The 112054-nt window shown below is 62.7% G+C and carries 113 protein-coding genes and 4 tRNA genes (2 of these 117 cut by a window edge); 73 read left to right on the top strand and 44 right to left on the bottom strand.

Going from position 1 to position 112054, the window contains the following annotated elements:
* The 3 genes in view from HGI46_RS04465 to HGI46_RS04455 are tightly spaced (at most 17 nt apart) and all read left to right on the top strand, a layout consistent with a single transcriptional unit that may run on beyond the window.
* On the top strand, positions 1 to 188 hold the 3' end of the coding sequence (locus HGI46_RS04465) for a VWA domain-containing protein (RefSeq protein WP_118074780.1). The gene continues 994 nt to the left of window position 1, outside the view; 188 of the gene's 1182 nt are visible here — the last part of the coding sequence; its start codon lies off the left edge, out of view; the stop codon is at positions 186 to 188.
* Between the two features lie 17 nt (positions 189 to 205).
* Positions 206 to 985 (top strand): enoyl-CoA hydratase, encoded by a 780-nt coding sequence (locus HGI46_RS04460; protein WP_168903269.1) that lies wholly within the window; start codon positions 206 to 208, stop codon positions 983 to 985.
* Positions 986 to 1204: a hypothetical protein gene (locus tag HGI46_RS04455; protein ID WP_168903268.1), complete on the top strand. Its 219-nt coding sequence runs from the start codon at positions 986 to 988 to the stop codon at positions 1202 to 1204.
* Positions 1205 to 1208: 4 nt separating this feature from the next.
* Here HGI46_RS04455 and HGI46_RS04450 read toward each other — a convergent pair whose 3' ends face one another.
* Positions 1209 to 2390, bottom strand: a complete 1182-nt coding sequence (locus HGI46_RS04450) for a sulfotransferase family 2 domain-containing protein (RefSeq protein WP_168903267.1) — start codon at positions 2388 to 2390, stop codon at positions 1209 to 1211.
* A 268-nt stretch (positions 2391 to 2658) separates the two neighbouring features.
* Here HGI46_RS04450 and HGI46_RS04445 point away from each other — a divergent pair, with 268 nt between their 5' ends.
* Together HGI46_RS04445 and HGI46_RS04440 are read left to right on the top strand one after the other, a co-directional pair.
* A complete protein-coding gene (locus HGI46_RS04445; RefSeq protein WP_240946584.1) occupies positions 2659 to 3261 on the top strand; it encodes a twin-arginine translocation pathway signal protein in 603 nt (200 codons plus the stop codon).
* A gap of 75 nt (positions 3262 to 3336) precedes the next feature.
* Positions 3337 to 4521 (top strand): MFS transporter, encoded by a 1185-nt coding sequence (locus HGI46_RS04440; RefSeq protein WP_346766671.1) that lies wholly within the window; start codon positions 3337 to 3339, stop codon positions 4519 to 4521.
* Positions 4522 to 4628: 107 nt separating this feature from the next.
* On the opposite strand, the gene HGI46_RS04435 is transcribed toward HGI46_RS04440, so the two are convergent.
* Both HGI46_RS04435 and HGI46_RS04430 read right to left on the bottom strand, forming a co-directional pair.
* Positions 4629 to 5825 carry a DUF1343 domain-containing protein gene (locus tag HGI46_RS04435; protein ID WP_168903266.1) on the bottom strand — a complete coding sequence of 399 codons (1197 nt, stop codon included), beginning with the start codon at positions 5823 to 5825 and terminating at the stop codon, positions 4629 to 4631.
* 2 nt (positions 5826 to 5827) lie between these two features.
* Positions 5828 to 6358 (bottom strand): DOMON-like domain-containing protein, encoded by a 531-nt coding sequence (locus HGI46_RS04430; RefSeq protein WP_118073978.1) that lies wholly within the window; start codon positions 6356 to 6358, stop codon positions 5828 to 5830.
* A gap of 35 nt (positions 6359 to 6393) precedes the next feature.
* On the opposite strand from HGI46_RS04430, the gene HGI46_RS04425 reads away from it, so the two are divergent.
* The 6 genes from HGI46_RS04425 to HGI46_RS04400 all read left to right on the top strand — a co-directional run bounded on the left by HGI46_RS04425 (position 6394) and on the right by HGI46_RS04400 (position 11821).
* Positions 6394 to 6969 carry a hypothetical protein gene (locus HGI46_RS04425; protein WP_168903265.1) on the top strand — a complete coding sequence of 192 codons (576 nt, stop codon included), beginning with the start codon at positions 6394 to 6396 and terminating at the stop codon, positions 6967 to 6969.
* 65 nt (positions 6970 to 7034) lie between these two features.
* Positions 7035 to 8264 carry a tyrosine--tRNA ligase gene (gene tyrS / locus HGI46_RS04420; protein ID WP_168903264.1) on the top strand — a complete coding sequence of 410 codons (1230 nt, stop codon included), beginning with the start codon at positions 7035 to 7037 and terminating at the stop codon, positions 8262 to 8264.
* A gap of 143 nt (positions 8265 to 8407) precedes the next feature.
* Positions 8408 to 8746: a PilZ domain-containing protein gene (locus tag HGI46_RS04415; RefSeq protein WP_168903263.1), complete on the top strand. Its 339-nt coding sequence runs from the start codon at positions 8408 to 8410 to the stop codon at positions 8744 to 8746.
* Between the two features lie 96 nt (positions 8747 to 8842).
* Positions 8843 to 10138, top strand: coding sequence for an MFS transporter (locus HGI46_RS04410; protein WP_346766670.1), 1296 nt, complete (start codon positions 8843 to 8845; stop codon positions 10136 to 10138).
* A 55-nt stretch (positions 10139 to 10193) separates the two neighbouring features.
* A complete protein-coding gene (gene cysK / locus HGI46_RS04405) occupies positions 10194 to 11111 on the top strand; it encodes a cysteine synthase A (RefSeq protein WP_168903262.1) in 918 nt (305 codons plus the stop codon).
* A 5-nt stretch (positions 11112 to 11116) separates the two neighbouring features.
* Entirely contained in the window at positions 11117 to 11821 is a 705-nt protein-coding gene (locus HGI46_RS04400) for a dienelactone hydrolase family protein (RefSeq protein WP_168903261.1), read from the top strand.
* A gap of 33 nt (positions 11822 to 11854) precedes the next feature.
* On the opposite strand, the gene HGI46_RS04395 is transcribed toward HGI46_RS04400, so the two are convergent.
* The 4 genes from HGI46_RS04395 to HGI46_RS04380 all read right to left on the bottom strand — a co-directional run bounded on the left by HGI46_RS04395 (position 11855) and on the right by HGI46_RS04380 (position 15766).
* A complete protein-coding gene (locus HGI46_RS04395; protein WP_168903260.1) occupies positions 11855 to 13657 on the bottom strand; it encodes an acyl-CoA dehydrogenase C-terminal domain-containing protein in 1803 nt (600 codons plus the stop codon).
* Positions 13658 to 13685: 28 nt separating this feature from the next.
* Positions 13686 to 14162, bottom strand: coding sequence for a MerR family DNA-binding transcriptional regulator (locus tag HGI46_RS04390; protein ID WP_205525190.1), 477 nt, complete (start codon positions 14160 to 14162; stop codon positions 13686 to 13688).
* A 31-nt stretch (positions 14163 to 14193) separates the two neighbouring features.
* The gene (gene hisI / locus HGI46_RS04385) at positions 14194 to 14529 is read right to left on the bottom strand and encodes a phosphoribosyl-AMP cyclohydrolase (protein WP_240946603.1); all 336 of its coding nucleotides are present in this window, start codon (positions 14527 to 14529) and stop codon (positions 14194 to 14196) included.
* A gap of 451 nt (positions 14530 to 14980) precedes the next feature.
* Positions 14981 to 15766 (bottom strand): ComF family protein, encoded by a 786-nt coding sequence (locus HGI46_RS04380; protein ID WP_168903258.1) that lies wholly within the window; start codon positions 15764 to 15766, stop codon positions 14981 to 14983.
* A 62-nt stretch (positions 15767 to 15828) separates the two neighbouring features.
* On the opposite strand from HGI46_RS04380, the gene HGI46_RS04375 reads away from it, so the two are divergent.
* Positions 15829 to 16620, top strand: coding sequence for a class I SAM-dependent methyltransferase (locus tag HGI46_RS04375; RefSeq protein WP_168903257.1), 792 nt, complete (start codon positions 15829 to 15831; stop codon positions 16618 to 16620).
* A 68-nt stretch (positions 16621 to 16688) separates the two neighbouring features.
* On the opposite strand, the gene ppdK is transcribed toward HGI46_RS04375, so the two are convergent.
* From ppdK to HGI46_RS04360, 3 genes are all read right to left on the bottom strand, one after another.
* Positions 16689 to 19352, bottom strand: a complete 2664-nt coding sequence (gene ppdK, locus HGI46_RS04370; protein ID WP_168903256.1) for a pyruvate, phosphate dikinase — start codon at positions 19350 to 19352, stop codon at positions 16689 to 16691.
* A gap of 64 nt (positions 19353 to 19416) precedes the next feature.
* Positions 19417 to 21672 carry a glycine--tRNA ligase subunit beta gene (gene glyS, locus HGI46_RS04365; RefSeq protein WP_168903255.1) on the bottom strand — a complete coding sequence of 752 codons (2256 nt, stop codon included), beginning with the start codon at positions 21670 to 21672 and terminating at the stop codon, positions 19417 to 19419.
* Positions 21669 to 22586: a glycine--tRNA ligase subunit alpha gene (locus HGI46_RS04360; protein ID WP_168903254.1), complete on the bottom strand. Its 918-nt coding sequence runs from the start codon at positions 22584 to 22586 to the stop codon at positions 21669 to 21671. Before HGI46_RS04360 ends, glyS begins: the two co-directional genes overlap by 4 nt.
* 141 nt (positions 22587 to 22727) lie before the next feature.
* Between HGI46_RS04360 and HGI46_RS04355 the strand changes: the two genes are divergently transcribed.
* The 7 genes from HGI46_RS04355 (at position 22728) to HGI46_RS04325 (ending at position 27570) form a co-directional block, all read left to right on the top strand.
* Positions 22728 to 22931 carry a helix-turn-helix transcriptional regulator gene (locus tag HGI46_RS04355; protein ID WP_118073985.1) on the top strand — a complete coding sequence of 68 codons (204 nt, stop codon included), beginning with the start codon at positions 22728 to 22730 and terminating at the stop codon, positions 22929 to 22931.
* On the top strand, positions 22909 to 23568 hold the full coding sequence (locus HGI46_RS04350) for a hypothetical protein (protein ID WP_168903253.1): 660 nt from the start codon (positions 22909 to 22911) through the stop codon (positions 23566 to 23568). The genes HGI46_RS04355 and HGI46_RS04350 overlap by 23 nt, the downstream gene beginning before the upstream one ends.
* Positions 23569 to 23628: 60 nt before the next feature.
* Positions 23629 to 24546, top strand: coding sequence for a TraB/GumN family protein (locus HGI46_RS04345; RefSeq protein WP_118074784.1), 918 nt, complete (start codon positions 23629 to 23631; stop codon positions 24544 to 24546).
* Complete coding sequence (locus HGI46_RS04340; protein ID WP_240946582.1) at positions 24543 to 25460, top strand: TraB/GumN family protein; 918 nt, start codon at positions 24543 to 24545, stop codon at positions 25458 to 25460. The genes HGI46_RS04345 and HGI46_RS04340 overlap by 4 nt, the downstream gene beginning before the upstream one ends.
* A 119-nt stretch (positions 25461 to 25579) precedes the next feature.
* Positions 25580 to 26185 (top strand): 50S ribosomal protein L25/general stress protein Ctc, encoded by a 606-nt coding sequence (locus HGI46_RS04335; RefSeq protein WP_118073987.1) that lies wholly within the window; start codon positions 25580 to 25582, stop codon positions 26183 to 26185.
* A gap of 301 nt (positions 26186 to 26486) precedes the next feature.
* Complete coding sequence (gene pth / locus HGI46_RS04330; RefSeq protein ID WP_168903252.1) at positions 26487 to 27056, top strand: aminoacyl-tRNA hydrolase; 570 nt, start codon at positions 26487 to 26489, stop codon at positions 27054 to 27056.
* 154 nt (positions 27057 to 27210) lie between these two features.
* On the top strand, positions 27211 to 27570 hold the full coding sequence (locus tag HGI46_RS04325; protein ID WP_168903251.1) for a PEP-CTERM sorting domain-containing protein: 360 nt from the start codon (positions 27211 to 27213) through the stop codon (positions 27568 to 27570).
* Between the two features lie 13 nt (positions 27571 to 27583).
* Here the strand turns inward: HGI46_RS04325 and HGI46_RS04320 are convergent, their stop codons facing one another.
* The gene (locus HGI46_RS04320) at positions 27584 to 29029 is read right to left on the bottom strand and encodes a tetratricopeptide repeat protein (RefSeq protein WP_206065533.1); all 1446 of its coding nucleotides are present in this window, start codon (positions 29027 to 29029) and stop codon (positions 27584 to 27586) included.
* Between the two features lie 252 nt (positions 29030 to 29281).
* On the opposite strand from HGI46_RS04320, the gene HGI46_RS04315 reads away from it, so the two are divergent.
* Positions 29282 to 29998, top strand: a complete 717-nt coding sequence (locus HGI46_RS04315) for a cistern family PEP-CTERM protein (protein WP_168903249.1) — start codon at positions 29282 to 29284, stop codon at positions 29996 to 29998.
* Between the two features lie 58 nt (positions 29999 to 30056).
* Here the strand turns inward: HGI46_RS04315 and HGI46_RS04310 are convergent, their stop codons facing one another.
* Entirely contained in the window at positions 30057 to 31562 is a 1506-nt protein-coding gene (locus HGI46_RS04310) for a tetratricopeptide repeat protein (RefSeq protein WP_168903248.1), read from the bottom strand.
* Positions 31563 to 31675: 113 nt separating this feature from the next.
* Between HGI46_RS04310 and ychF the strand changes: the two genes are divergently transcribed.
* Positions 31676 to 32776, top strand: coding sequence for a redox-regulated ATPase YchF (gene ychF / locus HGI46_RS04305; RefSeq protein WP_118073993.1), 1101 nt, complete (start codon positions 31676 to 31678; stop codon positions 32774 to 32776).
* 3 nt (positions 32777 to 32779) lie between these two features.
* On the opposite strand, the gene HGI46_RS04300 is transcribed toward ychF, so the two are convergent.
* Positions 32780 to 33175 carry a MerR family transcriptional regulator gene (locus HGI46_RS04300; RefSeq protein WP_168903247.1) on the bottom strand — a complete coding sequence of 132 codons (396 nt, stop codon included), beginning with the start codon at positions 33173 to 33175 and terminating at the stop codon, positions 32780 to 32782.
* Between the two features lie 44 nt (positions 33176 to 33219).
* Between HGI46_RS04300 and HGI46_RS04295 the strand changes: the two genes are divergently transcribed.
* From HGI46_RS04295 to HGI46_RS04285, 3 genes are all read left to right on the top strand, one after another.
* Positions 33220 to 33981: a glutaredoxin gene (locus tag HGI46_RS04295; RefSeq protein WP_168903246.1), complete on the top strand. Its 762-nt coding sequence runs from the start codon at positions 33220 to 33222 to the stop codon at positions 33979 to 33981.
* A gap of 62 nt (positions 33982 to 34043) precedes the next feature.
* Positions 34044 to 34847: a DUF1206 domain-containing protein gene (locus HGI46_RS04290; protein ID WP_168903245.1), complete on the top strand. Its 804-nt coding sequence runs from the start codon at positions 34044 to 34046 to the stop codon at positions 34845 to 34847.
* Between the two features lie 43 nt (positions 34848 to 34890).
* Positions 34891 to 35349: a MaoC family dehydratase gene (locus HGI46_RS04285; RefSeq protein WP_168903244.1), complete on the top strand. Its 459-nt coding sequence runs from the start codon at positions 34891 to 34893 to the stop codon at positions 35347 to 35349.
* Here the strand turns inward: HGI46_RS04285 and HGI46_RS04280 are convergent, their stop codons facing one another.
* Positions 35350 to 35850: a hypothetical protein gene (locus HGI46_RS04280; protein WP_168903243.1), complete on the bottom strand. Its 501-nt coding sequence runs from the start codon at positions 35848 to 35850 to the stop codon at positions 35350 to 35352. It abuts the gene before it with no gap.
* Entirely contained in the window at positions 35850 to 37649 is a 1800-nt protein-coding gene (mutL, locus tag HGI46_RS04275; protein WP_168903242.1) for a DNA mismatch repair endonuclease MutL, read from the bottom strand. The genes HGI46_RS04280 and mutL overlap by 1 nt, the downstream gene beginning before the upstream one ends.
* A gap of 188 nt (positions 37650 to 37837) precedes the next feature.
* Here mutL and HGI46_RS04270 point away from each other — a divergent pair, with 188 nt between their 5' ends.
* The 8 genes from HGI46_RS04270 (at position 37838) to HGI46_RS04235 (ending at position 44326) form a co-directional block, all read left to right on the top strand.
* A complete protein-coding gene (locus tag HGI46_RS04270) occupies positions 37838 to 38884 on the top strand; it encodes a rod shape-determining protein (RefSeq protein ID WP_039331208.1) in 1047 nt (348 codons plus the stop codon).
* 50 nt (positions 38885 to 38934) lie between these two features.
* On the top strand, positions 38935 to 39867 hold the full coding sequence (gene mreC / locus HGI46_RS04265; RefSeq protein WP_240946581.1) for a rod shape-determining protein MreC: 933 nt from the start codon (positions 38935 to 38937) through the stop codon (positions 39865 to 39867).
* Entirely contained in the window at positions 39867 to 40418 is a 552-nt protein-coding gene (locus tag HGI46_RS04260; RefSeq protein ID WP_346766669.1) for a rod shape-determining protein MreD, read from the top strand. Before mreC ends, HGI46_RS04260 begins: the two co-directional genes overlap by 1 nt.
* A gap of 2 nt (positions 40419 to 40420) precedes the next feature.
* On the top strand, positions 40421 to 42502 hold the full coding sequence (gene mrdA, locus HGI46_RS04255) for a penicillin-binding protein 2 (protein WP_168903240.1): 2082 nt from the start codon (positions 40421 to 40423) through the stop codon (positions 42500 to 42502).
* On the top strand, positions 42502 to 43617 hold the full coding sequence (gene rodA / locus HGI46_RS04250; protein ID WP_118074001.1) for a rod shape-determining protein RodA: 1116 nt from the start codon (positions 42502 to 42504) through the stop codon (positions 43615 to 43617). Before mrdA ends, rodA begins: the two co-directional genes overlap by 1 nt.
* 78 nt (positions 43618 to 43695) lie before the next feature.
* A tRNA-Lys gene (locus tag HGI46_RS04245) sits at positions 43696 to 43771 on the top strand.
* 46 nt (positions 43772 to 43817) lie between these two features.
* Positions 43818 to 43893, top strand: a tRNA-Lys gene (locus HGI46_RS04240).
* Positions 43894 to 43984: 91 nt separating this feature from the next.
* Positions 43985 to 44326, top strand: a complete 342-nt coding sequence (locus HGI46_RS04235; protein WP_168903239.1) for an antibiotic biosynthesis monooxygenase — start codon at positions 43985 to 43987, stop codon at positions 44324 to 44326.
* A 70-nt stretch (positions 44327 to 44396) separates the two neighbouring features.
* Here the strand turns inward: HGI46_RS04235 and HGI46_RS04230 are convergent, their stop codons facing one another.
* Entirely contained in the window at positions 44397 to 47327 is a 2931-nt protein-coding gene (locus HGI46_RS04230; RefSeq protein WP_118074003.1) for a TonB-dependent receptor, read from the bottom strand.
* A 365-nt stretch (positions 47328 to 47692) separates the two neighbouring features.
* On the opposite strand from HGI46_RS04230, the gene ribH reads away from it, so the two are divergent.
* On the top strand, positions 47693 to 48112 hold the full coding sequence (gene ribH, locus HGI46_RS04225; RefSeq protein WP_118074004.1) for a 6,7-dimethyl-8-ribityllumazine synthase: 420 nt from the start codon (positions 47693 to 47695) through the stop codon (positions 48110 to 48112).
* A gap of 4 nt (positions 48113 to 48116) precedes the next feature.
* Here ribH and HGI46_RS04220 read toward each other — a convergent pair whose 3' ends face one another.
* From HGI46_RS04220 to HGI46_RS04205, 4 genes are read right to left on the bottom strand one after another with little or no spacing between them, the layout of a single operon-like run.
* Positions 48117 to 48644 (bottom strand): DUF1254 domain-containing protein, encoded by a 528-nt coding sequence (locus tag HGI46_RS04220; RefSeq protein WP_168903238.1) that lies wholly within the window; start codon positions 48642 to 48644, stop codon positions 48117 to 48119.
* The gene (locus HGI46_RS04215) at positions 48641 to 49207 is read right to left on the bottom strand and encodes a DUF1214 domain-containing protein (protein WP_168903237.1); all 567 of its coding nucleotides are present in this window, start codon (positions 49205 to 49207) and stop codon (positions 48641 to 48643) included. Before HGI46_RS04215 ends, HGI46_RS04220 begins: the two co-directional genes overlap by 4 nt.
* A 19-nt stretch (positions 49208 to 49226) precedes the next feature.
* Positions 49227 to 50324, bottom strand: a complete 1098-nt coding sequence (locus HGI46_RS04210) for a hypothetical protein (protein ID WP_168903236.1) — start codon at positions 50322 to 50324, stop codon at positions 49227 to 49229.
* Complete coding sequence (locus HGI46_RS04205; protein WP_240946579.1) at positions 50324 to 51604, bottom strand: phosphotransferase; 1281 nt, start codon at positions 51602 to 51604, stop codon at positions 50324 to 50326. The genes HGI46_RS04210 and HGI46_RS04205 overlap by 1 nt, the downstream gene beginning before the upstream one ends.
* A gap of 436 nt (positions 51605 to 52040) precedes the next feature.
* On the opposite strand from HGI46_RS04205, the gene HGI46_RS04200 reads away from it, so the two are divergent.
* Positions 52041 to 52565, top strand: a complete 525-nt coding sequence (locus HGI46_RS04200) for a MarR family transcriptional regulator (protein WP_118074008.1) — start codon at positions 52041 to 52043, stop codon at positions 52563 to 52565.
* 63 nt (positions 52566 to 52628) lie between these two features.
* Here HGI46_RS04200 and eno read toward each other — a convergent pair whose 3' ends face one another.
* The gene (eno, locus tag HGI46_RS04195; RefSeq protein ID WP_168903235.1) at positions 52629 to 53915 is read right to left on the bottom strand and encodes a phosphopyruvate hydratase; all 1287 of its coding nucleotides are present in this window, start codon (positions 53913 to 53915) and stop codon (positions 52629 to 52631) included.
* Positions 53916 to 54137: 222 nt separating this feature from the next.
* Between eno and HGI46_RS04190 the strand changes: the two genes are divergently transcribed.
* The 5 genes from HGI46_RS04190 to HGI46_RS04170 all read left to right on the top strand — a co-directional run bounded on the left by HGI46_RS04190 (position 54138) and on the right by HGI46_RS04170 (position 56233).
* The gene (locus HGI46_RS04190) at positions 54138 to 54716 is read left to right on the top strand and encodes a hypothetical protein (protein WP_118074010.1); all 579 of its coding nucleotides are present in this window, start codon (positions 54138 to 54140) and stop codon (positions 54714 to 54716) included.
* A gap of 28 nt (positions 54717 to 54744) precedes the next feature.
* Positions 54745 to 55125 carry a phage holin family protein gene (locus tag HGI46_RS04185; RefSeq protein WP_168903234.1) on the top strand — a complete coding sequence of 127 codons (381 nt, stop codon included), beginning with the start codon at positions 54745 to 54747 and terminating at the stop codon, positions 55123 to 55125.
* Positions 55122 to 55406 (top strand): hypothetical protein, encoded by a 285-nt coding sequence (locus HGI46_RS04180; RefSeq protein WP_168903233.1) that lies wholly within the window; start codon positions 55122 to 55124, stop codon positions 55404 to 55406. The genes HGI46_RS04185 and HGI46_RS04180 overlap by 4 nt, the downstream gene beginning before the upstream one ends.
* 1 nt (position 55407) lies before the next feature.
* Positions 55408 to 55920 (top strand): hypothetical protein, encoded by a 513-nt coding sequence (locus tag HGI46_RS04175; RefSeq protein ID WP_168903232.1) that lies wholly within the window; start codon positions 55408 to 55410, stop codon positions 55918 to 55920.
* 91 nt (positions 55921 to 56011) lie between these two features.
* Positions 56012 to 56233, top strand: a complete 222-nt coding sequence (locus HGI46_RS04170) for a DUF4170 domain-containing protein (RefSeq protein ID WP_168903231.1) — start codon at positions 56012 to 56014, stop codon at positions 56231 to 56233.
* A 64-nt stretch (positions 56234 to 56297) separates the two neighbouring features.
* Here HGI46_RS04170 and greA read toward each other — a convergent pair whose 3' ends face one another.
* The 3 genes from greA to carA all read right to left on the bottom strand — a co-directional run bounded on the left by greA (position 56298) and on the right by carA (position 61476).
* Positions 56298 to 56774 carry a transcription elongation factor GreA gene (gene greA, locus HGI46_RS04165; RefSeq protein ID WP_011445873.1) on the bottom strand — a complete coding sequence of 159 codons (477 nt, stop codon included), beginning with the start codon at positions 56772 to 56774 and terminating at the stop codon, positions 56298 to 56300.
* 130 nt (positions 56775 to 56904) lie between these two features.
* On the bottom strand, positions 56905 to 60228 hold the full coding sequence (carB, locus tag HGI46_RS04160; RefSeq protein ID WP_168903230.1) for a carbamoyl-phosphate synthase large subunit: 3324 nt from the start codon (positions 60226 to 60228) through the stop codon (positions 56905 to 56907).
* A 72-nt stretch (positions 60229 to 60300) separates the two neighbouring features.
* On the bottom strand, positions 60301 to 61476 hold the full coding sequence (gene carA / locus HGI46_RS04155; protein ID WP_168903229.1) for a glutamine-hydrolyzing carbamoyl-phosphate synthase small subunit: 1176 nt from the start codon (positions 61474 to 61476) through the stop codon (positions 60301 to 60303).
* Between the two features lie 160 nt (positions 61477 to 61636).
* Between carA and HGI46_RS04150 the strand changes: the two genes are divergently transcribed.
* From HGI46_RS04150 to HGI46_RS04135, 4 genes are all read left to right on the top strand, one after another.
* Entirely contained in the window at positions 61637 to 62092 is a 456-nt protein-coding gene (locus HGI46_RS04150; RefSeq protein ID WP_168903228.1) for a GatB/YqeY domain-containing protein, read from the top strand.
* Positions 62093 to 62099: 7 nt separating this feature from the next.
* Positions 62100 to 63962 (top strand): DNA primase, encoded by a 1863-nt coding sequence (dnaG, locus tag HGI46_RS04145; RefSeq protein WP_168903227.1) that lies wholly within the window; start codon positions 62100 to 62102, stop codon positions 63960 to 63962.
* 64 nt (positions 63963 to 64026) lie between these two features.
* The gene (gene rpoD, locus HGI46_RS04140) at positions 64027 to 66030 is read left to right on the top strand and encodes an RNA polymerase sigma factor RpoD (protein ID WP_168903226.1); all 2004 of its coding nucleotides are present in this window, start codon (positions 64027 to 64029) and stop codon (positions 66028 to 66030) included.
* Positions 66031 to 66041: 11 nt separating this feature from the next.
* Complete coding sequence (locus tag HGI46_RS04135; RefSeq protein ID WP_168903225.1) at positions 66042 to 66857, top strand: FkbM family methyltransferase; 816 nt, start codon at positions 66042 to 66044, stop codon at positions 66855 to 66857.
* 291 nt (positions 66858 to 67148) lie between these two features.
* Here HGI46_RS04135 and HGI46_RS04130 read toward each other — a convergent pair whose 3' ends face one another.
* Positions 67149 to 67604 (bottom strand): DUF3237 domain-containing protein, encoded by a 456-nt coding sequence (locus HGI46_RS04130; RefSeq protein ID WP_168903224.1) that lies wholly within the window; start codon positions 67602 to 67604, stop codon positions 67149 to 67151.
* Positions 67601 to 68893: a flavin-dependent oxidoreductase gene (locus HGI46_RS04125; protein ID WP_168903223.1), complete on the bottom strand. Its 1293-nt coding sequence runs from the start codon at positions 68891 to 68893 to the stop codon at positions 67601 to 67603. Before HGI46_RS04125 ends, HGI46_RS04130 begins: the two co-directional genes overlap by 4 nt.
* 200 nt (positions 68894 to 69093) lie before the next feature.
* On the opposite strand from HGI46_RS04125, the gene rpiB reads away from it, so the two are divergent.
* From rpiB to HGI46_RS04100, 5 genes are read left to right on the top strand one after another with little or no spacing between them, the layout of a single operon-like run.
* Positions 69094 to 69531, top strand: coding sequence for a ribose 5-phosphate isomerase B (gene rpiB / locus HGI46_RS04120; RefSeq protein WP_118074024.1), 438 nt, complete (start codon positions 69094 to 69096; stop codon positions 69529 to 69531).
* A 13-nt stretch (positions 69532 to 69544) separates the two neighbouring features.
* Entirely contained in the window at positions 69545 to 70855 is a 1311-nt protein-coding gene (gene glyA / locus HGI46_RS04115) for a serine hydroxymethyltransferase (protein ID WP_039331262.1), read from the top strand.
* Between the two features lie 4 nt (positions 70856 to 70859).
* On the top strand, positions 70860 to 71066 hold the full coding sequence (locus tag HGI46_RS04110; protein WP_118074025.1) for a hypothetical protein: 207 nt from the start codon (positions 70860 to 70862) through the stop codon (positions 71064 to 71066).
* A 3-nt stretch (positions 71067 to 71069) separates the two neighbouring features.
* Positions 71070 to 71534 carry a transcriptional regulator NrdR gene (gene nrdR / locus HGI46_RS04105; protein ID WP_039331266.1) on the top strand — a complete coding sequence of 155 codons (465 nt, stop codon included), beginning with the start codon at positions 71070 to 71072 and terminating at the stop codon, positions 71532 to 71534.
* 2 nt (positions 71535 to 71536) lie between these two features.
* Positions 71537 to 72289 (top strand): RNA methyltransferase, encoded by a 753-nt coding sequence (locus tag HGI46_RS04100; protein ID WP_168903222.1) that lies wholly within the window; start codon positions 71537 to 71539, stop codon positions 72287 to 72289.
* A gap of 3 nt (positions 72290 to 72292) precedes the next feature.
* Here the strand turns inward: HGI46_RS04100 and HGI46_RS04095 are convergent, their stop codons facing one another.
* On the bottom strand, positions 72293 to 72595 hold the full coding sequence (locus HGI46_RS04095) for a chorismate mutase (RefSeq protein WP_168903221.1): 303 nt from the start codon (positions 72593 to 72595) through the stop codon (positions 72293 to 72295).
* A 205-nt stretch (positions 72596 to 72800) separates the two neighbouring features.
* Here HGI46_RS04095 and rpsD point away from each other — a divergent pair, with 205 nt between their 5' ends.
* Together rpsD and HGI46_RS04085 are read left to right on the top strand one after the other, a co-directional pair.
* Positions 72801 to 73412, top strand: a complete 612-nt coding sequence (gene rpsD, locus HGI46_RS04090; RefSeq protein WP_118074028.1) for a 30S ribosomal protein S4 — start codon at positions 72801 to 72803, stop codon at positions 73410 to 73412.
* Between the two features lie 148 nt (positions 73413 to 73560).
* A complete protein-coding gene (locus tag HGI46_RS04085; protein ID WP_118074029.1) occupies positions 73561 to 73758 on the top strand; it encodes a hypothetical protein in 198 nt (65 codons plus the stop codon).
* Here the strand turns inward: HGI46_RS04085 and tgt are convergent.
* Positions 73755 to 74879 (bottom strand): tRNA guanosine(34) transglycosylase Tgt, encoded by a 1125-nt coding sequence (gene tgt, locus HGI46_RS04080; protein WP_168903220.1) that lies wholly within the window; start codon positions 74877 to 74879, stop codon positions 73755 to 73757. The two genes, HGI46_RS04085 and tgt, sit on opposite strands and share 4 nt — an antisense overlap.
* A 62-nt stretch (positions 74880 to 74941) precedes the next feature.
* On the opposite strand from tgt, the gene HGI46_RS04075 reads away from it, so the two are divergent.
* On the top strand, positions 74942 to 75724 hold the full coding sequence (locus HGI46_RS04075; RefSeq protein ID WP_240946578.1) for a TSUP family transporter: 783 nt from the start codon (positions 74942 to 74944) through the stop codon (positions 75722 to 75724).
* On the opposite strand, the gene HGI46_RS04070 is transcribed toward HGI46_RS04075, so the two are convergent.
* From HGI46_RS04070 to HGI46_RS04045, 6 genes are all read right to left on the bottom strand, one after another.
* Entirely contained in the window at positions 75721 to 76911 is a 1191-nt protein-coding gene (locus tag HGI46_RS04070; RefSeq protein ID WP_168903218.1) for a cytochrome P450, read from the bottom strand. The two genes, HGI46_RS04075 and HGI46_RS04070, sit on opposite strands and share 4 nt — an antisense overlap.
* Before the next feature lie 62 nt (positions 76912 to 76973).
* The gene (gene queA, locus HGI46_RS04065) at positions 76974 to 78002 is read right to left on the bottom strand and encodes a tRNA preQ1(34) S-adenosylmethionine ribosyltransferase-isomerase QueA (RefSeq protein WP_168903217.1); all 1029 of its coding nucleotides are present in this window, start codon (positions 78000 to 78002) and stop codon (positions 76974 to 76976) included.
* A 41-nt stretch (positions 78003 to 78043) separates the two neighbouring features.
* The gene (locus HGI46_RS04060; RefSeq protein WP_118074788.1) at positions 78044 to 78724 is read right to left on the bottom strand and encodes a peptidylprolyl isomerase; all 681 of its coding nucleotides are present in this window, start codon (positions 78722 to 78724) and stop codon (positions 78044 to 78046) included.
* 80 nt (positions 78725 to 78804) lie between these two features.
* Complete coding sequence (gene coaD / locus HGI46_RS04055; protein WP_168903216.1) at positions 78805 to 79317, bottom strand: pantetheine-phosphate adenylyltransferase; 513 nt, start codon at positions 79315 to 79317, stop codon at positions 78805 to 78807.
* Positions 79317 to 80213 carry a polyprenyl synthetase family protein gene (locus HGI46_RS04050; protein ID WP_168903215.1) on the bottom strand — a complete coding sequence of 299 codons (897 nt, stop codon included), beginning with the start codon at positions 80211 to 80213 and terminating at the stop codon, positions 79317 to 79319. The genes coaD and HGI46_RS04050 overlap by 1 nt, the downstream gene beginning before the upstream one ends.
* A 14-nt stretch (positions 80214 to 80227) precedes the next feature.
* Positions 80228 to 80491 (bottom strand): exodeoxyribonuclease VII small subunit, encoded by a 264-nt coding sequence (locus HGI46_RS04045; RefSeq protein ID WP_039331283.1) that lies wholly within the window; start codon positions 80489 to 80491, stop codon positions 80228 to 80230.
* Between the two features lie 71 nt (positions 80492 to 80562).
* Here HGI46_RS04045 and HGI46_RS04040 point away from each other — a divergent pair, with 71 nt between their 5' ends.
* Positions 80563 to 80958 (top strand): DUF2177 family protein, encoded by a 396-nt coding sequence (locus HGI46_RS04040; RefSeq protein WP_118074035.1) that lies wholly within the window; start codon positions 80563 to 80565, stop codon positions 80956 to 80958.
* A gap of 42 nt (positions 80959 to 81000) precedes the next feature.
* Complete coding sequence (gene purL, locus HGI46_RS04035) at positions 81001 to 83160, top strand: phosphoribosylformylglycinamidine synthase subunit PurL (protein ID WP_168903214.1); 2160 nt, start codon at positions 81001 to 81003, stop codon at positions 83158 to 83160.
* Between the two features lie 75 nt (positions 83161 to 83235).
* Here the strand turns inward: purL and HGI46_RS04030 are convergent, their stop codons facing one another.
* Complete coding sequence (locus HGI46_RS04030) at positions 83236 to 84042, bottom strand: Coq4 family protein (protein WP_168903470.1); 807 nt, start codon at positions 84040 to 84042, stop codon at positions 83236 to 83238.
* A gap of 147 nt (positions 84043 to 84189) precedes the next feature.
* On the opposite strand from HGI46_RS04030, the gene HGI46_RS04025 reads away from it, so the two are divergent.
* Positions 84190 to 84774 carry a hypothetical protein gene (locus tag HGI46_RS04025; RefSeq protein WP_168903213.1) on the top strand — a complete coding sequence of 195 codons (585 nt, stop codon included), beginning with the start codon at positions 84190 to 84192 and terminating at the stop codon, positions 84772 to 84774.
* On the opposite strand, the gene serB is transcribed toward HGI46_RS04025, so the two are convergent.
* Positions 84775 to 85659, bottom strand: a complete 885-nt coding sequence (gene serB / locus HGI46_RS04020) for a phosphoserine phosphatase SerB (RefSeq protein WP_168903212.1) — start codon at positions 85657 to 85659, stop codon at positions 84775 to 84777.
* On the opposite strand from serB, the gene miaA reads away from it, so the two are divergent.
* From miaA to HGI46_RS03990, 6 genes are all read left to right on the top strand, one after another.
* Positions 85652 to 86614, top strand: coding sequence for a tRNA (adenosine(37)-N6)-dimethylallyltransferase MiaA (miaA, locus tag HGI46_RS04015; RefSeq protein WP_168903211.1), 963 nt, complete (start codon positions 85652 to 85654; stop codon positions 86612 to 86614). The two genes, serB and miaA, sit on opposite strands and share 8 nt — an antisense overlap.
* A 292-nt stretch (positions 86615 to 86906) precedes the next feature.
* Positions 86907 to 88655 (top strand): biosynthetic-type acetolactate synthase large subunit, encoded by a 1749-nt coding sequence (gene ilvB, locus HGI46_RS04010; protein WP_168903210.1) that lies wholly within the window; start codon positions 86907 to 86909, stop codon positions 88653 to 88655.
* A gap of 17 nt (positions 88656 to 88672) precedes the next feature.
* Entirely contained in the window at positions 88673 to 89188 is a 516-nt protein-coding gene (gene ilvN, locus HGI46_RS04005; protein WP_118074792.1) for an acetolactate synthase small subunit, read from the top strand.
* A 47-nt stretch (positions 89189 to 89235) separates the two neighbouring features.
* The gene (gene ilvC / locus HGI46_RS04000) at positions 89236 to 90255 is read left to right on the top strand and encodes a ketol-acid reductoisomerase (RefSeq protein ID WP_118074039.1); all 1020 of its coding nucleotides are present in this window, start codon (positions 89236 to 89238) and stop codon (positions 90253 to 90255) included.
* 128 nt (positions 90256 to 90383) lie between these two features.
* Entirely contained in the window at positions 90384 to 90731 is a 348-nt protein-coding gene (locus tag HGI46_RS21860; RefSeq protein ID WP_168903209.1) for an I78 family peptidase inhibitor, read from the top strand.
* A gap of 98 nt (positions 90732 to 90829) precedes the next feature.
* Positions 90830 to 91489: a YceI family protein gene (locus HGI46_RS03990; RefSeq protein ID WP_118074793.1), complete on the top strand. Its 660-nt coding sequence runs from the start codon at positions 90830 to 90832 to the stop codon at positions 91487 to 91489.
* A 4-nt stretch (positions 91490 to 91493) separates the two neighbouring features.
* On the opposite strand, the gene HGI46_RS03985 is transcribed toward HGI46_RS03990, so the two are convergent.
* Complete coding sequence (locus tag HGI46_RS03985; RefSeq protein WP_168903208.1) at positions 91494 to 92627, bottom strand: epoxide hydrolase family protein; 1134 nt, start codon at positions 92625 to 92627, stop codon at positions 91494 to 91496.
* 208 nt (positions 92628 to 92835) lie between these two features.
* Between HGI46_RS03985 and leuA the strand changes: the two genes are divergently transcribed.
* From leuA to HGI46_RS03970, 3 genes are all read left to right on the top strand, one after another.
* Complete coding sequence (leuA, locus tag HGI46_RS03980) at positions 92836 to 94506, top strand: 2-isopropylmalate synthase (RefSeq protein WP_168903207.1); 1671 nt, start codon at positions 92836 to 92838, stop codon at positions 94504 to 94506.
* 126 nt (positions 94507 to 94632) lie between these two features.
* The gene (locus HGI46_RS03975) at positions 94633 to 95679 is read left to right on the top strand and encodes an amidohydrolase family protein (protein WP_168903206.1); all 1047 of its coding nucleotides are present in this window, start codon (positions 94633 to 94635) and stop codon (positions 95677 to 95679) included.
* A 68-nt stretch (positions 95680 to 95747) separates the two neighbouring features.
* Positions 95748 to 96728 carry a nitronate monooxygenase family protein gene (locus HGI46_RS03970; RefSeq protein WP_118074044.1) on the top strand — a complete coding sequence of 327 codons (981 nt, stop codon included), beginning with the start codon at positions 95748 to 95750 and terminating at the stop codon, positions 96726 to 96728.
* A 7-nt stretch (positions 96729 to 96735) separates the two neighbouring features.
* Here the strand turns inward: HGI46_RS03970 and HGI46_RS03965 are convergent, their stop codons facing one another.
* The 4 genes from HGI46_RS03965 to HGI46_RS03950 all read right to left on the bottom strand — a co-directional run bounded on the left by HGI46_RS03965 (position 96736) and on the right by HGI46_RS03950 (position 99849).
* Complete coding sequence (locus HGI46_RS03965; protein ID WP_346766668.1) at positions 96736 to 97278, bottom strand: AHH domain-containing protein; 543 nt, start codon at positions 97276 to 97278, stop codon at positions 96736 to 96738.
* On the bottom strand, positions 97269 to 98009 hold the full coding sequence (locus HGI46_RS03960) for a hypothetical protein (protein ID WP_168903205.1): 741 nt from the start codon (positions 98007 to 98009) through the stop codon (positions 97269 to 97271). Before HGI46_RS03960 ends, HGI46_RS03965 begins: the two co-directional genes overlap by 10 nt.
* A 103-nt stretch (positions 98010 to 98112) precedes the next feature.
* Complete coding sequence (locus HGI46_RS03955) at positions 98113 to 98601, bottom strand: flavodoxin domain-containing protein (protein WP_118074047.1); 489 nt, start codon at positions 98599 to 98601, stop codon at positions 98113 to 98115.
* Positions 98602 to 98604: 3 nt separating this feature from the next.
* Positions 98605 to 99849: a hypothetical protein gene (locus HGI46_RS03950; protein WP_240946577.1), complete on the bottom strand. Its 1245-nt coding sequence runs from the start codon at positions 99847 to 99849 to the stop codon at positions 98605 to 98607.
* A gap of 156 nt (positions 99850 to 100005) precedes the next feature.
* Between HGI46_RS03950 and recJ the strand changes: the two genes are divergently transcribed.
* The 10 genes from recJ to phoB all read left to right on the top strand — a co-directional run bounded on the left by recJ (position 100006) and on the right by phoB (position 109510).
* Positions 100006 to 101787 carry a single-stranded-DNA-specific exonuclease RecJ gene (recJ, locus tag HGI46_RS03945; protein WP_168903204.1) on the top strand — a complete coding sequence of 594 codons (1782 nt, stop codon included), beginning with the start codon at positions 100006 to 100008 and terminating at the stop codon, positions 101785 to 101787.
* An 80-nt stretch (positions 101788 to 101867) separates the two neighbouring features.
* A tRNA-Glu gene (locus tag HGI46_RS03940) sits at positions 101868 to 101942 on the top strand.
* A gap of 60 nt (positions 101943 to 102002) precedes the next feature.
* A tRNA-Glu gene (locus HGI46_RS03935) sits at positions 102003 to 102077 on the top strand.
* Positions 102078 to 102249: 172 nt separating this feature from the next.
* Complete coding sequence (locus tag HGI46_RS03930; RefSeq protein WP_168903203.1) at positions 102250 to 103434, top strand: ATP-binding protein; 1185 nt, start codon at positions 102250 to 102252, stop codon at positions 103432 to 103434.
* 83 nt (positions 103435 to 103517) lie between these two features.
* Entirely contained in the window at positions 103518 to 104564 is a 1047-nt protein-coding gene (locus HGI46_RS03925; RefSeq protein WP_118074051.1) for a substrate-binding domain-containing protein, read from the top strand.
* Positions 104565 to 104586: 22 nt separating this feature from the next.
* On the top strand, positions 104587 to 105969 hold the full coding sequence (pstC, locus tag HGI46_RS03920; protein WP_168903202.1) for a phosphate ABC transporter permease subunit PstC: 1383 nt from the start codon (positions 104587 to 104589) through the stop codon (positions 105967 to 105969).
* Between the two features lie 7 nt (positions 105970 to 105976).
* A complete protein-coding gene (pstA, locus tag HGI46_RS03915) occupies positions 105977 to 107233 on the top strand; it encodes a phosphate ABC transporter permease PstA (RefSeq protein ID WP_240946576.1) in 1257 nt (418 codons plus the stop codon).
* A gap of 70 nt (positions 107234 to 107303) precedes the next feature.
* On the top strand, positions 107304 to 108050 hold the full coding sequence (gene pstB / locus HGI46_RS03910) for a phosphate ABC transporter ATP-binding protein PstB (protein WP_230487845.1): 747 nt from the start codon (positions 107304 to 107306) through the stop codon (positions 108048 to 108050).
* Between the two features lie 9 nt (positions 108051 to 108059).
* Positions 108060 to 108746: a phosphate signaling complex protein PhoU gene (gene phoU, locus HGI46_RS03905; protein ID WP_039331329.1), complete on the top strand. Its 687-nt coding sequence runs from the start codon at positions 108060 to 108062 to the stop codon at positions 108744 to 108746.
* 74 nt (positions 108747 to 108820) lie between these two features.
* Positions 108821 to 109510, top strand: a complete 690-nt coding sequence (gene phoB, locus HGI46_RS03900; RefSeq protein ID WP_118074054.1) for a phosphate regulon transcriptional regulator PhoB — start codon at positions 108821 to 108823, stop codon at positions 109508 to 109510.
* Positions 109511 to 109513: 3 nt separating this feature from the next.
* Here the strand turns inward: phoB and HGI46_RS03895 are convergent, their stop codons facing one another.
* The 3 genes in view from HGI46_RS03895 to HGI46_RS03885 are tightly spaced (at most 4 nt apart) and all read right to left on the bottom strand, a layout consistent with a single transcriptional unit that may run on beyond the window.
* Positions 109514 to 111019, bottom strand: coding sequence for a glycosyltransferase family 39 protein (locus tag HGI46_RS03895; RefSeq protein ID WP_168903200.1), 1506 nt, complete (start codon positions 111017 to 111019; stop codon positions 109514 to 109516).
* Positions 111020 to 111021: 2 nt separating this feature from the next.
* Positions 111022 to 111294 carry a DUF1467 family protein gene (locus tag HGI46_RS03890; RefSeq protein ID WP_118074056.1) on the bottom strand — a complete coding sequence of 91 codons (273 nt, stop codon included), beginning with the start codon at positions 111292 to 111294 and terminating at the stop codon, positions 111022 to 111024.
* A 4-nt stretch (positions 111295 to 111298) separates the two neighbouring features.
* Positions 111299 to 112054, bottom strand: partial view of a ribonuclease J gene (locus tag HGI46_RS03885; protein WP_168903199.1) — the 3' end only. 897 nt of this gene lie beyond the right edge of the window; 756 of the gene's 1653 nt are visible here — the last part of the coding sequence; its start codon lies beyond the right edge, outside the window; its stop codon occupies positions 111299 to 111301.

The raw sequence follows: 112054 nt of genomic DNA, 5'->3' as shown, positions 1-112054 counted from the left end.
CTGTCTGGATGCATCGCGTGGCGCAGACTTATCCCGCCACGGTCTGGCTCAATCCCGTACCCGAGAAGCAGTGGACCTATTCGCAATCCACCAAGATGATCAAGGACCTGATCGGTGGCAGCATGTACCCCCTAACTCTCGAGGGACTCGACGGGGCTATGCGCGAACTCACCCGCAAGAAGCACTGACTCCAAGGAGGCAGACGATGGGCAAGACGATCCTCGCGCAGCGGACGGCAGAGGGTCGCTACGACCTCGTGCTGAATCGCCCCGACAAGTTCAATGCCCTGTCGCAAGCCCTCCTTGCCGAACTGCTGGCCGAGCTTTCGGGCATCGCGGCAGACGGGGACGCGCGCGTCGTCGTGCTGTCCGGTGCCGGAAAGGCATTTTGCGCCGGACATGATCTCGCCGAGATGCAGGCTGACCGCAATCTCGCCGTCTACCGCGCGCTGTTTGCCGCCTGCACCGAAGTGATGGAGGCCATCGCTGCCCTCCCCGTGCCGGTCATCGCCAAGGTTCATGGCGTTGCGACCGCCGCAGGTTGCCAGCTGGTCGGGGCCTGTGACCTCGCCGTCGCCTCCGAAAGCGCGCGCTTTGCCGTTTCGGGCATCAACGTCGGCTTGTTCTGCTCAACCCCCGCCGTGGCACTCAGCCGCAACGTGCCTGCCAAGCGTGCGTTCGAGATGCTGGTGACAGGAAAGTTCATCGATGCCCGAACCGCCTCGGACTGGGGCCTTGTCAACACCGTCGTTCCAGCCGAGGCTCTCGATGCTGCCACGGACGATCTGGTTGGCACGATCCTCGCCAAGAACCCCGATGCGATCCGCCGGGGCAAAGCCCTGTTCAACGCCCAGCGCGAATGTTCCCGCACCGAAGCATATGCTCTCGCCTGCGAAGTCATGGCGCAAAACATGATGGACGAAAACACCGACGAGGGGATCTATGCTTTTCTCGAAAAGCGTAGACCATTCTGGCGAAGGAATTGAGTGCCGGTTGCCAAGGCGCCCGCTGGTCCATCGGCTTTCGTCCGCCGCGACGTTCTCCCCAACAAGGCTGCGACTTTGGGCACGGTTGCACAGTTGGTGGCCATCACCGTCGTGATCGGTGGCAGCATGTATTCCCTCACTCTCGAAGGAATCGACGGGGTCATGCGCGAAATCACCTGCCAGAAGCACGGATTTTCAAGTCTGTCGGCGTACCAGTAAGCTGTCAGGCAACCTCTGCACGATAATCTGATCCGCTCCCGGCAGTCAGGTACGAACCCGAACGCAAGACCCGTTCATACAACTCAACATCGGCCCGATAGAGCCTGATTATTCTTTCGCGGGTCGCAGCAGACAGGCGAGGCATGGCCTGCGGAGTACTGTTGAGTCGGGGCAGTTTGTCCACTTCAAGCCATGTCCACAGACTTGCCGGCAACTGTCCATCGCGACCGATCGCAAACAGCCGGTCAACCGCGAGCTCGCCTTTGGCGTCGAGAACGAAATCCACTTGCGGAATGAATTGCTTGACCGTGTGCAGAAGCTTCGGTGAAGCCTCGAGCGTGTCGAGAAAACGGTCAAGCGGCATCATCCGCCCCAGGCGCCAACGCTCAAATCGGGAGGTCAGCATGAGCTCCGTGCCGCCCATCAGTGTAAAGTGGTAGGCCGAGAGAAACCTGTCGACCGGATCCCTGACGATCGCAAAGCTTGGAAGCGCGGTTACGTCCGGAAGCAACCGACGACGCAACGATATCATCGGCAGGTGCGGCAGATTGCGGCCATATAACAAAGCCGAAACCGATGTCCCCGCCGCCTTTGGGATGTGCACGAAAAGCATCCCTGCGCGCAAAATGCTGCTTTCGAGTTTCAGGCCGAACAGGACGCGCCAAAGACTGCATAGCAGAGGAAGCTCAACCAACCGGTGCCCAAGGCTGAGCACGGTGTCCCGGATCATGTCCTTGATAAACAGCACCCACTCCGGGCTGTCATGCCAGTGGATGGGATAGGGGGTGAACGCATCAAGATCGATGCTGGGATAGCTTGCCCGCACCACAAGCTTGCGCATGGCAAGCAAATGCAGACCTTGTCCGAGTACAATCGAGGCCATGCCAGCGAGGTGAACGTCGCCAAAAGCCCCCCCAAAGGTTTCGAGCGCCATACCGGAGACAGCGCAAGTGCCCCCGTACGCGAGCAGATAACGACGCTTCGAAAACGATCCGTCGACGAAAGTAACCTTGCGACACATCGCGAAGTCGAACGGCAGTCCGAGCAGCCTGCTAGCCAGGAGAGCAATCTGCGGATGCCCGCCCAATTTCAGCAATGTCAGGAAGCCACCGATCACTAGAACGCTCAAGATCGTCAGCACGGTCCCATAATGTACGATTTGCAAAACCCAACCGCGCAGCGCCATTCAGCAATCCCTGTTTTACCACAGTCAGCTGCGCCAGTTCGGAAATGTCTCGACAAGATGGCCAGCCGCGCCGACTTTCGAACTTCTGTTAGCACGCGGACATAACCTTCGCCGCGATAGATCCGCATAACATCCGGACCAGACGCTTCTCTGCGCGGACGCATCGATTCCACACGGCTCCTTTTGACGCGAAAAGCGTATTTCCCAGTTTCGTCGCGCAGAGCATCAAGCACGAGAATCGCGCGCATTCACCACATGGAGACGAGCCTTGCCACGCATTGAAAAGGTATCGCTGGTTTTGGCCGCCCTCATCGCAGCTGCTGGATTTTCGCCATGTGCCAACGCGCAAGAAACGACGATAGAAGCGCGGACAACTGTCTTGCTACCTGAAGGCGTTGCGCCCCCGCTCCGGGTCGAAACGCCAGACTTCAAGCTCGTACCACTCGGCCCCGCACTCGCGAAGATCGACTACGACGCTTACATGTCGTCGATCGAGCATTTGCAGAAGACCTTTACGCGCAGCACGTCATGGCCGCACGCCGGGATAACCGACGCCGAGGCGATGACTGATATGCAGACCGAGCAGGCCCGTTTCGCGCAGCGCAAGTCGTTTGCCTACGCCGTGCTCACGCCCGACGGCAAGCGCGAGCGTGGGTGTGTCTATGTGCAGCCCAGCCCGGTCGCGGGTTATGATGCCGCCGTTCTGATGTGGGTAACCAAGACAGAGTACGATGCCGGCTTCGACAAGGACCTGCAGGCGTGGGTCATGCAATGGATTGCCCGTGATTGGCCATTCAAGAAGGTGGCCTACCCCGGCCGCACGATCAGTTGGGAAAAGTGGGACGCGCTTGTCCCGGCCAAGGCAAACTGAAGTTGTCTGCGAAATCCTTGACACCGCCCCCGCATCTGCCAGCGTTTGAGCGGGAACCGATCGGCGGGGGTGATCGTGGCAGGGCATACCGTTGAAGAGCGTAAGCTTGCCCGCCGCGCGGTGATTGCCGCCACAACCGGCAACGCGCTGGAATTCTACGACTTCATTACGTTCAGCTTCTTTGCCATCCAGATCGGCAAGGTATTCTTCCCGTCGGAAGATCCATTCGTCAGCCTGATGGCCTCTCTGGCGACATTCGGCGTCGGCTTTATCGGCCGCCCGCTTGGCGCTTGGGCGATCGGCGCATGGGCAGACCGGCACGGGCGCAAGCCCGCAATGCTTTTGAGCATGACCCTGATGGGCGTCTCGGTCGCCGTCCTCGCACTCACGCCGTCCTATGCCACCATCGGCGCCACTGCACCGGTGATCGTCGTGCTGGCGCGCCTGCTGCAGGGGTTTGCCTTGGGTGGCGAAGTGGGCTCGGCCACGACCTACATGCTCGAAACCGCGCAAGAACACCGGCGCGGCTGGTCGATCAGCTGGCAGGGCGCCAGCCAGGCCATCGCATCCTCGGCCGGATCGCTCGTCGGGCTTGGCCTCAGCCTTGTCCTCACGCCGGACCAGTTGACCGACTGGGGGTGGCGAGTGGCCCTGCTGCTGGGCACGGTGATCGTGCCGTTCTCGCTGCTGATCCGCCGGTCCTTGCCAGAAACGATCCACGCGCCCGACCACTTGCCTGCCGGCCATGTTCCTGCCGGGGTCTGGCGCACGGTAATTCTCGGCGCGATGATGATCTCGGGCGCGACCATCGCCACGTACTTGTTCAACTACATGGCGACTTATGGCCAGAACACGCTCGGCTATTCGGCCAGCATCTCGCTGGGCAGCACGCTGGCGGTTAATGTCGCGCGGTTCTTCTCGATCCTTCTCGGCGGCTGGATGAGCGACCGGTTCGGGCGGCGGCCGCTGATGATCTGGCCAACCCTGGCCTTCACCCTGGCCATCGTTCCCGCCTACATCACCCTGACCAGCGCGCATGACCCGGTGATGTTCATCGTCGTCAACGGCTTGCTCGCCTTCGTCTCGACCCTTCCCAGCGGGGCCGTCTATGCCGCAGTTGCCGAAAGCCTTCCCAAGGCAAGCCGTGCCCGCACCTTTGCTCTGGTCTATGCCCTGCCCGTCACGTTCCTCGGCGGATCGACGCAACTGGTGATCACCTGGCTGCTCAAGGTCACCGGAGAACCGATGGCGGTCGCATGATACATGGTATCAGCCGCCGCGGTGGCCCTGCTCGCGATGTTCCTGATTCACGAAAGTGCGCCCAGGAAAGCAGCGGCGGCCCCCGCCTGATCCGCCCCCCCCACCAATCAATAGAGCAGGAAGCGCGCCCGCTCTTCGATCCACGCCGCTTCATCGGCTCCTGCCAAGGCGTCGAGATCGCCCGCAGCGCTGGCCACGTCGTCGACCCACTCGCGTAGCGCCGTGCCGCCATTGATCACGTCGATCGCCAGCTTGTCGAACACGTACTCGTAGGGAAAATCGCGCCAGATCGGGTAATCCGGATAGAGCCTGCGGATTGCCTTGAACGCCAACGCCTGCAGCCGCCACGGACGGAACGCATGGTGATCGTAGAATGCGCCCTCGGCATGGATCATCAGCGCACTGCACAGGCTCTTGGCATGCTTGTGGAATGTCGGCTCGAACCAGCATTCACGGATTGCGCAGCCCTGCATCCACTGCGGCGCGAAGCTGCGCATTTCGGCAAGGACAGCCTTGGCATCGATATCAGGCGCACCGAACAGCACTTCCAGCGGCCGCGTCGTGCCGCGCCCTTCAGACAAGGTCGCGCCCTCGATCATCACCGTCCCGGCATAGGCTCGCGCCATGTTGAGGCTGGCCGCGTTGGGCGAAGGGTTGATCCAGATCCGGCTCGGCGGCCAACCGAAGCCGGGGCCTTCCGGCTCCCACCCTTCCATCGTGATCACGCGGTAGTCGACGTCGAGCTTGAAGTGATCGACAAACCACGCGCCCATCTCGCCCAGCGTCATGCCGTGCCGCATTGGCATCGGCCCCGCACCGACGAAGCTCTCCCAACCCGGCAGCAGAGTGGTGCCCTCGACCGGGCGCCCGGCGGGATTGGGTCGGTCAAGCACCCACACCGCCTTGCCGGTGCCACTGGTGGCTTCAAGCAGATAGAGCAACGTAGTCACGAAGGTGTAGATGCGGCAGCCAAGGTCCTGCAGGTCGAACAGAAAGACGTCTGCCGTGTCCATCATGGCTGCGGTCGGGCGGCGCACCTCGCCGTAGAGGCTGAACACCGGGATGCCGTAGGTCGGGTCGAGCTCGTCGGCGGTCTCGACCATGTTGTCCTGCTTGTCGCCCTTGAGGCCGTGCTGCGGACCGAATGCCGAGGTGATGTTCACTCCGGCAGCAACCAGCGCATCAAGCGAATGAACCAGACCCTCGGTCACCGAGGCGGGATGGGCCACCAGCGCGACGCGCTTGCCTTCGAGTGGCTTTCTGAGTGCGGGGTCGGCGAGCAGCCGGTCGATGCCGAATTTCATGGCTAGCGCGGTGCCTCAAGCGAAGCTGCGAAGCAAGATGCGTGGTGGAAGTCTGGCCGATCCTCGCGGTGCGCGATGGCCCAGTAGGACTTGTGCCCACCTTCCTCGTCGATCACCGCGGTCAATCCATAGGCGAACGGCAGCGCGGGCAGAGCCGCGGTGGGCAGCGCGACATCGAAGATCAGCACTGACTGTCCCCGGCGTGGCGTGCAGACCGGTGGACGGGGCACGGCGCGCTCAATCATCCCGTCGCGATAGCCGGAAAAATCGTAGGCCGCCCACGCCTGCGACGGTGAAAAGTTGAACTCGGCATAGGCATCGCCGCCGGCCGGCTTCACGAACAGCTCGAAACAGGTCGTCTGCCACAGCCCATCGGCGCGAACCTTGCCCGCGAAGGGTGGGACGACAAGCCGCTGCGTGCCCTCCACCCGCCAACGCAGCGTCATCCAGACGTTGTCGACCGACAGGATTCGGGCCTCGACGGAGGTTACGGTTGCAGGGGGATGCGCGGGGTGGCTAGACAAGTTCGGCATGAAGCCGGACTAACCGCTGCACGGGAGGGAATGCAATGACGGCACTTCGCAGGAGCACCATTCTCGGCATGGCCGCGGTGTTGTTGGTTGCAGGAAAGGCCAGCGCGCGCGATTTTTCCATCGGCGGCGGGATCAGTGTCACACTGGATGAAACGTGGACCGGAACTTCCATGCAGAATCCGGCGATGAAGTTCGGCGGCATGAAAGACATGATGGACGAAGCCACCGAAAGCCGTCTGCGCAGACCCGGCACTGGGGTGCTCGTGTCCTACATGAAGTTCAAGACCGACAAGCCAGCCAAGGACATCGCGGTCGACGACGGCGCCAACGTCGTGAAAGCCGCCAAGACGATCTACGGGACACAGGCCGCTGAAGAACAGCCTGTTCCGACGATCCATCGCAAGGGTGATACGGTGCGGGCCTATGTCACGCTCCATCCCAGGCCTGGGGCGGGTTTAAACGTCGCACCAGGCTACCCCACAGGCTGCGTCACCACCGGCACCATCCGGCTCGGCGCGGCGATCCACAACGTCTCGATCGCCTCTGAAAGCTGCGAGAGCGCCAGTCATCAGCAAGCAGTTGCCGCCATCTTCGAAACGGGCGGCCAGTAATCCGGGCCTCGAACCCAAGCCAGGCACTTTGTTTGCTCGTGCCGGCGTGCTAGGCGCGCCGCACTATGACGAACTACAGCTCCACCCTCCTTCGCCTGCTCGACGAGCGCGGCTACATCCATCAGCTGACCGATGCCGAAGGGCTCGACAAGTTGGCCAACGAGGGCGTGGTGCCGGGATATATCGGCTTCGACGCGACGGCGCCGTCGCTTCATGTCGGCAGTCTCGTGCAGATCATGATGCTGCGCCGCCTGCAGCAGGCCGGGCACAAGCCGGTGGTGCTGATGGGTGGCGGCACAACCCGCATTGGCGATCCCACCGGACGTGACGAGAGCCGCAAGATGCTGTCCGACCAGACGATCGAGGACAATATCGCCTCGATCTTCACGGTTTTTTCGAAGCTGCTCAAGTTCGGCGATGGCCCGACCGACGCCGTGATGGTCAACAACCACGATTGGCTGGGCAAGCTCGGCTACATTGAGCTGCTCCAGGAAGTCGGCACGCACTTCACGGTCAACCGCATGCTGACGTTCGATTCGGTCAAGCTGCGGCTTGAGCGCGAACAGCCGATGACCTTCCTCGAATTCAACTACATGATCCTGCAGGGCTACGATTTCCGCCACCTCAACAAGGACATGGGCGTGCGCCTGCAGATGGGCGGCTCGGACCAGTGGGGCAATATCGTCAACGGTATCGAACTGACGCGCCGCAAGGATGGCAAGGAAGTCTTCGGCCTGACGACGCCGCTGCTCACCACTGCCGATGGCAAGAAGATGGGCAAGACTGCGGCGGGCGCGGTGTGGCTTAACGAGGACGCCCTGCCCGCCTGGGACTTCTGGCAGTTCTGGCGCAACACGGATGACCGCGATGTCGGCAAGTTCCTGCGTCTGTTCACCGATCTTCCGCTCGACGAAATCAAGCGGCTCGAGGCACTCCAAGGCAGCGAGATCAATGCCGCGAAGGTGGTTCTGGCCAACGAGGTGACCCGTCTGGTGCGTGGCGAAGAAGCTGCGAAGGCCGCCGAAGCAACCGCATCGGCAACCTTCGCTGGCGGCGGACTCGGCCAGGATCTTCCCGTTTTCGCAACAACGGAAGACAGCATCGGGATCATCGACGCGCTTGTGGGTCTTGGCTTTGCGAACAGCCGAGGGGAAGCGAAGCGCCTTGTCGCCGGTGGCGGGGCGAAAGTCGCAGGCGAGTCTGTGACCGACGACAGCTATCGCATTGCCTTGTCGTCCGAAGAGATCCGCATTTCGTCGGGCAAGAAGAAGCACGGCATCCTTCGCCGCGCCTGAAAACACGCCCAGCCGTCAACCTTACGGGATGAATAACGGCAAAGGCTTGCCGGTTCCGGCAAGCCTTTGCCGCGGCTTTACGAATTGTTCGCCATTTCGGTTCTATATCTTCCGGCATAGTCACTCATGCGCCAGGAGGAACGATGCGCGGCGGAGCACAGCTTTCAGTCACCGACCTGCGTCGTTCGACCCGGCACCCCGTGAATCTGCCGATCATCGGCGAGCATCGCGCGCGCGGCGATATCATGCTTCACCTCGCGAATATCTCGACAACCGGGTTCATGGCCACTGGCTGCAGTGATCTTGGCCGGGGCGAACGCGTTACGGTGCGGCTCCCGGTCATCGGACGCATCGAGGCCTTCCTCGTGTGGACCGACGGCGATCGCGCCGGTTTCCAGTTCGAACGAATCATCCGACTTGATGATTTCAACAAGCTGATCCGCGCCATGCAGCCCGGCCCCCGATCGCGCAGCCAGGGCTGACGTAGCGCCCTTGGGAAGCGTCGCAGCCCGGTTGCTGCGCCGGACCCAAATTTTGCTTTCTTGGCAACTTCACGGTCGGCTGGCATTGCACCGGCCGTGACCACAGCTTCTCCTGATTCCGCAACTTCGGCTTCGCCATCCTCGCCGCTTGCCATTCCCGATTACCGGCGCTTCTGGATCGCCCGCTTCTTCTCGGTGCTTGCGACATCGGGAATGGTGGTGATCCTGGGATACCAGCTTTATGACGTCGCCCGCGGACAATACGGGATGTCGATCGCCCAAGCCGCATTTCAGCTTGGCTTGCTCGGACTTGCGCAGTTTCTGCCGCTGTTTCTGCTGACGCCCGTGGCAGGAGTGGTTGCCGACCGGTTCGACCGGCGCAACGTCGCCGGGCTTGCGATGTGCATCGACCTGATGGTCGCCCTGTCACTCGCAACCTGCACTTATGCCGATGTCCTGTCGCTACCGCTGCTGTTCGGGCTTGGCGCTCTCCATGGAACCGCGCGCGTCTTTATCGGCCCTGCGCTGTCCTCCATTGCCCCCAATGTCGTACCTGCAGAACTGATGCCAAAGGCCGTGGCGATCAATTCGATGGCGTGGCAGACCGGCTCGGTCGGCGGGCCGGCGATCGCAGGCCTGCTTTTTGCAGGGCACCCGTCCTTGCCCTATTGGTTGTCGACCGGGCTCCTGGCGCTGGGCGCTTTCTGCATCTTCGGCATCCGCAGGATTCCGCCGCCGGAAGGCAACCGCAACACGCATCCCTTGCGCCAGATTCTCCAAGGGCTCTCGTTCGTGTGGAATGACCGGTTCCTGCTTGGTTGCGTCACTCTCGATCTTTTTGCCGTACTCCTTGGCGGGGCCACCGCCCTGTTGCCAGTCTTCGCCCGAGACATTCTTTTCATCGACGGGCAACCAGTTGGCGCCGATGGTCTCGGCTTGATGCGCGCAATGCCGGGTCTCGGCGCGGCGCTGGTCGCGTTCGTCCTGGCGCGCAAGCCGATCACCCAGAATGTCGGCAACAAGATGCTTTTGGGCGTCGTCATCTTCGGCCTGTTCACCATCGGCTTCGGCATTTCGACGAACTATTACCTGTCGCTGCTGATGCTCGTCGGCATCGGCGCAGGAGACATGGTTTCGGTATTCATCCGCAGCACGCTCGTGCAGTTGCACACCCCGGATGACGTTCGTGGACGAGTCTCGTCCATCTCCGGCCTGGCCATCTCCGCCTCCAACGAACTGGGCGAAATGCAATCGGGCGTGGCCGCGGCCCTGATCGGTGCCGTCGGCGCCGTGATCTTCGGCGGCATCAGCGCCATCGCCGTGACAGCGGCATGGTTTTTCCTTTTCCCGGAACTGAAGAACGCGCGAACCTTTGCAGCGCGGTACAGATAGTCCTAGGTTGTCCTCAAGACTCCAACCAATCCCTTCACCACAAGGAGCAAGCGACATGAGAGCGGATTCCATCCTCGCCACTATCGGCAACACCCCGCATGTTCGCCTGTCCCGCCTGTTTCCCGACCACGAGGTATGGGTGAAGAACGAGCGCGCCAATCCCGGCGGCTCGATCAAGGACAGGATCGGCCTCGCCATGATCGAGGCTGCGGAGGCTGACGGCAGCCTCAAGCCCGGCGGCACGATCATCGAGCCGACCTCGGGCAACACCGGCATCGGCCTTGCAATGGCGGCGGCGGTCAAGGGCTACAAGCTCGTGCTCGTCATGCCCGAATCGATGTCGCTCGAACGGCGCCGCTTGATGCTCGCCTATGGCGCCACCTTCGATCTCACCCCTCGCGAAAAGGGCATGAAGGGCGCGATCGAACGTGCCCGCGAACTCGTCGAATCGACCGAGGGCGCGTGGATGCCCCAGCAGTTCGACAACCCTGCCAATGTCGCCATCCACGTGCGGACAACCGCGCAGGAAATCCTCAAGGACTTCGCCAGCGAACCGATCGACGCGCTGATCACCGGCGTCGGCACGGGCGGCCACCTCACCGGTTGCGCCGAGGAGCTGAAGAAGCACTGGCCTTCGATGAAGGCCTACGCTGTCGAGCCGACGCTTTCGCCGGTCATCTCCGGCGGCCAGCCTGCCCCCCACCCGATCCAGGGCATCGGCGCTGGCTTCATCCCGGGCAACCTGCATACCAAGTCGATCGACGGCGCCATCACCGTCGATCCGGCCGACGCCAAGGAAATGGCTCGCCAGTGCGCGGCCAAGGAGGGCATCCTTGTCGGCATCTCTTCAGGCGCGACCTTGGCGGCGATTGCCCAGAAGCTTGAAACCCTGCCTGTCGGCAGCCGCGTGCTCGGCTTCAACTACGACACCGGCGAACGCTATCTCTCGGTGCCGGACTTCCTGCCGGAGTAAATCCGATGGCGGTCGAACAGTTCGATTACGCCGATGATGACGTGGCCCTCACCGGCTTTCTCGTAAAGCCTGAGGGTCACCCCCGCGCCGCAGTGCTGGTGCTGCCAACGATCGCCAACTGCAACACGCCGATGATCCGCCGTGCCCACATGCTGGCGCAGGCGGGTTATCTGGCGATGATTGCCGATTTCTACGGCGTGCAGGTCCGCGATTTCGACCATGCGCGCGAACTCGCTGGACCCCTGCGCGCCAGCGCCGATGGCTACCGCCAGCGCCTGCACGCAGGCCTGGCTGCGCTGACCGCACTACCTGAGGCACAAGGCCTGCCGGTTGCAGCCATCGGCTTCTGCATGGGCGGGCAAGCCGCACTCGAACTGGCGCGCGATGGGGCCGACATTGTCCTCGCAGCCAGCTTTCACGGCCTGCTCGATACGCAAGCCCCCGCCTCACCAGGGGCAGTGAAAGCACGTATCCTCGTCTGCCACGGCGATGCCGACCCCATGGTCCCGCGCTCGCAAGTCAATGCGTTCTGGGAGGAAATGGACACTGCCGGAGCCAACTGGCACTTCCACAGCTACAGTGGCGTAAAGCACGGCTTCACCGACCCGGGCAGCGACGAGCGCGGCATGGCCGCAGTCGGCTACGACGCCAGCGCCGACCGCCAGAGCTGGGCAGCGCTGATGGGCCTGCTCGACGAGGTACTGGGTTGATCGGGGAGGCGTTCGTCGCCTCCCCTCACCTGATCACGCGATGGCGAGCTGCTCAGGCGTCAGCGCCATGATCGTCTCGCCCCCTGCTTCCACCTGACGACGCAGCGCGCCAGCCTCGGTGGTGTAGCGCGTCGCCCAGTGGCGGGCGCAGGTCAGCTTGGCTTCGTAGAACGCCGTGTCCTCAGTGCCGTCCGCAATTGCCGCAGCCGCAACCTTGGCCATGCGCAGCCACATCAGGCCAAGCGACACGATGCCGGTCAGCGTCATGTAGGCATAGGCGCCGGCGCCGAGGTTGTTCGGATTGGCCATGGCGTTCTGCATGAACCACATCGTCGCGGCCTTCAGTTCGCCGTTGGCCTTGGCAAGACGCTCGGCGACGAGCTTCACCGCCTCGTCGGATGACTCTTCGGCGCATTCCGCGTCGATCAGCGCAAACAGCGCCTGAATCGCACGGCCGCCGTTCTGCGCCAGCTTGCGGCCCACGAGGTCCATCGCCTGCACGCCATTGGTGCCTTCATAGATCATTGCGATGCGCGCATCGCGCACGAACTGATCCATGCCGTTCTCGGCGATGTAGCCGTGGCCACCCCACACCTGCTGCATGTCGGTGGCGACCTTATAGCCCATGTCGGTGCCATAGCCCTTGATCACCGGCGTCAGCAGGCTGATCAGGTCGTCGGCCATCTGGCGCTCTTCCGCCGTTGCCGCCTTGTGTGACAGGTCGACCTGCAAGGCACCCCACAGGCACAACGCGCGCATGCCTTCGATGAACGTCTTGGCGTCCATCAGCATGCGGCGCACGTCGGGATGGACGATGATCGGATCGGCCTTGGCCTGCGGATCGACCGGCCCGGTCAGCGCGCGGCCTTGGCGGCGGTCGAGCGCATAGGCGAGGCCGTTCTGGTAGGCGACTTCGGCTTGTGCCAGCCCCTGCATGCCCACGCCAAGGCGCGCCGCGTTCATCATGATGAACATGGCAGCGAGACCCTTGTTTTCCTCGCCGACCATCCAGCCCTTTGCGCCATCGTAGTTCATGACGCAGGTGGCGTTGCCGTGGATGCCCATCTTCTCTTCGATGGAGCCGACCGAAACGCCGTTCTTTTCACCGAGCGAGCCATCGTCATTGACGATGAACTTCGGGACAATGAACAGCGAGATGCCCTTGCTCGATTCCGGCGCCCCCGGCGTCTTGGCGAGCACGAGATGGATGATGTTCTCGGTCAGGTCATGGTCGCCCGCCGATATGAAGATCTTGGTGCCGGTGATCGCATAGGACCCATCGGCCTGCGGTTCGGCGCGGGTGCGGATCATGCCGAGGTCGGTGCCGCAATGCGGCTCGGTCAGGTTCATGGTGCCGAGCCACTCGCCGGTCACCATCTTCGGCAGGTACTTCGCTTGCTGCTCGGGCGACCCCTTGGCGATGATCGCCGAGATCGCTCCGTTGGCAAGACCCGGGTACATCGCGAAAGCCTGGTTGGCGGTGGCGAGGTACTTCTCCATGATGAAGCCCATCACGTGCGGCAGGCCCTGACCGCCGTATGCCTCGGGCGCAGAGAGCGTGCCCCAACCGCCTTCCACGTACTGACGATAGGCATCCTTGAAACCGGTCGGCGTGGTGACGCTGCCATCGGCGTGACGCGTGCAACCTTCCTTGTCACCCGAGAGATTGAGCGGAGCGATGACTTCGGAAACGAAGCGCCCTGCCTCCTCGATGATCGCATCGGTCATGTCGGGCGTGGCGCTTTCGAAGCCGGGCAGGTTGCCGTAGCTTTCAAGGCGGATCAGTTCGTTGACGACGAAACGGGTGTCGCGGGTCGGCGCGTTATAGATCGGCATTTGTCCTGTCCCTTTAAGCGTTCGGCCTTCAGGCCGTTGGATCGCGGCCTTCGGACCGCTCCTTGGCGATGACGAGATCGACGAAGCTGGTCAGCTCATCGATGGTCGCAGCAATGTCCGCCTGTTGGCGACGCAGGTTCTCGATCCGCTCACGACACTTGGCAATGGTGACGCGGCGCTGCTCCGCGCGGCCGTCGCCCATGTCGTAAAGATCGATCATGTCCCGGATTTCTGCGAGGCTGAAGCCCACGTTCTTGGCGCGCATGATCCAGGCGAGCCGCGCACGGTCCCGCTTGGAATAGATGCGCGAAAGACCGACACGCTCGGGCGCAATCAGGCCTTCGTCCTCGTAGAAACGCAACGCGCGCGCCGTCACCCCGAACTCGCCTGAGAGGTCGGAAATAGTGAACTGGTCACGCTTGAGCGCATCGGGCTGATCGAGATGCCCGGTGTGCTCGTTCTGTGCAGACGGATCGCGAGTCGCTGTGGCGGCATGCTGTGACATGTCGCCAAGCTATCTAACCTTTACGTAAGCGTCAATCGACGATGCGTTGCAAAGAGCCTTCCGGTGTAATGCGGCGATAGAAGCAGGTCGGCGCTAGCGTGTGGCAGGCAGGACCTGCGGGCTCGACACGCAGTTCCAGCGCGTCTTGATCGCAATCCACGCGAATCTCGACGATCTTTAGCACGTGCCCAGAACTTTCACCCTTCATCCACAGCTTCCCCCGCGAGCGAGAGAAGAAGTGTGCGAAGCCGGTCTCCAGCGTCTGATCCAGAGCTTCGCGATTCATGTGCGCCAGCATCAGGAGTGCATTCGTGCCATGGTCCACCGCCACAGCCGTCAGTAGCCCGTTGGAGTCGAACTTCGGCATCAATTCAGTGCCCTGCTCGCGCAAAGCGGTGTCGCTGGTGGTTGACAAAGTGGTCGCTGCCTTTTCCGGATTGCCGCTTCGTGGCGGATTTGTTGCAGGATAACCACACAGGCGGGTAAAATCCATAACACCGCGCACAATCCGCTTCCGTCGGAAGCATGAATGGGTGATTAAGGCTCAGCGGTTTGAGGGAACCGCGAACTGAACCGCCAGCCCGCAACCGGGCGGCAGTGGACGTAGCGCCAATGTTCAGGGACACTTGATGAGGGGCCGGTTGGCTGCCTCGCAGCAGGCCCAAAGGGGCCGCGCGAAGCGAGACCGGATGGTGAGGGTAAAAGCGGGACGGTCAGGGGGCCGTCGGTATCGCGGTCAACGCGGACTCCGCGCAATTTCGTCACGAGGGCGCCCGGAACTTCGGTTTCGGGCGTTTCCTTTTCTGGCGCACCTCAGTCTATGCGTCCGGCTCCGGCGAAACGCGCAGACCATCGAGAGCTTCGTCAAGCACGCGCGAAAAGCAGGCTATCCGCACCTCTGCCACCTTGGCACGGCGCAGGGCCACCATGCAGGCATCAGTGGTAGCGCCGCTGGTCATCACATCATCGACCAACAGTACACGCGCTCCGGTCAGGCGATGTGCAAGGCGCGGATTTGGCTGGATTGCGCCGGTCAACACCCGGGCGCGAGACTTGCGATTGAGACCGCCGAGTGACGGCGTTGCCTTCGGGCGGACAAGTCCGTCCACCATCAGTTGCTTGCCTGTCAGCCTTGCCAGCTCCCGCGCCAGCAGGGCCGACTGATTGAACCCGCGCCGCATCAGCCGCCATCGGTGGAGCGGCACCGGCACGACGAGCCAGTCTCCTTCAAGCCCGCCGAGCCTTGGCAGGATCATCCGCGCCATCATCGGCACCAGCCCGATCCGCCGCCCATGCTTGAGAGCCAGCACCAGCGCGCGTGAAGGTTCGTTGTAGAGCGTGGCAGCGGCGATGCCGGAATGCTTGGGCGGCTCTGCCATGCACGGCGCGCAGACCATTTCTGCCTCTGCACCATAAAGTTCACCCATCGGGCGCTGGCACAGCTTGCAGCAGGTGCCGGAGGGCACGACGATCTTGGCCCAACATGCCAGGCAAAGCCCGCCATGCGCCGCGACGGGGCTGCCACACAGTGGGCAGCGCGGCGGGAACACGAAGTCGACGATTGGCGTCAACACTGCGGAAAGCTGCGCGGCAGACATTGGCATCGCTGCATCGTCGCACGAACGCCCCTCTTGGCAAGACCGGCGGACACGGGCACTGCCCGGGAATGGCCACTACTCCCCCTGTTATTTTTGCTCGAAATCGGCGGAATGCCGTACGCCGCCGCATGGTCCAGCTGCAATCGGCTCCGGATGCACCGCGCTACGTCATCGACGACATGGTCGAGGACGTGCTCGAACGCCTGTCATTCCTCCGCCACGAACCCCGTCGGGCGCTCATGATCGGTGATTGGACCAACGCGATCAGTGCGGCATTGGCGGCCGCGGGCGCGACTGTCGACAGCCGCGATCCAGCGCTGGGACAGCTCCTGGTTGATGAAGAGCTGCCCTACCCAGCGCCCGCCGGTTACGATTTCATCGCCAGCCTCGGCACGCTCGATACCGTCAATGACTTGCCGGGCGCACTGGTACACCTGCGCCGTGCCCTTGCCGATGGCGGGTTGATGATCGCCTGCTTCCTTGGCGCCGGATCGCTGCCGGTTCTGCGTCAGATCATGCTGGAAGCGGATGGCGAGCGCCCTTCCCCGCGCATCCATCCGCAAGTCGATGTCCGCGCCGGCGGGCAGCTGCTGCAGCGGGCCGGGTTCGCCGACCCGGTGATCGACAGCCACCACATCGACGTGCGCTTCCGCTCATTCGCCGGGATGATCGCAGACTTGCGGGCGCAAGGCCTTGGCAATTGCCTCGCCCGCCCAGGTAACACGCTGGGAAAAGCGGCTCGCGCTCGCGCGCAGGAGGCTTTCGATGCCCGCCGGGATGCGGACGGCAAGGTGACCGAGCGGTTCGAGATCTTGACGCTGAGCGGCTGGGCAAAGGCGGTACGCCCGCCCAAGTTTTGAGCGCGCCCACCCACTGAAGAGAACGCCATGCTGGAGTGTTTCCCCGGGGAAACACTCCAGATAGGTTATCAGCCCAACGCCGCCTGCGCCGCTGCAAGCCGTGCAATCGGCACGCGATAGGGGCTGGCAGAGACATAATCGAGGCCAGTCTTCTCGCAAAACGCGATCGAGGCCGGATCGCCGCCGTGTTCGCCACAAATGCCGAGCTTGATGTCAGGCCGCGTCTTGCGGCCACGTTCTGCAGCCAATTCAACGAGTTGGCCGACGCCTTCGATGTCGAGGCTGACGAACGGGTCACGCGGGTAGATGCCCTGGTCGACGTAAGGGTTGAGGAAGCGCGCGGCATCGTCGCGGCTCACGCCCAAGGTCGTCTGCGTCAAGTCATTGGTACCGAATGAGAAGAACTTGGCCTCCTCGGCGATCTCGCCCGCCATCAGCGCAGCGCGCGGCAGTTCGATCATGGTGCCGACCATATACTCCAGAGTCCGGCTCTTCTCGGCAAAGACTTCAAGCGCGACCCGGTCAACCAGCGCGCGCAGTATTTCCAGCTCCTTGCGCGTGGCGACCAGCGGGATCATCACTTCGGGGATTGGCGCGTCGCCGCTCTTCTCGGCAACGTCGCAGGCCGCTTCGAAGATGGCGCGGGCCTGCATCTCGTAGATTTCCGGGAAGGTGATGCCGAGGCGGCAGCCGCGGTGGCCGAGCATCGGATTGAATTCGTGGAGTTCGCCAGCGCGCCGTTTGAGATGCTCGACGCCAAGCCCGGTGGCTTCGGCGAGTTCCGCGAACTCGGCGTCAGCATGGGGGAGGAACTCGTGGAGCGGCGGATCGAGCAGGCGGATCGTGACGGGCAGACCCGCCATGACCTCGAAGATCGACTGGAAGTCGCTGCGCTGCTCGGGCAGCAGCTTGGCGAGGGCAGCGCGGCGGCCAGCCTCATCCTCGGCGAGGATCATCTGGCGCACCGCGCTGATGCGACCCGCTTCGAAGAACATGTGCTCGGTGCGGCACAGGCCGATGCCCTCGGCGCCGAACTGGCGCGCGACCTGGCAATCGAGCGGCGTTTCCGCGTTGGTGCGCACCTTCATCCGGCGGTGCTTGTCGGCCCAGACCATCAGCGTGCCGAAATCGCCCACCAGTTCCGGCTCCACGGTGGGCACGAGGCCCGCCATGATGTCGCCGTTAGAGCCATCGAGGGTGATCACGTCGCCCTCCTTGATCTCGCGGTTGCCGATGCGGGCGGTGCGGCTGGCCATGTCGATCGAGACGCCCGAGGCGCCCGAGACGCAAGGCCGGCCCATGCCGCGCGCGACCACGGCGGCGTGGCTGGTCATGCCGCCACGCGCGGTGAGGATGCCCTTGGCGGCATGCATGCCATGGATGTCTTCCGGCGAGGTTTCGACGCGGACGAGAATCACGGCGTCGCCCCGCTCGGCGCGGGCCTGCGCGGTATCGGCATCGAACACCACTGCGCCCGAAGCCGCGCCCGGCGATGCGGGGAGGCCCTTGGTCAGCACATCGCGCGGAGCCTTCGGGTCAAGCGTGGGATGCAGCAGCTGGTCGAGCGCCATCGGGTCGATGCGCTTGATCGCGGTCGCCTCGTCGATCAGGCCCTCGGCCACCATGTCCACCGCCATCTTGAGCGCGGCCTTGGCGGTGCGCTTGCCCGAGCGGGTTTGCAGCATGAACAGCTTGCCCTGCTCGACGGTGAACTCGATGTCCTGCATGTCCTTGTAGTGCTTTTCGAGCAGTTCAAAGACGGCGGCGAGTTCGGCGTAGGCCGCAGGCATCGCCTCTTCCATCGACAGCGGCTTGGCCCCTGCCCGTTCGCGCGCGGCGAGCGTCAGGTACTGCGGGGTACGGATGCCGGCGACGACGTCCTCGCCCTGGGCATTGACCAGCCATTCGCCGTAATAGGCCTTCTCGCCGGTCGCGGGATCGCGGGTGAAGGCGACGCCGGTGGCCGAGGTATCACCCATGTTGCCGAAGACCATCGCCTGCACGTTGACGGCGGTGCCCCAGTCATGCGGGATGTCGTTGAGCTTGCGGTAGACCTTGGCGCGATCCGACTCCCAGGAGTCGAACACGGCGCCGATGGCACCCCAGAGCTGTTCGTGGACGTCCTGCGGGAACGGGCGGCCGAGCTGGTCTTCGACGATGGCCTTGTATTCACCGACGAGCGCCTGCCAGTGCTCTGCACCGAGTTCGACATCGTTGAAGAAGCCGTTGTCTTCCTTGACGATTTCCAGGGCATCTTCGAACCGGTGATGGTCGAGGCCGAGCACCACGTCGGAATACATCTGGATGAAGCGGCGGTAGCTGTCCCAGGCAAAGCGCGGATCGCCCGAGCCTGCGGCGAGGCCTTCGACGGTCTGGTCATTGAGGCCGAGGTTGAGGACGGTGTCCATCATGCCCGGCATCGAGACGCGCGCGCCCGAGCGGACCGAGACGAGCAGCGGGTTCGTCGCATCGCCGAAGGTGCGGCCGGTGGCCTTCTCGATATGCGCAACGCCATTGGCGACGCCTGCACGCAAGGCATCGTCGAAAGTCTTGCCGCTCGCATTGTAGGCGGTGCAGACTTCGGTGCTGATGGTGAAGCCCGGGGGCACCGGCAGACCGATCCCGGCCATTTCCGCAAGGTTCGCGCCCTTGCCGCCAACGATAGTCTTGTCCTTGGCCCGCGCGTCCGAAGACGATGCGCCGCCGCCGAAATGGAATACGTATGCGCTCATGCCGCCAACGAGGCTCCCTGCGTGTGCTTGTTCTTGCCGGAACGGGCCCGGAGTCGGCCCGCTCTTAGCCTTCTATGCGCGAAAAGTCCGCAACTTTGTGCACTGCAGCACGGAAACGGTCAAGCAGCGAGAGACGGCTTGTCCGTTTGTTCGCGTCCGCGTCATTGACTGTCACCTGATCAAAAAACGCATCGATCGGGCCGCGCAGGGTGGCCAGTGCCGCCATCGCTGCAGTGAAATCTTCTGCAGCAATCGCGCCAGTGGCCTGCGGTTCCGCCGAGTTCAGCGCATCGACCAGTGCCTGTTCGGCAGGCTCGCGGGCATAGTTGCATTCGGGATGCGCAAACTGCGCCGCGACACCTTCGAGCGCGGGATCATCGACCAGCACAAGCGGGTCTTCCTCGCCAGTTGGGGGCACGACGCCCTCGCCTTCGGACCCGGCGTTGGGGTTGGCGGCGAAGCCTTCCTTCTTGAGGATGTTCGCGGCGCGCTTGTAGCCTGCCAGCAGGTTGGCGCCATCCTCGGTGCCGACGAAGGCCTGCAGGGCGTGGACGCGGGCGAGCAGGCGAACGAGATCGTCCTCGCCACCGAGCGCGAACACGGCGTCGATCAGGTCATGGCGGACGCCTGCTTCGCGTTGCTGGACTTTGAGGCGGTCGGCGAAGAAGTCAGGAAGTGTTGTGAACACTGCCTTTTGGTTTGTTTGGAAAGCTTCATAGGAAGCTTCCGACATGTCGTCGGAAACAAGCTGCTTCGTGAATCCGGCAAGAGCCTTCGCAATCGCCTTCCACATCGAGACGCGCAGAGAACCCCGGTTGAGAAGTTCGAGCACGCCAAGAGCCGCACGTCGAAGTGCAAATGGGTCGCGCGATCCTGTGGGGCGCTGATCAATCAGGAAGAAGCCAACCAGCGTATCCAGCTTGTCCGCCAGCGCCACGGCCACCGTCACCGGCGCGGTGGGCACTTCATCGCCCTGCCCCACGGGCTTATAGTGATCGCGGATGGCGTCGGCTACGTTATCCGGCAGGCCTTCGGCGCGGGCGTAGTAGCCGCCCATCAGGCCCTGGAGTTCGGGAAATTCGCCGACCATCTCGGTGACGAGATCGGCCTTGCACAGGCGGGCGGCGAGTTCGGCCTGGTCTGCGAGGGCGGCGCGCACCTCCCCCTCTCCCAACCCTCTCCCCTCAAGGGGAGAGGGCTTTACGATGGCCTCTTCAACCAGCCAGCGGGCCAGCTTGGCGACGCGTTCGACCTTGTCGGCGACGGTCCCGAGCTTTTCGTGGAAGGTGATCCGCGAGAGCTTCTGGGCCTGCTCGGCCAGCGGCTTCTTATTGTCCTGCTCCCAGAAGAAGCGGGCATCGGACAGGCGCGCGGCGAGGACCTTGCGGTTGCCGTCGACGATGGCGGCGCCGCCGTCCTTGGCCTCGATGTTGGCGGTGCAGACGAAGGCGTTGGCTAGCTTTCCGGCGCTGTCGCGGCAGATGAAGTACTTCTGGTTGACGCGCGCGGTCAGCTGGATGACCTCGGGCGGCACGTCGAGGAAGGCTTCGTCAAAGCGGCCGAGCAGCGGGACCGGCCATTCGGTGAGGCCGGCGTTCTCGATCACCAGACCTTCGTCCTCGACCAGCACGAGACCGGCGGCCTCTGCGGCAGCCTTGGCCTTTTCGCGCACCAGCGCCTCGCGCTCGACATGGTCGACGATGACGTGGCAGGCGCGGAGCTTTTCGGCGTAATCGCTCGCCCCACCGATGGTGATCTCGCCCGCGTGATGGAAGCGATGGCCGAGCGTGGCGTAACCAGACTTGATGCCACCAATCTCACACTCGACCAGATCTTCGCCGAGGATGGCGACGATGCCGGAGAGCGGGCGCACCCAGCGCAGGCTTTCGGTGGAGAGCGAGGCTGCGCCCCAGCGCTGGCTCTTGGGCCAGGGGAAGGCGCGGATGATCGCGGGGATGGCTTCGGCGAGCACGTCCTTTGTGGCGCGGCCGGGCTTTTCGGTGACGGCGAACCAAACGCCATCACGCTCGGTCAACTGGTCCTTGGTGAGCCCGGTCTTGCGCAGGAAGCCTTCGAGCGCCTGTTCAGGCGCTGAGGTCTTCGGGCCTTTGGTTTCCTCGGACACGGCCTCGGTCGCCAATGGCAGATCTCGAGCGATCAAGGCGAGGCGGCGCGGGGTGGACCAGACGGTAATCTCGCCAGCCTTGAGGCCAGCGGCGTCCAACTGCTTGCGGAACAGCTTTTCGAGATCGGCGCGGGCACCTGCCTGCATGCGGGCCGGGATTTCCTCACTGCGCAGTTCGAGAAGGAAATCGGTCACTTGCTCCACTCCGGATACTTGGCCGCCCACTGATCGGCGTTCTTTTCCATGTAGGCCTCGCACGAACCGCGGGCGAGATCGCGAACGCGGCCCATGTAGCTGGCGCGTTCCTGCACCGAGATCACGCCGCGCGCCTGCAACAGGTTGAACAGGTGGCTGGCTTCGATCGCCTGCTCGTAAGCGGCGATGGGCACGCCAGCTTCGAGGCTGCGCTTGCACTCTTCCTCGGCGCGGCGGAACCCTTCGAACAGGCTGTCAGTGTCGGCAACCTCGAAGTTCCACTTCGACATCTGCTTCTCGTTTTCGAGAAACACATCGCCGTAGGTAACGCCGTGGTTGTTGAACTTGAGGTCGTAGACGTTGTCGACGCCCTGGATGTACATGGCGAGGCGTTCGAGGCCGTAGGTCAGCTCGCCCGCGACGGGCTTGCAATCGAAGCCGCCCATCTGCTGGAAATAGGTGAACTGGGTGACTTCCATGCCATCGCACCAGACTTCCCAGCCGAGGCCCCATGCGCCCAATGTCGGGGATTCCCAGTCGTCCTCGACGAAGCGGATGTCGTGAACCAGCGGGTCGATGCCGATCTCGACGAGGCTCTGGAGGTAAAGCTCCTGAAGGTTCTCCGGGCTCGGCTTCAGGATAACCTGATACTGGTAATAGTGCTGCAGGCGATTGGGGTTTTCGCCATAGCGGCCGTCGGTCGGACGGCGGCAGGGCTGCACGAAGGCAGCATTCCATGGCTCTGGCCCCAGAGCGCGCAGGGTGGTGGCGGTGTGGAAGGTCCCTGCCCCCATGCGCATGTCATAAGGCTGAAGGATCAGGCAGCCCTGTTCGCTCCAGAAAGCGTGGAGGCGCAGGATCATGTCCTGCAGGCTCAGGGGGGCGCGGGGAGGCATGAGTTTTGTGTCGGCCATGGTCGCGCGGCTTTGGCCGATGAGGGCCGCCAAATCAACCGGGAACCACCACGTCGGCCGCCATGTCAGGTCTTCTTGACACAGTCAGTGAATCGCGACATATTGTCAGCATAACCTGACATATGGACAGGTGAGCATGACATGAACAACCGATTGAGAGTTTTGCGCGCCGAGCGACAATGGAGCCAGGCCGATCTTGCCATGAAACTCGACGTGTCGCGCCAGGCGGTGAACGCGATCGAGACGGGCAAGCACGACCCTTCACTCCCCCTTGCCTTCCGCATCGCGCGCTTGTTCCAGCTTCGTATCGAGGAGATCTTCGATGATGGTTTCCAACATGACTGACGATCAGACTGACCCGCCGGCCATGAGCCTTGGCACTCTTGCCATGCGCATGTTTGGCGCGACGGTGGCGGCTGTGTTCTTCTCCGGCGCGGCGGCTGGCCTGATCGGCGCGCTTGGCAAGGGAGAGCCGGTCAAGCCGATCGGATGGGTGATCATGGGCGTGTTTGCCGCCCTGACCCTGGCCGCATTCTGGTTCGCCTGGGTCAGTGCGCGCCGGTATTATCGCGAGAATGGTCCACTCACGCCTCGCGCCCGTCGCGCAACGATCAGCGCCATAGCGGCAAGCGGTATCGGCCTCGTCCTGGGGATGTGGATGAGCGTGGCGGGCGACGTGCACAGCCAGCCATTTGATGTGGCCGCCGGGCCTCTGCAGCCGAGCGTTGCTGCCGCACTTATCGCCATCATCGTGCTGGTGATCGCGCCGATCACGTGGTTCTGGCACCGCAACATCGACGAGCACGAGGAGCAATCCTATCGCACCGGGGCGTTGATCGCGCTCTACTTCTACAGCGCCGCAGCGCCGATCTGGTGGCTGGGCCATCGCGGCGGGTTTCTGCCGCCGGTTGATGGAATGGCGATCTACCTTGCCACCATGGCGATTTGGGGTGTGGTCTGGTTCCGCCAGCGCCATCTCTGACGCCGCACCTTCACACCTTCATTTCCCTGCAACCTGTTTACGGGCACAAGGAGCCTGATGATGAAACGCGCCTATCGTACATTCGCCGCCACGGTCGCCCTCGCCGCCTTCGCCTTTGCCGGAACGGTCCAAGCCGAGGCGCCTGCTGCCAAGCCTGCAGCGGAGGCACCTGCGCCAAGGCAGTTGAAGCCTGCGTTGTGGAAAGTGGCCGATGCCGACACCACCATCTACCTGTTCGGCACGATCCATGCTCTGCCGAAGGGCCTGGTCTGGCTGGACGGGCCGATCGGGCAAGCGCTGGATGGCTCGGAAGAACTCGTCACCGAGATTCCGGAGATTCCGGCAGCCGAACAGCAGAAGTCCGTCATGGCCATCGGACTGCTGAAGGGGGAAACCCTGCGTTCGTTGATGAACGATAACGACCGTGCGGCCTATGAAGCGCTGCTGACGAAGCTGAAGATACCGGCGGAGGCCTTCGATCCGCTCGAGCCATGGCTTGCCGGGATCACGCTGGGCGTCATGCCCTATGCCATGGCGGGTTACGGCGCCGACAGCGGCGCGGAGGCTGTGCTGCGCAAGACCGCAGTGGCCAAGGGCAAAAAGCTCGGCGCGCTCGAAACGGTCGACTTCCAACTTGGCCTGTTCGACCAGTTGCCGCGCGAGGCGCAGCTCAAGTTTCTTGGCGAAGCGGTACGCGATTTCGACAAGAGCTTTGCCATCATCGGTTCGATGACCGACGAGTGGGGCACGGGTGACCCTGAAGGTCTGGGCAAGCTGATGAACGAGAACATGGACGATCCGGAGCTGGCTGAAGCCCTGCTCTACCAGCGCAATCGCAACTGGGCCTCGTGGGTCCGCAAGCGGCTCGAACAGCCAGGGACCGTGTTCATCGCTGTGGGCGCCGGGCATCTCGCCGGTGTGAACAGCGTGCAGGATGTGCTGAAACAGCAGGGCGTGGTCAGCACCCGCGTCCAATGATGCAGCTGTTGCGCTACCTCCCGCGCCTGTTGTGGGCAGTGATACCGGCATTGCTGCTGGGCATGGCCGTTGCCTGGATCGAGCGTGGCAAGCCTGCCCCTGCGCCGGACACACGCGTGGCGCTGTGGCAGATCGAGGACAAGACCGGGACGGTGCGGGGATATATGTTCGGCACCGTCCACGCCTTGCCGCCGGAAACGCAATGGTTGCGGCCTGCCATCGGCGAGGCGTTGGCCAAGGCGGATCGGCTGGTGCTGGAGATTGCCGAGCCGCTGAACCAGACGGTGGCGGGCGAGGCGTTGGCGGATCTGGCGGGGACGGAAGGCCTGCCCCCGCCTTCGCAGCGGCTTGCCCCGGCGTACCGAGACAAGTTGGCCGAGGTCTATCGCAAGCTGGGCCTGTCGGATGCGGACTTTGCCGATACCGAAAGCTGGGCGGTGGCGCTGCAACTGGCGGCGATTGCCGGGCAGAAGGCCGGGGCCGATCCGGACAGCGGGGCAGAACCTGCCTTGCGCAAGCTGGCCGGAAACAAGCCCGTTGCCGGGTTCGAGACGATCCACAGCCAGTTCGGCGTGTTCGACGCCCTGCCCGCACGCCAGCAACAAGTGTTGTTGCAGGAAGTGACGGTCGAGGCGGCGAGCGACAAGGACGAGGAAGCCGACATGGTCGCGCTGTGGCTCAAGGGCGATGACCTTGGGATTGCACGCGAGGCGAATGAGGGGTTTCTGGCCGACGCCGGCCTGCATCAGGCGCTGCTGACCGATCGCAACCGGGACTGGGCCGATCAGCTGGACGCGATGTTGAAGGGGGGTGCCAAGCCCTTCGTGGCAGTAGGCGCGGCGCATCTGGCGGGGTCTGACAGCTTGCAGCGCCTGATGATGGCGCGTGGGTGGACGATCAGGCGGGTGCCTTGAGCTTCCATTGATTCCTTGCATTTCCGCCCAAACCCGCTAAGGGCCGCCGCTTCCCTGTCATGGTCATCCCTGGAGGCGTGGCGGAGGAAGTGTGATTAACTCAGCTGAAGGTACTGACAATGAGCGAAACGCTGCATCTGTCGGCCGAGACGCGCGAACGGGCTGGCAAGGGAGCCTCCCGTGTTCTGCGTCGCGAAGGCCGCACCCCCGCCGTGATCTACGGCGGCAACGAAGAACCCATCGCGATCCACCTTGAAGAAAAGGCGCTGAACAAGGCGCTGGGCACCGGCCACTTCTTCAACTCGGTCGTCGAGCTCACTGTCGGTGGCAAGACCATCCGCACCCTCCCCAAGGACGTCGCCTTCCACCCGGTGACCGACCGTCCGCAGCACGCAGACTTCCTGCGCGTTTCGAAGGACTCGGTCGTGCACGTGGACGTGCCGGTGGCCTTCATCAACGAAGAGAAGTCGCCGGGCCTCAAGAAGGGCGGCATCCTCAACGTCGTCCGTCACGAGCTGGAAATGATCTGCGCTCCTGACGCGATCCCCGACGACATCATCGTTGACGTTGCCGGCTACGAAGTTGGCGATTCGATCCACATCAGCGCCGTCACCCTGCCCGCAGGCGTGAAGCCCGCGATCTCGGACCGCGATTTCACGATCGCGACGATCGTGGCCCCCTCCTCGCTGAAGAGCGAAGAAGGCGACACCACCAAGGAGGGCTGATAGCCCCACTTGGCCCTGCTCCGGCAGGCGCGCTAAAGAGATACCCCTTTCGCTGCGCGCGGGAGGGGTTCTTTTTTGGGTGACGGGTTTGCGCTATGCCCATGCCCACCCCCAACCCCTCCCGCCTGCGGGAGGGGTGAAGAAGATGGTGCCCTGCCGCCTGCGGGAGGGGTATAAGTGCTCTCCCGGCCCTCCCGCAAGCGGGAGGGCCGGGAGACTTGGCCTTGCGCAGCAAGGCTTAGTCGGACGGGGTGGGCATGCTCGCCGCTCAAGCACTATCGAACGAAGGAACCCCACGCACATGCAACTCTGGGTTGGCCTCGGTAATCCCGGACCGCAATATGCGCTCCATCGCCACAATGTCGGCTTCATGGCGCTCGACACGATCGCCGAGGTCCACAACTTCGGGCCGGTGCAGAAGAAGTTTCAGGGCTGGCTGCAGGAAGGCCGGATTGGCAACCACAAGGTCCTGCTGCTCAAGCCCGCGACCTTCATGAATGAGAGCGGGCGATCCGTGGGCGAAGCGATGCGCTTCTACAAGCTGGGCATGGACGCATTGACGGTGTTTCATGACGAGCTCGATCTTGCGCCATTCAAAGTGAAGGTGAAGCAGGGCGGCGGCACGGCCGGCCACAATGGCCTGCGCTCGATAGATCAGCATCTGGGGGCCGATTTCCGGCGCGTAAGGCTCGGCATCGGCCATCCTGGGCACAAGGACCGCGTAACCGGGTATGTGCTGGGCGGATTTGCCAAGGCAGAGCAGGATGACCTGATCGAGATGCTGGGAGCCATTGCTTCTGAAGCGGGCTGGCTTGCTTCGAAAGATGACGTTCGTTTCATGAACGACGTTGCCATGCGGCAGAAGGGGTGATTGTCTGGAAACAAACGGGAAACACATTCCGTCGTCCCTCTTTACATCTTCCGTCGGCCCAAAGGCCGTTAACCACGCCACGCCCTGTAAATATGAAGTTGGCACCGGTTTTGCTTAGCAAGGTGCAGACTGCAATTAACCAACGGGGGTTAACATGAACATTCGCTCAATCGCCATCGCCATTGCAGCGACTGCGGGCCTGTCTGCCGCTTCGCCGGCAAACGCGACCTGGTGGCTTACGCACAAGCACTATTGCAACTGTGGGCACAGCGGCGGTTCCTCGCTCTGCGGGGGCACGACATCTTCAGGTGGTACGACCACCACTTCGGGGGGCACCACAACGACTTCGGGCGGCACCACCACTACGTCGGGGGGCACCACGACGACCTCGGGCGGCACGACCACCACTTCGGGCGGTACGGCAGTGCCGGAGCCGGGCATGCTGGGCATGATGACTCTCGGCCTGCTCGGCATCGGTTTTGCACGCTCGCGCAAGAACAAGCCCCGCGCCTGACGCTATCCCGCTATCAGGTGCCGGTCTGCGCCTGATAGCGGGCCAAAGTGCTGCGAAATACGGCGTTGGTCGGCTCGGCCGAACTTGCCTTGCGAAGCAGGTCGATTGCCGTGGGCATATCCCTTCCAGCCCGGGCGCGGACCAAGCCTGCCATGTACAACGTATCAGGATCATCGGGACGCAAGGCGCGAGCCTTGTCCGCAGCCTTGATCGCTTCCTCGCCTTTCCCGACATGGCTGAGGGCAAGCGCCAGTCGCTTGAGGACTTCTGCGTCGTCACCTGAATGCGCGAGCTGCGCATAGGCCTCCGCAGCGGCACTCCAATCTTCACGCGCCAATGCCGCCTGACCCTCAGCTGCCAATGTCTTGATCTGTCCCGCCTGGGCGGCACGCAACCGCGCGCGCAGCAGCGCTGCATCAACAAGACCCGCTGCCTCGGCCGCCTTTGCCGCCAGCTCGAGCTCGCGCGGACCAGCCAGCTGGCTGTCGGCAAGAGGCCGTACCGTTCCGAAAGCGGCAAGCGAATCTCCGGTCGCCAGTTGCGCTTCGGCCAGCATGATGCGGGCAAAAGGATTGTTCGGCGACCGCGTCAGTGCCCTTTGGAACATCGCTCTGGCCTGTTCGGGATGTCCGGTCCGCAACATCGCCTCGGCATAGCTGAGCCCGTTGGCGGACAGGGGATCAAGATCCCGCTCCTGCTTTGCCAGCAGCGAACGAACCTTTTCCCATTCGCCTTTCATCGACGCAAACTGCACCTGCAGATCCTGCACGCGCGGATCATCTGGCGCAATCGCAGCGGCCCGCGAAGTCATGGCCAGCGCATCGTCGACCTTGCCCTGAAGATCGAAAGCGTTTGCCCTTGCAATCCATGGGTCGGGCACGCGCGGATACTTCTCGGCCATCTGTTCGAGAATTGCGTGCGCTACTGCAAATTTGCCCCGTCTTACAGCGATGTCAGCGCCGATCAGCGATGCATCGAATGCCCCTGCATCCAACTTCGACAGAGCTTCGACCTGCCGTGATGCCGCGTCGAGATCCTGCGCTGTGATGAGGAAGCGCGCATAGTCGCGAAGGAGAAGCGCATCGCCCCCCGCTGCTGCGCCCCGCTGCAAGGCAGCGAACGCGCCCGCTGAGTCTCCCTTGACAGACAACGCGGCGGCCCTGACCCGCTCTGCGGCAGACGACGCATCCTGCCCGAGAAGTGCCAGCGCCTCGTCCACATTGCCACGCAAGACGGCCGCCTCGGCACGGATCAGCGACAATTCGGCCTGTGATCCGCCCGAGCGTTCCAAGCGTGAGGCCGTGGCGGTTGCTCCCTCGCCATCGCCCAACCGGAGCTGCACTGAAGCAAGCATGCGAAGAATTGCCGGATCGTCACCAGCTTCGGCCAGAGCCGCCGTGAGGTCAACCTTGGCTGCGCCCAGTTCCATTCCCGCAATCTCACGTTTTGCGCGAGCCAAACGATCAGCGGCATCATCACCGCAACCAGTGAGGGCAAGAAGGAGGGCAAGTGCTAGGCGGGACGTCATGAGCGTTAGATGCCATGCACCGCTGAATCTTTGGTGAAAGCGGGGCATATTCAACGCCCGCGCCTGTCGAGAAATCTTACGCCCGCGACGTTGTTAATCATTACAAATGGCTGAAATCCGTAATTGGCACAGTGATTGCTTTCCTGACAATTAACCGAATTTCGGTTCAGGGGAGCAGTTTCGATGACCTTCAGAAAAGTTCTCGCGGGCCTCGCTGCCAGCGCAGCAATGATGGCAGCCGCACCTGCCTTTGCCGATTCCGTTACGCTCGGCTCGGGCGATATCGGCAACAGCTTCACGCTGAATTATGACGGATTCTCCGGCGGGACGACGATCAACGGCCTTACCGGCTCGACCACGTTCAAGCTGACCGGCATCTCCGGCAACGACTATACGTTCGACTACAGCGTTTCCAACACCAGCTCATCGCCGGTGACGGATTCGCGCATCTCGAGCTTTGCGTTCAACACCGATCCCACCATCTCGTCGGCCGCCAGCACCGGTGCATTCTCGTACACCACGCTGAACTCGAACTATCCGAACGGCATTGGCACCGTCGACGTGTGCTTCAAGGATGCCCAGACCGGTAGCTGTGCCGGCGGCGGCAGCGGCGGTCTGACGCTTGGCGAAACCGGCACCGGTTCGTTCACGCTGAGCTTCTCGCAGCCGGTCAGCTCGCTGACGCTCAGCGACTTCTATGTGCGCTACCAGTCGATCAGCGGCGTACCGGGCATCAGCTCGGCCAGCGGATCGGGCACGCTGAGCAGCACGGGCGGATCTACGGGCGGTACACCTGTTCCCGAGCCGGGCATGCTGGGCCTGTTTGGCATCGGACTCGTCGGCCTCGCCATGGCACGCCGTCGCCAGACTGCGCCGCGCCTTCTCGCACTCGCAGCCTGACAGCAGCGGAAATTCGCGGAAGGGAGCCTGCAGACGCGGGCTCCCTTTTCGTTTGCGTTCAGCCCTTCTCGGCGCTGCGCAAATGCCCTGCAATGGTGGCATTGTCTGGAGCCTTGGCGGCGGCTTCGCGCAGAAGGGTCAGCCCGCGAGAACGGTCCTTGCCGCTCTCGACCAGAAGCCAGCCCAGCGTATCGAGGACCGATGCACTCGTCGGCGCGGCCTTGTAGGCACGCTCGGCAAACTCTATCGCCTTGGCCTTGTTGCCGACCATCCCCTGGGCATAGGCCATATTGTTGAGGATCAGCGGGTTCTTCCCATCCGTCACGGCAAGCAGACGCTCGTAGGCGGCAATGGCATTGCCCCAGTTGGACTGCTTCATTGCCGTGTCGGCCTGAGCCAGCGTTGCCGCCAGCGCCTGTGCTGACGGAAACTTCGCCTTTTCCGCCAGCCTGGCCGCTGCCGGGTCACCCGAAGCCTCTGCAGCTTTCGCCAGAAGACGCAGATCTTCGGCGTCGGCTGTCTGGATTTCGGCGAAGGGGCGCATCGTCTCAACCGCGCCACGAGCGTCGCCAGCAGCCAGTTGCGCCTTGGCGAGTTCACGACGGAGTGTTGCACTGCCGGGATTGCGGGTGAGCAAAGGCTGCAACTTGGCCCGCGCCTGCTCGGGCTGCTTCAAGGCTACGAGTGCTTGTGCGTAAAGCACTGTCGCTTCTTCCTTGTCGGCCAATTGGCTTTCATTTGCCTGGAGAATGCTTCGGACGGCGCCCCAATCACCGCGCGATGCGGCGGCACGCGCCTGAAGGTAGGCGACCTGCCCCCCGCCTTTCACTTCTGCCAGCGACTTCAGGACCTCGTCCATTTCCTTCGCACGCCCGAGATCGCCGAGGACTGCGGCCTTGCCAGCAAGAGCGGCAAGATTGCCCGGGTAAGCCTTGGTTGCCGTGTCGTAGGCCGCCAGCGCTTCAGCCAGCCTGCCTTCGGCCGTTGCCACCTCAGCCTCTGCCAGAAGAACATCGATCATCGCGCCGTCCGCCGCCTTCGCGCGATCCACCAATGAGCGAGCCTGCTTGATATCTCCGCCCATCAGGCTGAAGCGCGCATAATCTGCCAGCAGGCGCGCATCGGCCTTGCCCGCAGCCCCCGCTGCAAAGGCTTTCGCAGCCCCCTCCCGGTCGTCCTTACCCAGCAGGGCAAGAGCGCGAATGCGGTTAGCGGCAGCCGAAGTGTCCGTACCCAAAGCCGCCATTGCCTCATCCGGAAGACCGCGCAGCAGCATCGCCTCGGCCGTAAGCAGCGCAAAATCAGCGGGGCGCCGGCTCTCGGGGAGTTTCCCCAACGAAGCGCCAGCGGCAATGCCATCGCCCATGGCAAGGGCATTGCGGGCATGAAGTTCAAGGAGCGCAGGATCCTGTGGATTTGCTTCGAGTGCAGCCGCCAGATCGACCTGCGCGGCGCGATAGTCATGGGCCTGGAAAGATTTGCGCGCGCGATCGGCTCGCTCCTGCGGACTGTCGGTGCAGGCTGCCAGCAGCAGCGGCAAGGTCAGGAACGCCAGCTTCTTCATCGCAAATCTCTCCACGCTTGAAGCGCTTACTGCGCTCAATCCCTGAAATTTCCGTGAAGGTTTCCAAATCCGCCGCGCCCCGCTAAAGGCGCGGCCAGCCAAGGAGTTTGAAGATGGGTTTTCGTTGCGGGATCGTCGGCCTTCCCAACGTCGGCAAGTCGACGCTGTTCAACGCACTGACCGAAACGCAGGCGGCGCAGGCGGCGAATTATCCGTTCTGCACGATCGAGCCGAACGTCGGCAACGTGGGCGTCCCCGACCCGCGTCTTGACACTCTCGCCAAGATTGCGGGCAGCCAGAAGATCATTCCGACGCAACTGGGCTTTGTGGATATTGCCGGCCTCGTGCGTGGCGCGTCAAAGGGTGAAGGCCTTGGCAACCAGTTCCTCGGCAACATTCGTGAAGTGGACGCCATCGTTCACGTGCTGCGCTGTTTCGAGAACGATGACATCCAGCATGTCGACAACAAGGTCGACCCGATCTCGGACGCTGAAACGGTCGAGACGGAGCTGATGCTTTCGGACCTCGAGAGCCTTGAGAAGCGCGTGCCAGCTGCCGAGAAGAAGGCCAAGGCGGGCGACAAGGAATCGAAGGTCATTGCCTCGGTCCTGGGTCAAGCGCTCGAACTGCTGCGCGAAGGCAAGCCTGCCCGGCTGACCCAGCCGAAGGATGACGAGGAAGCCCGCGTGTTCAAGCAGGCCCAGCTGCTGACCGCCAAGCCCGTGCTTTATGTCTGCAATGTCGAGGAAGAGAGCGCAGCGGAGGGCAACGCCTTCTCCGCCCGGGTGTTCGAGAAGGCAAAGGCCGAGGGCGCCAATGCGGTGATCGTTTCGGCCGCGATCGAGTCCGAACTTGTCGGAATGGATCCGGAAGAGCGGTCGGTGTTTCTCGAGGAAATGGGCCTGCACGAAACCGGCCTCGCCCGCGTGATCCGCGCCGGGTATGAGTTGCTGCACCTGATCACCTTCTTCACCGTCGGCCCCAAGGAGGCGCGCGCTTGGACCGTGCATCTCGGCGCCAAGGCTCCTGAAGCGGCGGGCGAAATTCACTCCGACATGCAGCGCGGTTTCATCCGCGCCGAGACCATCGCCTATGACGATTTCGTAAGCCTCGGGGGCGAAAGTGCGGCGCGCGACGCAGGCAAGCTGCGGCAGGAAGGCAAGGAATACGTGGTGAAGGACGGTGACGTCCTCCACTTCAAATTCAACGTCTAAGCCTCAATTTTCGAAGGCGGCGATGATCGGACAAGGGCCGGCGTCGCCTTTCGCACATTCGCGGGCAAGCTTGCGAAGCGATTGTCGCGCTGCCTCCAGCCGCGCGATCTCATGCTCGATCGCCTCGAGACGAGCTTTTGCCATCTGTCGCGCGCGCGGTCGGTCGTGTCCGGCATCGAGAGCGAGCAATTCGGCGATCTCCGACAGCGTGAAGCCGGCGCCTTGGGCGCTGCGCACAAAGCGGAGGCGCCGCAGATCGTCCTCGCCGTAATGCCTGTGGCCTTCCCTGCCGCTGCGGGTTGGCCGGGGATCGTCCAGCAAGCCTTTGCGTTGATAGAAGCGTACCGTCTCGACGCCGACGGCGGCGCTTCTGGCGAGCTCGGAAATCGTCATCGCCATATCGCTTGACTCCGTACCATGGTACGCAGGTTATAGGTCCTTGCATGACAAACGCCCAGACCCCGAATCGAACCGCCGTGCTCTATCGCATGGTCATGCCCAAACACATCTGCCCCTATGGCGTGAAGGTGAAGCACCTGCTCGAGCGCCAAGGTTATGAGGTGGAAGACCACTGGCTGCGGACACGAGAAGAAACCGATGCCTTCAAGCAGGCACATGACGTCAAGACTACTCCGCAAGTGTTCATCAACGGACAACGCATTGGCGGGCACGACGACACGCGGCGCTTCCTTGGCCTGAAAGTGGCCGATCCTGATGCGACGAGTTACGTTCCCGTCCTGGCCGTTTTCGCGATCGCTGGGGCCCTGGCTCTTGCCGTCAGTCATGCCATGTTCGGCACGCCCTTCACGCAAAGGGCAATTGAATGGTTCATCGCCTTCGCCATGGCCCTTCTCGCGATGCTCAAACTACAGGACGTCGACCGGTTTGCGACGATGTTCCTGGGCTACGACTTGCTGGCGCGGCGATGGGTTCCTTACGCCTATCTCTATCCATTTGGGGAAGCGCTTGCCGGCGTTCTGATGGCAGCGCGGGCGCTGCCCTGGCTGTCCATTCCGATTGCCCTGTTCATCGGTACCATCGGCGGCATCTCGGTCTTCTACGCAGTCTATGTCCAGCGGCGCGAGCTCAAGTGTGCCTGCGTAGGCGGGTCGGGGCGCGTTCCGCTGGGGTTTGTTTCGCTCACCGAAAATGTGGTGATGGTTGGCATGGCTTTGTGGATGCTGTTCATGCCGACGATGAGCTGACTGCCCGGCACCGGTTGGCCTCCGGCGCGTTCCATGCCCGAACAGGAAAAAGGAACGCGCTGGTGGTCGACAAGTCGGAGAAAGTGGTGTGGCTGGCGCGAGTGGGATTTGCCGCACGCGGCCTCGTCTACGTCCTGTTGGGATATCTCGCGCTGACAGCGGAAAAGTCTGACATCGATGATGGCGCCGGCGATATCTTTTGGGTGCTGAACGCGATCCCGGGAGGCCCCGTTGTCCTGTATGTCGCAGCAGCAGGCCTGGTAGGTTACGCGATGTATCGGCTTTCTGCGGCGCTCTTCGATATCGAGCGCAAGGGCACTTCCTGGAAGGGGCGTGCATTGAGGGTGGGCTATCTCGCCAGCGCTGTGATCCATCTCGGTCTTGCCTGGACAGCCGCACGGATCGCCAGCGGCGCACGTGGTGCAGGTGAAGATTCGTCCGCACAGATGGCTGGTGGCGTGCTTGATTTCCCCTTCGGCAGCACTCTTTTGGGCGTTATCGGCGTGGGTATCCTGATTGCAGCAATATTCCAGGCACGCAGCGCCGTGACGGCGGGTTTTATGCGCCACATTTCCTCGCACGCGCCCAGCTTCACATGCTGGATCGGCCGTGCCGGGCATGCTGCGCGAGCTGTGGTTATGGCCCTCATCGGGTGGTCACTGCTGCGCACCGCGTGGTTCGGCGAGAGCCAAGAAGTCGTCTCGCTGGGCAAAGCCATCAACAATCTGCGAGACATGGAGACTGGCTTCCAGTTCGTGGCAGCAGGACTTCTGCTCTTCGGCATCTTCAGCATCATCACCGCGCGATACCGGATCATTCCGGACCCTACCCCGCCTGCCAAGGGTCTGCGGACGATCACGATTTAAGCGCGCGATTGACTTTGTGCGTCCAAGCGGCAAGCCTGCCGAAATGATATATTTCGAGGATATCGAACCCGGCGCAGTCCAGCGGTTCGGAAGCTATGCCGTCAACCGCGAGGAAGTGATCGACTTCGCATCGAAGTACGATCCCCAGCCGTTCCACCTTGACGACGAAGCCGCGGCCCAGACCCATTTCGGGCGGCTTTCGGCCAGCGGCTGGCATACTTGCGCCATGACGATGGCGATGCTGGTGGAGAACCTGAAGGAGCGCAAGCAGGCGGGGCTTGGCTCGCCGGGCCTCGACGAGATCCGCTGGCTCAAGCCGGTCTATCCCGGCGATACGCTCAGCGTCGAAACCGAGATTGTCGACAAGAAGCGCAGCTCGTCGCGTCCGGAAATGGGGAGCTTCCGCTCGAACGTCAGGGTGTATAATCAGGATGGCTTGGTCGTGATGACGATGAAGTCCATCGGCCTCATCCGGGTGCGGGACCAGAACGCAGCTACCTGATCAGATCGCCTTGCATTGAACGTCGCCGCTCGCTTCGAAGACAGGGCGTTCGAAAGCGTCGGTCACGATCATCTTGCCCTTGAACTGTTCGGTCGTGCCTACGGGTTTGACTGGGCCGTCAGTAGTTAGCGTCACCGCATTTTCCTTGCCCGTATACCGCGAAAAGCTGCCTTTCGGCATTTTTGCGGAACCTGTATCAGGCGCAAGAACCTGGATGTGATCGCCGTACTTGATAACGCCGCGCTTATCTTGCGCCAGCAGGACAGCGCCGAGGCCGCCGCCTTCGGCAACGAAGGCACAGCCAGTGCCGTGAAGCTTGTTCTGACTGATATCGGGGTAGAGGATGGGCTGCAGTGCCAATGGCTTGACCGGTGGCTTGCCGTCCTGCGCGGCTTCCACTGCAGCAATCGCCTCTGCGTCAGTCGGCGCGTCGTCCGCACAGGACCCGAGCGAAAGAGCCATGGCGAACAGCGCGACAATCCGTCCCCGAGCGTGCAGCATCACTTTCTCCCGAACAGTTTTTCGATGTCAGCATGGGCCAGCTTGACCCAAGTGGGGCGGCCATGGTTGCACTGCCCCGAACGGGGTGTCACTTCCATTTCGCGCAACAGTGCATTCATCTCGGCGACTGACAGTGTCCGCCCTGCCCGCACCGATCCATGACAGGCCATCGTCGCCAATACGAGATCGAGTTTTTCGCCCAGGAGCAGTGCATCGCCATGATGCGCGAGATCGTCGGCGACGTCGGCAACAAGCTTTGCCGGATCGCCCTTTGCCAGAGCCGCAGGCACCGCGCGGACCAGCATGGCGTTCGGCCCGAAGCGCTCCAGCGCGAGACCGAACTCGGCAAGCTTGGGAGCAGCTTCTTCCAGCCTGTCGCACGCGACTTCTTCGAGTTCCACAACTTCCGGGATCAACAACGCTTGGGCAGGCGCGGTGCCCTGCCCCGCCCCGGCCGCGCGCAGCCGTTCGAGCACGAGACGTTCATGCGCCGCGTGCTGGTCCACAATTACAAGACCGTCTTCCGCCTCTGCGACGATATAAGTGTTGGAGATCTGTCCCCGGGCAACGCCAAGGGGGTGCTGCGCGGATTCGGTAACCGGCTCGATGGCGACTTCGGCTCGCGCCTGTGGCGGCGCGAGAACGGATTGCTCGTAGCCACGCCACGCTTGCCCAGCCTCGCTCACGCGCGGCTCGGGATGCCATTGTTGCGAGAACATGCTTGCCTGGGAGCCAGGTGATGGTGACGGCACGATCGGCTCCGCCTGCCATGCCGCCATCGCGCTCGCCGCAGGGGCTTGTGCACTACGCTGGTCGCCAGTGGACAAGGCATGACGCAGGCCTGAAACCACCATACCACGAACCAGCGTCGGATCGCGGAAGCGGACTTCGGACTTGGCGGGATGGACATTGACGTCGACTTCGGTCGCCGGGACCTGCAGGAACAGTGCGAGCACCGCGTGGCGATCGCGTGCGAGCATGTCGGCATAGGCTCCGCGCACCGCACCGATCAGCAGGCGATCCTTCACCGGGCGACCATTGACGAACAGGTACTGGTGATCGGCAACACCGCGATTGTAGGTCGGCAACCCGGCAATGCCAGTGAGGTGGTAGTCGCCCCGGTACAAGTCTACCTCGACGGAATTACCGGACAACTCTCGGGCAACAAGTTGAGCGACGCGCGCTTCGAGCGTGTCTCCGGCCTGCACATGCAGCGCCCGGCGCCCATCGTGTTCGAGCGTGAAGCCGAGATCGGGCCGGGCCATGGCGAGGCGACGAACAACGTCGGACGCGGCCGCCCATTCCGAACGCGGGCTGCGCAGGAACTTGCGGCGGGCAGGAATCTTCTCGAACAGTTGCTCCACGCGCACTCGGGTACCCGGGGGAAGCGCCGCGGGTCCTTCTGCCACGAGCGTGCCATTGTCGACCACGCGCTTCCAGCCCTCGGCGCAGCCTTGCGGCCGGGATTCGATGGTGACGCGGGCGACCGAGGCGATCGACGGCAAGGCTTCTCCTCGAAACCCGAGGGTTTCGACCATCTCGATCGCCTCGTCCGGAAGCTTGGACGTGGCATGGCGTTCGAGTGCCAGCTCGATCTCGTCGGGGCGCATGCCGCACCCGTCGTCGGACACCTCGATCAAGGCCAATCCGCCTTCGGACAAGCGCACGTGGAGATGGCTTGCGCCTGCGTCGATGGCGTTTTCAACCAGCTCCTTGAGCGCGCTTGCGGGGCGCTCGACCACCTCTCCGGCAGCAATGCGGTTGATGAGCGTTTCGGGAAGGCGGCGGATGACTCGCATGGTCCTGTCACAACTAGCGCCGAAGCCGATTTATTTCGAGACAAGCGGTGAAGTTATCCGTCCAATCCCGCACAAACCCATGGGCTTTGCGACAACCGCCTGCTAGGAAGCCGCCTTCCCGGGCGCACTTTCTGGAGGGGTCTGGCGCGTGCCCGTGCGCCAAACCGCAGATTATCACGGATTCTTAGATGGCTTCGATCTTTTCCCGATTCTTCAAGTTCGGTTCCCAGAACATCGCGATCGACCTCGGCACGGCCAACACACTGGTTTACGTGCAGGATCGCGGCATCGTGCTGAACGAACCTTCAGTCGTCGCCATCGAGACGATCAACGGGATCAAGCGGGTCAAGGCCGTGGGCGACGACGCCAAGATGATGATGGGCAAGACACCCGACAACATCGAAGCCATCCGCCCGCTTCGGGACGGCGTGATCGCCGACATCGAAGTCGCCGAGGAAATGATCAAGCACTTCATCCGCAAGGTGCACGGATCCAAGAGCCTCCTGCGCTACCCCGAAATCGTGATCTGCGTGCCATCGGGTTCCACCAGCGTGGAACGCCGCGCCATTCGTGACGCGGCCAGCAATGCCGGTGCGAGCCAGGTCTACCTTATCCTTGAACCAATGGCGGCGGCGATCGGCGCGGACATGCCCGTGACCGAGCCAGTCGGCTCGATGGTTGTCGACATCGGCGGTGGAACCACCGAGGTTGCCGTACTTTCGTTGCGTGGCCTTGCCTATACGACGTCGGTACGCGTGGGCGGCGACAAGATGGACGAAGCGATCGTGTCCTACGTCCGCCGTCATCACAACTTGCTGATCGGTGAAGCCACGGCGGAGCGCATCAAGAAGGACTACGGCATCGCCACGGCCCCGGCCGATGGAATCGGCGAGACGATCCACATCAAGGGTCGAGATCTGGTAAATGGCGTGCCGAAGGAGATCACGATAACGCAGGCGAATATCGCCGAAGCGCTGTCCGAACCGATCGGCGCGATCGTCGAAGGCGTGCGCATCGCACTCGAAAACACGGCGCCTGAACTTGCTGCCGACATTGTCGACCAAGGCATTGTGCTCACTGGTGGCGGTGCACTGATCCGCGGTCTCGATGAGCATCTGCGCGAGGAAACCGGCCTGCCTGTCAGCGTCGCTGAAGATCCGCTGTCGTGCGTCGCGCTCGGCACCGGGCGCGCCATGGAAGACCAGATCTACCGCGGCGTGCTGATGACCGCCTGAGGCAATTCAGGTATTGCTGACACACACGGGTTGCATCGCGGCGCGGTTCCATGCGCCGGATTGAAGGGGTTGAACGGATGGCGCGGTCGCAGGACCGGCGCCCGGGCTATTCGCGCAGGGCGCAGTACGGAATCTTCACCGGCTACGTTGTCGCCATTCTTGGCGTCGTGGCGGGTGTTGCCGTGCTAGTCACTTCGCTCGTAAATCCGGATGCATTCTCCTTTGCACGAAGCGCGGCTGCCGAAGTCGCCCGGCCAGTCGGTAGGGCCGGCGCGACCGGGCGCACAACCGGTCAGGGCGTGTTCGCTGCGATTGGAGCCTACTTCAATGCGGGTCGCCAAAATGCCGAGCTGCGCCGGGAGGTGGAGGAAGCACGAGCCAACGCGGTTTCGATGCAATCGCTGCAGAATGAGAACCGCAGGCTCAAGTCACTGCTTGGTATCGTCGATCCGCAACGCAAACCCGTCGCGACTGTGCGGCTGATCGGATCGACCGCGGCGAGCACGCGGCGCTATGCCATCATCGATGCCGGAACATCGAGTGGTGTGCGCCCAGGGCTTCCGGTACGGGCGGCGTCAGGCCTGATCGGCCGCGTGGTGGAAGCTGGTCCGGGCACGGCCCGCGTTCTGCTCGTCACCGATCCCGAAAACGTCGTTCCCGTAAAGAGGGCCCGCGATGGGTTGACCGCCTTTGTCCAGGGGGCCTCCAACGGCCGGATAGACATCCGCCTGATCAATCAGGGCATCAATCCGGTCAAGGCTGGCGATGTATTCGTGACGTCGGGATCCGGCGGCCTTTATCCGCCCGGCATCCCGGTGGCGGTGGCAACAGAGCCGCATCGCGACGGCGCTATCGGGCACCTTGCCGCAGATCCCGCGGACAACGAATTCGTCATTGTCGAGCCCGCCTACAGCGCGGCTGCTCGTGCAGAGATGGAAGCAATCGAGGAACGTGGCGCCAAGAGCGCCGCAGGGGAGCCATAGTGCTCGGCCCGCTGCGCGGAACGCCCGAAGAGATCGCGCGCAAGCGGATCAATCGCGAGCCTTGGCCGGTCCTCGCAATCGGGCTTCCATGGGCCACGATCATGCTGGCTTCGATGGCGAGTTTTTCGCCAGTTATAGCCTCAGCGCCGGTAATGCCGCCATTCGCCTACATGATGCTGCTTGCCTGGCGCATGATGCGCCCCGGCATGCTGCCACTGTGGGCCGGCCTGCCGCTTGGACTGTTCGATGATCTCTACTCGGGCATGCCGTTCGGATCGGGCATCGTTCTGTGGTCTGCGACGATGCTCGTCATGGAACTGATTGACGAAAAGTTCCTGTGGCGTGGCTTTGTGCAGGACTGGCTTGCCGCGAGCGCGTTGATCGCCGCATATCTGTTCCTGACATCCACGTTGGCAGGCCTTGCAGTCGCTTATCCTCTGCCGACAGTGATCGTGCCTCAGTTGCTGATTTCGGTGGTGCTATATCCGGTCATTACGCGACTGGTGGCGTTGCTAGACCGCATCCGCCTGCTTCCGCTGAAGAGGATCTGACCATGCGGCAAAAGCTGCCGGTCACCTCGGCGATCCTGGCAAACCGGTTCGAGAGAAGAAGCTTCGTGCTGGGTGCGCTGCAAGGCGGTGTGGGCCTGCTGTTGGCGACGCGGCTGGGCTATCTGGCCGTGGCGCAGAACGAGAAGTATCAGGCGGCATCCGAGAGCAACCGCGTGAACCTCACGCTCATCCCACCACGCCGGGGTTGGGTGCTGGATCGGTTCGGCAAGGCCCTTGCCGCCAACCGCGCGGATTTTCGCGTCGATCTCATTCCTGACCGCGTGGACGATCCGGACAAGACAATGGCCACCTTGGCCGGCTTGCTGTCTCTCCCGCCTGACAAGGTGCGCGATATCCGCGACAAGCTTGACAAGGCGCGGGGGTTCCAGCCCGTCGAAGTCGCCTCCAGTCTTGATTGGGACAAGTTCGCAGCGGTTTCGGTCCGTCTGCCGGAACTGCCCGGCGTCATCCCGCAGAGAGGCTACTCCCGGTATTACCCCGCCGGCGCTTCGGTAGGACACCTAGTAGGCTATGTGGGCGCCGCATCGGCAGAGGATTACGAAAAGGAGCGCAATCCGCTCCTGATCACTCCGGGCTTCAAGATCGGCAAGGACGGTCTGGAAAAGCACTTCGAGGCAAGGCTGCGCGGTGTCCCCGGAGCCCGTCGTGTCGAAGCGACCGCGTCAGGACGCATCGTACGCGATCTCGGCACGCGAGAAGATGTGCCCGGCAAGCCGATAGCCCTGACGATCAACGCGGGCCTTCAGGACTACGCAGCCCGGCGCATCGGCCTGGAGTCCGGATCGGTCGTGGTCATGGATTGCGAGACTGGCGACATTCTTGCCATGGCATCGATGCCAAGCTTCGATCCCAACAGCTTCTCTGACGGCATCGGCCGTGTCGAATGGAAGATGCTGTCCGAGGATGACCACGTGCCGCTGCGCAACAAGGTGCTCCGCGGACTGTACCCGCCGGGATCGACCGTCAAGCCGATGGTGGCACTCTCGTTCCTCGAAGCCGGGCTGGATCCCAATGCGAGCGTTGGGTGCGGTGGCGGCCTTCGCGTCGGCAATCGCGTGTTCCACTGCTGGAACCGGCGCGGCCACGGCACGGTCGACATGGCCAAGGGTATCTACCAGTCCTGCGACGTGTACTTCTACCATTTCGCTCAACAGATCGGGATGGACAAGATCGCCACGATGGCACGCAGGCTGGGACTTGGGCAGGAATTCCCGATGCCCTACCCCGGCCAATCCTATGGTACGGTTCCCGATCCCGCGTGGAAGCTTCGCAAATACAAGAAGGAATGGGCCCTCTACGACACTGTGAACGCGACGATCGGCCAAGGGTATATGCTAGTCAATCCGCTTCAGCAGGCCGTCATGGCTTCGCGCATTGCATCAGGGCGTGAGGTCATGCCGCGGCTGTTGCTGGATCGTAATGCGCCACCTGTGAAGTCAATGGGTTTCTCGCAGGAGCACCTCGATTACATCCACGCTGCCATGAGCGAAGTAGTCAACGGCCGTGGCACGGCTGGCAGAGCACGGCTGCCGGTTGACGATGTGCTCCTTGCCGGCAAGACCGGCACAGCGCAGGTCGTCGGTCTCAACATCGCCAATGGGAAGAGCGGGGCATGGAAGTACCGCGACCATGGGCACTTCATTTGCTTCGCACCGTTCGACAAGCCGAAATACGCCTGCGCAGTGGTGATCGAACACGGCGGCGGTTCGGCGGCTGCCTATCCCATCGCACGAGACGTGATGACGTACATCTTCGCCCCGGACAAGGCGATGGCCGTGCTCGAGGAATTCGAGAAGCAGTGGGGTGGCAACGTGCAACAGCGCATGGCTTCACGATACAACGCGTTTGCCGCCAAGTATGGTGAGACCGCGCCGAAGACCGTCCCGGACGACGAGGCCTTGACCGAACGGGTAGAGGATGGCCGCAAGACAACCGAAGAGCCCGCAACGGCACAGACTGACGCTGCGGCGCCCCGGCCGGAGCCTGAACAGCCCGCGCCCATGATTGTCATGCAACCGGCAGCGCCGACCGCTGCGCCCCCTGTAACGACAGGGGGACAGTGATGCCTCGCGCTTACGTACCGGCGGCGATTGCCAGGCAACCATGGGGCGTCCTGCTTCCCCTGATTGCTCTGGTCACCTTCGGTGCGGCGGTGCTGGATTCGGCAGCGGGAGGGCGCTTCGAAATCTGGTCGATGTCGCACTTGCTGCGCTTTGCAGTCTTCCTCATCATGGCGATGGTCATCGCCCGTCTGCCACAGGAATTGTTCAGGCGCATGGCCATGCCGGTCTACGTGGTCCTATGCCTGCTGCTGGTTCTCGTCGAACTGATCGGCGGCGTCGGCGGTGGCAGCCAGCGCTGGCTGAACCTTGGCTTCATGACGTTGCAACCCTCGGAACTGATGAAGCCCGGCATCGTGCTGGTTCTGGCGTGGTTCTATTCCGTTCTGCCCATCGGCGAAACCCAAGGCTGGCGGGGACTCCTGCCCGCAGTGATCCTGCTTGCTGTCCCGGCAGGCCTTGTCATGCTGCAGCCCGATCTTGGTACCGGCCTGGCGATCAGTTTCGGCGCAGTGATCGTGATGTTTCTGGCTGGCCTGCCGTTGCGCTGGTTCCTTGGCGCAGGTGCGGCCGGTCTTGTTGCCGCGCCAATCGCCTTCTTTTTCCTGCTGCACGATTATCAACGCAACCGCGTGCTGGTATTCCTTGATCCGGAAAGTGACCCGCTTGGCACGGGATATCACATCACGCAGTCGAAGATCGCGATTGGTTCGGGCGGGATCTTCGGCAAGGGATTTGGCAACGGATCGCAGAGCCACCTGAACTATCTGCCGGAAGCGCACACAGATTTCGTCTTTGCGACGATGGCGGAAGAGTGGGGCATGCTGGGCGGCCTGTTCGTGCTCATCGTGTTTGGCCTGATTTTCCGCTGGGGCTTGAAGGTTGCCAACAGGGCGCCGGATCGCTTCTCGCGCCTGCTCGCTGCCGGCATGACGATGACGATCTTCTTCTACATGTGCATCAATCTGATGATGGTCATGGGCCTGGCACCGGTGGTCGGAATTCCGCTGCCCTGGATGAGCCATGGCGGGTCGTCCATGATGACAAACATGATCTGCATAGGATCGATCATGGCGGTTGAACGCTGGAGCCGGTCGGGTCCGCGAAGCCTGTCCTGAAAAACGCAAATTTGGGGCTTGGCAGGGCTGAGAAAATCGTTATTGGGGCGGCTCCCGAACGGGAATGCCTGATGGCATGGACGCATAGCTCAGTTGGTAGAGCAGCTGACTCTTAATCAGCGGGTCCTAGGTTCGAGCCCTAGTGCGTCCACCACCATCGCCTTCCCCTCGCCGCCACCAAGCGGTTTCTTGCCGGGTACGGACGCATAGCTCAGTTGGTAGAGCAGCTGACTCTTAATCAGCGGGTCCTAGGTTCGAGCCCTAGTGCGTCCACCACCTCCCAGCCAACCAAACCTGTTGGAAACGCCAATTCCGCCTTGGCGTGCGTACGCGTAGATTCTTGTCATCACGAACAAGGAGAGCATGCGTGGAGCGGGTGACACTGTGGGGATGGATAGACTTTGAAGGCCGAGATGCGGCAGCGATTGTCCGTGGCGGCGCGCAGTTCATACTGCCTACGTACGAAGAGCGCGGATGTATCCATTATGTCTGGAACGCCGATCCGCTGAAGCCTGATCGTATCTGGGTATTCGAGGAGTGGGATAGCGTCGATGCGCTGGCCGAGCACCTTGAAGGGCCGCTCTACCATTCCATGGCGGGCTACCTTGCGGAAGCGGGGATGACCGGCGCTGAAGTCGACAAGTATCGCGTGATCCAGAAACAGCCGGTGTACGACGGCAGCGGGGTCCCGCAGGCGGCGTTCGACTGATTTTCAATAAAAAGCGCCGGAACCCGAAGGTTCCGGCGCAAGGTTTTCGCGTCTGGTTCGACGTCGAAGCTTAGAACTTGAAACCGGCAGCCACACCGTAGCGGCGCGGTTCCAGCGTGAAGATGTTGGTGAACAGACCGGAAGACTGGTCGGTCACGTAGAGACCGGTAGTCGCGTTGTTGTTGGTGATGTTCTGGATGTAGCCACGCAGGTACCAGCGATCGTCACGGCCGTTGAGCTGGATCTGGGCGTTCATGACCTCGTAGCCCTTGATCCGGTTGATGTTGCCGTTGAAGATCGTGCCGTAGCTCTCACCGGTGTAGTTGATGTCGAAGCGGGGCACGATCGACATATCGCCCATCTCGATCGTGTACTGGATACCGGCCGACCACTTGAACTCAGGCGCCTGCGGCAACTGATTACCACGGACATTCTTTTCGATGCCCGAGCTGACGCGGATGCCGCCGAAAGCAGCGCCCGCCGGACCGGCTGCCGCACCCGCAAGAGCACCGCAGATCGAGAAGGCACCGGTGGTGTTGGTGCCCGGTATAGGTGTTGTAGGCCGTAGACCGACGCCAGCGTTGACCGCATTGACGAAGCCGTTCGCGGCAGCTGCACTAGCCCCGGTAACGGCACAGTTCGAACCAAGCGTGATGTCCTTGATAATCACCGTATCGGAACGGCCGGCCGAGACATCGCGGGTATCAACGAAGAACTGATCTCCAACGACCTTGGACTTGAGGTAGCTTGCCGACACGTTGACCAGCAAGTTGCGCGTTGGCGCCATGATGGCTTCGGCTTCTAGACCGTAAATGTTGGCGTCGATGTTGTCGTTGACCGATGTACGCGCTGTGATGCGGCTGAGCTGCAGATCCTTGTAGCGATAATAGAACGCCGAGAGGTTCAATTGCAGCGCGCCGAACCGGTTCTTCGAACCGATTTCGAAGGAGTCGACCGATTCCGGCTTGAACGAGTCATTTACCGAGCCGACCGAAAGCGGCGGGTTGATACCACCTGACTTGTAGCCGCGCGAGTACGACAGGTAGATGAGGTTGTCCGGACTGATCTGGTAATCAAGCACGGCGCGTCCGGTGAAGCGTCCGAAGCTGACGGAACGCTCCTGGAACGGTTGGACAAGCGGGGTGCCCTTGTCAAAGTCAGCCGTAGCGAAATTCAAAGCCTTCTCGAGTGATTCAGCCCCCACTACTGCATAGATCGCATTACCGCCGGCGAACTCGCTCGAAAGTCCGTCGCTAAGCAGGGTCGTGCGAGCGCGCGTGAACTTCTTGTCGTGGTTGTAACGAAGGCCGAGGGTCAGCTTCACCTTGTCGTTGAACTGGAAGTACGTCTCACCGAAGATTCCGTAGCTGTCGAGTGTGCCGCGGTCGGTATTGCTGCGGAAGAACGGCGACGGGCGGAAAACGGCCCGTGGACCGAACGCTCCACTTGCAGCCGCAGCGGCTCCAAGAAGGCCGGAGGCATAATCCAGACCGAAGGAGTTCACATAGTAACTGTTGTTCGTGGTGATGCCGCGAAGATAGTTCGCACCGATCAGGAAATTGAACATCCCGTCAAAGTCGGAGTCGATATGGGCTTCGGCAGCATATTGCTTGTAGGTCTGGCTCGATTCATCGAAGTCGAGTGAGGTGTTGGCGCAGATCGCCTTGTTCCCCGCACCGTAAACGCCAACGTTGTTGGGATCGATATCGGACTGGCAAATTTTGCCAGTCGGACCGTTGGGGATCAGGCGAGCAGCAATTGGTGCGAATGCGAATCCGAGCGCCGGGTTCTGCGCAAAGGCAGCAAGGGCGAACAAACCTGGATTGCCAACGAGGCTGCGTTCGACGGCAAGGTTGTAGTCTGTACGGCTGCGAACTTCGTTTCGCGAATAGCCCGCGGTAACATTGAGCGTAAGGCTGTCGCCAAGAGCCTGCTGCAGCTTGCCCTGGTAGACTTCTTCTTCCGCGAAATAGGTCGGCAGGTAGTCGATATTGACAGTGCGGACATCGGTCGGATTGACCGCTCCCGAGAAGTTGTCGCCATCGTCAGCGTAGATGCTGCCGAGACCGAGTGGGCGGAATGTCGGTGAAACTGCGATGCCGAAGAATTCACGCGAGGTCAGCAGCGCTGCCAAGGTAGAGTCTGCGTTCGTCGTTTCGTTGGCAAGCTTGTCGGGCAAGCATCCCAGGATGCCCGTTGGATCGCGATGACAGAGCTGCTTCTGGACGCGGCTGCGGCTGTCGTTTTCACGGAAGTAGTAGGCGGACAGATCGATCGTGGTGTCTGGGCTCGGCTCCCACCGGAGCGAACCGCGCAGCGCGTACATATCGCGCCCGTCGATGCGGCTGTTGGTGCCGAGGTTGTAGGTGTACCCGTCGCGGCGCGTGTACATGCCGGCCACGCGAACGCCGAGCGTTTCGCCAAGCGGCACGTTGACCATGCCCTTCAGGCGGACAGAATTGTACTTGCCGTAGTCGGCCTCACCGGCAGCACCGAACCCGGAAAGATCGGGTTTGGCGGTGATGATGTTAACCACACCAGAGGTTGCGTTGCGACCGAACAGAGTGCCCTGCGGACCACGCAGGACCTCGATGCGCTCAAGATCGAAGAACTCGGTCTCGAACAGGCGGCTTTGCACCATCGGCATATCGTTCAGGTGGATGCCGGTAGCAGAGTCGCACGAGACGCCGACGCAAAGATCGCCGATGCCGCGGATCGTGAAGCTGGACGAGGTGAAGTTCGTCTTGGTGAAGGTGACGTTGGGCAACGAAAGCTGCAGGTCAGAAGAGTTCTGAATCTGCTGCTTGGTCAGGTTTTCGGCCGAGAATGCAGAGACCGCGATCGGCACATCCTGCAGCGACTGGGCCTGGCGTTGCGCTGTAACGATGATTTCCTGCAGACCAACGCCTTCATCGGCGGACTGCGGTGCATTCTGGGCGAAAACCGGTGTTGCGACGGCTGCGGCACACACGCCCGCAAGCAGGGAAAGCTTGCCCCTCATAGTCAGACCTCTCTCTCCAGCGGCCCCCGTCATTAACCGCGGGTGACCTGGTGGACAGGACATAACTTCAGCAATTCTTTGTCAACCGGATAATTAAAAATGGGCGTTTCCGTAGGGGAACCTCGTTGCAGTCGAGACCATTTCGAAACTTTTGCATGAAAATGCATGACATTTCGATGATTAGAACTATGCGCAGCTCGACATTATGATGTGCGAAAGCCGCTTTTAGGCTCTAATGACCTGCTCGGCGAATCAGAAAGAGAATCGCCAACCGTTGCATGGCGACGGTGGCGTTCGAACGACGCTCGCATTAAGGCGGGCCCAAGCGCACTGCAGATGTGCAAACACTGAAGGATCCAGTTCCAATGGCCAAGTTTCTGATCGTCGAAGCCCGGTTTTATGACCACCTGAACGACATGCTCATTGAAGGCGCCAAGGCCGCGCTCAAGGCCGCTGGTCACGAGGCGGAAGTCTTGACCGTGCCCGGAGCCCTCGAGATCCCCGGCGCGATCGCCTTGGCCGACGAATCGGGCAATTTCGACGGCTACGTCGCCATCGGTGTGGTCATTCGCGGCGAAACCTATCACTTCGAGATCGTCGCCGGGGAAAGCGCACGCGGCATCATGGCGCTGACAATGGATGGCGTCGCCATCGGTAACGGCATCCTCACTGTCGAAAACGAAGCCCAGGCCATCGTGCGCGCAGATCCTGCGCAGAAGGACAAGGGCGGCGAAGCGGCGAAGGCTGCACTCGCCTTGCTCGCGCTACGTGAGCGCTGGGCTTGACCGATCAGCCAACGGGCGCGCAGCGGTCCCCGCGGCGCGCCTTGTCGGCCCGATCGAATTCTGCCTGCGTAGGCGCCAGCCTACGATCGAGAATGATGCCCCGTTCCGTTGGCGTGTAGATGACCGGCAGGTCGCCGGGATGAACAAGCTTGCGCTCCTGCTGAAGGATAAAACGGATACCTTCCGGGCTGCGCAATGAGTCCATCACCGCGACGTTGTCGGTATTCGCAGCGAAGACAGACACCGAAACGTAGCCCTTGTCCGGGCTCGGCGGAACATCGACAAGTATGGGGCCAGCAGACAAGTCATAGACACAGCTGGCGTAGGCGAGGTCTGGCGATGGCCGGACGATCTGCCTGGAAGCTGCTGTCGTGCGATCTGCGAAACGGAAAACGTTTACGTCGTCTCCGTCGCCGGAGAGTCTGTTCATGGCGATGTGCATGATGACCTGCGGCGCCAAAAGTATCGTTGCCACATGACCAACGGCGGCTGCGCCGACGAAGGCCAGTGCGTAGCGCAGGCCGCCCCTCACCGGCTGTCTCCGCACGAAATGCGCTCGACCTTGGGAAAGGCTATCGAGCCGAAGTCCTGCTGCGCTTGTTGAGAAGGATTGTAGATTCGCAAGGTGAGATCAAAACTGCCCGCGTGCCTGGTCGACAGCCAGGGCATGGCCGGATTGGGCGATGGTGCAACTTCAGCCTGCCATAGGCCGCGCGGGTCCGGCGTGACTTCTGAAGCGTCGACGGAAAGGGCATCGTCCTCGTTTTGCGGAAGGTAGTCGTCCGAAGCATAAGCAGTGATCGACCACCATTTCCCCGGCAGCGGCCCGCCGACCAGCCGGTAATGGCATTCCTCCCGCAAAGGCTCACCGAGATCATCGACCGTGCGAGTAAAATAGATGGCCTGGCTGCGGTTAAGCGCCAGCAGACCGGTCAACGCGACTCTCGCACGCAGCACGGGCCCCGCCTCGGTCGATCCGGTAACGCGGCTGCCACTCCAGCCCATGTGCTCTTCGCCGCCCATTCCGACGTGCTTTAGCGACACAACAGCCGAAGCAGCACCGACCGCAAGACCGATCGTGGCCACGGCGATCATTCCGAAGATCTTTGCAGGACTACGCACCGGCATCGAAGTACTCGGTGAGGCCCCACGGCTCATACGGCCCGATAACAAGCTGCTCGAACCCGCCTATCCCTGTCTCGCCATCGCTGGTGGTCACGCGGGAGATGATCTGGACGTGAAGATTGTCGAGGGCTCGAGCCATCGGGTCGAGGTCAGCCAGAACAAAGTCCTCGCGCTCGACCGCGAGCGGCCCATGATAAAGGCCATGCCCCCACTTGGGACTGGTGTAGCCAAGCCCCCTCATCTGAAATCTCACGAGCGGCTCAAACGTCAGCGCCAGTGGTCCTTCGGGTCGCTGGATCGTCAAAGTCCCGCCGGCGGGCCAACGCGTGGCGGGCTGCATGGGCGAAACCATAGCGGCAGAGGGGGTTTCGAAGAACGATTCCGTGTCACCGCCGTCAGGCGCGATAACGGCCCGCGTGTTCCACGGCGCGCCATGGCGATCAGCGTTGATGTGGAAGAACAGGCTGCGGTTGGGCAGATTAACAGGCGTCCATTGCCAGAAGAACGACGAGACCACGCCATGCCCATGAGGCTGCGCGTCAGGCGCGCCAACGGGGCGCACCCCCCAACTGCGATCACGCGTGCCGCAAGTTCCTGCGGCCAGATCAATCCTTTCGCCATCGACCTCAATCCAGCCCGTGTAGCGGCCGTTCTGCGTCAGGCGGGTGTAGTCCATGAACGTCCGCGGGCCGATGCGATGGACGAACCGCGGCTCCTCAATCGGAAAGGCACGGCCGGTGAAGGTAAGCTCGGCTGCCAGCCCTTCCCCGCGCACTCGCACCCTGAGAACCTTCAACGGTTCGACGATTTCAATGCTGACCGGCCCGACCGCAAGATCGAACCGCTCCATGTTCAGTTCGCGCGAGGCATGGAGATTGTACTGCACCCCACCCCGGATGCAGGAGAAGTGCGCATCGGCGACATTCAGGTGTGGATAGATGCCAAGCGCAAGGGCGAAGAAGCCGGAGCCGTCGGGTGCATAGCCGTTGAAGAAATAGCGATCGTAGAAGTTGCGGTCCGTACCAGCGTAGGCAATCGGTTCTGGCGTCTGGTGCAGCGGAAAGTCATCTCCCTTGGTCAACATCATCAAAGCTCCATCCGGCGCTTCAGCGCCCCCAGACTGTCATGCTCAAGAGCGAGTTCGCAGGCGCCGCGTGCCATCGACAGGAAGTTGGCATCACCGCGTTCCGTGCGCACCACGAATGCGGCACTGAATACGGCAGTCGACACCCCGTGAAGCGCTCCAATGCGGTAGTCATCCCAGACATCTTCCACATTGAGCGGCACGCCAAGCCGGGACATTTCGGCGCAGTAGATGTCGAGCAGGGCACGCTCATTGGGACGACGCAATTCCGAGCCGATGCCGCAGCCCAGAAAGTATCCGACGTCAGTCAGACCGCATCCTGCCGCCGCCGTCTGCCAATCAACCAAGGCGATCGGCTGCTGGCCGCCGTTTATGCCGAAGAGCATGTTGTCCAGGCGGAAATCTCCGTGAAGGAAGGACCGGCGCGAATGCTTCCGTTCGAACCACAGGTCGAGATCTTCGTTCAACGCCTCGCAAACCGCCATAAGATCAGGCGCGAGGGCATCGGCATAGCGTTCACGAAAGATTGCCTGGGCTTTCGGATAAAGGTCCCGCAACATCTGGCTCGCCTGCGGGTCGGGCTGCAACCACGCGGCGTCCAGCACAGGATGGTCCAGCGTCGGCGCATGCAATGCCGCAGCCTGCCGCATGGCCGCTTGCGCTTGCGCCAAAGTGCATCCCACAAGCTGGTTTCCAGCGCTGCAAGGACCGAGGTCTTCGAAGAGCAGCACGAAATCGCAACCGTTGCCGTCGAGCATGGCAGCATAAACCTGCGGCACCCGCATCTGCGTGAGACATGCGACTTCTCGATAGAACATGACTTCGCGCGAATAGAGCGAGAACAGTGCCGCCGTCTGGCGGCTCGTGGCATCGCTCGACGGAAACTTGGCCGCTACAGTGGCAGGCGCTCCAGATGCTTCGTTTTTGTATCGCAGTGAGAAACGGGCAGTATCACCCACCTGGCCTGTGCCGATTGCCTGCCACTCGATTTCCGCGATCCGAGCGTCACCCAGCACGCCAGCCTGGGCGAGTTGCACCTCAAGCCATGCGGCATCGACCTCGTCCGCGCGCGTCGGAAAATCAGCCATCTCGTTCTCCCGCAGCAAGGCTGACAGAGACCGCATGACTTTGGAAGTGCAATTCAAATGACCGATTAAATCAATGCGAGGGAACGGCCTGCCACTCCCTGCTTTGGCAAACCGACACAAGAAGGACCAGAAAGGACAGAGACGTGGATGGCCCTCTCGAATGGTTTGCAGCCATGGGCACGATTCTCGCAGCAAGTCTCGTGGCCGCTGACCTTGGGCGGCGTTGGACAGGTTGGGGATTCGTCCTGTTCATGGCCGTGGCCATCACGTGGATCATATCAGGCGTGAAGGGCAATTCTGGCTCGCTTGTCATACAGAACGGAGCCCTGTTGATCATCAACGCCTGGGGAGTCTGGCGCTATCTGATCTCACCCGCGCGCAAACGGTCGTCATGAGCCCGATCAACCTGCTCCATTCTGGTTCGACTACGGAGGAATGATCGGCATGTCCACAGAAGCATGTGATTGAAACGTCGTGACTTCTTGCGGACTTCACCAAGCCGATAAGAGCAAACCCTTAGTGGAGCGCCGAATGGCCGCACCACGCGCTCCTGCCATTTCAGTACGCTAACAAGACCGATGGCGGACCGGTCCCGTGAAGCGCTTTGGGGGCGCACAACAGGGGTTAAGGGATGGGCAGAGAACAAATGAGGTCGCGGGCAAGACGACTGATTTCAGTCGCCAACGAATTGCTCGCGATGGCGCATGAACTGGAATTGAAAGAGGGTGATCCCCAGTCCGACCGGGAGCCAATCGCCATCCCGAAGGACAGTCATGTGTGGGCGGAAGTGGCTCGAAGCGCCTATCGCGACAGGCGCAGGCGGTCGGATATCTTTGCAGACGCGACGCTGTTCGGTGAACCGGCGTGGGACATCATGCTGGATCTTTTCATCGCAGCAAAAGAGCGCAAGCGCCTGCCCGTGACCAGCGCCTGCATCGGCGCTGCCGTGCCTGCCACCACTGCATTGCGCTGGCTCACCGTGCTGGAAGACAAAGGCCTGATCGTCCGTGAAGCCGACTCGACTGATGCTCGCCGGGTGTTCGTAAGACTTTCTAGCGATGGTTACGAAAAGATGGTGGCCTACTTCTCGAATGTCGCTGGCGACATGCAGAGTGACGAGGACATCGTGCAGCGCTCACTGAAAATAGCGCAATAACTCAGGTGTGGGAGGCGCAGCCTGCATATTGAGGCTCCCCCTCCCTCCACGCTAACTCAGCAATCAGGCACCAAGACGTCCGAAGGCAGCCTTTCCAGCATAACGCGCCGAAATGCCCAGTTCCTCTTCAATGCGGATCAACTGGTTGTACTTGGCGAGACGATCCGAGCGGGCGAGCGATCCCGTCTTGATCTGGCCGCAGTTCGTGGCAACCGCGAGATCCGCGATGGTGGCGTCTTCGGTCTCACCCGAACGGTGCGACATCACAGCGGTGTAGCCGTTACGCTGTGCAATCGACACGGCTTCGAGCGTCTCGGTGAGCGAGCCGATCTGGTTGACCTTCACCAGCAGTGAATTTGCCAGCCCCTTGCCGATGCCCATTTCCAGGCGCTTCGGATTGGTCACGAACAGATCGTCGCCAACCAGTTGGACCCGCTTGCCGACCTTGGCGGTGAGTGCGGCCCAACCTTCGAAATCATCCTCGCTCATACCGTCTTCGATCGAGATGATCGGATAGGCATCGCAAAGCGCAGCGAGATAATCAGCCATGGCTTCGGGGGAGAGCGAAAGGCCTTCGCCGCTGATTTCGTACTTGCCGTTCTTGAAGAATTCCGTTGCGGCACAGTCGAGTGCGAGCATCATGTCTTCGCCGGGCTTGAAGCCTGCCTTCTCGATTGAGGCCATCACGAAGTCGAGCGCATCGCGCGTGCTGGCGAGGTTCGGAGCGAACCCGCCCTCGTCTCCGACTGCCGTGGCGAGGCCCTTTTCATGAAGACCCTTCTTGAGGGTGTGGAACACTTCCGCTCCCCAGCGCACGGCCTCGGCCAGCGACGGCGCGCCGACCGGCATGATCATGAATTCCTGGAAGTCGATCGGATTGTCGGCGTGTTCGCCGCCGTTGATGATATTCATCATGGGCACCGGGAGCACGTGAGCAGCAACACCGCCGACATAGCTGTACAGCGGCAGGCCACGTGCGTCGGCAGCTGCCTTGGCAACGGCAAGGCTGGTGCCGAGGATCGCATTGGCGCCGAGGCGGCCCTTGTTTTCGGTACCGTCCAGCTCGATCATGGCGAGATCGATATCGCGCTGGTCTTCGGCATCCATGCCGAGGATGCATTCCGCAATGTCGGAGTTGACCGCGGTGACCGCCTTGGTGACGCCCTTGCCAAGGTAGCGGGCCTTGTCGCCGTCACGCAGTTCGACCGCTTCGTGCGCGCCGGTCGAAGCGCCCGAGGGAACTGCGGCGCGACCGAAGCTGCCGTCTTCCAGCAGAACGTCTACTTCAACGGTGGGATTGCCACGGCTGTCGAGAATTTCACGCGCATGGATGTCGATGATCGCGGTCATTATCTGCTCCCTGCAGTTCGGCGAGAATTGAGCGCCAAGGTTGGCGCGGCTCCTATCGGCTGGAACCGTGGCAAGCAAGCCGCGTTTGCAGTGCAACATACCTATCCGGGCTGGTCTTGTGCGCCAAGGCTCTTGCTTTCAACCACGAGGGTCTAGCAAGATGCGCAAGACCGCCCATATCGAGGGTCCAGAACCCGCGCGAATTGCCGAAGGGAAACAAACATGGCCGACACAACGATGACCCCCGCCGACGCCCCCAAGAAGCGCGCTTCGAAGGCGGCAGACGATGTCGTCGCCACAGTAACTGAAACCAGCGAAAGCACCTCAGATTCTGCGAAGGGTCGCTTTACCAAGGCGATCGAGGAAGCGAAGGCCGGTGCTGAAGCGCTCAAGGGTGAAGCAATGGAAAAGGGCGCTGCCTACAAGGCCAAGGTAAGCGGTACGACCGCTGACTGGGTCGATGAAGCCAAGGTTTACGCCGGACAGGCAAAGGAAAAAGGCGCTGCTCTTGCCGTTGAAGGCAAGGCCCGCGCGAGCGACGCACTCGGAGTGCTCGGCAAGACCATTTCGGACACTGCGACAACCATCGATGAAAAGCTGGGCGTGCAGTACGGCGACTATGCCCGCAGCGCAGCGCGTTCGATCCAGGAGACCGCGGCAAAGCTTGAGGCCAAGGACCTTGGTGAGCTGGGCGACGATGTGAAGGAATTCGTGCGCAAGAGCCCGGGTGTCGCGATCGGCGTTGCCGCAGTGGCCGGCTTTGCGATCGCGCGCTTGTTGTCGGGCGGATCGGACGACTGACCGCGCAGAACGCGGCGGTAATGGCCCGATGAGCGAGCATAACTCCACCTGGACGCCCGATCCCTCACCGTCTGAGGCGGGGATCGGCGCGGCCATCAAGGCCCTGATTGAAGACGGGCAAACTCTCCTCGAAGCCGAAATCGCTTACAGGAAAGCCCAGGCTACATATGGCTTGGGCGAAGCAAAGGCGATCATCGTCTTTCTGCTTCTCGGATTGGCATTCGGCTTCTTCACGCTGCTGGCAATCGTCGTCGGGCTGCTGCTTGCCCTTGCCCACTACGTCGGCGTGTGGGGAGCACTCGCCATCGTCGGCGGGGCGCTGGCGCTTTTGGCCATCGTGTGTCTGGCGCGAGCGAGCAAGCGCATCCGCGCTGCCAAGGCGGCGCTCAGCGCGGGAGGGAAGCCATGACTGCTCCTCTCGAGCTGACTGCCGCAAGGGCGCTTCGTGATGAAGCGTTGAGCGTGGTCAAGGGCGACCTTGAAATCGCCAAGCTGGAGCTTTCTCCAGGGCGCGTGAAGGAACGCGCGGTGGAGGAAGCCGTTGAAATGCTCGACAGCGCTCGTGCAGTTGCCGACGAGAACAAGGTGGTCATCGGCGTAACCGTCGCTGCACTCTTTGGATGGTTCTTCCGCGAGCCACTCCAGCAACTGGCCGAGCGCGTGATCGACAAAGTCCGATCCGGAGATTGAGATGAGCGAAGAACTGCAAGTGAACGGCGCAGAGACGCTGCGTGAAAAGGTTGACGCGGCCAAGTCCCGTCTGGCGGAACGCACTGCCAGCTCCAAATCGGTCCAGACCGTCAAGGGGCTGATTGAAGAACACCCGGTGGCTTCCGTCGCGGCGGGCATTCTTCTTGGCGCGCTCGTTGCCAAGGCGCTGCCCTCTGTCGGCCGGAGCAGTAACAAGGCCAAAGGTGCGGCCGAGGATGCGGCCAGTTCGCTGCGCAAGAGTGCGTCAGGGCTGGCGGCAGTCGCCGGCAAGCTGGCCATAGACTATGCGACCCGGGCGCGGGAAGCTGGTCGTGACGGGCTGCACAAGGTCGAGGAACTCAGTGGCACGGTTGGCGAGAGAATTGCCGACGGCAGTGACGAGGCCCGCCGCAAGGCTGTCGACTTGTCCGAGATCGTTCGCTCTGCCGCCATCGAGGCCAGCGAAGCGGCCTTGCGCAAGGTGAACGAGCTCACTTCGCGCATCAAGCCTTAAAAAGGGCTCGGGCGAGCCGTTCGCATGACTTGCGCGCGGCTCGTCTTTTTGTCAGTGGCGCACATGAATCCTCCCCAAAGGAAAGTCGCCAATGCAAAAGCTGCACCTCGTGATGGGCGGGCGGGTCAAAGACCCCCAAGGCCTCGAATTCCAAGACCTCAAGGCTGTCGACGTTGTCGGTGTGTTCCCAGACTATGCCAGCGCTGAAGAAGCTTGGCGCGGGGCTGCCCAGAAGACGGTGGACGATGCCGAGATGCGCTACGTGATCGTGCATCTTCATCGCCTGCTCGAACCGGCACTGCCGAAGGACTGAGCAAGCCAACAAAAAAGGCCCCGGATCGCTCCGGGGCCTTTTTTCGTTTGTTGCAATCAATCCCTCAGATGAATTCGATCTTCTGGACGAGGTAGAACTTGTCGCCCGAGGGCACGGTCACCTCGATTTCCTCATCAACCTTGCGACCGATCAGAGCCTTGCCCAGCGGCGAGTTGTAGCTGATCATTCCCTTCTTGGCGTCCGCCTCATAGGGGCCGACGATCTGGTACTTCACCGGCTTCTCGTCGTCGTCGAGCAGCGTGACCGTGGCGCCGAAGATGATCTTGTCGCCCGAAAGGGTCGTCGGGTCGATGATTTGCGCGCGACTGACGCGATCCTCGAGATCGGCGATCGTCGCTTCGACCTGGCCCTGACGCTCCTTGGCCGCATGATATTCCGCGTTTTCCGAAAGGTCGCCATGGGCGCGCGCTTCCTCGATCGCGTCGACGATCCGCGGCCGCTCCTCGCGCAGCGCTTTCAGCTCGGCAGTCAGCTTTTCGTAGCCTTCCGCAAGCATCGGCAGCTTTTCCACACTCGCCATTCGCAAACTCACTTTCCTGTCACACCCCGGTTGCCGTTACGGCACCCGAGGGAAAACCTGCCCTCGCCGACCGGCGCCGAATGCGCCGAGCCGGACCAGTCTCATGACAATGCCGGGGGACTAATAAGGTTCAAGCATAATAGTCCTGCAACGAACGCACTTCAAGTTCGGCAGAGCGGAGCGCCTCGATCGCCTCCACCGCCGCGACAGAAGCCGCCGCCGTAGTGAAGTACGGAACACGCGAATTGAGCGCCGAAGCACGGATCGACTGCGAGTCCTTGTGGCTCTGCCAGCCTTCGGTGGTGTTGAAGATCAGCGCGATGTCGCCATCGATGATCCGGTCAACGATGTGCGGACGGCCCTCGGCCACCTTGTTCACGCGTTCGACGATCACACCGGCATCCTGCAGATAGCGCGCCGTGCCACCGGTCGCGACGATCTTGAAGCCGAGGCTGATAGCCTTGCGCACGGCGGGCAGGATCACCGCCTTGTCGCTGTCCTTCACCGAGACGAAGATCGTCCCGCCCTGCGGCAACTTGGTGCCCGCACCCAGCTGCGACTTGGCGAAGGCGACCGCAAAGGTCTTGTCGACGCCCATGACCTCGCCGGTCGACTTCATTTCCGGCGACAGGACCGGATCGATGCCGGGGAAGCGCGCAAACGGGAACACCGCTTCCTTGACCGCCATGTAGTCGATCTCGCGCTTGATTGCCGGGAGATCGGCCAGCTTCTCACCGGCCATGACGCGCGCGGCGATCTTGGCGATCGGCGTGCCCACGGCCTTGGCGACGAACGGCACGGTGCGGCTGGCGCGCGGGTTGACCTCGATGAGGTAGACTTCGCCGTCCTTGATCGCGAACTGGATGTTCATCAGCCCGCGCACGTTGAGTCCGCGAGCGAGCAGGACTGCCTGACGCTCCATCTCCGCAATGATCTCTGGCGGAAGGCTGTAGGGCGGCAGGGTGCAGGCGCTGTCGCCCGAGTGGATGCCGGCTTCCTCGATGTGCTGCATGACGCCGGCGACGGTCACGTCGTCACCATCGGCCAGCGCATCGACGTCGCACTCGATCGCATCGCGCAGGTACTGGTCGATCAGCACCGGGCTGTCGCCCGAGACCTGCACGGCAGTGGCGATGTAGTCGTCAAGCTGCGCCTGGCTGTCGACGATTTCCATGGCACGCCCGCCAAGCACGTAGCTAGGACGGATCAACACCGGGTAGCCGATGCGGCTGGCCACGGCGACGGCTTCGTCACGGCTGCGCGCGATGCCGTTCTGCGGCTGCTTGAGGCCAAGCTTGGCGACCAGTGCGGCAAAACGCTCACGGTCTTCGGCAAGGTCGATCGAATCCGGCGAGGTACCGAGGATCGGAATGCCCGCATCCTGCAGCGCCTGCGCCAGCTTCAGCGGGGTCTGCCCGCCGAACTGCACGATCACGCCGACGAGTTCGCCCTTCGACTGCTCTACCGCGAGGATCTCCAGCACGTCTTCAGCCGTCAGCGGCTCGAAGTAGAGGCGGTCCGAGGTGTCGTAGTCGGTCGAGACGGTTTCAGGGTTGCAGTTGACCATGATGGTCTCGAACCCGGCATCGCCCAGCGCAAAGCAGGCGTGGCAGCAGCAGTAGTCGAACTCGATGCCCTGCCCGATGCGATTCGGGCCGCCGCCGAGTATGACGATCTTGCGGGCGTCGGTCGGCGATGCCTCGTTCTCCGGCTCGCCGAACAGCGCGCCTTCATAGGTCGAGTACATGTAGGGCGTCACCGCTTCGAACTCGGCGGCGCAGCTGTCGATGCGCTTGAACACTGGGCGCACGCCGAGCTTGTGGCGCAGGGCGCGGACTTCGGCTTCGCTGGTGGCGCCAGCCATTGCGCGCAGAGCATCGTGCAGCAATCCCGAGCGCTTGGCCTGGGTCTCACCCAGACCACCGGCAACGCCGATGCCGCGCACGGCCAGTGTGGCGAGGCGCTTGTCGGAGAAGCCCATCGCCTTCAGCCGGCGCAGACCGGCCGCATCGTTGGGCAGGCCATCGCGCTGCACGGCGTTCTCAGCCTCCACGATCTCGTGGATATGGCGCAGGAACCACGGCTCATACTTGGTGACGGCGTGGACTTCGTCGACCGAGAGGCCCTCGCGGAAGGCCTGTGCGATCACCAGCAGGCGATCGGGCGTGGCGCGGGCGAGCGCGGCGGTGATCTCGTCACGGCTCGCACCTTCAAGCCCGACGACGCGGTTGAAGCCATCGAGGCCGGTTTCCAGCCCGCGCAGGGCCTTCTGCATCGATTCCTTGATGTTGCGGCCAATCGCCATGACCTCGCCGACCGACTTCATCGCCGTGCCCAGCAGCGGCTCAGCACCCTTGAACTTCTCAAAGGCGAAGCGCGGGATCTTGGTGACGACGTAGTCGATGGTCGGCTCGAACGCTGCCGGGGTTGCCCCGGTGATGTCGTTCATGATCTCGTCAAGCGTGTAGCCCACGGCGAGCTTGGCCGCGACCTTGGCGATCGGGAAGCCGGTGGCCTTCGAGGCCAGCGCCGATGAGCGCGACACGCGGGGGTTCATCTCGATGACGATCAGGCGGCCGTCCTTCGGATTGACGGCAAACTGCACGTTCGAACCGCCTGTTTCAACGCCGATCTCGCGGAGCACCGCGATCGATGCATTGCGCATGATCTGGTATTCCTTGTCGGTCAGCGTCAGCGCCGGGGCGACGGTGATGGAATCGCCGGTGTGGACGCCCATCGGATCGACGTTCTCGATCGAGCAGATGATGATGCAGTTGTCCTTCTTGTCGCGGACAACCTCCATCTCGTATTCCTTCCAGCCGAGGAGCGATTCCTCGATCAGGACTTCGGTCGTGGGGGAAGCTTCGAGGCCGCCCTTCACGATCTTGACGAACTCTTCCTTGTTGTAGGCAATGCCGCCGCCGGTCCCGCCCATGGTGAAGCTGGGGCGGATGATCGAAGGCAGGCCGGTGCGCTCGAGGATTTCCAGCGCCTCGTCGATGGTGTGCGCCACGCCCGAGCGCGCGGATTCGAGGCCGATCTTGTCCATCGCCTCGCGGAAGCGCTGGCGGTCCTCGGCCTTGTCGATCGCATCGGCATTGGCGCCGATCATCTGCACGCCGAACTTCTCGAGCGTGCCATCGTTGAACAGCGCCAGCGCGGTGTTGAGCGCGGTCTGCCCGCCCATCGTCGGGAGCAGCGCATCGGGGCGCTCCTTCTCGATGATCTTGGCGACGACTTCGGGCGTGATCGGCTCGACATACGTCGCGTGCGCCATGTCCGGATCGGTCATGATCGTCGCCGGGTTCGAGTTGACCAGGATGATGCGATAGCCCTCTTCCTTGAGCGCCTTCACCGCCTGCGTGCCCGAATAATCGAACTCGCAAGCCTGGCCGATGATGATCGGCCCGGCGCCGATGATCAGGATCGAGGAGATGTCAGTGCGTTTGGGCATTATCGCTCTCGTGTTTCAGCCCCCGACGTGTGCAAACGCGCCGGGAGAGGGAAATCTCAGGGTGTCAGCCGCTCAACCGAGCGACGCTACAAACTTCTCGAACAGGTAGAAACTGTCCTGCGGGCCCGGCGAAGCCTCCGGGTGATACTGCACACCGAAGGCTTTCTTGCCCTTCACCGCGATGCCGCAGTTCGAGCCGTCGAACAGCGAGACGTGGGTTTCGATGACGTTGTCGCCCAGCGCGCCCGGTGCGTTGTCGACCGCGAAGCCGTGGTTCATCGAGGTGATCTCGACAACACCGTCCTCGATGCGCTTGACCGGGTGGTTGGCGCCGCGGTGGCCTTGGTGCATCTTGGTGGTGCGGGCACCGGCGGCGAGCGCGAGCATCTGGTGGCCGAGGCAGATGCCGAAGATCGGCACGTCTTGCTCCAGCAGCTTCTGGATCACCGGCACGGCATAAGCGCCGGTTGCCGCCGGATCGCCCGGGCCGTTCGACAGGAACACGCCATCGGGCTTCAGTTCAAGGATCGTTTCCAGCGAGGTCTCGGCCGGAACCACCGTCACCGCCGCGCCTGCCTTAACGAGGTTGCGGAAGATGTTGTCCTTCGCGCCGAAGTCCACGGCGACGACATGCGGGCGCTTGTCATGTGGTGAGCGGCCATAGCCCTTGCCGAGATGCCAGACCGAGCCTTCCCAGCTTTCCTGCCCGTCGCGCGTGACGACGCGGGCAAGGTCCATGCCTTCAAGTCCGGGCCAGGTCTTCGCGCGCTCGATCAATGCGGGGATATCGAATTCGCCCTTGGGATCGTGGGCGATCACGGCGTTGGGCGCGCCGCTCATGCGGATGCGCCGGGTCAGCGCGCGAGTGTCGAGACCGGCGATGCCGATCTTGCCCTGCTTTTCCATCCACTGCTGGAAGGTTCCGGCGGCGCGGAAGTTGGCAGGCGCGGTCACGTCCTCGCGCACCACGCAGCCGACGGCGCCCGGCGTGTCATGGCTTTCCATGTCTTCGGGATTGGTGCCGACGTTGCCGACATGCGGGAAGGTGAAAGTCACGATCTGCGCCGCGTAGGACGGATCGGTCATCACTTCCTGATAGCCGGTCATCGCGGTGTTGAAACACACCTCGCCCACGGCTGCACCGGCAGCGCCGAAACCACGTCCCCAGGCAACAGACCCATCGGCAAGTACAAGGACTCCCGTCGCGCCATCTGGTTGAGGCGCGTGCGAAAGTGCGGGGTCGGCCATGATATGGGGCGCTCCGTTGGCAGGTGTTCTGGCGATGTTGCTAAGGGGCGGCTGCTAGACCCGACTCGACGCAGCGTCAACCTAGCGATTCCCGAAAGTTTGCCCTACATGGAAGGTTTCCCGCCATGACGGCGGAGAACTCCACGGGAAATACGATTACATGATCCGCGATACCATCAAGGCCGCGCAGGTTTCTGCCATGAAAGCGGGTGATAAACCCCGCCTCGCCGCCGTCCGCCTGATCCTCGCCAAGCTCAAGGACAAGGACATCGAACTGCGCACGGCCTCGGCCGTGCCGGAAGACGACGTGCTGGTGACCGACGTGCTGCAGAAGATGGCCAAGCAGCGCCGCGAATCGATCTCGCTCTACGAACAGGGCGGCAGGCAGGAACTGGCCGACGTCGAGAAGGCCGAACTCGCGGTGATCGAGGAATTCCTGCCGCAGCAGATGGGCGAGGACGAGGTGAAGGCCGCAATCGCCGCGATCATCGCCGAAACCGGCGCTGCGGGCATGAAGGACATGGGGCGCGTCGTGGCGGCCTTGAAGGCGAAGCACGGGACGCAGCTCGATATGGGCAAGGCCAGCGGGCTGGTGAAGGCGGCGCTTTCGGCCTGATCGCGCAATGAGCCTCTCCCCACAATGGCTGGACGAGCTCCGCTCCCGCATCTCGCTTTCGGGCGTGATCGGGCGGAGCGTTCGCGTGACCAAGGCGGGGCGAGAGTTCAAGGCGTGCTGCCCGTTCCACAACGAGAAGACGCCCAGCTTCACGATCAACGACGAAAAGGGCTTCTACCACTGCTTCGGCTGTGGCGCGCATGGCGACGTGATCCGCTGGATGACCGACCATCAGGGCCTGCCCTTCATGGATGCGGTGAAGGAGCTGGCGCTGCAGGCGGGCATGGAAGTCCCTGCCCCCGATCCGCGCGCCGCCAAGAAAGCCGAGCAGCAGAAGTCGCTGCACGACGTGATGCAGGCGGCGCAAGACTTCTTCGTGCGCTGCCTTGCGGAGGATCGCGGCAGCGAGGCCCGGCGCTATCTCGCCTCGCGCGGGTTTCCTGCGCAGATCGTGCGCGATTTCGGCTTTGGGTTTGCACCAGACAGCCGCACAGCGCTCAAGGAAGCGCTCTCGGCGTTTCCGGACGAAATGTTGATCGAAGCCGGCCTGCGTATCGTGGTCGAGGGTAAGGAACCCTACGATCGCTTTCGCGGACGCCTCATGCTGCCAATTCTCGATCCGCGCGGACGCGTGATCGCCTTTGGCGGCCGCATCCTGACAGCCGAAAAGACTGACGCGCCGAAGTATCTTAACTCGCCGGATACCCCGCTCTTCGACAAGGGCCGCACCGTCTACAACCTGCACCGTGCCGGCCCTGCCTCACGCCAGAACGGGCGCGTCGTGGTGGTCGAAGGCTACATGGACGTCGTCGCCCTGGCAGCGGCAGGCATCGGCGAGGCCGTCGCCCCGCTCGGCACCGCGCTTACCGAGCATCAGATCGAGCGTCTGTGGCGCCTCGTCGAAACACCCACTCTGTGTTTCGACGGGGACAGCGCCGGGCAGCGCGCGGCTATGCGCGCCATCACCCGCGCCCTCCCCCTGCTCCGCCCCGGTCACTCATTGCGCATTGTCACCCTGCCAGCCGGCATGGACCCGGACGATGTCGTCAAGAAGCAAGGCCCCGCAGCGATGGAACAGCTTCTCGCCGAAGCGCGCAGTCTGGTCGATGTCCTGTGGGAAGCCGAACGCAACTCTGCGCCCCTCACCACTCCCGAAGACAAGGCAGGCCTCAAGGCACGGCTGCTCGCGCATTGCGAGACGATCCAGCACCCCGACATCAAGTCGCTCTACCGCCGCGAGCTGACCGAGCGATTTGGCGAACTGGCATTTGCCCGGAAAGAGCGGGCGCCGTTCCAGTCGCGGCAAGGCACCGGCCCACGCGGCAAGGGCCAGCCGTGGAAGCCTGCGCCCGCCCCCCTTGCGGAACAGGACAAGGCGCGGATGCTGCGGATCGGAACCGGCCCCAGCAGCAGCCTGCTCGCTGCGGTACTGGACGGCCTGATCTGCCACCCCCAGCACATTTCGCGCCACGCGGACGCGCTCGCGCGGCTTCAGCCAGACAATCCAGATACTTGCGCCCTTATTGATGCCCTGCTCGTCTTGTCCGATGCGGGGCAACCGCTTGAAAGCAAGACCCTGCGCACCATATTGCTGGAACGAGGGCTTCGGCCCCCGTCAGCGCAGGACTATGCCGGAATGCGATTCGGCTTTTTGGTCAGTGGTGGTGATTCGGCGGGAGACGAACTGGCCGAGGCAATTGCCATTCTGGTCGAGTGGCCGGCGGTTGAAGAGGCGCTTGCAGAGGCAAACAAGCGCGTCGAAACCGAACTTTCGGAAGAAAACTTCGCTGAACAGCAAAGATTGATCGCGCGGAGTATGGCGTTGCGTGCCCGTTTGGGGCAAATGGGCCGTGCTCGTGCTGCGTTATAATTATAGCAATAGGCGCAACCGGGTCTGCCAAGGCCCGGCTCTCAGATGGTGGTACCTGGGTTAAATGGCTTCGAACGACAAGACCGATAGCGGCGACGCTCCGCTGATCGACCTCAACGATGCATCGATCAAGAAGCTGATCGCGCGCGCCAAGCGCCGCGGGATCATCACGTATGACGAGCTGAACGAGGCCCTCCCCCAGGACCAGATGTCTTCCGAGCAGATCGAGGACATCATGGCGGCGATCTCCGAGATGGGCGTCAACATCGTCGAGAGCGACGAGGACGCCGTCGATCCGGAAGAGAAGGCGCAGGACGACGAGCTCGACGAAGCCGAGACCGTCGAAGATCGCCCCGACGTCATCAAGCGCAAGGAAACGGTCGAGCGGACCGACGACCCTGTGCGCATGTACCTGCGCGAAATGGGCGCCGTCGAACTGCTCAGCCGCGAAGGCGAAATCGCCATCGCCAAGCGCATCGAAGCAGGGCGTGACACCATGATCATGGGCCTGTGCGAAAGCCCGATCACTTTCCACGCCATCATCCAGTGGTCCGACGCGCTCAACGCCGGAGAAATGCAGCTGCGCGAGATCCTCGATCTCGACGCGATGCTTTCGAAGGAGCCTCAGCCCGAAAACCTTTCCGAGGACGGTGAAGAGGCCGAGCCCGAGATCAGCGAAGCTACCGCCGGTCCGACGTTCAAGGAAGAAGAGGACGTCGAGGAGGAAGAATCCTCCGACGACGAGGACGACGAACTGCGCGAGCGCCGTGCCCGTCCGGCTGAGGAAGAGGAAGAAGACAACACTCTCAGCCTCGCCCAGATGGAAGCACAGCTGAAGCCGGCCGCGCTTGAACGCTTTGCCGAAATCACCTCGCTGTTCCGTGCCTTCGAAAAGATCCAGGCAGAGCGTCTCGACGCGCTCGGCATGGGCAACGATTTCCCCGCCGCCAAGGAAGCGCAGTACCAGAAGCTGCGCGAAGACCTGACCGCGCAGGTCGAATCGGTGCAGTTCCACGCCTCGAAGATCGAATACCTCGTCGACAATCTCTACGCCTTCAACCGTCGTCTGACGACGCTGGGCGGCCAGATGCTGCGCCTTGCCGAGCGCCACAAGGTCTCGCGCAAGGACTTCCTCGACATGTATGTCGGGCATGAGCTTGACGACGGCTGGCTGCAGGCCTTGGCTGGTCGCGACAAGAAGTGGGCTGCGTTTGCCGCAAACGAAGCCACTCCGGTCGAACGCATTCGCGCCGAGATCGCCGATATCGCAGCCGCCACCGGCATGTCGCTGGGCGAATTCCGTCGCATCGTGAACATGGTCCAGAAGGGCGAGCGCGAAGCGCGCATTGCCAAGAAGGAAATGGTCGAGGCCAACCTGCGCCTCGTGATCTCGATCGCCAAGAAGTACACGAACCGCGGCCTGCAGTTCCTCGACCTCATTCAGGAAGGCAACATCGGCCTGATGAAGGCGGTCGACAAGTTCGAATACCGCCGCGGCTACAAGTTCTCGACCTACGCCACCTGGTGGATCAGGCAGGCGATCACGCGTTCGATCGCCGACCAGGCGCGCACGATCCGCATCCCGGTCCACATGATCGAGACGATCAACAAGCTGGTCCGCACCAGCCGCCAGTTCCTGCACGAGCAGGGCCGCGAACCGACGCCGGAAGAAATGGCCGAGCGTCTGTCGATGCCGCTCGAAAAGGTCCGCAAGGTGATGAAGATCGCCAAGGAGCCGATCTCCCTCGAAACGCCGATCGGTGACGAGGAAGATTCGCACCTCGGCGATTTCATCGAGGACAAGAACGCGATCATTCCGGTCGATGCGGCGATCCAGGCGAACCTCAAGGAAACGGTCACCCGCGTCCTCGCCAGCCTCACCCCGCGTGAAGAGCGCGTGCTGCGCATGCGCTTCGGCATCGGCATGAACACCGATCACACGCTGGAAGAAGTGGGCCAGCAGTTCTCGGTCACCCGCGAACGTATCCGCCAGATCGAGGCCAAGGCGCTGCGCAAGCTCAAGCACCCGTCGCGCTCGCGCAAGATGCGCTCGTTCCTCGACCAGTAAGCGATCCGCTGATGGAAGGCGCTGCCCCCGGACCGGTTCTGGAATGGGGGTATCGTCCCGAAAGTTGGCCAATGCGCGAACTGCGGCGGCAGTTGCGGGATCTGCAGACGCATTTTCCCGCGATGCGTCGCGCAAAGTTCTCGGCCTATAACCTGGCCACGCGCCACCTTGGCCTGTTTGTTGACCCCGAGATTCGTCTGCTGCGCAAGCTCGCCCCGTTGGGCCTCGCGATCGACGTAGGCGGCAATTGGGGGCAGAGCGTCGTCGCCTTGCAGCGCTATGCACGGCCTCGAAAGATCATCACCATCGAACCGATCCCCACGCTGGCGCAGCAACTTCGCCAGCAGTTTTCCCGGGACAGCGGCGTGGATGTGCGGGAAATGGCGCTCGGTCCGGCGAGCGGCGAACAGCACATCCACGTGCCGCGCTATCGCAACTTCATCTATGACGGCATTGCCTCGCTAGACCGCGAAGCTGCGCTTCATTGGCTTGATGAGCGGCGGATGGCGCGGTTCACACCAGATCGGCTTGTGGTCGACAGCCACAAGGTAAGGATCGAGACGCTCGACGTGCTGGAACTGGCCCCTGATCTCATCAAGATCGACGTTCAGGGCTTCGAATCGCAAGTCATCGGCGGTGGCCTCAAGACGATCGCCACGCATCAGCCTGCGATCATCATCGAGCGGCCCGAGGCGTCTGCTGTCGCAGTCCTCGGCAAGCTGGGCCTGGCGCCTTATGGCTGGAACGGGAAACGCCTCGTGTCGGGCGATCTCACCCGGAAAAACGCGATCTTCCTCTCCGGCCGACACAGCGCCTTGCTGGATTGACTTCCGGACCGGTAGCCAAGGCTGCTAGGCGGCGTGGACAAATTCCACAACGCCACGGTTGCCCTGTAAAAGGCCTTGGCGAGGCGCGAGGGCGCAGGAAGAGTGGGGCCTCTTTCAAGGCCGAGCAACGCTGCCAAGGCCTTTTACAAGGCAACCCCTGCGGGGCTGGACCAAAAACCGCCATTTCGGCGTCGGCTCGTCGCACAATATTCCCGATATTGCGCTTCCTCGCCTCCTTGAACTGGCGGTTTTTGCCTCCAGCCGTGGCGTTGTGGAATTTGTCCACGCCGCCTAGTCAATCCTGTAGACCGCAAGGCGCACAGTATTGCCGACCTTCCCGCCCTTTGCGATGAACAGGGCTCGGTTCACCCAATCGTATCCGGCATGACCGGTCTCGAGCCGGATTGCTGTGCGCATGTAATACTCGGCCGGGTTGACTTCCTCGCCCCCGGCGATGCGCGCATGCACCTCTGCCGTTGCATGCCGAATGCCCTGGCTGATGACTTCGATCACTGCGCCGTCTTCGGTCTCGACCGCATAGCGCGCGTCCAGTTCTGCAATCCCTTCGCGAGAGACGGTCTGCCAGTCGGCCCCGATCGGCAAAATGCGACCGCGGAGCAGCGGACCCTCCGCGTTACCCCCCACAATCGGGATGATCCGCCGGGCACCCATTGGACATTCGCCCATCTCATGGGGCTTGCACAGTTCGACAACCAGATCGGTCACATGGGTCAGCGCAATGCTCACGCGGGCACCCGGGCAACTTGGGCACCTTCAGGGATCGTCCTTGGCGCACCGTTCAGGCGGTCCTTGGCAAAGCCTGCAGCCTGCTGATAGGCCAGCATGAACGCGCTGCGCTCCGCCGCCGGAATGACATCGTCGATATCTTCGAACTGTCCGCCGCAGCGTTCGTCCACCATATTCAGCAAACCAAAGGGCCCAGCCCCGCGGTTGCGCATCGCCACCTGCCCGATCGGGCCACAGAACTCGCCGTCAAACTGGGCAAGCGCATCGGGCGTAACGCCCCGCTCCACCATGATGCGCCCGATGTGGCGAGCATCGACAATTGCCTGAGACGCGCCGTTGGACCCCGTGGGATACATCGGATGCGCCGCGTCCCCGATCAGCGCAACGGGTCCATCGACCCAGGTCGGCAAGGGATCGCGATCGATCATCGGGTTCTCGTAAGCCATGTCAGACTTTGCCAGCAACGCCGGCAGATCAAGCCAGTCGTAGACGAACCCATCGAACTCGTGCGCGAACTCCTCCATCTCGACAGGCCTGAACCACCCCGACTTGGTCCAGTCATGACTGGTGTCGTAAGTCTGCTCGGCGATCCAGTTGATATCGGACAAGCCGTCAGCATCCGGGTGCGAGATCGGGTAGATCACCACGCGATGCCGGCTCGTGCCAAGGCCGACAAAGGAGGAACCCGAACGGATCGGCACGCCCTTGGCGGTCCCGCGCCACATGATCGTCCCACCCCAATGGATCGGCGGCTGATCGGGGTGCATCTGCGCACGGATCGCCGAATGTATGCCATCGGCGCCGAAAAGCAGCGTTCCCGCCACCTCCTCGACCTTGCCCGAACGGTCCTCGACCAGCGCGGTAACCGATCCATCCGCTTCCTTGCGATAGCCGGTGACCTTGCTGCCCAGTCTTACCGCCTGTGGGCCAATGCGCTCGATCACCTTGCGGTAGAGCAGCATATGAAATTCGCCCCGATGCACTGCATACTGGTGCCAGTTGTATCCCGCCAGCTTCCCACGCGGCTCGGAATATATCTCTCGCCCATTGAGACCGACCAGAGCCCACTCCCGCGCCGGGATGCCAACCGCATCCATCTCGGCCTCACCAATGCCGAGGTCCTCGAGTTCCCGAACGGCGTTGGGCTGGAGGTTTATGCCGACGCCAAGCGGCTTCAACTCACGAACGGACTCGAAAACCGTGCAAGAGACGCCGATCTGGTGCAGCGTCAGTGCAAGCGTGAGTCCGCCAATGCCGCCCCCGGCGATGAGCACGTGTTCCTGCGGCATTTCCGTTCGTCCCGTCCGATCCTGATTGCCGGGCCTTTACGCATCGCACGATCCGGTCGCAACCGCGATGACGCTCCCAGCTGTTAGGATGAGCCCCATCGGGCAGATTTCCCGCAGCGATTTGCGGTGGCTTGTTGCGCTGCAAGAGCCTAAAGGCGCGCCAACGAATCCCCGAATACCGTCGTCGAGTAACGATCCCCATGCGTATCGCCATCGCTTCCGATCATGCCGCTGTCGACCTGAAGGCCGCCCTGCGTGAGTACCTCATCGGCCTCGGCCATGAAGTTGCCGACCTGGGTCCCGAGACGGCCGATCGCGTCGATTATCCTGACTATGGCTACAAGCTGGCCTCGATAGTCGCCGAGGGCATTGCCGAGCGTGGCGTTGCCCTTTGCGGATCAGGCATCGGCATCTCGATCGCGGTAAACCGCGAACCGGCTTGCCGCTGCGCGCTGGTTTCCGAACCGCTTTCTGCTGCGCTCGCACGCGAACACAATGACGCGAACGTCATCGCGATGGGCGCACGCCTGACTGGCGAGGACATGGCCAAGGCCTGCCTCGACGCATTTCTCTCCACCGAATTCGGCGGTGGCCGCCATGCCGGCCGCGTCGAAAAGCTTTCCAACCCCGCAATCTGAAGGAGCCCCAGAGATGACCACCGCCACAGCAGCGCCGGAAATCCGCAAAGCCGGCTTCTTCACCGAGCATCTGGAAACGGCCGATGCCGAAGTGTTCGCCGCGATCAAGGGCGAACTGCACCGCCAGCAGACCAAGATCGAGCTGATCGCATCTGAAAACATCACCAGCCGCGCCGTGCTCGAAGCCACGGGTTCGGTCTTCACCAACAAGTACGCCGAAGGCTATCCGGGCAAGCGCTACTATGGTGGCTGCGAGTACGCTGACATCGTCGAGAATCTGGCGATCGAGCGTGCCAAGCAACTGTTCGGCTGCAACTTCGCCAACGTCCAGCCCAACTCGGGCAGCCAGATGAATCAGGCCGTGTTTCTCGCCCTGCTGCAGCCGGGCGACAGCTTCATGGGCCTCGACCTGAATTCGGGCGGTCACCTCACCCACGGCTCGCCAGTCAACATGAGCGGCAAGTGGTTCAATGTGATCCCCTACGGCGTACGCCCTGACGATCACATGATCGACATGGACGAGGTTGCCCGCCTTGCCCGCGAGCACAAGCCCAAGCTGATCATCGCCGGTGGCACCGCCTACTCGCGCACCTGGGACTGGGCCGCCTTCCGCGCCATCGCCGACGAAATCGGAGCATGGCTGCTGGTCGACATGTCGCACATCTCGGGTCTCGTTGCCGGTGGCGCGCATCCTTCGCCCTTCCCGCACGCTCACGTCGTCACCACCACGACGCACAAGAGCCTGCGCGGCCCGCGTTCCGGCGTGATCCTCACCAATGACGAGGATCTGGCCAAGAAGTTCAACACTGCCGTGTTCCCCGGCCTCCAGGGTGGTCCGCTGGTCCACGTCATCGCCGGCAAGGCCGTTGCCTTTGGTGAAGCACTGCGCCCTGAATTCAAGGCCTATGCCCACCAGATCGTCGCCAATGCCAAGGCGCTTGCCGAAAGCATCAAGGACGCAGGCCTGGGCATCGTTTCGGGCGGCACCGACAACCACCTCATGCTGGTCGACCTGACCGCGAAGGACGTGACCGGCAAGGCCGCCGAAAAGGGCCTCGATCGCGCCTGGCTGACCTGCAACAAGAACGGCGTTCCGTTCGACAAGCGCTCGCCTTTCGTCACTTCGGGCATCCGCCTCGGCACGCCGGCCGGCACCACCCGCGGTTTCCGCGAGGAAGAGTTCCGCACCATCGGCAAGCTGATCGTCGAAGTCGTCGATGGCCTTGCGCGCAATGGCGATGAGGGCGATGGTCAGGTCGAACAGCGCGTGCGCGATCGCGTCGCGGAGCTTTGCGCGCAGTTCCCGATCTATCCGGAGCTGTAAGCCTATGAACGACCAGAACGATCTCGCCGCCCGCGCCAAGGACGAGCTGTCCGGTATGGCCAAGCAGGGGCTTGCCCACCCATCGACCAAGCCGGTGCTCACCGGTGCGGCAATCGGCGCGGTCGCGGGCGTTCTCCTCCCGGTCGTTTCCTTGCCACTCGGCCTTGCCGTGGGTGCTGGCGTTGCCTTCTGGCAGAGGATCAAGCGCTGAGCCGTGCGTTGTCCGTTCTGCGCCCATGACAACAGCCAGGTAAAGGACAGCCGGCCGAGCGAGGACAACACCTCGATCCGCCGGCGCCGTCAGTGTGAAGGCTGTGGGGCGCGCTTCACCACGTTCGAGCGCGTGCAGTTGCGTGAGGTCGTCGTGGTGAAAAGCGGAGAGCGACGTGAACCGTTCGACCGCTTCAAGATCGAACAGTCGGTGTCGCTCGCCTGCCGCAAGCGTCCGGTCGCGCAGGAACGGCTCGACCAGCTCGTCTCGGGCATCCAGCGCCAGATCGAGACCATGGGCGATTCAGAAGTACCGTCCAAGGTCATCGGCGAGATGGTCATGGAAGGCCTGCGCCAGCTAGATAGCGTGGCCTACATCCGCTTTGCCAGCGTCTACCGCGACTTCACCGAAGCGCGCGACTTTGAGGAATTCGCCTCGAGCGTCCAGGAAATGAGCGGCCGCGCCTGACCATGAGTGACACAGAACAGCGCCAACCGGTCATCGTGCTGGTCCGCCCTCAGTTGGGCGAAAACATCGGCAAGGCCGCCCGCGCCATGCTCAATTTCGGCCTCACCGAGATGCGGCTCGTATCTCCGCGCGATGGCTGGCCCAATCCATCCGCCGGTCCCGCCGCCGCTGGTGCCGACAGGGTTCTCGAGAAGGCACAGGTCTTCGAGACACTCGCCGACGCCGTCAGCGATTGCAGCCACGTCTACGCCACCACCGTGCGCAAACGTGGCGTAACCAAGCCGGTTTTGACGCCGGAGCAGGCCGCGAAGGACATCATTGCCGCGCAGGGCCGCAGCGCGATCATCTTCGGGCCGGAACGGTCAGGCCTTGAAACGGACGACGTGGCACTTGCCCGCGCCATCATCACCGTGCCGATCAACCCCGAATTCGGCTCGCTCAACCTCGCGCAGGCTGTCATCTTGTGCGCGTATGAATGGTCCAAGCACGTCGATCTGGTTCAGCCTACTGTAGAGGACATGCTGCCCCCTGCTCCGCAGGAAGAGTTTGAAGGCATGTTCGAACAGTTTTGCACGATGCTTGAGCCGCGTGGCTATTTCGAGCCTGAGGCTCGGGCAGCCGCCACGCGGCGCACATTGCGCACGATGCTGACCAAGCCGGGCTGGAACCATCTCGAAGTGCGCACGATGCGCGGAGTGTTGAGCGCTCTTCGCCGCAAGGAAGGCTCGAAGCCGGGCGACGAGCCGCGCAGTTGACCTTCAGTCGTTGATCGCTCGGTTGCTGCGCTGGGCTTGTATGGCATCTGCGGCGTCGATCAGCCGGTCCCAGAAATCGGTCACAAGCCCGACCGGGATACCGAGCTCGAACGCGCGGCGACGAATCACCGTGAGCTGGGCTTTGCGCTCATCATCAGAAAGCTCTCGTTGGGCCGCAGTGCTTGCAGCCAATCCAAACCGTTGAGACAAAAGCGAAAGTATTTGAAGGTCGATCGCCTCCAGGCCGCCGGAAGCACATTCCAACGGCTGCGACTGGTCAGGACGAGGCGGCCCTTCGTGCATCATTTTCGATAGCACCTTAAAATCACTACCCTGTCTATGGCCGCTGCCCTTGACAAAGCGCTAATTGTCTGTTCTTGGCCGCGCTTCGCAATTGGCCTCGCACTCCCGGTGAAGCGGCGGCCGCATTTCGCAATCGGTGGAATGGTGCGTGTCCGGGACTTGAAGCATCGGCGCGTTTGCCGGTGTACTGCAAATTGAAAGGCAGCGCATGTCCAAGCGCAAGGCATCCAAGTACAAAATTGACCGCCGTCTTGGCGAGAACATCTGGGGTCGTCCCAAGTCGTCGGTGAACCGCCGTTCGTATGGCCCCGGCCAGCACGGCCAGCGCCGCAAGAGCAAGGTCTCGGACTTCGGCATCCAGCTCCGCGCCAAGCAGAAGCTCAAGGGCTACTACGGCGACGTGACCGAGAAGCAGTTCAAGCGCACCTACCAGGAAGCGTCGAAGATGAAGGGCGACACCGGTCAGAACCTGATCGGCCTGCTCGAACAGCGCCTCGACATGGTCGTGTACCGCGCCAAGTTTGCGCCGACCATCTTCTCGGCCCGTCAGGTCGTTTCGCACGGTCACATCTACGTCAACGGCGTGAAGTGCAACATCGCTTCGCGTCGCGTTCGCCCCGGCGACGTGATCAGCCTCGGCAAGAAGGCCAAGGAAATGGCTCTCATCGCCGAAGCACAGTCGCTGCCCGAGCGTGAAGTTCCCGACTATGTCGCCACCGAAGGCGACAAGGCCACCTTCACCCGCGTTCCGACGCTGGACGAAGTGCCTTATCCGGTGAAGATGGAGCCGAATCTGGTCGTCGAATTCTATTCGCGCTGATCGGTTTCAGAACCACTGCAGAACACGACGAAGGCGGGGCGCAAGCTCCGCCTTTTTCGCGTTTTTAAACAGGCTGTTGCGTTTTGTTTTGCGGGCAAAATTTGCGATTGCGCGGGGAACTATGAAGGCCCGTGGCGATTAGAAAAGCATGTCTCTCTATCGCTTCGTCACCCCCCATCGCATCGGCAAATGGTACCCGGACCTCCTTACCGCACAGCGCCAGGCCTTCGCAATCGGAGCAGGCTTCCTCGATGAGCGAACAGGCGAATTCTACGCCTACAAGGACACGCGGTTGGAGACGCACGATCCCATGATGCAGAACGGTGCGGAGGACCTTGCCGCCTAACGCGCGAGGTAGTCCCGCCTGAAATCAGCCGCAAAGCCCGTAAAGCGCCCCTCTGCAATCGCCGCACGCATGCCTGCCATGAGCTGCTGGTAAAACCAGAGGTTGTGCTCGGTCAGCAGCATGGCGCCCAGCATCTCGCCTGACTTGTGGAGGTGGTGCAGATAGGCGCGGCTGTACTTGGTGCAGGTCGGGCACGGGCATCGTTCGTCGAGAGGGCCGGTGTCTTCCGCATGTCGGGCGTTGCGCATGTTCACCGGGCCATTCCAGGTAAAGCCCTGCCCGTTGCGACCGGAACGCGTCGGCAGGACGCAGTCGAACATGTCGACCCCGCGCTCGACCGCGCCGACAAGATCGTCGGGCTTGCCAACGCCCATCAGATAGCGCGGCCGATCTGCAGGCAACTGCTGCGGCGCGAATTCGAGCGTGGCGAACATGGCTTCCTGCCCTTCGCCCACGGCAAGGCCACCGATGGCATAGCCGTCGAAACCGATATCGGTCAGGGCGTCAGCACTGTCCTTGCGCAAGCGTTCGTCAAGCGCACCCTGCTGGATGCCGAATAGCGCCGAGCGTTCGGCATGTTCGCCGCCGGCATTGAACGCGTCACGGCTGCGCCTTGCCCAACGCATCGACATTTCCATCGATTTGGCAATCACATCGCGCGGCTGGTCAGCGCGCGGGCACTCATCGAAGCACATCACGATATCGGACCCGAGCAGGCGCTGGATCTCCATCGATCGTTCCGGGCTCAGCAGGTGACGCGAGCCATCGAGGTGGCTGGCGAAAGTCACGCCTTCCTCGGTGATCTTGCGCAACTCCGACAGGCTCATGACCTGGTAACCGCCACTGTCGGTCAGTATCGGACGGTCCCAGCCGCCGAACTTGTGCAGGCCACCAAGCCGCGCGACGCGCTCTGCTCCGGGCCGGAGCATCAGGTGATACGTGTTGCCAAGGATGATGTCCGCTCCGCTGGCGCGCACGTCCTCCATCTTCATCGCCTTGACCGTCGCGGCAGTACCCACCGGCATGAACGCCGGCGTGCGAATGTCGCCGCGCATCATGCGGATCGTGCCGGTACGCGCTTTTCCGTCGGTGGCGTGGATATCGAAGGCAAAACGGGTCATCGTGCGGAGATCTCGGCAAAAAGAGTGTTGCGGCCCTTAGGCGCAATCGCCAAAGCGCGCAAATGCCAGACCTGCTGATGATTGAACCTGCCCACCTCGATCTCTGGTTCTATCCGGCGCTGACCTGCGTGGCGGTGCTTTCAGGCTTTATCGACGCCGTGGCGGGCGGCGGCGGGCTGGTGATGATGCCGGTGCTGCTGTCCACTCCCCTGCCCCCGCACGTTGTGCTTGGGACCAACAAGATCCAGTCGATGTGCGGCACCTCGATGGCGACTTGGCGCTATCACAAGGCCGGCCTGTTCAGCTTCCGCAAGAACGCGCCAACGGCGGCCATAGTCTTTGCCGGCGCAATGGCAGGATCGCTGGCAATTCAGCATCTTAGCGCCGATGTCCTGAAACTGGTCGTGCCTGTACTGCTGATCTCGGTAGCCCTGTACACGGTCTTTTCACCGGGCATGACGGACGAGGATCGCCACGGCCACCTGTCGGAGCGCGGCTACATGCCTGTGGGCGCCGGGGTCGCCTTCTACGATGGATTCTTCGGTCCCGGCGCGGGGCAGTTCTTCGCGACGACGTTGGTGGGATTGCGCGGCATGGGACTCACCCGCGCCACCGGCCTGACGAAATTTCTCAACGTCACCAGCAACATAGCCAGTGTGATCGTGTTCAGCATCGGTGGCCAGGCGATGTGGGTTCTCGGGGCTTGCATGGGCGTGGGCGCCATGACCGGCGCGTGGATCGGCTCGCACTATGCCACCAAGTTTGGGGCGAAAGTCATTCGCCCGCTGCTCGTCATAGTTAGCATCGGGCTTACGGTTCGACTTGTATGGGGTTGGTTTTCCTAGGGATTCCAGACCAGCGGAATTGCGGTGCAGGCGCCAACGTTGCCGCCCTTCATGGTGACCGGCTTGGTTGGATCGAGCCTCACCTCGGGCATGCCCGCAAGCCATTCCTCAAGAAAAACAATCACTTCCATGCGAGCAAGGCCTGCACCGACGCAGCGGTGGGCGCCGACGCCCATCGTGGTATGCCGGATCGGCGCCATGCCACGGTCGAACCGCACTTCCTCCGGAGCAGAAAAGCTTTTCGGATCAAGGTTATGCAGCACGCTGGGAAGGTAGACGAGATCGCCCGTGCGTATGGTCACGCCGTCAATTTGGATATCTCCAACTGCATTGCGACTCACGGCGACTGTCGGGTAGCGACGCATCAACTCATCGGCAACTCCGGGCAACTCCCGGGGGTTGTCGCGCATCCATTTCTGGTCCTCGGGGTGCCTCGCCAAATGCAAGGCAACCATCCCGATCATCGCCGCCACTGTATCGAGCCCACCGAACAGAAGATTGCGACACATCCGCCGCGCTTCGTCCACTGTCCACGGCCTGCCGTCGACCGGTTCCGACAGGATGTGGCTGAACAGATCGTCGCCGGGCTGCGCCATGCGCTTCTCGATAAACGGCCAGAGATAGTCGTCAGCCGCCTGCTTGAGCTCCTCCACCGTCATCGAGCCGTCAGGGCGCGTAAGCTGGACGCCGAGTTGGCGCAGGCTGGGACGGTCTTCCAGCGGAACGTCGATCAGGGTGAGGAAGATGTTGAGCGGGAGTATTTCGGCAAAGTCGCTCACGAAATCGCACTCTCCGCGCGAGCGCAGACCTTCGATCAGTTCGCGCGCCACTTCGCGCACCTTGGGTTCAAGCGCGACGACGAAGCGGGAGGCGAGGCCCTTCATCACGGGCATGCGATAGGCCTTGTGCGCTGCGCCGTCTTCCTGCAGCGGAATGAACTGCATGACGTCGCCAAGGCCCGGCGTGACGGCAAGGCACTGATTGGAGAGCCTTTCGGCGTCGCCCCAGAGCTGGCGGACAATATCACCCCGCGCAGCGATCCAATGGCCGCCATTGGCCGTGGTCCAGACCAGACCGGGGCCATCAAGCAGCGTTTTCCAGGCAGCAAAGTAGTCGGTCTCGACGCCGGGCGGATTGAAGATATCGAAATCCACCACGCGGTCGGTCGGAACGTGCGCCGGAATCATGCCATCCTCCCAATCTTGTTGGAGGCAAGGCTAGCGCGAGGAAGGCCGGCGCAAACTGCGCTTTATGGCAGGAGCAGGCTGGAATCGCCGTAGGAATAGAAGCGGTAGCCGCTGGCAATGGCATGGGCATAGGCCGCCTGCATCCGCTCCAACCCCATCAGCGCGGAGACCAGCATGAACAGCGTGGACTTGGGCAGGTGGAAGTTGGTCATCAACCCGTCGATGGCGCGAAAAGTGTAACCGGGGGTGATGAAGATTGCGGTGTCGCCTTCGAACGGACGGATGCGTTTGTCCTCGCCCGCCGCACTTTCCAGCAGTCGCAGCGAGGTTGTCCCCACCGCAATCACGCGGTTGCCTGCAGCGCGGGCGGCATTGAGACGGTCTGCCGTGGCAGCGTCGATCGTGCCCCATTCGGCGTGCATCTGGTGATCGGCCGTGTCGTCGGCCTTGACCGGCAGGAACGTGCCCGCGCCGACATGGAGGGTAAGCGTTTCCGTGCGAATACCCCGTGCGGCGATCGCATCCATCAGGCGCGGGGTGAAGTGCAGTGCGGCAGTGGGAGCCGCTACAGCGCCGTCCTTGGCAGCGAACATGGTCTGGTAGTCTTCGCGGTCCTGCTCGTCAGTCGGGCGCTTGCCGGCAATATAGGGCGGCAGGGGCATCTGCCCTGCCCGCTCCAGAAGGACCTCGACCGGCTCTTCGCCGGGAAAGAACAGCGTCCAGCTGCCATCGGCAAAGCGGCTTTCGGCAAAGGCGGTCACGCCGGCGCCGAACATGATTTCATCGCCCTCGCGCAAGCGCTTGCCGTTGCGGACAAAGGCCTGCCAGCGGCGCAGGTCGATCCGCTTGTGCAGCGTCGCGCCGATGCGTGCTTCACCGCGTTGCCCTTCAAGCTGGGCCGGAATCACTCGCGTGTCGTTGAACACCAGCACATCGCCGGGATTCAACAGCGAGGGCAGATCGAGCACCGTAAGGTCGCGGAACGGCCCGTCTGTGCCGACACCAAGCAGCCGCGCCGAATCACGCGGCCGGGCGGGACGCAGGGCGATGTTTTCCTGAGGCAGTTCGAAGTCGAAGAGGTCAACGCGCATGGGCGCGCCCTAGCCGCAATCGGGCGAGGATTCGAGACCTCTTAGTTTGACGTAGAATTGCTGAGCATATCCGCCGTGATCGCAGCCGGCGCTGCTGGCGCGACCGGAGCCGGGGCCGCCTTGTTGTCGGCGGCAATCGAAGCCTGGACGATCTTGGTCGGGTTCTGCGGCGGTTCCCCGCGCACGATCGCATCGACATAGTCCATGCCAGCGATCACGCGACCGAAGTTGGTGTACTTGTGATCGAGCGCGAAGCGCGGATAGAACACGATGAAGAACTGGCTGTTCGCCGTATCCGGCTCGTTCGTGCGGGCCATAGACACGGTGCCGCGGACGTGCGGGACCGCGTTGAATTCGGCCTTGAGGTCAGGAAGTGGCGAACCGCCCTGCCCTGTGCCCGTCGGATCGCCGGTCTGCGCCATGAAACCATCGATCACGCGATGGAAGATAACGCCGTTGTAAAAGCCCTCGCGGACCAGCGTCTTGATCCGCTCGACGTGGCTGGGCGCCCACTCCGGCATGAGCCGTATGGCAACGCGCCCACCATTGGAAAGATCGAGATAAAGGATGTTCTCGCGATCCGCCGTCTGGTCGGCGTTCACGACGTAGTTCAAGGGCTTTGGCGCAGGCGCGGCAGCTTCTTCCTGCTTGTCCTTCGCCATGGCCGGCGAGGCAATCAGGGCAGCGCCAAGCGCAAGTGCGGTGAGAAAGCGCGAAACCATGGAACAGTCGAACTCCGGATAGCCTGCAGCGCCGATAGGCTTCTCGCGCTGTCGCTGCAATGAACGATTGCCGTTCTGTTTCAGTAGTCGCCCAGACGACCACGCTCCTCGACCCTGGCGACAACTTCGTCGCGGATCATCGGAGTCACGAAATCGGCGATCTCGCCGCCGAACAGGGCAATTTCCTTGACCAGTTTCGATGCGATCGGTTGCAGGCTGACGTCGGCCATGAGGAACACCGTTTCAATCTCGGCATCAAGCTGCTGGTTCATGCCGGCCATCTGGTATTCGTACTCGAAGTCGGCCACGGCGCGCAGTCCGCGCACGATCACCGAAGCACCTTGCGCACGGGCGAACTTCATCAGCAGCGCATTGAAGCCCACAACCTCGACGTTATCGATGCCTTGATCGGCAACTTCGCGGCTGACCATGGCCATGCGCTCATCCGGCGTGAACATCGGGTTCTTCGAAGGATTGGTGGTGACGCCGATGATCAGCTTGTCGACCAGCTTGGCCCCGCGCCGGATGATATCGAGGTGGCCGAGCGTGATCGGGTCGAACGTGCCCGGATAGACGCCGATACGCTGCGTCATCAGTGATTCCTCTCGACAATGAAGCGCGCAAGTTCGCGCAGAAGATCGGCTTCGGGGCCGTAGCTCGCCAGAAACTCGATCGCTTGATCGACCAGAATGCGCGCCTGTTCGCGAGCGCGGTCTGCACCCAGCAGCGACAGGAAGGTTTCCTTGCCCTGGGCCTCATCCTTGCGCAGCGCCTTGCCGGCAGCCGCTTCATCGCCCTCGGCATCCAGCAGATCGTCGGCGATCTGGAATGCAAGGCCGATGTCGCGGGCATAGCCGCGCAAATGCGTGCGGCCTTCAGGCGGCACCTTGCCGAGGATCGCGCCCATTTCGACCGAGGCGGACAGGAGCGCCCCCGTCTTGAGCTGCTGCAGGCGCGTGACCGTGGGCAGATCGAAGCTCGAAGTTTCGGCGACGATGTCCATCATCTGCCCGCCGCACATGCCGTTCATGCCGCTGGCTGTGGCAAGCGTGCGGATGAGTTCGATACGGGTGAATGGATCGCCGCTGGTGGCAGGATCCGACAGAACCTCGAACGCGAAATCGTGGAGTGCGTCGCCAGCAAGCACTGCCGCAGCATCGTCAAAAGCGAGATGCACGGTGGGCTTGCCATGCCGCAAGGCGTCATTGTCCATGCACGGCAAGTCGTCATGGATCAGCGAATAGACGTGGATTGCCTCGATCGCGGTGCCGACGCGGACCGCCGCTTCACGTGACACGCCGAACAGTGCAGCCGTTGCGCAGACCAGCAGTGGGCGGACGCGCTTGCCACCGCCGATGGTGGCATAGCGCATGGCCTCCACCAGCCTGTCGCGCGGGTCACCGGGAATGGGCAGGAGCAGGTCGAAGCTCTGGTCGATGTCTTCGGCGATGGCCTTGAGCGCAGGCTTCAGCAGACCGGTTGTGGACATGACGGGAGCTCCGATCAGCCCTGGGTTTCGTCGAACGGGCGAAGGCCCTGCGGCTTGCCGTCACGATCGGCCACGATGGCCTCGATCCGTGCCTGCGCGGCATCCAGCCGCGCCTGGCAGTGGGCGCGCAGGGCATCGCCGCGCGCATAGAGATCGATCGATTCATCGAGCGGGGCATCGCCGCTTTCCAGCCGCCGCACGACTGTTTCGAGTTCCTTCAGAGCCTCTTCGAAGCTGAGGCCAGCGATGCTTGGTGCGATATCAGGTGCGGTTCCCATTGGGGCAGCATTGACGGGGCCATGGGGCGCGGTCAAGCTTCGATCCGCAACAAGCCGGGGACCTGCACTTCATGCAATACGTAATCGCCTATGTGGCAGCCGCCGTGGTGTTCGGCGCCATGGATGCCGTGTGGCTGGGCTGGGCCGGGTCGAAGCTTTATCGTCCGGCGTTGGGCGATCTGCTGGCGCCGCAATTCCGGGCGGGGCCAGCGATCGTGTTCTACCTGCTCTACCTTGCCGGCATGATGTGGTTCGCGGTGCGGCCGGGCCTGTCGCAAGGTCTGGGCGCCACGGCGCTGAACGCCGCGATCCTCGGTGCGATGTGCTACATGACCTACGATCTGACCAGCCAAGCCGTGCTGGCACGCTGGCCGGTGCACGTTACCGTGATCGACGTGATCTGGGGGACGTTCGCGACGACGGTGGCGGCTACGGCGGCGACATGGGTTGCGCTCAAATTCGCCTGACAGGACTAGCCTACACGCGCCCACATCGCTAAGGCGCGCGCCATGTCCGAAATCACGCCAGATGTCGTCGCCGCCCATGGGCTGTCCGAGGAAGAGTACCAGCGCGTCCTGAACGCGCTCGGGCGCGAGCCGAACCTTGTCGAGCTCGGCATCTTCTCGGTGATGTGGTCGGAGCACTGCTCCTACAAGTCGAGCCGCATCCACCTCAAGAAGCTGCCCACTTCGGCGCCTTGGGTGATCTGTGGCCCTGGCGAGAATGCGGGCGTGATCGACATCGGTGACGGGCAGGCCGCCATCTTCAAGATGGAAAGCCACAACCACCCCTCCTACATCGAGCCCTATCAGGGCGCGGCGACGGGCGTTGGCGGCATCCTGCGCGACGTGTTCACCATGGGCGCGCGCCCGGTGGCGAACATGAACGCGCTGCGCTTTGGCCGCCCGGATCACCCGAAGATGAAGCACCTCGTGCAGGGCGTGGTCGCGGGCATCGGTGGCTATGGCAACTGCGTCGGCGTGCCGACGGTGGGTGGCGAGACCAACTTCCACAAGGCCTATGACGGCAACATCCTCGTCAACGCGATGACCGTGGGCGTGGCCGATACCGACAAGATCTTCTATTCGGCCGCCACGGGCCTCGGCAACCCGATCGTCTACGTCGGCTCCAAGACCGGCCGTGACGGCATCCACGGCGCGACCATGGCTTCGGCTGACTTTGACGAGAAGTCGGACGAGAAGCGCCCGACCGTGCAGGTGGGCGATCCCTTCACCGAGAAGCTGCTGATCGAGGCCTGCCTCGAGCTGATGGCCACAGATGCCATCGTCGCGATTCAGGACATGGGCGCTGCGGGCCTGACCTCCTCGTCGGTCGAAATGGCGACCAACGGCAAGGCCGGCATCATCCTCGACATGGACAAGGTGCCTTGCCGCGAAGAGGGTATGACGCCCTATGAGATGATGCTCTCGGAAAGCCAGGAGCGCATGCTCATGGTGCTCAAGCCCGGCAAGGAAGCCATGGCCGAGGCGATCTTCCGCAAATGGGAGCTGGACTTTGCCGTGATCGGCGAAGTGACCGACACCGGCCACATGGTGCTGAAGTTCAAGGGCGAGACGGTCTGCGATATTCCGCTCGGGCCGCTTGCCGAAGACGCGCCGCTCTATGACCGCCCTGCCCTGTCGCTGGCAGACTACAAGGCCTGGGCGAATGTCGCTCCACTGGGATCGGTACCGGAGAGCGCGGACATTGGCGCTGATCTGGTCAAGCTGATTGGCTGCCCGGACCTCGCCAACCGTCGCTGGATCTTCGAGCAATACGATTCGCAGGTCGGTGCCGATACGCTGCAGAAGTCTGGTGGCGATGCTGCTGTAGTGCGCATCCATGGTTCGAAGAAGGCGCTGGCCATCAGCACCGACTGCACGCCGCGCTATTGCTATGCCGATCCCTATGAAGGCGGCAAGCAAGCCGTGGCCGAAACGTGGCGCAACATCTGCGCGGTGGGTGCGCGCCCGCTGGCGATCACCAACTGCCTCAACTTCGCCAACCCGCAGCGCCCCGAGATCATGGCGCAGATCGTCCAGGCCCTGAACGGCATGGGCGATGCGTGCCGCGCGCTCGATTACCCGATCGTTTCGGGCAACGTCTCGCTCTACAACGAATCGAAGGCGACCGGTGGTGGCTCGGCCATCCTGCCGACGCCGGCGATCGGCGGCGTGGGCCTGATGCTCGATCACGAGGTGATGGCCACGGTCGCATTCAAGAACGAGGGCGACGTGATCTGGCTGGTCGGTGGCGAAGGTTCACATCTGGGCCAGTCGCTGTACTTGCGCGAAGTGCTTGGCCGCGAAGACGGCGAGGCGCCCGCGGTCGATCTGGCGGTGGAACGCAAGAATGGCGAGCAGGTGCGCGACTGGATCGCTGCCGGCATGCTGACCGCTGTCCATGACATCTCGGATGGCGGCCTGCTGGTGGCGCTGACCGAGATGGCGCTGGCTGGAGGCAAGGGTTGCACGCTTGACGTGGGCCTGACTACGGCTGCGGCGTTCGGCGAGGACCAGTCGCGCTATGTGGTCACAACCAAGGCCGGCGAAGTGCTCGAAGGCGCGACCAAGCTTGGTACGGTCGGTGGCTCACAGGTGGCGGGCGTCGAACTTGCCGTGCTGCGTGAAGCGAACGAGGCGTTCTTCCGGGACTGGATGGAGGCTTAACAGCCTCTCCGACCTGCCTGCGGCAGCCCACCTCCCCGTTTGTCCAACGGAAAAACGGGGAGGATCAAGATGTTTTCAGGCCGCGAGCTTGGCGGCGTTCTTGCCGAGCAGGTCATAAGGGTCGATGCCCATGCCGCGCCAGATGCCATGCGCCTGCTTGTAGCGCGCGGCAGGGGTGATGTTCAGGCGTGCGCGGACCTCTTCGATCGGTAGCGGCAGGAGTTCCCTGATCGACTGCTCGCACAGGCGCGGGCAGGCCTTGCCGAGGCGCTGGCCTTCCCGCACCGCACGCAGCACCGGAGCGCTGCGCTTCGTCTGGCGGTTGATGTTCATGCCAGCCAGGTAGCCGATGAACAGATGTGCCGGGCTTGGCTGCTGACTGTAGGTGAAGGCGAGGACGCAGGCCTCACCCAGCGCATCGCGGCCGTAGCCGGTCAGCACGTGCAGCATATCGTGCACATCGCGCATGCGGTTGAGGTACCACAGGAACTGGTCCTCGAAACGCTCACGCTTGGCGGCGAAACGATCGAACTCGTCGACCAGACCTTGGGCGGTCAAGCCCTCGCTCTCCATGAAATCGCAGTAGGCGTGGGCCAGAGATCCCTTGGGCGTCTGGCGCAGGGCAGCGTGATCGTCGAGAATCGCCGGGAGATAGGGCTCTGTCACACGTAGGGCCTGGCCGCGCTCACTGCGCAGGAAAGCCTCTGCCCGCTCACGCAGGTTCCGCCACGGCAGCGCCTCGAAGATGTGGAACACCTCCTCGGTGTTTTCCTTGTCCTTCAGGAGGTTCTGGAAATGGTGCCATGCCTTGAGCGGCTGCATCCGCATCTGCGGACGGCGCTCGTCGTAGATTGGCAGGTCGGCACTCAACGCACCGGTCATGGCGTTCACGTCGATTCTCCCGGTCTTCGTGTCCGGCAAATACTAACAGCACTGTAAATAGATCGTCAATCGCCCTGCCCGGAGCACTGCTTGCCAGCGGCGACGGTGCAGTGCAGACTTGCAAAAACACAGGGGGAGAACGGAAACATGGCACGCAAGTGGCCGATGGCGCTGGGGCTGGCGCTTTCCTTGCTGGCACTGGCTGCGGGTCTGGCGGCCGGGACGACGCAACTGGAGAGTTGGCACCTGGCAGCACGATGGACCGCGCGCGTGGGCTTCCCGGTGTTTCTGCTGACTTACCTCGCCTCCTCGCTCTTTCGCCTGTCCCCTGCCCCATGGAGCCGGGCGCTGGCGCGTGATCGCAGGTGGTGGGGCCTCGGCTTTGCGGTAAGCCATTCCATCCACCTCGTGGCGCTGGTCGTGGCGGTCAGCCTCGATCCGGAACCACGCACGTTGGCATCGCTGGTGCCGGGCGGCCTCGCCTACCTGTTCATCCTTGCCATGGCGCTGACATCGAGCAACGCAGCGATGCGCGCGCTTGGCCGGAACTGGAAGCGGCTGCACACGGTGGGCATTCACGTGATCTGGCTGATCTTCACGCTGGCCTATGCCAAGCGTATTCCGGTGCCGGAGACACGCGCCGTCGGGCTGACTATGACGACCTTCGCTTCGGCAGCGCTGCTGCTGCGCGTGATGGCGTACAGACGACGCAGCATGCCCGCATTCGCCTGATCAGTCGAAGACCCAGTCCTGACGGGCAATGCCCAGCAGCGACAGGATCGAGGTCAGGTCACCCCGGTCGATCCAGCCGTCCGCCGCAGAACGGGCCTTGGGCTTGGCGCGATAGGCGATGCCGTAGCTTGCGGCTTCGATCATCGGAATGTCATTGGCGCCATCGCCGGTGGCAAGGCTGAACACCTCAGCGCCAAGCCGCTCGGTCTCTTCGAGCAGGACCTTCTTCTTCACCGAACTGTCGACGATCCCGCCAACCAGGCCGCCGGTCAGCATGCCTTCATGCAGGCCGAGGCGGTTGCCGACCACGCGATCGAACCCGAGCAGTTCAGCCACCGGATCGGCGAAGGAATGGAAGCCGCCGGTGACCAGCACGGTATGGCAGCCGTGGGACTTGAGCGTGGAGACGAGCGTACGGGCGCCGGGCATCGGGCGAATGCGCTCTTCGAGACACTGGGCGATTGCGGCCTCAGGCAAGTTCTTGAGCAGGCCGACGCGTTCGCGCAAGGCGGATTCGAAATCGAGTTCCCCCTGCATCGCGCGTTCGGTGATCGCAGCGATGCGGTCCTTGAGCCCGGCGAAGTCAGCCAGTTCGTCGATGCACTCCTGCTCGATCATGGTCGAATCCATGTCGGACACGAAGAGGTTGGGCACTTCGATCAGGCCATTGGAGAGCAGAAGGTCGCTATCGGGGAAGCATTGGTCGAGGATCTTGCGGATGCCTGCGGGATTGCCCTCGACCACTTCGAGTTCGAGCACGTCTTCACAGAAGTCGAGCATGCCAGCGCCTGCCACTTCCCAATCGCGCGCTTCGATCATTTCCATCGCAAGCGAGAGATTGTCACCAAGCGTCTCAGGGTCTGCTATCAGGCGCGCGATGATCAACGGGGAATCCTTTTCTGAAAGCGCGGTGCACTGCCCGCGCGTGGCGCTAATCGCAGGGCCGACGGCAAGCGGCAAGAGCGATCTCGCAGTGAAACTCGCCCTCCGGCTGCGAGAGCAAGGTAGGGAGGCGGTGATTATCAACGCCGACAGCGCGCAGGTCTATGCAGATCTGCGCGTGCTGAGTGCACGGCCGTCAGAGGAAGAGATGCAGGGCGTGCCGCATGTCCTGTTCGGCGCGTGGGATGGCGCGCAGGCCTGTTCGGCGGCGGACTGGGCGAATGCGGCCAAGGCCGAGATCGCTGCGGCACATGCGCGGAATGCGCTGCCGGTCCTGGTCGGCGGGACCGGCATGTACATCAATACGCTGCTCCACGGCATTGCGCCGGTGCCGGAAATCGACCCGATCGTTCGCGCGGAAGTGCGGGCCTTGCCTGTCGAGACGGCCTATGCTGCGTTGCGAGTAGAGGACCCGGCGCGCGCTGCCCTGCTTGGCCCCGCCGATGTGCAACGGGTGACCCGCGCGCTGGAGGTGGTGCGTTCGACAGGGCATTCGCTGGCGCATTGGCAGCAACAGCGTGTCGGCGGCATCGGCGAGACGGTATACCTCACGCCAATCATTCTCCTGCCCGAGCGGCAGTGGCTCTATCGCCGGTGCGATCTGCGTTTCGAGCTGATGTGGCAAGGTGGCGCGCTGGACGAAGTAAAAGCCCTGCTCGCGCGGGGCTTATCCGAATCGGCACCGGTCATGCGAGCCATCGGCGTGCCGGAGATCGCGGCATTCCTGCGTGCCGAAATGTCTCGGCACCAGGCCATTTCCGCGGGGCAGCAGGCGACGCGCAACTACGCCAAGCGGCAGTACACGTGGCTGAAGAACCAGAATCCCGGCTACTGGCCCCGCTTGGTGTACGAAAATTCCATTGACTTCGACTATGCAGCAAGTTTATTGCGCACTTAGCCGCTTGACACCACATTTTATGTCAAGTAGCAGGCCGTCAATTGCCTGATCCATGTTGCATGCGATCAAGCACCCGAGAGGGAGAGACGGCCCGGCGCAGCCAAGCTGCAGCCGGGCCGAAATTTTTGAAGGTTTTGGCCGGCGCAGCCAAGCTACAGCCGGGCCGAAATTTTTGATGGTTTTTGGCCGGCGTAGCCAAGCTACAGCCGGGCAGAAATTTTTGATGGTTTTTTGTTTTTTCAGCGAAGCATCGGGTCTATCGGCCCGGCCACGCGAAGAAGGATGAAGTAACGTGACAAGCGAGCGCAGCGGCGCCGAGATCCTGGTCGAAAGCCTTGTCGCCAAGGGCGTCGAATTCGTGTTCGGCTATCCCGGCGGCGCGGTACTGCCGATCTACGATGCGCTGTTCGGCGACGAACGCATCCGCCACATCCTCGTCCGCCATGAAGCTGGCGCAGCGCACGCCGCCGAAGGCTACGCCCGCGCCACCGGCAAGCCCGGCGTCGTGCTCGTCACCTCAGGTCCGGGCGCAACCAATGCCGTCACCGGCATTGCCGATGCCTTCATGGATTCGATCCCGATGGTCGTGATCACCGGGCAGGTCCCCACCGGCCTGATCGGTTCCGATGCATTCCAGGAAGCCGATACCGTCGGCATCACGCGCCACTGCACCAAGCACAACTATCTGGTGAAGGACCCCTCGCAGCTAGCAGCGACGATTGACGAGGCGTTCCGCATCGCCACCGAAGGGCGTCCCGGTCCGGTCGTGATCGACATTCCCAAGGACGTTCAGATCGCAACCGCGACGTGGAGCAGCGCGGCACCGCAGCAGCGCAACCGCTACGCTCCGCAGACCGAAGGCGGCGCCAGCGAGATCGCCGAGGCGATCGAAATGATCGCCAAGGCCAAGGCGCCGGTGTTCTACACCGGTGGCGGCGTGATCAATTCCGGGCCGGAAGCTGCGCGCCTGCTGCGCGAGCTGCAAGCGCTGACCGGCGCGCCGGTCACCTCGACCCTGATGGGTCTGGGCGCTTTCCCGGCGGATCATCCGGCATGGCTCGGCATGCTTGGCATGCATGGCACCTACGAAGCCAACCTGACGATGAACCAGGCGGACCTGATCGTCTGTGTGGGCGCGCGCTTCGATGACCGCGTAACCGGCCGCCTCGATGCCTTCGCGCCGAATTCGAAGAAGATCCACATCGATATCGACCGTGCCTCGATCAACAAGACCGTGGCGGTCGACCTGCCGGTGATCGGCGATTGCGGCAAGGTTCTCGGGCAGCTGATCGAAGCGTGGCTGGAACGCGGCTACAAGGCGCAGGACCTGACGGGCTGGTATGCGCGCATCGATGGCTGGCGTGGCAAGAAGAGCCTCGCCTACCCGCGCAAGTCCAAGGCGATCATGCCGCAGTACGCGGTCGAGCGCCTCTACGAGCTGACCAAGCATCGTGAGCCGATCATCTCGACCGAGGTCGGCCAGCACCAGATGTGGGCGGCGCAGTACTTCCACTTCATGAAGCCAAACAAGTGGCTGACCTCGGGCGGTCTCGGTACGATGGGCTACGGCCTTCCCGCCGCGATCGGCGCGCAGGCCGGCTTCCCCGACACGCTGGTCATCGACATCGCCGGCGATGCGTCGATCCAGATGAACATCCAGGAACTGGGCACGGCCACGCAATATCGCCTGCCGGTCAAGGTCTTCGTGCTCAACAACGAATGGATGGGCATGGTCCGCCAGTGGCAGGAGCTGACCTACGAGAGCCGCTACTCCAACTCCTATTCGGACAGCCTGCCCGATTTCGTGCGGCTGGCGGAAGCCTATGGCTGGAAGGGCATCCGCATCACCGACGAGAGCGAGCTGGACGCAGGCATCCAGGCGATGATGGACCATGACGGCCCGGTCTTCGTCGACTGCCTTGTCGCCAAGGAAGCCAATTGCTTCCCGATGATCCCGTCGGGGGCTGCGCATACCGACATGATTCTCTACGGGGACGAAGTCGCCGGCACGATGGACGACGAAGCCAAGGCGCTGGTCTGAGGGACACTGGAACAATGATGCACATCGCTCAGGAGGCGCAGGAGCGCCACGTCCTCACCATCACGGTCGATAACGAAGCCGGCATTCTCGCCAAGATTGCCGGCCTGTTCACCGCGCGCGGCTACAACATCGACAGTCTGACCGTGGCCGACATCACCGACGGCCACGACGTCAGCCGCATCACCATCGTGACGCACGGTCCGCCGCCAGTAATCGACCAGATCCGCGCGCAGCTTGAGCGACTGGTGCCGGTGCACAAGGTGACCGACCTTACCGAAGTGGGCCCGTTCGTGGAGCGCGAGCTGGCGCTGGTCAAGGTATCCGGCAAGGGCGAGAACCGCGTCGAGGCGCTGCGCCTGGCCGATGTGTTCCGCGCCAAGGTGGTCGACACCACGACCTCGAGCTTTGTCTTCGAATTGACCGGCGCTCCCGACAAGATCGACAGCTTCGTCGCGTTGATGAAGGAGCTTGGCCTGGTCGAGGTTGGTCGCACCGGCATCGTCGGCATGATCCGCGGCGCCACTGCCGCCTGAATTTCACCGCTTATCCTTTCACGAATTCATCAAAGATTGGGAACGACATGAAGGTCTATTACGACGCAGACTGCGATCTGAACCTCATCACGGACAAGAAGATCGCGATCCTCGGTTACGGTTCGCAGGGCCACGCCCATGCGCAGAACCTGCGCGATTCGGGCATCAAGGAAGTGGCCATCGCGCTGCGTCCGGGTTCGGCCAGCGCGAAGAAGGCCGAAGCCGCCGGCTTCAAGGTCCTTGCCAATGCCGACGCGGCAGCATGGGCCGACGTGCTCATGATCCTTGCTCCCGATGAACATCAGGCCGCGATCTACGCCGAGGACCTGCACGCCAACATGAAGCCGGGTGCTGCGCTCGCATTCGCCCATGGCCTCAACATCCACTTCGGCCTGATCGAAGCGCGCGCCGACATCGACGTGATCATGATCGCGCCGAAGGGCCCGGGCCACACCGTGCGCAGCGAATATCAGCGTGGCGGCGGCGTGCCCTGCCTGATTGCCGTTCACCAGAACGTGACGGGCAACGCCCATGATGTCGCCCTTGCATATGCCTCGGGCGTTGGCGGTGGCCGAAGCGGCATCATCGAAACCAACTTCCGCGAGGAATGCGAAACCGACCTGTTCGGCGAGCAGGCCGTTCTCTGCGGTGGTGCGACGCACCTCGTCCAGGCCGGTTTCGAAACGCTGGTCGAAGCTGGCTACGCCCCTGAGATGGCCTACTTCGAATGCCTTCACGAACTGAAGCTGATCGTCGACCTGATGTATGAAGGCGGCATCGCCAACATGCGGTATTCGATCTCGAACACGGCTGAATACGGTGACATCACCACCGGTCCGCGTATCATCACCGCCGAAACCAAGAAGGAAATGAAGCGCGTGCTGGAAGATATCCAGTCGGGTCGCTTCGTGAAGAACTTCGTGCTCGACAACCGCGCTGGCCAGCCTGAACTCAAGGCAGCCCGCGGCCTCGCCAAGCGCCACCAGATCGAGGAAACCGGCGCCAAGCTGCGCGCGATGATGCCGTGGATCGGTGCCAACAAGCTGGTCGATCAGTCGAAGAACTGATCCCGGTCGGTTTGATTGCAAAAACGTGAAAGGGCGGCTGCGGCCGCCCTTTCCATTAACAGACCAATCCCGTCGACGAATGGAGTAGACGAAAAGATTGTGATCTATATCACTCCGTTTCGGAGACAATGATCACACTATCTCGCCCTTCGTCACGGCTGTTGCTTTACACGGCAGCCTTGTGCCTGACGCCAGCCGCCATGGTTGCCGGCGGCAAGGAAATGGCGTCCAGGCCAGTGCAGCCAGTCAACCGCAATGAGGGGGCGCAGCTTGACACGTGCGGTCAGCAAGCGGCACAGCGCCTGATGGGCCTGGTTGTAACGCCACAAGCTCGTACCGAATTGCAGAAGTCGATCAGGCATGACCGCATGCGCATCGTTCGCCCCGGCGCCGTGATCACGCAAGACGTGCGCCCGGACCGCCTCAACCTGATCGTGGACGATTCCGGACGACTCGTGGCAGCGCGCTGCGGATAGAGCGGCCGGGTTTACCCTACGACAGCCGGAGTTTTGCTTGCTTCGGTCGTAGCACTTTGGCAACCAAGGTGCTCCTCATCCTCCCCAAGGAGATCCCGATGCCGAAGCTCTCGCGTATGCCGCGTGCCCTCATGCTTGCCCTTCCTCTAGCTCTCGCCGCTGCGGCTGCGCCGATGGTTGCGCAGATGCCCGAAGTTCCCGGCAAGGCCGACAAGGCGCGTGTCGTGGCTGGCTCCTACACTGCCGATGCCGGCCACTCGCTGGTAGGGTGGCGCGTGAGCCATTTCGGCTTCAACGACTACTTCGGCCTGTTCGGCGACGTTTCGGGCACGCTTGACATCGACCCGGCCAATCCCGCCGCAGCGAAGGTTTCGGTCAAGATTCCGGTCAGCAAGGTCATGACTGCCAGCACCGGACTTACCGCCCACCTGCTCAAGCCGGCAGCTGACGGCAAGCCCGCCGACTTTTTCGGTGCAGCCCCTGCCGACGCCACGTTCGTTTCGACCAGTGTTGCACCTGGCGCCGATGGCATGAGCGCGAAGATCACCGGCGACCTGACCCTTAATGGCGTCACCAAGCCGGTAACCATTGACGCAACGTTTGCCGGTGCTGGAACCAACCCCTTCAGCAAGGCAGCCACGCTGGGCTTCCACGGCAAGGCAACGCTCAAGCGTTCGGACTTCAACGTCAAGTACGGCCTTCCGTTCGTCTCGGATGAAGTGAAGCTCGATATCACCGTTGCCTTCGAAAAGAAGTAAACTCTCAAGGCATCAGCGAAAACGCAGCCCGAAGCTCTTTCACGAAAGCTTCGGGCTGCTCCCAGGCAGCGAAGTGCCCGCCCTTCTCCTGCTCGCCCCAATAGACCAGATTCGAGCATGTCCGCTCGAACCACTTGCGCGGGGCCGGGATGATCTCCTTCGGAAACGCCGTAGCAGCGACCGGGATGTCGATCTGCGCGGGGGCAAAGCTGCCAAAGCTCTCCCAGTAGAGACGGGCTGATGATGCCCCGGCCGCCGGCAGCCAATAAAGCATGAGATTGTCGAGCATGTCGTCGCGGCTGAGGGCGTCCTCGGCACGCCCGGCATTGTCGGTCCAGGCCCACATCTTCTCGTAAATCCAGCCAGCGAGGCCGACAGGCGAATCCACCAGTCCGTAGCCGACCGTCTGTGGACGCGTGGATTGCTGCTTGGAGTAGCCTGAATCCCAGTCCTGGTAATGTTGCAAACGCTCGAGCGCCTTCGCCTCGTCGGGCTGGGGTGCGGCCATATCCTCGGGCAGCGGTCTTGCGATCGGCATGTTGAGATGGATGCCGGCGCACCCTTCGACCTTCAGCACGCCGAGCGCAGTCGTCACGGCCGAGCCCCAGTCGCCACCCTGCGCCAGCCACCGGTCATAGCCCAGCCGCTTCATCAATTCACCCCAGCCTTGCGCGATCTTCTGGACGCTCCAGCCCTTGGTCACGGGTTTGCCAGAGAACCCGTAGCCGGGCAGGCAGGGTATCACGACATGAAAGGCATCCTGCACCGAACCGCCATGCTGCTCCGGCTCAGTCAGCGGGGCAATGCAGCGGCGAAACTCGAGGATCGAGCCGGGCCAGCCATGGGTCAGGAGCAGCGGCCGCGCGCCTGCGTGGGACGAGCGTACATGGATGAACCGGATCATCAGGCCATCAATCTCGGTTTCAAACATGCCCCAGTAGTTCAGCATCTGCTGGCAGGCGTACCAATCGTAGCCATGCCGCCAGTAGGCAACGAAGTCCTGCAGGGCGGCAAGCGGCACCCCTTGCGACCAGTCGTCGACGGTTTCCTTCTCGGGCCACCGCGTCATGTCGATGCGCCGATTCAGGTCTGCGATCGCGGATTGGGGTATCTCGACGGTGAACGGCGCAATATTCATGGCCTTCCTCTCCCTGTCTGCTTGCATTCATTCTGGACAAGTGGCCCACGATTCACCATAGGCTTGTGGCATGACCGCTCGACTGGACCTTACCCTGCGACTTATCCGCCCTTGGGCGTGAGCTGACGCGCGGGATCTCCCGGCGCGCACGGCGCCCAGGGGATCAGAAGCACAACCGCCAAAATCCAGAAAATTCGAGTGCACCTTCATGACCATGCTCAAGAACCCTTCGGCCAAGTACCGTCCGTTCCCGCAGATTGACCTGCCCAATCGCCAATGGCCCAGCCAGACGATCACCAAGGCGCCGCGCTGGCTGTCTACCGACATGCGCGACGGCAACCAGTCGCTGATCGACCCGATGGATGCGGAAAAGAAGAGCCGCTTCTTCGACCTTTTGCTGAAGGTTGGCCTGAAGGAAATCGAGGTCGGCTTCCCCTCTGCCGGAGCCACCGAGTATGATTTCATCCGTGGCCTCGTCGATGCCGGCCGCATTCCAGATGACGTTTTCGTCCAGGTCCTGACTCAATCGCGCGAGGACCTGATCAAGACCTCATTCGAAAGCCTGGCCGGAGCCAAGCAGGCAATCGTCCACGTCTACAACGCGGTATCGCCGCTGTGGCGCAACGTGGTTTTCGGCATGGACCGCAAGGACGTGCGCGAGATCGCCATCGCCGGAGCCAAGCACCTGCGCGATCAGGCCGCACGCTTCCCGCAGACCGACTGGCACTTCGAATACAGCCCGGAGACCTTCTCGACTGCCGAACTCGATTTCAGCATCGAGTGCTGCGAGGCGGTGATGGAGATTCTCCAGCCGACGACGGACAAGCCGATCATCCTCAATCTGCCGGCCACGGTCGAGGCGGCAACGCCCAACATCTATGCCGACCAGATCGAGTACTTCTGTCGCAACCTGCCGAACCGCGATCGAGCGGTGATCAGCCTGCACACCCACAACGATCGCGGCACTGGCGTCGCAGCGGCCGAACTTGGCCTGATGGCCGGGGCCGATCGCGTGGAGGGCTGCCTGTTCGGCAATGGCGAGCGTACCGGCAACTGCTGCCTCGTCACCGTTGGCCTCAACATGTACACGCAGGGGATAGACCCTGAGCTGGACTTCTCGGACATCGACGAAGTGATCCAGACGGTCGAATACTGCAACCAGCTGCCTGTCCATCCCCGCCACCCCTATGGCGGCGAACTGGTCTTCACCGCGTTTTCCGGCAGCCACCAGGATGCGATCAAGAAGGGTTTCGCCGCGCAGGAACAGCGCAATGACGAGCTCTGGGCGATCCCCTACCTGCCGATCGATCCGGCTGACCTCGGCCGCAGCTACGAAGCGGTGATCCGCGTCAATTCGCAATCCGGCAAGGGCGGCTTTGCCTGGGTGCTGGAACAGGACCAGGGCCTGAAGCTGCCCAAGAAGATGCAGGCGCATTTCTCGCGCCATGTCCAGGAACTGGCCGACGAACTCGGTCGCGAACTCCAGGCGGCAGATATCTGGGGCGTGTTCCGCAAGGCCTATCGCCTTGATGCACCACAGCACTTGCAACTGGTCGACTACGAGGAAGCGCGCGGCCCGGATGGCACGCGCATCTTCGCTGGCAAGATTGAAGTCGATGGCAAGGTCCAGTCGGTCTCGGGCCGCGGCAACGGCCTGATCTCTTCGGTCGTCGCCACGCTCAAGGATGGATTCGCCGTCGACATCGACATCACCGACTATTCGGAACACGCCATGGGCGCCGGCAGTAACGCCCGCGCGGCGGCCTATGTCGAATGCAAGACCACCGATGGCCGCACCATCTGGGGCGTTGGCATCGACGAGGACGTGGCGACCGCATCGGTTCGTGCAGTTCTGAGCGCAGCAAACGCTGCAGCATGATCGTTATACGGGCGGCCTCTGCGGCCGCCCGTTCAACCGATCGCTTAAATACCAGCTTGCTCGCAACAATCCTTGCGCCATAGTTCTGCCCGTGCCCGGAAGAGGCGCGCAAAGGGACAGGACATCATGGCCGACGAAGCGATTCTCGAACCCGATCTGCCAATCATCGATCCGCATCACCATTTGTGGGACTTGCGCCCGCTGATCGCAGCGTTTCCGCAACCCCGCCATCCCTTCATCGAAACGCTGACGCATTCGGCCTATTACACGTTCGACCAACTGCTGGCCGATGCGCGTGGTGGGCACAACGTGGTGGCCACCGTCTACATGGAATGCGGTGCCTTCTACCGCGCCAGTGCCGAACCGGCGATGAAGCCGGTGGGCGAAGTCGAGTACGTCAACGGCGTCGCCGCACAGGGTGCGAGCGGTCTCTATGGAGACTTCCGTCCTTGTGCCGCCATCATCGGCCACGCCGACTTGCAACTGGGCGATGCCGCGCGCCCTGTCCTCGAAGCGCTCATGCAGGCAGGAAACGGGCGCTTTCGCGGCATCCGCCACCAAGGTGCCTGGGACGCAAATCCGGACGTGCTAGGTCCGCCGTTCCACGCGCCGCCGGAACTCTATCTCTCGGACAAGTTCGGTGAGGGCTTCCGCCATCTCGGCGAGCTTGGCCTCACTTTCGATGCCTGGCTGCTGGAGCCGCAACTGGGTGACGTGCTCAGCCTTGCCCGCGCCTTTCCGGACCAGCCGATCTGCCTCGATCACTGCGGCACACCGCTTGGCACGGCGAGCTATCACGGCAAACTGCACGAACGCTTCGATGGCTGGCGCAACATGATCCGGCAGATTGCCGAATGCCCGAATGTTTCGATCAAGCTTGGCGGCCTTGCCATGTCGTTCTGCGCATTGCCGGAACAGGGTCCCATGGCGGGGCTGTCTTCGGAGACGCTGGCCGGCATGTGGCGCCCTTACATCGAGACCTGCATCGAGGCATTCGGCCCGGAGCGTGCGATGTTCGAGAGCAATTACCCCGTCGACAAATGGGGTGCCAGCTATACCGTGCTGTGGAACGCCTTCAAGCGGCTGGCCCAAGGCGCGCCCGAGAGCGAGAAGCGCGCGCTATTTGCCGGCACTGCGGCCCGCTTCTACGGCATTGAGGACATGCTCCCCTAGACAGGCGGCTTGTCATCACCTAGCACTTTAACCGTTCGATTAAGCCTCCGTTGAAGGACACGAGCCGAATGCCCTTGCCTCCGCTGTTCGCTAACCTGCGCTTGCCTGTTATTGCATCGCCCCTGTTCATCATCTCCTGCCCGGAGCTGGTCATTGCCCAGTGCAAGGCAGGCATCGTTGGGTCGTTCCCGTCGCTCAATGCGCGCCCGATCAGCCAGCTCGACGAATGGCTGCATCAGATTACCGAGGAGCTGGCCGCCCACAACCGCGCTAACCCCGACCGCCCGGCTGCCCCGTTTGCCGTGAACCAGATCGTCCACAAGACCAACAACCGCCTCGACGAAGACATGGCGCTCTGTGCGAAGTGGCAGGTGCCGATGCTCATCACGTCGCTGGGCGCGCGAGAGGATGTCTACAACGCGGCCCATGGCTGGGGTGGCATTGTCCTGCACGATGTGATCAATGATCGCTTCGCCCGCAAGGCAATCGAAAAGGGCGCAGATGGCCTCATCCCGGTTGCCGCCGGCGCAGGCGGCCATGCAGGGGCGCAATCCCCGTTCGCGCTGATGCAGGAAATCCGCGAGTGGTTCGACGGCCTCGTCGCACTGTCGGGCGCGATTGCCCATGGACGTTCGGTGCTTGCCGCACAGGCGCTCGGCGCTGACTTTGCCTACATCGGCTCTGCCTGGATTGCGACCGAAGAAGCCAATGCCAATGCTGCCTACAAGCAGGCCATCGTGGACAGCCGCGCGGACGATATTGTCTACTCGAACCTCTTCACCGGCGTGCACGGCAACTATCTGCGCTCTTCGATCGTCAACGCAGGGCTCGATCCTGACAACCTTCCCGAAAGTGATCCGAGCAAGATGAATTTTGGATCGGGCGGCAATACTGACGCCAAGGCCTGGAAGGATATTTGGGGTTCCGGCCAAGGCATCGGCGCCGTCACTGCTGTAGAACCGGTCGCGAGCCGAGTGGACCGTCTCGAGCGCGAATATCGTGAGGCAGCGGCAAGACTGACGGAGAATTCTGCATCGTTCCTGCGCTGACGCAGGTTTAGTTCGCCCGCTGCACGGCCGCAGTATCTGTCCAGAACAGCTCGGCCATGTCATCGAGATGGCTGAAATCGAGCGACGGGTCGCGCGTGTTCAACGGCAAGCGCGACCAATTGCGTGGATCGAGAAAGCGTCGGCGCAAGGCACGCTGCAGCAAGTCAAAGCGCATCAGGGCCGTGAAATCGGCCGTCACCGACCCCTTGCGTCGCGCTTGGGACCAGTCCGCCTCGATCTGCCCGATTCGCTCGATAACCAATTCGTTGTAGGCACGGTGAGGGCCGCGATGGAGGGGCAGACCGGCACGCAGCGCGGCATGCTCGGACCCCGGCAACAACTGTCCGTTGCGGCGAAAGTCGTGAACCCCGAGCCGATCGTGGCCAAGCGTGTCGATCATCTTCCGGAAAGCCGGAAAGCTCAGGACCTGACGGGGAACGAGGTGATGACGCTGCTGGTCCGGGCAATATCCTGCCTGGCCAGGGACGTTGACGCTGCCGAACGGCAGACAGGCCCTTTCAGGTTGAGATTGGTTCCGTTTCAGTCGCACCGCGCAAGGATAGGACTCCCGAATTGCGCCTCAAGACTGACTGCCCCCGTTCCGGCAAGAATTGCCCGCGTCGGTTGCAGGACGGGGCCGTGCGCAACCAGCCAGTCAACCAGCCGAACGGCGGTGCGAGCCAGCAGCGAAGCATCTTCGGACTTGCCTGGCTGCAGTATAAACTCCTGCCCCATCAATAGATTAAGCCCTCTGGAAGCCATGGAGCCATCATCCAGTCGATGCATCGCGACAAATGCCGGAGCCGGGAAAGGTCCGCCCTCCAGCCACGGCAGCACGGCCTGCCCGAATAATCCCGGTTTTAGAACCAGATGGGCGGGAATCCACGAAATCCCTTCCGCTTGGCTCATTTCCGCAAGCTCGATCAGAAGCATCGCCGCGACTCGGATAACCGGCAAGAGGCCGCCGGCACCGGCGAGATGCGGCCCTGGAGCAAGCGTAAGCCAGCGCATCTCGCCGATATCTGGTTGGGACAGCCCGATCGTAGTGGCGATGGGTGATGCTGGTGCGGAAGGCCCGTCCTTCAGCCCGTGCAGATCGAATGTCAGTCCGCTGGCTAGAAGTTCAACCCAGCCTTCCGAAGCATCGGGCGCATGCGATACCGAATATCCGAAGCCGCGCTTGGGCCCATTCAGGACATCGGCCAGAGCTGGCAGCGCTTCGGCCCGGTAGAGAAGTGCTGCAAGGGGTGCGCAAACTGCAGACCGGTCACTCGCGTCCACTTGCCCACCTTTCAGCCACGGCCCCAATTTGCACAGTCCTCAGGATGCGTCGAGTCACGCTGCATCCGGGAAAGCTTGGTTTTGGTCCATAAGCTCGAAAGCTTTAGAAAACTCCCAACGCCAGACCGGCCGCCATGGCCCGTCCCAGATTTCGACAATCCTGCAAAAGTGCCTCCGGCACGCGCTTGGGGCCAAGGATCTCTTCGGGAGTTTGCGCGCCTGTTTTGACGATCAGCGTTGCTGCCGCCCGCCTGAGCCTCCAACCGGTGACGATTCGGTCAAGCTGACGCTCCGCGCCGCTTCCATCCGTGCCGGCCGCAACCATCGCCGAATAGGCTCGACCTTCGATCCGGCCGAGCAGTGGGTAATAGCAGCGATCGAAGAACGCCTTCATCTCTCCGGTCATCGAACCAAGGTTTTCAGGGCAGCAAAACAGGTAACCCGCCGCCTCGAGCAAGTCCTCTGGCACCGCAAACTCTGCTTCGATCAGTCGGCAGGCACCTTCGGCTTCGGCCCCACCGGCAGCAGCTTCGGCCATCGCCCGTGCTGTGCCGGTGCGACTGTGCCAGATGACGGCGAGGCCACCTGCCATCCCTCAGCAGCCATCCCCGCCAGACGTCGGCACGCCGATGGCGCCGCCGATCGCGCCTCCGAGCAATCCGCCCAGCCCTTTCTTCTTGGGCTTGCATTGCGGCTTGGGCGCTTCCTGCTGGCTCGCAGCGGAGGCGCCACCAAAGCCTTCGACTCCAACGAGGAAGCCCGTGGTGGAACGATGGCGAATACGCGCGGTCCATTCCGGCACCCATTTGACTTTCGGGTCCGCCGGGCGGGGAGGATAGGCAAAGGATTCTTCCGGCCCATAGGCATGGAGCGTGCCGAACATGTAGTCGGGCGCCGCCGCCTTTACCTCTGCAGGAACGGTGCAGGTTGTGGTCTGCGGAGACATGACCGTCTTGTCAGCCACCAGCTTCGCCACCGTTTGCGGTGCCAGCCAGTCCGACAGTCCGCCGCCGAATTGACGCGCAGCGCTCGATGACCACCACACGATGTCCATCATATCCTGCCCCTTGGGCGCCTGCTTTCCGCCGATGATCATGGCATAGTAACCCGTAGCGTCGGGAATTGCGCCCCAGCGCAGCACAGTGGCGCCGCTGCCCATTGCACTGTTCGACGCATTGAGCGGGCTCATGAAGTCCTTGGCCAGGCTGAACGACAGCTCCGGCGAATAGTTCGATACGATACGGTGCGCGCCCAATAGCGACGAATCCGGCTTGGCGGACTTGCCGTCATCGCTGGGCCACGTGCCGTAGGTCCGCGCCGACGAAGGCGAGACCCAGCGGTCGACGGGAACGGTCGTGGTCCATAGGCCCGGCGGGACTTGCCCTGCGGCGAGCTTGCTGAAATCAATGACGACGGGCTGCCCCTTCGGCGCGTGTTCCCCGCACCCCCAGAAGATCAGCATTCGGCCCTTGGGCCGCTGGAACTCTGTCGTCCCGGGCTCGACAGGTTTGCTCACCGGTGTCTTGAGCAGGACCGATTTCCCGAGCTTTGCGCCTGCCGGCATGAAATGCTCGGCTTTCGGCTTGCCATCTGCCGCGGCACGCGATGTTCCGAGATCGAGCCAGAGCATGTGCTGCGCCTTTGGTGAGCCTCCCATGGCCATCGCCATGGCCGCGCCGACGCCGCCACCGCCACCGCCACCGCCACCCATACCGCCAAAACCGGACATCGTCTCGGCGCGCATCTCGTATCTGGCGACGGGGGCGGTTGCCTGTTGCGCCACCACTCCCGCAGCAACGCCCGCAAGCATCAGTCCGCTTGCCATCACAGAACCGGTCATCACACGCATTCCTGCATCCTCCTCAAGGACTTGCGACAGAGAACTGCCGCCACGGATTCGATGCGACCTTATGCGTCGGGGATTCGTACAGGCCGGTGCGGCACCGCACACTCCCTTCCCCTTTCCGCAGAGAGCGCCATGGTATAGCGCAAACGGATGATTCCAGTCACTGCGATTACACGATCCCTTTCGGGCCAGGCTTGGCGCTGGCGCGGCGGCAACATGGATTTCGGGCAGAGCGGCAGTGGCCGAGACGGCGACGAGGCCATTGTCACGCAATTGCTGCTTTCGCGTGGTGTCTCCCCCGACGATCTCGAACGTCATCGCCGCCCTACCCTGCGTGATTTCCTGCCCGACCCTTCGCTGTTTCGGGACATGGACGAAGCTGCGCGGCGCTTGGCCGACGCCATCCTGCGCAATGAGAAGATCACGATCTACGGGGACTACGACGTAGACGGCGCAACAAGCGCAGCACTGCTGATCCTGCTCCTGCGCGATCTCGGTGTTAGCGCCGGCCACTATATCCCGGACCGGCTGCTCGAAGGCTATGGCCCCTCAGGCGAAGCGCTCGTCCGCCTCGCCCAGCAGGGCAGCCAGCTGATCGTTACCGTCGATTGCGGGGCAATGGCGCATGAAGCGCTTGATGCGGCAGCGCAGGCCGGGGTCGACGTCATCGTTGTCGACCACCACAAATGCTCGCCTGAGCTGCCGCGCGCTGCTGCGCTGGTGAACCCGAATCGCCTCGACGAATGCGACGAGGCTGCTGCCCATGGCCATCTCGCTGCCGTAGGCGTGGCCTTTCTCCTGGCCGTGGCCCTGGTCCGCGAGCTGCGGGGGCGCGGCTACTTCGAAAGCCGCAAGGCGCCAGACCTCATGGGCCTGCTCGACCTTGTGGCACTCGGCACCGTTGCAGACGTGGCTCAACTCAAGGGCCTCAACCGCGCGCTGGTATCGCAAGGTCTCAAGATCATGGCTCGCCGGGAGAACATCGGCCTTTCCGCACTGATCGACGCCAGCCGCCTGTCGCGCGCGCCGACATGCAGCGACCTCGGCTTTGCGCTGGGCCCGCGAATCAACGCAGGCGGCCGCGTGGGTGAAGCCACGCTTGGCGTGCGCCTGCTGACCACCCAGGACCCCGATGAGGCTCGGGAGATTGCGGCGCAGTTGTCCCGGCTCAACGATGAACGGCGCGCGATCGAACAGGAAGTGCAGCAAGCGGCCGAGGCACAGATCGCGGCGCAGCATAACCGTGCCGTCATGGTTCTGGCCGGGCGCGGCTGGCATCCGGGCGTCATCGGCATCGTGGCGGGGCGAATCAAGGAAAAGACCGGCAAGCCTTCGCTGGTGATCGCTCTCGATGCAGACGAGGCAGGCATGGGCAAAGGCTCGGGCCGATCTATCGCCGGGGTCGACCTGGGCGCTGCAGTGATAGCAGCGCGCGAGGCCGGGCTGCTCGTCGCAGGCGGCGGCCATGCCATGGCTTGCGGGCTGACGATCGATCCGGCGCGGCTCAATGCGCTGGCGGACTGGCTGGACGAGCGACTCGCGCGCGACGTGACGGGGGCGCGAGGCGCGCAATCGTTGCTGCTGGACCTGTCGCTGGCGCCCGGCGGCTTGCGTCCCTCGCTGGTCGAAACGCTCGACGCTGCTGGCCCCTTCGGAATAGGCTGGCCCGGCCCGCGTGTCGCCGTTGGTCCCGTAAGGCTTGTGAAATGCGATCTGGTCGGCACCGATCATGTGCGCATGGTGGCGGCAGGCGCGGATGGCCACTCGTTCAAGGCGATCGCATTTCGCGCCGCGCAGAGCGAAATGGGCCAGGCATTGCTGCACGGTTCGCGGGGCCGACAGTTCTGGCTGGCCGGGCGTGCAAAGATCGACGACTGGGGCAGCCGCCCCGCTGCAGAACTCCATGTGGAGGACGCCGCATTCGCCGACTGAAATTTTTCTGCAATTCGCCGCTTGACGCCCCGCCATCCTCCCCTTAGAGGCGCGGACCTGCCCAGCGGCGCAAGCCCAGTGGCCCCTTCGTCTAGCGGTCAGGACGCGGCCCTTTCACGGCTGAAACACGGGTTCGATTCCCGTAGGGGTCACCACTTGCTTCCCTCCTTCGGGAGGTGAAGCGGCGGCGCAACGCAAAGGCCTTCCAGCGGAATGGCCCCTTCGTCTAGCGGTCAGGACGCGGCCCTCTCACGGCTGAAACACGGGTTCGATTCCCGTAGGGGTCACCACCGTTTGTGGTGGAATTTTGAAGTTCATCAGCAGGCACATCTCACATACCAATTGTGACTTACCACGCCCCGCGCTTGCGCGCCCTGCCTGCTCTCGCCTATCCGCGCTGCAACGAAGCCGACGCATGGATCGGCGATTCGCGGGCAACAACAATCCACACGGCATGATTCGATGAAGGGTTTGTCGCTGCCACTTCCCAGCATTTTCGTCGCCCTGTGCGCGAGCGTCGTCATGTTTCTGGGCGGGGCAGGCTTCTGGATGTCGCTCGCCGTGCTGGTCGTCTGGCTGGCAACACTGTGGCTGGCGCGCCCCGAGCCCGTGGTCGAAACGCTCGACCGCGACGATGGTAGCGTGTCACGCCAGGCCATGGTGGAACTGGTCGAGCCCTTCGGCCTTCCCGTCCTCATGCTTGATGGACAGCGCATTGCAGCCGCCAATGCCGCCGCGCGCGAGGAACTGGGCGCACACATCGTCGGGCAGGACGCGCGCGTCGCGCTACGCCACCCCGAGGCCATCGACCTGCTCAAGAAGCCACAAGGGCGAGCTCTGGTTCGGGGGCTGACCGGCGCACGTTCGATCTGGCAGGTCAGCCGCGTGCCGATCGACGAGCGGTTCTCGCTGATCGAGATGGTCAACCGCACTGCCGAAGCGGACATCAGCCGCTCGCACACCGATTTCGTCGCGAACGCCAGCCACGAGCTGCGCACGCCGCTCGCCTCGATCATCGGTTACATCGAAACACTGGCCGACCCGGACGCGAAGGTGGACGAAGCGACGGCCGCCAGATTCCACGCGACCGTGCTGCGCGAAGCTCGCCGACTGCAGAGCCTCGTCGAAGATTTGATGTCGCTCTCGCGAATCGAAGCCGAAAAGCACGAACTTCCGCGCGACCGCATCGATCTGGGCCAGATGGTCGGCAGCATCGCCAGCGAAACGGCCATGACCATCGGCGAAGGCCGTGTCGTGGTGCGTGCCGACGAAGGTGTGGTCCTTGGCGATCGTCAGCAACTCGATCAGCTTGTCCGCAACCTGATCGACAACGCCCTGAAATATGGCGACCCGGCGCAGCCGGTCAGTGTTGATCTTGCCGTCCATGGCAGCGAGGCCGAACTCGTCGTGACCGACAGCGGCGAAGGCATCCACCCCGATCATCTGCCCTACCTGACTCGCCGCTTCTATCGCACCGATCCCGGCCGCAGCCGGGCGGCAGGGGGCACCGGCCTCGGCCTCGCCATCGTCAAGCACATTGTCGAACGCCATCGCGGCAAGCTGGATATAGCATCGACCCTGGGCGTCGGCACGACCGTCACGGTGCGCATCCCGCTTGCGCCAGCGGCGAATGTTTCTGCAGATTGACCGCGCGTTTCCGACCTTGTCATAAACCTGTCACGGAACCGTCGCATTGGGCCCTTGCCAACACGGATGAAGGCTCAGGACAAATGTCGATGATTCGCACCATTTCGCTTTCCGCCGCCGCTCTCGGCGCACTTGCTCTTGCCGGTTGCGGCAGCCAGGAAGCGGCCACCCGCGACCAGGTTCGCGCGGTCGGCTCGTCCACCGTCTACCCCTTTGCGAAGGCCGTCGCCGAATCGCTCGCCAAGTCCGATCCGTCGCTGAAGTCGCCGATCATCGAATCGACCGGCACGGGCGCGGGCATGAAGCTGTTCTGCGCCGGCGTCGGCGCCCAGCACCCCGACATCGAGAACGCCTCGCGCCGCATGAAGAAGTCCGAGTTCGAGGACTGCCAGAAGAACGGCGTCAAGGACATCGTCGAGATCCAGGTTGGTCTCGACGGCGTGGCCTTCGCCGAGGCGCAGGGCGGCCCCGGCATCGCGCTGACTCCGGAAGACGTCTACAAGGCGCTCGCCAAGAACCCCTATGGCAAGCCCAACACCGCCAAGACGTGGAAGGACGTCAATCCGTCGCTCCCTAACGAGCCAATCCTCGTCTACGGCCCGCCGTCGACTTCCGGCACGCGCGACGCGCTCAAGGAACTGATCCTGACCAAGGGCTGCGACGAGAACGCCGAAATGAAGGCGCTCAAGGACAGCGACAAGGAAAAGCACGACAAGGTCTGCAGCGAAGTGCGTGACGATGGCGCCTATGTCGACGCGGGCGAGAACGACAACCTGATCGTCCAGAAGATCGAGGCGAACCCGAAGGCCATCGGCATCTTCGGCTATTCCTATCTCGAAGAGAACAAGGGCCGCATCAAGGGCCTGACGATGAAGGGGGTCGAGCCGACCTATGCCACGATCTCGGATTTCAGTTATCCGGGTGCGCGTCCGCTCTACATCTACGTCAAGAAGGCACACCTCAAGGCAATTCCTGGCCTGCAGGGCTTTGTCACCGAATGGTCAAAGCTTTGGGGCAAGGATGGCGCACTTGCCAAGCTCGGCATGGTGGTTGCACCTGACGATGTGCTTGCGGGGAGCGCGAAGGCTGTTAACGACCTTCCCGTTCTTGATGGTTCGCAGCTGAAGTAAGAATTGGAGTAAGTCGGGGGTCATGTCGCCATCCATCCTGCTTTTGCTCGCCTTCGGGCTGAGCCTGTTCGGTTGGCTGGCGGCACGCTCCCGCGCCTGGGCGTTCCGCAAGTCTGCGCCCGGCGTCCGCCTACATTCCTTGCCCAACTTTCACGGCTGGTACGTCGCCCTTTGGATCGGCGTCCCAGCCCTGCTCTTCGCTGTGCTGTGGAACGCGATCAGCCCGATGCTGATCACCAGCCAGGTCATGGCCGACCCTGCTGCATCACTGCTGCCGGGCTTCGGCTTCGAGCGCGAGACGATGCTGGCTGAAGCCCGCGCCGTTGCCGAAGGGCGGGCCTTCGGCGTCTTCAATGAAGAAGCGCAGGGCCTCATCGCACCATACCGCGAAGCCATCACGTTTTATGATTCGATCGGCCTGGTCGTCACGATCCTCGTCGCGTTTGCTGGCGGCGCCTTTGCCTTCCTGCGCCTCAAGCCCGATTTCACCGCCCGCACCCGTGTCGAACGCGCGGTCATGGGCTTGCTGCTGATCGCCTCGCTGGTGGCGATCCTCACCACGATCGGCATTATCGTCAGCCTCGTGTTCGAGACCGTGCGCTTCTTCGGCATGGTCTCGCCGCTGGACTTCCTGTTCGGCACGCACTGGTCGCCAGACCCGATGAGCTCGGGCACGCCGGATGGAGCCGACTACGGCGCGATTCCGCTGTTCTGGGGCACGATCTACATCGGCGCGATCATCGCCATGATCGTCGCTATCCCGCTCGGCTTGATGAGCGCGATCTTCCTCACGCAATATGCAAGCAATGGCGTGCGCAAGGTGCTGAAGCCCCTGCTCGAGATCCTCGCGGGCGTGCCGACGGTGGTCTACGGCTATTTCGCGGCACTCACCGTTGCTCCGATGGTGCGCGACGCCGCGCAGGCCATCGGCATATCCAGCGCATCGACCGAAAGCGCGGTGGCGGCAGGCCTCGTCATGGGCGTGATGATCATCCCCTTCGTCTCCTCGATGGCGGATGACTCCATCGCCGCCGTGCCGCAGGCGATGCGCGACGGCAGCCTTGCAATGGGCGCGACGACTTCGGAAACGATCCGCAAGGTGCTGATCCCGGCCGCCCTGCCCGGCATCGTCGCAGGTGTGATGCTCGCGGTCAGCCGCGCCATTGGCGAGACGATGATCGTTGTCATGGCCGCAGGCGCCTCGGCCAACCTGACCGCCAACCCGTTCGAAAGCATGACCACGGTGACGTTCCAGATCGTCGCCATGCTGACCGGCGAAGGCAGCTTCGACCATCCCGCAACGCTTTCCGCGTTCGCGCTTGGCATGGTCCTGTTCCTTGTCACCCTGACGCTGAACTTCATCGCACTGCGCGTGGTGAAGCGCTACCGCGAAGCCTATGAGTGAGCCTGCAATGACCGAGACCACTTCTGACGTGCAGGCGCGCAGGCGGGCGCTGATGGACAAGGGGCTGGCGCGCCGCCGCGCCGCTGACAGGCGCTTCCGCTGGCTCGGGTTTGCCGCAGTCGCCTTTTCGGCGCTGATGCTGGCATTCCTGTTGATCAACATGAGCTCTGCCGGCATTGCCGGTTTCCAGCGCAGCGAGGTGCGCTTTGACGTTCCGCTAGCCGGCGCGATGCAGATCGATGCCAAGCGCCTTGCCCAGCCTGATCCCATGGGCGGCCTCGAACTTGCCGGACTCGAAAAGGTGGTCGAGGGCGCAGCGAAGGCGGCGCTCGGCCCCGAAGCCGATGACCTTGTCGGACAAGGAGCCTGGCGCGAAGTGGCCACTGCCATTGTCGAGGACCCCTCTTTGCTGGGTGGCACCTACAGCGCCTCGCTTCCAGCCAGCGATGACGTTGCCGCAGCACAGCGTGGCGAAGGCGAGCCGGCCATGCAGCAGCTTGCGAAGAGGCTCGTATCGGAAGGCAAACTGGTCCGCACGTTCGACAAGGGATTCCTCAGCCGGTCGGATGCCACAAGCCCGCAATCGGTGGGCATCTGGGGCGCCCTCAAGGGCTCGATCCTGACGATGTTCATCACGCTGATCCTGGCCTTCCCGGTCGGCGTGCTTTCGGCGCTTTATCTTGAAGAATATGCACCGAAGAACCGTTGGACAGAGTGGATCGAGATTTCGATCAACAACCTCGCTGCCGTGCCCTCGATCATATTCGGTCTGCTTGGCCTCGCCGTGTTCCTCGCCCTGTTCCCGCACTATCGCTCGGCTCCGCTGATCGGCGGCATGACGCTGGCGCTGATGACCATGCCGGTTATCGTCATCTCGGGTCGCAACGCGATCAAGGCCGTCCCGCCCTCTATCCGTGATGCCGCGCTCGCGATCGGCGCGAGCAAGGTGCAGGTGGTGTTCAACCACGTCCTGCCGCTTGCCCTGCCCGGCATCCTCACCGGCACGATCATCGGCATGGCCCGCGCGCTGGGCGAAACCGCCCCACTGCTGATGATCGGCATGCGCGCATTCGTGGCCAGCCCGCCCTCGGGTTTCACCGCGCCGTCTTCGGTGCTGCCGGTGCAGATCTTCCTGTGGTCCGACGAGATTGACCGTGGCTTCGTCGAGCGCACCAGCGCCGCGATCGTCGTCCTGCTCGTCTTCCTTCTCCTTATGAACGGCCTTGCGATCTACCTGCGCAACCGTTTCGAAAAGCGGTGGTAAAATGAACGCTGAAGCGATCCAGACTGCAGTGAAGCAGGACGACAAGCCTTACTTCGACGCACCTTCGAAGATGAGCGCGAAGAACGTCTCGGTGTTCTACGGCGAAAAGCGCGCGATTGACGACGTCTCGATCGAGATCCCGCAGCGCTATGTCACCGCGTTCATCGGCCCCTCGGGCTGCGGCAAATCAACCTTCCTGCGCACGCTCAACCGGATGAACGACACTATCGCCAGCGCGCGGGTCGAAGGCGACATCCTGCTCGACGGCGAGGACATCTACAAGTCGGGAATGGACGTGGTGCAGCTCCGCGCGCGCGTCGGCATGGTGTTCCAGAAGCCGAACCCCTTCCCCAAGTCGATCTACGAGAACATCGCCTACGGCCCGAAGATCCACGGCATCACCGGCAGCAAGGCGGAACTTGACGAAATCGTCGAGCAGTCGCTGCGCCGGGCCGGCCTGTGGGACGAGGTCAAGGATCGCCTGAACGACAGCGGCACCGCGCTTTCCGGTGGCCAGCAGCAGCGCCTGTGCATCGCCCGCGCAATTGCGGTGGACCCCGAAGTGATCCTGATGGACGAACCCTGCTCGGCGCTTGACCCCATCGCCACGGCGCGCATCGAGGAACTGATCGACGAACTGCGTGGCCGCTACGCCATCGTCATCGTCACCCACTCGATGCAGCAGGCCGCGCGCGTATCGCAGCGTACGGCGTTCTTCCACCTTGGCAAGATCGTCGAATACGGCAAGACTTCGGATATCTTCACCAATCCGCGCGAGGAACGGACGAAGGACTATATCACCGGGCGTTACGGGTAAGGGGAAGACATGGTGGCCGAACATACCGTCAAGGCATTCGACGAGGACATCACCCGGCTGCGCGGCTTGGTCGCGGAAATGGGCGGACTCGCTGAATTGTCCGTGTCAGAAGCCATGGATGCGCTGCTGCGTGGCGACCATGACCTCGCCGCCGGCGTAATTGCGCGTGACAAGCGCATCGACCAACTCGAGGCCGAGGTGGACAAACTTGCAATCCGCGTCCTCGCCCTGCGCGCGCCGATGGCCGACGACCTGCGCGAAGTGATCGCCGCACTCAAGATCGCCGGCGTGATCGAACGCATCGGCGATTACGCCAAGAACATCGCCAAGCGCGTCGGCATCATCGAAGGGCGCAAGCGCTTCGAGCCGCTGACGCTGATCCCGGCCATGAACGACCTCGCGGCCGAAATGGTCCACGATGTGCTGACAGCGTTCGCCGCGCGTGATCCGGTTGCCGCGGCGGAGATCGTCCAGCGTGATGCCAAGGTCGATGCGTTCTACGATTCGATCTTCCGCAACCTCGTCTCGTTCATGGTCGAGAACCCCGCCACGATCAGCAGCGCCGCACAGCTCCTGTTCGTCGCACGCAATATCGAGCGCATTGGCGACCATGCCACCAATATCGCCGAAATGGTCTACTATGCCGCAACGGGCATGAACCTGCCGGACCGTGAGGAAGTGCTGCCGCCAGCGTGAATCCCTTTTCGGGTTTCGTCACAAGGCGGTAACATTGGTCGTGTCTTGGCAAACTGACCGTCAAGGAGGTTTGCGTGCCTGCTCCGAAGTTGCTGCTGGTTGAAGATGACACCGCCCTCGCCGAACTGGTCGAATACCGGTTCCGCGGCGAAGGCTACGATGTGCGCACCACCGACGATGGCGACGAGGCCTTGCTCCTTGCCGCCGAAGATGCGCCCGACCTCGTGCTGCTCGATTGGATGATCGGTGGCACCAGCGGAATCGAAGTTTGCCGTCGCCTGCGTCGCAACAAGGAAACGGCGCACGTTCCGATCATCATGCTCACCGCCCGTTCGGACGAGGACGACCGCATTCGGGGGCTGGAGATCGGCGCGGACGATTACGTCACCAAGCCCTTCTCCCCGCGCGAACTGATCGCGCGCGTCGGAGCGGTACTGCGCCGCGTACGCCCGGCCCTTGCCGGCGAGACGATCACTGTCGGCGACCTGTCGCTTGACCCGACCGCTCACCGCGTGATGCGTCGCGGCATGCCGATGAAGGTCGGTCCGACCGAGTTTCGCCTTCTGAAGCACTTCATGGAACATCCCGGTCGCGTGTTCTCGCGCGGGCAGTTGCTCGACGCGGTATGGGGCAGCGGCAGCGACATCGAACTGCGCACGGTGGACGTTCACATCCGCCGCTTGCGTCAGGCCATCGCCATCCCCGGTGCCGCCGATCCGGTCCGCACCGTACGCTCGGCAGGATATGCGCTGGAAGGCGTCTGATCGCTACTTGTCTATGCGGATCAGCACGGCGTTGTAATCGAGATCGCCCGCCGGTTCGGTACACGGCCCTTCCCGCCTGAACACGCAATACTGCTGCTCGAACAGCGGCTTCTTCGGAGACATGCAGCCGACGAAGCGATAGGCCGGGGGCAGCTCGCCCATGTGCTCTGCCGGCGCCACAGCGACGTTATAGCGCGCCTGCGCCTGCTCCGCGATACGAGGCGCTTGTCGACCCTCGATCAGGAGCGTCTGCCCCTTGCGGTTGAGGACCGCGCGCGACACGAACGGGACGTCACGGATGCGATAGGTCGCAAGGCCGCAGAAGTTCGGCTGGCCGCGCACGGTCCGCATCGCCCGGAGCGGTGCCTTGCCAACGCCCCAATTGATGACGAAAGGCTCGGTCGCGGACACTTGAACCGATGCCGCCAGCCACAGGCCGAGCATGAGACCAACGCCCATCCGGCCAAGCTCCCGCTTGCGCCAGGTTGCGATCAGCCGTGCCAGATCCACCGAGCCGATCGCCGACAACAGCACGATCAAGAGAACCGCAAGCAAAATGAAGCGATACTCCTTGTGGCCAATCGCCGAGTGTATTGCGATCACGGCAATCGCCGTCGCGCCAAGCATCGGATATCGCTTCAATCCCAGCAGCGCAGACGGCACGAGCAGCACCGCAATCCACTGCCACTGCCAGATCAGCACCTGAAGATACCACTCCGGTGCCTCTACGCCGTAGGCATGGCTGCGATTGGCCACCACGTTGGCAAAGACGTTGTTGTAGATCCACACCAGTGGAATTTCGCCCATCGCGAGGTTGGCCAAGGCATCGCACAAGATGCCTCCTGCCGCGCCGAGCACAAGCGGTGGCCAGGCGCGACGGAAATCAGTCCGGCCGGTCCAAAGGAACGGGATTACCAAGGCCGGGCCAAGCGGAAACCGCGTAATGAAGCCAAGACCCAGGAGGAACCCGCCGATCAGCGCGTCGCGGCGATTGCCTTGGTCACGAAAGCGCACCAGCATGGCGAGACCGGGAAGGATGGCGAGAACGGAAAAGGTATCGCTAGACGTGCGCGAGGCAAAGTAAGCGAAGTCCACCCAGACTGCGGCAACGAACGCAGCGGTTATCGCATGTTTCCGGCTGATCCGTAGGCCGAGCGACCACCCGGCCCAGACCGTTCCCAGCGATGCAAGCGCCATGCACAGGCGCGGCAGCACCAGATGCAATTCGCCCGCGGGATCGAGCGCATGGCCGAGCCAGACCGGCCCGACCATGACCAGCGGGATCAACCAGCTGCGAATACCCAGCCGGATATCCCATGTACGGATCCAGTCGCCGGTGATCAGGCCGTAAGCCGGCTCGATATATTGCCAGATCTCGTCAGCGTGGTGATAGACGGTGAACAGCGAGATCGGAATGCGGAAGCCAAGCGCGAGGACGAGCAACCACGCCAGCGCCGGGTCGATCCGACGCTGCCTTATCTCCCCACTCGTGCCAGCCCCCCCAGCCACAGTCAGTGCGGGAAATATGTCGTCAAATCGAGGTCGGCCACGGTGATCCAGCCATTGAAATAGTTGGCGTAGAAGAACGCGAACATCACCGCCGAAAGGATCGTCGCGCGGATCGCAATCTTGCGCGGATCGAAGTTGCCGGGCGCGCTGTCAGCCTGGCCGAGCACCTTCTCCTGCCCGAGCTCGTCATGCGTGCGCACGCCGAAGGGCAGGACGATGAACGCCGCCATGACCCAGAACAGGCCGTAAATCGCAATGATCGACGTGATCTTCATGGCATCAGCTTTCCCGCAGGAGCACTTGCACGACCGGCTTCTTGCCCGACCAGCGTTGTCCGGTGCGGCGCACCGCCAGCCTCACGGTCTCCGCCACGGCCACTCGATCACGCTTGCGATCGCCCTTGAGATTGCGCACAGCCTGCGCCGCCTCGACCTTGGCCTCGGCCACGAAGGCTTCCATGTCTTCGTCCAGCGGGATGCCGATCGAGGCAATCTCCACGTCCGAAACCAGTTGCCCATCGTGCCGCACCGCAAGTGCCGCAGTTATCAGTCCGTTCTGCGAAAGCTTGCGCCGCGCGACTACGCCCTCGCCATCGGCGGGAGCGATAATGTCGCCGTCAAGCACCAGCCGCCCGGAGCGTTCTTCAGACAGTTTCTTTGGACCATCCGGTGCAAGCCGGATCAGATCGCCATTCTTCTGCAGGATCGTTTTGGGAATCCCTTCATCCAGCCCAAGCTGCGCCTGCTCGGCCATGTGGCGAATCTCGCCATGGACGGGCACCAGGATCTCGGGCCGGATCCAGTCATACAGCGCCACCAGTTCGGGGCGACCAGGGTGGCCGGAGACATGAATCATCGACTGCCTGTCGGTCACGATCCGCACGCCTTTCTCCACCAGAGCATTCTGGATGCGCCCGATGGCGAGTTCGTTTCCTGGAATCTGCCGGCTGGAGAATAGCACCACGTCGCCCTTCTCGAGCCGCACCGGATGCTGATCGCCGGCAATGCGTGCCAGAGCAGCGCGCGGCTCACCCTG

Origin of the sequence: Novosphingobium sp. ERW19, assembly GCF_012641315.1 — a bacterium.
GTDB lineage: Bacteria > Pseudomonadota > Alphaproteobacteria > Sphingomonadales > Sphingomonadaceae > Novosphingobium.
The sequence above is the reverse complement of the archived record's forward strand: the minus strand, read 5'-3'. Positions and strand labels throughout refer to the sequence as shown.

Bases quoted from the DNA above. Each gene is read 5' to 3' on its own strand.
- HGI46_RS04460 (WP_168903269.1), top strand. From the start codon at position 206: ATGGGCAAGACGATCCTCGCGCAGCGGACGGCAGAGGGTCGCTACGAC.
- HGI46_RS04450 (WP_168903267.1), bottom strand. From the start codon at position 2,390: ATGGCGCTGCGCGGTTGGGTTTTGCAAATCGTACATTATGGGACCGTG.
- HGI46_RS04435 (WP_168903266.1), bottom strand. From the start codon at position 5,825: ATGAAATTCGGCATCGACCGGCTGCTCGCCGACCCCGCACTCAGAAAG.
- HGI46_RS04430 (WP_118073978.1), bottom strand. From the start codon at position 6,358: ATGCCGAACTTGTCTAGCCACCCCGCGCATCCCCCTGCAACCGTAACC.
- HGI46_RS04425 (WP_168903265.1), top strand. From the start codon at position 6,394: ATGACGGCACTTCGCAGGAGCACCATTCTCGGCATGGCCGCGGTGTTG.
- tyrS (WP_168903264.1), top strand. From the start codon at position 7,035: ATGACGAACTACAGCTCCACCCTCCTTCGCCTGCTCGACGAGCGCGGC.
- HGI46_RS04415 (WP_168903263.1), top strand. From the start codon at position 8,408: ATGCGCGGCGGAGCACAGCTTTCAGTCACCGACCTGCGTCGTTCGACC.
- cysK (WP_168903262.1), top strand. From the start codon at position 10,194: ATGAGAGCGGATTCCATCCTCGCCACTATCGGCAACACCCCGCATGTT.
- HGI46_RS04400 (WP_168903261.1), top strand. From the start codon at position 11,117: ATGGCGGTCGAACAGTTCGATTACGCCGATGATGACGTGGCCCTCACC.
- HGI46_RS04395 (WP_168903260.1), bottom strand. From the start codon at position 13,657: ATGCCGATCTATAACGCGCCGACCCGCGACACCCGTTTCGTCGTCAAC.
- HGI46_RS04390 (WP_205525190.1), bottom strand. From the start codon at position 14,162: ATGTCACAGCATGCCGCCACAGCGACTCGCGATCCGTCTGCACAGAAC.
- hisI (WP_240946603.1), bottom strand. From the start codon at position 14,529: ATGCCGAAGTTCGACTCCAACGGGCTACTGACGGCTGTGGCGGTGGAC.
- HGI46_RS04380 (WP_168903258.1), bottom strand. From the start codon at position 15,766: ATGCCAATGTCTGCCGCGCAGCTTTCCGCAGTGTTGACGCCAATCGTC.
- HGI46_RS04375 (WP_168903257.1), top strand. From the start codon at position 15,829: ATGGCCACTACTCCCCCTGTTATTTTTGCTCGAAATCGGCGGAATGCC.
- ppdK (WP_168903256.1), bottom strand. From the start codon at position 19,352: ATGAGCGCATACGTATTCCATTTCGGCGGCGGCGCATCGTCTTCGGAC.
- HGI46_RS04360 (WP_168903254.1), bottom strand. From the start codon at position 22,586: ATGGCCGACACAAAACTCATGCCTCCCCGCGCCCCCCTGAGCCTGCAG.
- HGI46_RS04355 (WP_118073985.1), top strand. From the start codon at position 22,728: ATGAACAACCGATTGAGAGTTTTGCGCGCCGAGCGACAATGGAGCCAG.
- HGI46_RS04350 (WP_168903253.1), top strand. From the start codon at position 22,909: ATGATGGTTTCCAACATGACTGACGATCAGACTGACCCGCCGGCCATG.
- HGI46_RS04345 (WP_118074784.1), top strand. From the start codon at position 23,629: ATGAAACGCGCCTATCGTACATTCGCCGCCACGGTCGCCCTCGCCGCC.
- HGI46_RS04340 (WP_240946582.1), top strand. From the start codon at position 24,543: ATGATGCAGCTGTTGCGCTACCTCCCGCGCCTGTTGTGGGCAGTGATA.
- HGI46_RS04335 (WP_118073987.1), top strand. From the start codon at position 25,580: ATGAGCGAAACGCTGCATCTGTCGGCCGAGACGCGCGAACGGGCTGGC.
- pth (WP_168903252.1), top strand. From the start codon at position 26,487: ATGCAACTCTGGGTTGGCCTCGGTAATCCCGGACCGCAATATGCGCTC.
- HGI46_RS04325 (WP_168903251.1), top strand. From the start codon at position 27,211: ATGAACATTCGCTCAATCGCCATCGCCATTGCAGCGACTGCGGGCCTG.
- HGI46_RS04315 (WP_168903249.1), top strand. From the start codon at position 29,282: ATGACCTTCAGAAAAGTTCTCGCGGGCCTCGCTGCCAGCGCAGCAATG.
- HGI46_RS04310 (WP_168903248.1), bottom strand. From the start codon at position 31,562: ATGAAGAAGCTGGCGTTCCTGACCTTGCCGCTGCTGCTGGCAGCCTGC.
- ychF (WP_118073993.1), top strand. From the start codon at position 31,676: ATGGGTTTTCGTTGCGGGATCGTCGGCCTTCCCAACGTCGGCAAGTCG.
- HGI46_RS04300 (WP_168903247.1), bottom strand. From the start codon at position 33,175: ATGGCGATGACGATTTCCGAGCTCGCCAGAAGCGCCGCCGTCGGCGTC.
- HGI46_RS04295 (WP_168903246.1), top strand. From the start codon at position 33,220: ATGACAAACGCCCAGACCCCGAATCGAACCGCCGTGCTCTATCGCATG.
- HGI46_RS04285 (WP_168903244.1), top strand. From the start codon at position 34,891: ATGATATATTTCGAGGATATCGAACCCGGCGCAGTCCAGCGGTTCGGA.
- HGI46_RS04280 (WP_168903243.1), bottom strand. From the start codon at position 35,850: ATGCTGCACGCTCGGGGACGGATTGTCGCGCTGTTCGCCATGGCTCTT.
- mutL (WP_168903242.1), bottom strand. From the start codon at position 37,649: ATGCGAGTCATCCGCCGCCTTCCCGAAACGCTCATCAACCGCATTGCT.
- HGI46_RS04270 (WP_039331208.1), top strand. From the start codon at position 37,838: ATGGCTTCGATCTTTTCCCGATTCTTCAAGTTCGGTTCCCAGAACATC.
- mreC (WP_240946581.1), top strand. From the start codon at position 38,935: ATGCGCCGGATTGAAGGGGTTGAACGGATGGCGCGGTCGCAGGACCGG.
- mrdA (WP_168903240.1), top strand. From the start codon at position 40,421: ATGCGGCAAAAGCTGCCGGTCACCTCGGCGATCCTGGCAAACCGGTTC.
- rodA (WP_118074001.1), top strand. From the start codon at position 42,502: ATGCCTCGCGCTTACGTACCGGCGGCGATTGCCAGGCAACCATGGGGC.
- HGI46_RS04230 (WP_118074003.1), bottom strand. From the start codon at position 47,327: ATGAGGGGCAAGCTTTCCCTGCTTGCGGGCGTGTGTGCCGCAGCCGTC.
- ribH (WP_118074004.1), top strand. From the start codon at position 47,693: ATGGCCAAGTTTCTGATCGTCGAAGCCCGGTTTTATGACCACCTGAAC.
- HGI46_RS04215 (WP_168903237.1), bottom strand. From the start codon at position 49,207: ATGATCGCCGTGGCCACGATCGGTCTTGCGGTCGGTGCTGCTTCGGCT.
- HGI46_RS04210 (WP_168903236.1), bottom strand. From the start codon at position 50,324: ATGATGTTGACCAAGGGAGATGACTTTCCGCTGCACCAGACGCCAGAA.
- HGI46_RS04200 (WP_118074008.1), top strand. From the start codon at position 52,041: ATGGGCAGAGAACAAATGAGGTCGCGGGCAAGACGACTGATTTCAGTC.
- eno (WP_168903235.1), bottom strand. From the start codon at position 53,915: ATGACCGCGATCATCGACATCCATGCGCGTGAAATTCTCGACAGCCGT.
- HGI46_RS04190 (WP_118074010.1), top strand. From the start codon at position 54,138: ATGGCCGACACAACGATGACCCCCGCCGACGCCCCCAAGAAGCGCGCT.
- HGI46_RS04185 (WP_168903234.1), top strand. From the start codon at position 54,745: ATGAGCGAGCATAACTCCACCTGGACGCCCGATCCCTCACCGTCTGAG.
- HGI46_RS04180 (WP_168903233.1), top strand. From the start codon at position 55,122: ATGACTGCTCCTCTCGAGCTGACTGCCGCAAGGGCGCTTCGTGATGAA.
- HGI46_RS04175 (WP_168903232.1), top strand. From the start codon at position 55,408: ATGAGCGAAGAACTGCAAGTGAACGGCGCAGAGACGCTGCGTGAAAAG.
- HGI46_RS04170 (WP_168903231.1), top strand. From the start codon at position 56,012: ATGCAAAAGCTGCACCTCGTGATGGGCGGGCGGGTCAAAGACCCCCAA.
- greA (WP_011445873.1), bottom strand. From the start codon at position 56,774: ATGGCGAGTGTGGAAAAGCTGCCGATGCTTGCGGAAGGCTACGAAAAG.
- carB (WP_168903230.1), bottom strand. From the start codon at position 60,228: ATGCCCAAACGCACTGACATCTCCTCGATCCTGATCATCGGCGCCGGG.
- carA (WP_168903229.1), bottom strand. From the start codon at position 61,476: ATGGCCGACCCCGCACTTTCGCACGCGCCTCAACCAGATGGCGCGACG.
- HGI46_RS04150 (WP_168903228.1), top strand. From the start codon at position 61,637: ATGATCCGCGATACCATCAAGGCCGCGCAGGTTTCTGCCATGAAAGCG.
- dnaG (WP_168903227.1), top strand. From the start codon at position 62,100: ATGAGCCTCTCCCCACAATGGCTGGACGAGCTCCGCTCCCGCATCTCG.
- rpoD (WP_168903226.1), top strand. From the start codon at position 64,027: ATGGCTTCGAACGACAAGACCGATAGCGGCGACGCTCCGCTGATCGAC.
- HGI46_RS04135 (WP_168903225.1), top strand. From the start codon at position 66,042: ATGGAAGGCGCTGCCCCCGGACCGGTTCTGGAATGGGGGTATCGTCCC.
- HGI46_RS04125 (WP_168903223.1), bottom strand. From the start codon at position 68,893: ATGCCGCAGGAACACGTGCTCATCGCCGGGGGCGGCATTGGCGGACTC.
- rpiB (WP_118074024.1), top strand. From the start codon at position 69,094: ATGCGTATCGCCATCGCTTCCGATCATGCCGCTGTCGACCTGAAGGCC.
- glyA (WP_039331262.1), top strand. From the start codon at position 69,545: ATGACCACCGCCACAGCAGCGCCGGAAATCCGCAAAGCCGGCTTCTTC.
- HGI46_RS04110 (WP_118074025.1), top strand. From the start codon at position 70,860: ATGAACGACCAGAACGATCTCGCCGCCCGCGCCAAGGACGAGCTGTCC.
- HGI46_RS04100 (WP_168903222.1), top strand. From the start codon at position 71,537: ATGAGTGACACAGAACAGCGCCAACCGGTCATCGTGCTGGTCCGCCCT.
- HGI46_RS04095 (WP_168903221.1), bottom strand. From the start codon at position 72,595: ATGATGCACGAAGGGCCGCCTCGTCCTGACCAGTCGCAGCCGTTGGAA.
- rpsD (WP_118074028.1), top strand. From the start codon at position 72,801: ATGTCCAAGCGCAAGGCATCCAAGTACAAAATTGACCGCCGTCTTGGC.
- HGI46_RS04085 (WP_118074029.1), top strand. From the start codon at position 73,561: ATGTCTCTCTATCGCTTCGTCACCCCCCATCGCATCGGCAAATGGTAC.
- tgt (WP_168903220.1), bottom strand. From the start codon at position 74,879: ATGACCCGTTTTGCCTTCGATATCCACGCCACCGACGGAAAAGCGCGT.
- HGI46_RS04075 (WP_240946578.1), top strand. From the start codon at position 74,942: ATGCCAGACCTGCTGATGATTGAACCTGCCCACCTCGATCTCTGGTTC.
- HGI46_RS04070 (WP_168903218.1), bottom strand. From the start codon at position 76,911: ATGATTCCGGCGCACGTTCCGACCGACCGCGTGGTGGATTTCGATATC.
- queA (WP_168903217.1), bottom strand. From the start codon at position 78,002: ATGCGCGTTGACCTCTTCGACTTCGAACTGCCTCAGGAAAACATCGCC.
- HGI46_RS04060 (WP_118074788.1), bottom strand. From the start codon at position 78,724: ATGGTTTCGCGCTTTCTCACCGCACTTGCGCTTGGCGCTGCCCTGATT.
- coaD (WP_168903216.1), bottom strand. From the start codon at position 79,317: ATGACGCAGCGTATCGGCGTCTATCCGGGCACGTTCGACCCGATCACG.
- HGI46_RS04050 (WP_168903215.1), bottom strand. From the start codon at position 80,213: ATGTCCACAACCGGTCTGCTGAAGCCTGCGCTCAAGGCCATCGCCGAA.
- HGI46_RS04045 (WP_039331283.1), bottom strand. From the start codon at position 80,491: ATGGGAACCGCACCTGATATCGCACCAAGCATCGCTGGCCTCAGCTTC.
- HGI46_RS04040 (WP_118074035.1), top strand. From the start codon at position 80,563: ATGCAATACGTAATCGCCTATGTGGCAGCCGCCGTGGTGTTCGGCGCC.
- purL (WP_168903214.1), top strand. From the start codon at position 81,001: ATGTCCGAAATCACGCCAGATGTCGTCGCCGCCCATGGGCTGTCCGAG.
- HGI46_RS04030 (WP_168903470.1), bottom strand. From the start codon at position 84,042: ATGACCGGTGCGTTGAGTGCCGACCTGCCAATCTACGACGAGCGCCGT.
- HGI46_RS04025 (WP_168903213.1), top strand. From the start codon at position 84,190: ATGGCACGCAAGTGGCCGATGGCGCTGGGGCTGGCGCTTTCCTTGCTG.
- miaA (WP_168903211.1), top strand. From the start codon at position 85,652: ATGATCAACGGGGAATCCTTTTCTGAAAGCGCGGTGCACTGCCCGCGC.
- ilvN (WP_118074792.1), top strand. From the start codon at position 88,673: ATGCACATCGCTCAGGAGGCGCAGGAGCGCCACGTCCTCACCATCACG.
- ilvC (WP_118074039.1), top strand. From the start codon at position 89,236: ATGAAGGTCTATTACGACGCAGACTGCGATCTGAACCTCATCACGGAC.
- HGI46_RS21860 (WP_168903209.1), top strand. From the start codon at position 90,384: ATGATCACACTATCTCGCCCTTCGTCACGGCTGTTGCTTTACACGGCA.
- HGI46_RS03990 (WP_118074793.1), top strand. From the start codon at position 90,830: ATGCCGAAGCTCTCGCGTATGCCGCGTGCCCTCATGCTTGCCCTTCCT.
- HGI46_RS03985 (WP_168903208.1), bottom strand. From the start codon at position 92,627: ATGAATATTGCGCCGTTCACCGTCGAGATACCCCAATCCGCGATCGCA.
- leuA (WP_168903207.1), top strand. From the start codon at position 92,836: ATGACCATGCTCAAGAACCCTTCGGCCAAGTACCGTCCGTTCCCGCAG.
- HGI46_RS03975 (WP_168903206.1), top strand. From the start codon at position 94,633: ATGGCCGACGAAGCGATTCTCGAACCCGATCTGCCAATCATCGATCCG.
- HGI46_RS03970 (WP_118074044.1), top strand. From the start codon at position 95,748: ATGCCCTTGCCTCCGCTGTTCGCTAACCTGCGCTTGCCTGTTATTGCA.
- HGI46_RS03955 (WP_118074047.1), bottom strand. From the start codon at position 98,601: ATGGCAGGTGGCCTCGCCGTCATCTGGCACAGTCGCACCGGCACAGCA.
- HGI46_RS03950 (WP_240946577.1), bottom strand. From the start codon at position 99,849: ATGACCGGTTCTGTGATGGCAAGCGGACTGATGCTTGCGGGCGTTGCT.
- recJ (WP_168903204.1), top strand. From the start codon at position 100,006: ATGATTCCAGTCACTGCGATTACACGATCCCTTTCGGGCCAGGCTTGG.
- HGI46_RS03930 (WP_168903203.1), top strand. From the start codon at position 102,250: ATGAAGGGTTTGTCGCTGCCACTTCCCAGCATTTTCGTCGCCCTGTGC.
- HGI46_RS03925 (WP_118074051.1), top strand. From the start codon at position 103,518: ATGTCGATGATTCGCACCATTTCGCTTTCCGCCGCCGCTCTCGGCGCA.
- pstC (WP_168903202.1), top strand. From the start codon at position 104,587: ATGTCGCCATCCATCCTGCTTTTGCTCGCCTTCGGGCTGAGCCTGTTC.
- pstA (WP_240946576.1), top strand. From the start codon at position 105,977: ATGACCGAGACCACTTCTGACGTGCAGGCGCGCAGGCGGGCGCTGATG.
- pstB (WP_230487845.1), top strand. From the start codon at position 107,304: ATGAGCGCGAAGAACGTCTCGGTGTTCTACGGCGAAAAGCGCGCGATT.
- phoU (WP_039331329.1), top strand. From the start codon at position 108,060: ATGGTGGCCGAACATACCGTCAAGGCATTCGACGAGGACATCACCCGG.
- HGI46_RS03890 (WP_118074056.1), bottom strand. From the start codon at position 111,294: ATGAAGATCACGTCGATCATTGCGATTTACGGCCTGTTCTGGGTCATG.